Annotated in this window: 86 protein-coding genes, 1 pseudogene and 2 riboswitches (2 of these 89 running past the window's edge); of the genes and pseudogenes, 45 read left to right on the forward strand and 42 right to left on the reverse strand. The window is 69.6% G+C overall.

Annotation, left to right across the window (positions count from 1 at the left end):
• Positions 1-7, forward strand: the final stretch of a protein-coding gene (locus ACQP2E_RS31055) for a discoidin domain-containing protein (RefSeq protein WP_433826496.1). 3,305 nt of this gene lie to the left of the window's left edge; only the last 7 of its 3,312 coding nucleotides appear in the window; its start codon lies off the left edge, out of view; it ends in the stop codon at positions 5-7.
• Between the two features lie 57 nt (positions 8-64).
• Here the strand turns inward: ACQP2E_RS31055 and ACQP2E_RS31060 are convergent, their stop codons facing one another.
• Both ACQP2E_RS31060 and ACQP2E_RS31065 read right to left on the reverse strand, forming a co-directional pair.
• Positions 65-2,245 (reverse strand): bifunctional SulP family inorganic anion transporter/carbonic anhydrase, encoded by a 2,181-nt coding sequence (locus ACQP2E_RS31060; RefSeq protein WP_433826497.1) that lies wholly within the window; start codon positions 2,243-2,245, stop codon positions 65-67.
• A 1,112-nt stretch (positions 2,246-3,357) separates the two neighbouring features.
• Positions 3,358-4,428, reverse strand: a complete 1,071-nt coding sequence (locus ACQP2E_RS31065; protein ID WP_433826498.1) for an NAD-dependent epimerase/dehydratase family protein — start codon at positions 4,426-4,428, stop codon at positions 3,358-3,360.
• A 222-nt stretch (positions 4,429-4,650) separates the two neighbouring features.
• Between ACQP2E_RS31065 and ACQP2E_RS31070 the strand changes: the two genes are divergently transcribed.
• From ACQP2E_RS31070 to ACQP2E_RS31095, 6 genes are all read left to right on the forward strand, one after another.
• Positions 4,651-7,242: a glutamate--cysteine ligase gene (locus ACQP2E_RS31070; RefSeq protein WP_433826499.1), complete on the forward strand. Its 2,592-nt coding sequence runs from the start codon at positions 4,651-4,653 to the stop codon at positions 7,240-7,242.
• A gap of 21 nt (positions 7,243-7,263) precedes the next feature.
• On the forward strand, positions 7,264-9,033 hold the full coding sequence (locus tag ACQP2E_RS31075) for an N-acetylglutaminylglutamine amidotransferase (RefSeq protein ID WP_433826500.1): 1,770 nt from the start codon (positions 7,264-7,266) through the stop codon (positions 9,031-9,033).
• An 18-nt stretch (positions 9,034-9,051) separates the two neighbouring features.
• Complete coding sequence (locus ACQP2E_RS31080) at positions 9,052-10,842, forward strand: S9 family peptidase (protein ID WP_433826501.1); 1,791 nt, start codon at positions 9,052-9,054, stop codon at positions 10,840-10,842.
• A gap of 89 nt (positions 10,843-10,931) precedes the next feature.
• On the forward strand, positions 10,932-12,251 hold the full coding sequence (locus tag ACQP2E_RS31085) for an MFS transporter (RefSeq protein WP_433826502.1): 1,320 nt from the start codon (positions 10,932-10,934) through the stop codon (positions 12,249-12,251).
• Between the two features lie 74 nt (positions 12,252-12,325).
• Entirely contained in the window at positions 12,326-13,021 is a 696-nt protein-coding gene (locus tag ACQP2E_RS31090; RefSeq protein WP_433826504.1) for a hypothetical protein, read from the forward strand.
• A gap of 1 nt (position 13,022) precedes the next feature.
• A complete protein-coding gene (locus ACQP2E_RS31095; protein ID WP_433826505.1) occupies positions 13,023-13,523 on the forward strand; it encodes a mycothiol transferase in 501 nt (166 codons plus the stop codon).
• Here ACQP2E_RS31095 and ACQP2E_RS31100 read toward each other — a convergent pair.
• The 4 genes from ACQP2E_RS31100 to ACQP2E_RS31115 form a co-directional block, all read right to left on the reverse strand.
• Positions 13,520-14,989: an ATP-binding protein gene (locus tag ACQP2E_RS31100; protein WP_433826506.1), complete on the reverse strand. Its 1,470-nt coding sequence runs from the start codon at positions 14,987-14,989 to the stop codon at positions 13,520-13,522. The genes ACQP2E_RS31095 and ACQP2E_RS31100 overlap by 4 nt on opposite strands.
• Positions 14,990-14,992: 3 nt before the next feature.
• The gene (locus ACQP2E_RS31105) at positions 14,993-16,651 is read right to left on the reverse strand and encodes an FAD-dependent oxidoreductase (RefSeq protein ID WP_433826508.1); all 1,659 of its coding nucleotides are present in this window, start codon (positions 16,649-16,651) and stop codon (positions 14,993-14,995) included.
• Between the two features lie 10 nt (positions 16,652-16,661).
• Positions 16,662-17,813, reverse strand: a complete 1,152-nt coding sequence (locus ACQP2E_RS31110) for an NAD(+)/NADH kinase (protein ID WP_433826509.1) — start codon at positions 17,811-17,813, stop codon at positions 16,662-16,664.
• A 791-nt stretch (positions 17,814-18,604) separates the two neighbouring features.
• Positions 18,605-19,588, reverse strand: coding sequence for a class I SAM-dependent methyltransferase (locus ACQP2E_RS31115; protein WP_433826510.1), 984 nt, complete (start codon positions 19,586-19,588; stop codon positions 18,605-18,607).
• A gap of 146 nt (positions 19,589-19,734) precedes the next feature.
• On the opposite strand from ACQP2E_RS31115, the gene ACQP2E_RS31120 reads away from it, so the two are divergent.
• Complete coding sequence (locus ACQP2E_RS31120) at positions 19,735-20,208, forward strand: substrate-binding domain-containing protein (RefSeq protein WP_433826511.1); 474 nt, start codon at positions 19,735-19,737, stop codon at positions 20,206-20,208.
• Position 20,209: 1 nt separating this feature from the next.
• On the opposite strand, the gene ACQP2E_RS31125 is transcribed toward ACQP2E_RS31120, so the two are convergent.
• Positions 20,210-21,880 (reverse strand): sulfatase, encoded by a 1,671-nt coding sequence (locus ACQP2E_RS31125; RefSeq protein ID WP_433826512.1) that lies wholly within the window; start codon positions 21,878-21,880, stop codon positions 20,210-20,212.
• Positions 21,881-21,978: 98 nt separating this feature from the next.
• Here ACQP2E_RS31125 and ACQP2E_RS31130 point away from each other — a divergent pair, with 98 nt between their 5' ends.
• From ACQP2E_RS31130 to ACQP2E_RS31140, 3 genes are read left to right on the forward strand one after another with little or no spacing between them, the layout of a single operon-like run.
• Positions 21,979-22,620: a TetR/AcrR family transcriptional regulator gene (locus tag ACQP2E_RS31130; RefSeq protein WP_433826513.1), complete on the forward strand. Its 642-nt coding sequence runs from the start codon at positions 21,979-21,981 to the stop codon at positions 22,618-22,620.
• Positions 22,614-24,368 carry an ABC transporter ATP-binding protein gene (locus tag ACQP2E_RS31135; RefSeq protein ID WP_433826514.1) on the forward strand — a complete coding sequence of 585 codons (1,755 nt, stop codon included), beginning with the start codon at positions 22,614-22,616 and terminating at the stop codon, positions 24,366-24,368. The genes ACQP2E_RS31130 and ACQP2E_RS31135 overlap by 7 nt, the downstream gene beginning before the upstream one ends.
• The gene (locus ACQP2E_RS31140) at positions 24,365-26,335 is read left to right on the forward strand and encodes an ABC transporter ATP-binding protein (protein ID WP_433826516.1); all 1,971 of its coding nucleotides are present in this window, start codon (positions 24,365-24,367) and stop codon (positions 26,333-26,335) included. Before ACQP2E_RS31135 ends, ACQP2E_RS31140 begins: the two co-directional genes overlap by 4 nt.
• 70 nt (positions 26,336-26,405) lie before the next feature.
• On the opposite strand, the gene ACQP2E_RS31145 is transcribed toward ACQP2E_RS31140, so the two are convergent.
• The 7 genes from ACQP2E_RS31145 to ACQP2E_RS31175 all read right to left on the reverse strand — a co-directional run bounded on the left by ACQP2E_RS31145 (position 26,406) and on the right by ACQP2E_RS31175 (position 34,671).
• A complete protein-coding gene (locus tag ACQP2E_RS31145) occupies positions 26,406-29,294 on the reverse strand; it encodes a Calx-beta domain-containing protein (RefSeq protein WP_433826518.1) in 2,889 nt (962 codons plus the stop codon).
• Positions 29,295-29,308: 14 nt separating this feature from the next.
• Positions 29,309-29,388, reverse strand: a riboswitch (cyclic di-GMP riboswitch).
• Positions 29,389-29,571: 183 nt separating this feature from the next.
• Entirely contained in the window at positions 29,572-30,189 is a 618-nt protein-coding gene (locus ACQP2E_RS31150) for a response regulator (RefSeq protein WP_433826519.1), read from the reverse strand.
• Positions 30,186-31,298, reverse strand: a complete 1,113-nt coding sequence (locus ACQP2E_RS31155; protein WP_433826520.1) for a sensor histidine kinase — start codon at positions 31,296-31,298, stop codon at positions 30,186-30,188. Before ACQP2E_RS31155 ends, ACQP2E_RS31150 begins: the two co-directional genes overlap by 4 nt.
• Positions 31,295-32,086, reverse strand: coding sequence for an ABC transporter permease (locus ACQP2E_RS31160; RefSeq protein WP_433826521.1), 792 nt, complete (start codon positions 32,084-32,086; stop codon positions 31,295-31,297). Before ACQP2E_RS31160 ends, ACQP2E_RS31155 begins: the two co-directional genes overlap by 4 nt.
• Entirely contained in the window at positions 32,083-32,919 is an 837-nt protein-coding gene (locus ACQP2E_RS31165) for an ABC transporter ATP-binding protein (RefSeq protein WP_433826522.1), read from the reverse strand. The genes ACQP2E_RS31160 and ACQP2E_RS31165 overlap by 4 nt, the downstream gene beginning before the upstream one ends.
• 85 nt (positions 32,920-33,004) lie before the next feature.
• The gene (locus tag ACQP2E_RS31170) at positions 33,005-33,766 is read right to left on the reverse strand and encodes an ABC transporter permease (protein ID WP_433826523.1); all 762 of its coding nucleotides are present in this window, start codon (positions 33,764-33,766) and stop codon (positions 33,005-33,007) included.
• Entirely contained in the window at positions 33,763-34,671 is a 909-nt protein-coding gene (locus tag ACQP2E_RS31175) for an ABC transporter ATP-binding protein (protein WP_433826524.1), read from the reverse strand. Before ACQP2E_RS31175 ends, ACQP2E_RS31170 begins: the two co-directional genes overlap by 4 nt.
• A gap of 124 nt (positions 34,672-34,795) precedes the next feature.
• On the opposite strand from ACQP2E_RS31175, the gene rnhA reads away from it, so the two are divergent.
• Positions 34,796-35,254 (forward strand): ribonuclease HI, encoded by a 459-nt coding sequence (gene rnhA, locus ACQP2E_RS31180; protein WP_433826525.1) that lies wholly within the window; start codon positions 34,796-34,798, stop codon positions 35,252-35,254.
• A 2-nt stretch (positions 35,255-35,256) separates the two neighbouring features.
• On the opposite strand, the gene ACQP2E_RS31185 is transcribed toward rnhA, so the two are convergent.
• Positions 35,257-35,805, reverse strand: coding sequence for a hypothetical protein (locus ACQP2E_RS31185; RefSeq protein WP_433826526.1), 549 nt, complete (start codon positions 35,803-35,805; stop codon positions 35,257-35,259).
• A gap of 256 nt (positions 35,806-36,061) precedes the next feature.
• Here ACQP2E_RS31185 and ACQP2E_RS31190 point away from each other — a divergent pair, with 256 nt between their 5' ends.
• Both ACQP2E_RS31190 and ACQP2E_RS31195 read left to right on the forward strand, forming a co-directional pair.
• On the forward strand, positions 36,062-37,333 hold the full coding sequence (locus ACQP2E_RS31190; protein WP_433826527.1) for an ABC transporter substrate-binding protein: 1,272 nt from the start codon (positions 36,062-36,064) through the stop codon (positions 37,331-37,333).
• 10 nt (positions 37,334-37,343) lie between these two features.
• Complete coding sequence (locus tag ACQP2E_RS31195; RefSeq protein WP_433826529.1) at positions 37,344-38,306, forward strand: DNA polymerase domain-containing protein; 963 nt, start codon at positions 37,344-37,346, stop codon at positions 38,304-38,306.
• Positions 38,307-39,004: 698 nt separating this feature from the next.
• Here ACQP2E_RS31195 and ACQP2E_RS31200 read toward each other — a convergent pair.
• Entirely contained in the window at positions 39,005-39,526 is a 522-nt protein-coding gene (locus tag ACQP2E_RS31200; protein WP_433826530.1) for a hypothetical protein, read from the reverse strand.
• A 124-nt stretch (positions 39,527-39,650) separates the two neighbouring features.
• On the opposite strand from ACQP2E_RS31200, the gene ACQP2E_RS31205 reads away from it, so the two are divergent.
• From ACQP2E_RS31205 to ACQP2E_RS31220, 4 genes are all read left to right on the forward strand, one after another.
• Positions 39,651-40,748 (forward strand): sensor histidine kinase, encoded by a 1,098-nt coding sequence (locus ACQP2E_RS31205; RefSeq protein WP_433826531.1) that lies wholly within the window; start codon positions 39,651-39,653, stop codon positions 40,746-40,748.
• Between the two features lie 4 nt (positions 40,749-40,752).
• Positions 40,753-41,403 carry a response regulator gene (locus ACQP2E_RS31210; RefSeq protein ID WP_433826532.1) on the forward strand — a complete coding sequence of 217 codons (651 nt, stop codon included), beginning with the start codon at positions 40,753-40,755 and terminating at the stop codon, positions 41,401-41,403.
• A gap of 63 nt (positions 41,404-41,466) precedes the next feature.
• Positions 41,467-44,127 carry a putative bifunctional diguanylate cyclase/phosphodiesterase gene (locus tag ACQP2E_RS31215; RefSeq protein ID WP_433826534.1) on the forward strand — a complete coding sequence of 887 codons (2,661 nt, stop codon included), beginning with the start codon at positions 41,467-41,469 and terminating at the stop codon, positions 44,125-44,127.
• 34 nt (positions 44,128-44,161) lie between these two features.
• Positions 44,162-44,791 (forward strand): carbohydrate-binding protein, encoded by a 630-nt coding sequence (locus tag ACQP2E_RS31220; RefSeq protein WP_433826535.1) that lies wholly within the window; start codon positions 44,162-44,164, stop codon positions 44,789-44,791.
• A gap of 71 nt (positions 44,792-44,862) precedes the next feature.
• Here the strand turns inward: ACQP2E_RS31220 and ACQP2E_RS31225 are convergent, their stop codons facing one another.
• Positions 44,863-45,228 carry an Hsp20/alpha crystallin family protein gene (locus ACQP2E_RS31225; RefSeq protein ID WP_433826536.1) on the reverse strand — a complete coding sequence of 122 codons (366 nt, stop codon included), beginning with the start codon at positions 45,226-45,228 and terminating at the stop codon, positions 44,863-44,865.
• A 153-nt stretch (positions 45,229-45,381) separates the two neighbouring features.
• Here ACQP2E_RS31225 and dinB point away from each other — a divergent pair, with 153 nt between their 5' ends.
• Together dinB and cobF are read left to right on the forward strand one after the other, a co-directional pair.
• On the forward strand, positions 45,382-46,572 hold the full coding sequence (gene dinB / locus ACQP2E_RS31230) for a DNA polymerase IV (RefSeq protein ID WP_433826537.1): 1,191 nt from the start codon (positions 45,382-45,384) through the stop codon (positions 46,570-46,572).
• Positions 46,573-46,588: 16 nt separating this feature from the next.
• Positions 46,589-47,344 (forward strand): precorrin-6A synthase (deacetylating), encoded by a 756-nt coding sequence (gene cobF, locus ACQP2E_RS31235; protein WP_433826538.1) that lies wholly within the window; start codon positions 46,589-46,591, stop codon positions 47,342-47,344.
• On the opposite strand, the gene cobN is transcribed toward cobF, so the two are convergent.
• Positions 47,341-50,877, reverse strand: a complete 3,537-nt coding sequence (gene cobN, locus ACQP2E_RS31240; RefSeq protein ID WP_433826539.1) for a cobaltochelatase subunit CobN — start codon at positions 50,875-50,877, stop codon at positions 47,341-47,343. The two genes, cobF and cobN, sit on opposite strands and share 4 nt — an antisense overlap.
• 55 nt (positions 50,878-50,932) lie before the next feature.
• Positions 50,933-51,004: riboswitch (cobalamin riboswitch) on the reverse strand.
• Positions 51,005-51,132: 128 nt separating this feature from the next.
• On the opposite strand from cobN, the gene ACQP2E_RS31245 reads away from it, so the two are divergent.
• The 4 genes from ACQP2E_RS31245 to ACQP2E_RS31260 all read left to right on the forward strand — a co-directional run bounded on the left by ACQP2E_RS31245 (position 51,133) and on the right by ACQP2E_RS31260 (position 56,466).
• On the forward strand, positions 51,133-52,350 hold the full coding sequence (locus ACQP2E_RS31245) for a precorrin-3B synthase (RefSeq protein ID WP_433826540.1): 1,218 nt from the start codon (positions 51,133-51,135) through the stop codon (positions 52,348-52,350).
• Positions 52,350-52,967: a precorrin-8X methylmutase gene (locus ACQP2E_RS31250; protein WP_433826541.1), complete on the forward strand. Its 618-nt coding sequence runs from the start codon at positions 52,350-52,352 to the stop codon at positions 52,965-52,967. The genes ACQP2E_RS31245 and ACQP2E_RS31250 overlap by 1 nt, the downstream gene beginning before the upstream one ends.
• A 31-nt stretch (positions 52,968-52,998) precedes the next feature.
• On the forward strand, positions 52,999-54,747 hold the full coding sequence (locus ACQP2E_RS31255) for a precorrin-2 C(20)-methyltransferase (RefSeq protein WP_433826542.1): 1,749 nt from the start codon (positions 52,999-53,001) through the stop codon (positions 54,745-54,747).
• Positions 54,748-54,936: 189 nt separating this feature from the next.
• A complete protein-coding gene (locus ACQP2E_RS31260) occupies positions 54,937-56,466 on the forward strand; it encodes a cellulase family glycosylhydrolase (RefSeq protein WP_433826543.1) in 1,530 nt (509 codons plus the stop codon).
• Here ACQP2E_RS31260 and ACQP2E_RS31265 read toward each other — a convergent pair.
• The 10 genes from ACQP2E_RS31265 to ACQP2E_RS31310 form a co-directional block, all read right to left on the reverse strand.
• Positions 56,406-57,617, reverse strand: a complete 1,212-nt coding sequence (locus ACQP2E_RS31265) for a glycosyltransferase family 4 protein (RefSeq protein WP_433826545.1) — start codon at positions 57,615-57,617, stop codon at positions 56,406-56,408. The two genes, ACQP2E_RS31260 and ACQP2E_RS31265, sit on opposite strands and share 61 nt — an antisense overlap.
• The gene (locus ACQP2E_RS31270; protein ID WP_433826547.1) at positions 57,595-58,827 is read right to left on the reverse strand and encodes a glycosyltransferase family 4 protein; all 1,233 of its coding nucleotides are present in this window, start codon (positions 58,825-58,827) and stop codon (positions 57,595-57,597) included. Before ACQP2E_RS31270 ends, ACQP2E_RS31265 begins: the two co-directional genes overlap by 23 nt.
• Positions 58,824-60,197, reverse strand: a complete 1,374-nt coding sequence (locus ACQP2E_RS31275; RefSeq protein WP_433826548.1) for a lipopolysaccharide biosynthesis protein — start codon at positions 60,195-60,197, stop codon at positions 58,824-58,826. The genes ACQP2E_RS31270 and ACQP2E_RS31275 overlap by 4 nt, the downstream gene beginning before the upstream one ends.
• Positions 60,191-61,261, reverse strand: coding sequence for a hypothetical protein (locus ACQP2E_RS31280; protein WP_433826550.1), 1,071 nt, complete (start codon positions 61,259-61,261; stop codon positions 60,191-60,193). The genes ACQP2E_RS31275 and ACQP2E_RS31280 overlap by 7 nt, the downstream gene beginning before the upstream one ends.
• Positions 61,258-63,189 carry a hypothetical protein gene (locus ACQP2E_RS31285; RefSeq protein ID WP_433826551.1) on the reverse strand — a complete coding sequence of 644 codons (1,932 nt, stop codon included), beginning with the start codon at positions 63,187-63,189 and terminating at the stop codon, positions 61,258-61,260. Before ACQP2E_RS31285 ends, ACQP2E_RS31280 begins: the two co-directional genes overlap by 4 nt.
• On the reverse strand, positions 63,186-64,286 hold the full coding sequence (locus ACQP2E_RS31290) for a glycosyltransferase family 4 protein (RefSeq protein ID WP_433826552.1): 1,101 nt from the start codon (positions 64,284-64,286) through the stop codon (positions 63,186-63,188). Before ACQP2E_RS31290 ends, ACQP2E_RS31285 begins: the two co-directional genes overlap by 4 nt.
• Positions 64,283-65,110: a glycosyltransferase family 2 protein gene (locus ACQP2E_RS31295; RefSeq protein WP_433826553.1), complete on the reverse strand. Its 828-nt coding sequence runs from the start codon at positions 65,108-65,110 to the stop codon at positions 64,283-64,285. Before ACQP2E_RS31295 ends, ACQP2E_RS31290 begins: the two co-directional genes overlap by 4 nt.
• Before the next feature lie 105 nt (positions 65,111-65,215).
• Positions 65,216-65,971, reverse strand: coding sequence for an L-type lectin-domain containing protein (locus tag ACQP2E_RS31300; protein WP_433826554.1), 756 nt, complete (start codon positions 65,969-65,971; stop codon positions 65,216-65,218).
• Between the two features lie 88 nt (positions 65,972-66,059).
• On the reverse strand, positions 66,060-68,387 hold the full coding sequence (locus ACQP2E_RS31305) for a GcvT family protein (RefSeq protein ID WP_433826555.1): 2,328 nt from the start codon (positions 68,385-68,387) through the stop codon (positions 66,060-66,062).
• A 143-nt stretch (positions 68,388-68,530) separates the two neighbouring features.
• Entirely contained in the window at positions 68,531-69,982 is a 1,452-nt protein-coding gene (locus tag ACQP2E_RS31310; RefSeq protein ID WP_433826556.1) for a GMC family oxidoreductase, read from the reverse strand.
• A 54-nt stretch (positions 69,983-70,036) separates the two neighbouring features.
• Here ACQP2E_RS31310 and ACQP2E_RS31315 point away from each other — a divergent pair, with 54 nt between their 5' ends.
• The 4 genes and pseudogenes from ACQP2E_RS31315 to ACQP2E_RS31330 all read left to right on the forward strand — a co-directional run bounded on the left by ACQP2E_RS31315 (position 70,037) and on the right by ACQP2E_RS31330 (position 74,868).
• On the forward strand, positions 70,037-70,828 hold the full coding sequence (locus ACQP2E_RS31315) for a glycerophosphodiester phosphodiesterase (RefSeq protein WP_433826557.1): 792 nt from the start codon (positions 70,037-70,039) through the stop codon (positions 70,826-70,828).
• 396 nt (positions 70,829-71,224) lie between these two features.
• Positions 71,225-71,770, forward strand: a pseudogene (locus ACQP2E_RS31320) (Pecanex-like protein 1); the annotation flags it as partial.
• 993 nt (positions 71,771-72,763) lie between these two features.
• Positions 72,764-73,603 carry a siderophore-interacting protein gene (locus ACQP2E_RS31325; protein WP_433826558.1) on the forward strand — a complete coding sequence of 280 codons (840 nt, stop codon included), beginning with the start codon at positions 72,764-72,766 and terminating at the stop codon, positions 73,601-73,603.
• A 71-nt stretch (positions 73,604-73,674) separates the two neighbouring features.
• Complete coding sequence (locus ACQP2E_RS31330) at positions 73,675-74,868, forward strand: CynX/NimT family MFS transporter (RefSeq protein WP_433826559.1); 1,194 nt, start codon at positions 73,675-73,677, stop codon at positions 74,866-74,868.
• A 93-nt stretch (positions 74,869-74,961) separates the two neighbouring features.
• Here the strand turns inward: ACQP2E_RS31330 and ACQP2E_RS31335 are convergent, their stop codons facing one another.
• On the reverse strand, positions 74,962-76,434 hold the full coding sequence (locus ACQP2E_RS31335; RefSeq protein ID WP_433826560.1) for an ArnT family glycosyltransferase: 1,473 nt from the start codon (positions 76,432-76,434) through the stop codon (positions 74,962-74,964).
• A 103-nt stretch (positions 76,435-76,537) separates the two neighbouring features.
• Between ACQP2E_RS31335 and ACQP2E_RS31340 the strand changes: the two genes are divergently transcribed.
• The 6 genes from ACQP2E_RS31340 to ACQP2E_RS31365 all read left to right on the forward strand — a co-directional run bounded on the left by ACQP2E_RS31340 (position 76,538) and on the right by ACQP2E_RS31365 (position 83,227).
• Positions 76,538-78,625 carry an ATP-binding protein gene (locus ACQP2E_RS31340; protein ID WP_433826561.1) on the forward strand — a complete coding sequence of 696 codons (2,088 nt, stop codon included), beginning with the start codon at positions 76,538-76,540 and terminating at the stop codon, positions 78,623-78,625.
• A gap of 126 nt (positions 78,626-78,751) precedes the next feature.
• Positions 78,752-79,012 (forward strand): phosphopantetheine-binding protein, encoded by a 261-nt coding sequence (locus ACQP2E_RS31345; protein ID WP_433826563.1) that lies wholly within the window; start codon positions 78,752-78,754, stop codon positions 79,010-79,012.
• Positions 79,009-79,779: a 2,3-dihydro-2,3-dihydroxybenzoate dehydrogenase gene (locus ACQP2E_RS31350; protein WP_433826564.1), complete on the forward strand. Its 771-nt coding sequence runs from the start codon at positions 79,009-79,011 to the stop codon at positions 79,777-79,779. The genes ACQP2E_RS31345 and ACQP2E_RS31350 overlap by 4 nt, the downstream gene beginning before the upstream one ends.
• 33 nt (positions 79,780-79,812) lie before the next feature.
• Entirely contained in the window at positions 79,813-81,015 is a 1,203-nt protein-coding gene (locus ACQP2E_RS31355; RefSeq protein ID WP_433826565.1) for an isochorismate synthase, read from the forward strand.
• On the forward strand, positions 81,005-82,585 hold the full coding sequence (locus ACQP2E_RS31360) for a (2,3-dihydroxybenzoyl)adenylate synthase (RefSeq protein ID WP_433826566.1): 1,581 nt from the start codon (positions 81,005-81,007) through the stop codon (positions 82,583-82,585). Before ACQP2E_RS31355 ends, ACQP2E_RS31360 begins: the two co-directional genes overlap by 11 nt.
• 3 nt (positions 82,586-82,588) lie before the next feature.
• Positions 82,589-83,227 (forward strand): isochorismatase family protein, encoded by a 639-nt coding sequence (locus tag ACQP2E_RS31365; RefSeq protein WP_433826567.1) that lies wholly within the window; start codon positions 82,589-82,591, stop codon positions 83,225-83,227.
• Positions 83,228-83,289: 62 nt separating this feature from the next.
• Here the strand turns inward: ACQP2E_RS31365 and fes are convergent, their stop codons facing one another.
• A complete protein-coding gene (gene fes, locus ACQP2E_RS31370) occupies positions 83,290-84,540 on the reverse strand; it encodes an enterochelin esterase (protein WP_433826568.1) in 1,251 nt (416 codons plus the stop codon).
• A 48-nt stretch (positions 84,541-84,588) separates the two neighbouring features.
• Here fes and ACQP2E_RS31375 point away from each other — a divergent pair, with 48 nt between their 5' ends.
• Positions 84,589-88,428 (forward strand): amino acid adenylation domain-containing protein, encoded by a 3,840-nt coding sequence (locus tag ACQP2E_RS31375; RefSeq protein ID WP_433826569.1) that lies wholly within the window; start codon positions 84,589-84,591, stop codon positions 88,426-88,428.
• A 525-nt stretch (positions 88,429-88,953) separates the two neighbouring features.
• On the opposite strand, the gene ACQP2E_RS31380 is transcribed toward ACQP2E_RS31375, so the two are convergent.
• From ACQP2E_RS31380 to ACQP2E_RS31395, 4 genes are read right to left on the reverse strand one after another with little or no spacing between them, the layout of a single operon-like run.
• Positions 88,954-89,988, reverse strand: coding sequence for a FecCD family ABC transporter permease (locus tag ACQP2E_RS31380; protein ID WP_433826570.1), 1,035 nt, complete (start codon positions 89,986-89,988; stop codon positions 88,954-88,956).
• Entirely contained in the window at positions 89,985-91,016 is a 1,032-nt protein-coding gene (locus ACQP2E_RS31385) for a FecCD family ABC transporter permease (protein WP_433826571.1), read from the reverse strand. Before ACQP2E_RS31385 ends, ACQP2E_RS31380 begins: the two co-directional genes overlap by 4 nt.
• Positions 91,013-91,618 carry a hypothetical protein gene (locus tag ACQP2E_RS31390; protein ID WP_433826572.1) on the reverse strand — a complete coding sequence of 202 codons (606 nt, stop codon included), beginning with the start codon at positions 91,616-91,618 and terminating at the stop codon, positions 91,013-91,015. Before ACQP2E_RS31390 ends, ACQP2E_RS31385 begins: the two co-directional genes overlap by 4 nt.
• Positions 91,619-91,627: 9 nt before the next feature.
• Positions 91,628-92,599, reverse strand: a complete 972-nt coding sequence (locus ACQP2E_RS31395) for an ABC transporter substrate-binding protein (protein ID WP_433826573.1) — start codon at positions 92,597-92,599, stop codon at positions 91,628-91,630.
• 207 nt (positions 92,600-92,806) lie between these two features.
• Between ACQP2E_RS31395 and ACQP2E_RS31400 the strand changes: the two genes are divergently transcribed.
• The 3 genes from ACQP2E_RS31400 (at position 92,807) to ACQP2E_RS31410 (ending at position 96,455) form a co-directional block, all read left to right on the forward strand.
• Entirely contained in the window at positions 92,807-93,949 is a 1,143-nt protein-coding gene (locus ACQP2E_RS31400; RefSeq protein WP_433826574.1) for a hypothetical protein, read from the forward strand.
• Between the two features lie 71 nt (positions 93,950-94,020).
• Entirely contained in the window at positions 94,021-94,995 is a 975-nt protein-coding gene (locus ACQP2E_RS31405) for a WxL protein peptidoglycan domain-containing protein (protein ID WP_433826576.1), read from the forward strand.
• Positions 94,992-96,455 carry a class E sortase gene (locus ACQP2E_RS31410; RefSeq protein ID WP_433826577.1) on the forward strand — a complete coding sequence of 488 codons (1,464 nt, stop codon included), beginning with the start codon at positions 94,992-94,994 and terminating at the stop codon, positions 96,453-96,455. The genes ACQP2E_RS31405 and ACQP2E_RS31410 overlap by 4 nt, the downstream gene beginning before the upstream one ends.
• On the opposite strand, the gene ACQP2E_RS31415 is transcribed toward ACQP2E_RS31410, so the two are convergent.
• Both ACQP2E_RS31415 and ACQP2E_RS31420 read right to left on the reverse strand, forming a co-directional pair.
• Positions 96,449-97,087 (reverse strand): 4'-phosphopantetheinyl transferase family protein, encoded by a 639-nt coding sequence (locus ACQP2E_RS31415; RefSeq protein WP_433826578.1) that lies wholly within the window; start codon positions 97,085-97,087, stop codon positions 96,449-96,451. The genes ACQP2E_RS31410 and ACQP2E_RS31415 overlap by 7 nt on opposite strands.
• A 47-nt stretch (positions 97,088-97,134) precedes the next feature.
• Positions 97,135-98,172 carry a hypothetical protein gene (locus ACQP2E_RS31420; RefSeq protein WP_433826580.1) on the reverse strand — a complete coding sequence of 346 codons (1,038 nt, stop codon included), beginning with the start codon at positions 98,170-98,172 and terminating at the stop codon, positions 97,135-97,137.
• 197 nt (positions 98,173-98,369) lie between these two features.
• Between ACQP2E_RS31420 and ACQP2E_RS31425 the strand changes: the two genes are divergently transcribed.
• Both ACQP2E_RS31425 and ACQP2E_RS31430 read left to right on the forward strand, forming a co-directional pair.
• Complete coding sequence (locus tag ACQP2E_RS31425; RefSeq protein ID WP_433826581.1) at positions 98,370-100,796, forward strand: glycogen/starch/alpha-glucan phosphorylase; 2,427 nt, start codon at positions 98,370-98,372, stop codon at positions 100,794-100,796.
• Between the two features lie 134 nt (positions 100,797-100,930).
• The gene (locus ACQP2E_RS31430) at positions 100,931-101,422 is read left to right on the forward strand and encodes a beta-class carbonic anhydrase (protein ID WP_433826583.1); all 492 of its coding nucleotides are present in this window, start codon (positions 100,931-100,933) and stop codon (positions 101,420-101,422) included.
• Between the two features lie 1,625 nt (positions 101,423-103,047).
• Here ACQP2E_RS31430 and ACQP2E_RS31435 read toward each other — a convergent pair.
• The gene (locus tag ACQP2E_RS31435) at positions 103,048-104,292 is read right to left on the reverse strand and encodes a hypothetical protein (RefSeq protein WP_433826584.1); all 1,245 of its coding nucleotides are present in this window, start codon (positions 104,290-104,292) and stop codon (positions 103,048-103,050) included.
• A 237-nt stretch (positions 104,293-104,529) separates the two neighbouring features.
• Here ACQP2E_RS31435 and ACQP2E_RS31440 point away from each other — a divergent pair, with 237 nt between their 5' ends.
• Together ACQP2E_RS31440 and ACQP2E_RS31445 are read left to right on the forward strand one after the other, a co-directional pair.
• On the forward strand, positions 104,530-105,036 hold the full coding sequence (locus ACQP2E_RS31440; RefSeq protein WP_433826585.1) for a SigE family RNA polymerase sigma factor: 507 nt from the start codon (positions 104,530-104,532) through the stop codon (positions 105,034-105,036).
• Positions 105,033-105,857 (forward strand): hypothetical protein, encoded by an 825-nt coding sequence (locus ACQP2E_RS31445; RefSeq protein WP_433826586.1) that lies wholly within the window; start codon positions 105,033-105,035, stop codon positions 105,855-105,857. Before ACQP2E_RS31440 ends, ACQP2E_RS31445 begins: the two co-directional genes overlap by 4 nt.
• A 13-nt stretch (positions 105,858-105,870) precedes the next feature.
• On the opposite strand, the gene ACQP2E_RS31450 is transcribed toward ACQP2E_RS31445, so the two are convergent.
• On the reverse strand, positions 105,871-106,764 hold the full coding sequence (locus tag ACQP2E_RS31450) for a LacI family DNA-binding transcriptional regulator (RefSeq protein WP_433826588.1): 894 nt from the start codon (positions 106,762-106,764) through the stop codon (positions 105,871-105,873).
• A 59-nt stretch (positions 106,765-106,823) separates the two neighbouring features.
• Between ACQP2E_RS31450 and ACQP2E_RS31455 the strand changes: the two genes are divergently transcribed.
• Complete coding sequence (locus tag ACQP2E_RS31455; protein ID WP_433826589.1) at positions 106,824-107,837, forward strand: zinc-dependent alcohol dehydrogenase; 1,014 nt, start codon at positions 106,824-106,826, stop codon at positions 107,835-107,837.
• Between the two features lie 25 nt (positions 107,838-107,862).
• Here the strand turns inward: ACQP2E_RS31455 and ACQP2E_RS31460 are convergent, their stop codons facing one another.
• On the reverse strand, positions 107,863-108,726 hold the full coding sequence (locus ACQP2E_RS31460; RefSeq protein ID WP_433826590.1) for an MEDS domain-containing protein: 864 nt from the start codon (positions 108,724-108,726) through the stop codon (positions 107,863-107,865).
• Between the two features lie 35 nt (positions 108,727-108,761).
• Entirely contained in the window at positions 108,762-109,775 is a 1,014-nt protein-coding gene (locus tag ACQP2E_RS31465) for a polyprenyl synthetase family protein (protein WP_433826591.1), read from the reverse strand.
• Between the two features lie 64 nt (positions 109,776-109,839).
• Here ACQP2E_RS31465 and ACQP2E_RS31470 point away from each other — a divergent pair, with 64 nt between their 5' ends.
• On the forward strand, positions 109,840-111,018 hold the full coding sequence (locus ACQP2E_RS31470) for an acyl-CoA dehydrogenase family protein (RefSeq protein ID WP_433826592.1): 1,179 nt from the start codon (positions 109,840-109,842) through the stop codon (positions 111,016-111,018).
• A gap of 1,106 nt (positions 111,019-112,124) precedes the next feature.
• Here ACQP2E_RS31470 and ACQP2E_RS31475 read toward each other — a convergent pair.
• Positions 112,125-113,918 (reverse strand): bifunctional sugar phosphate isomerase/epimerase/4-hydroxyphenylpyruvate dioxygenase family protein, encoded by a 1,794-nt coding sequence (locus tag ACQP2E_RS31475; RefSeq protein ID WP_433826593.1) that lies wholly within the window; start codon positions 113,916-113,918, stop codon positions 112,125-112,127.
• Positions 113,918-114,565 carry a TetR family transcriptional regulator gene (locus tag ACQP2E_RS31480; RefSeq protein ID WP_433826594.1) on the reverse strand — a complete coding sequence of 216 codons (648 nt, stop codon included), beginning with the start codon at positions 114,563-114,565 and terminating at the stop codon, positions 113,918-113,920. The genes ACQP2E_RS31475 and ACQP2E_RS31480 overlap by 1 nt, the downstream gene beginning before the upstream one ends.
• A gap of 92 nt (positions 114,566-114,657) precedes the next feature.
• Between ACQP2E_RS31480 and ACQP2E_RS31485 the strand changes: the two genes are divergently transcribed.
• On the forward strand, positions 114,658-115,343 hold the 5' portion of the coding sequence (locus ACQP2E_RS31485) for a shikimate dehydrogenase (RefSeq protein WP_433826595.1). Its footprint extends 121 nt past the window's final position; the window shows 686 of its 807 coding nt (coding positions 1-686); the start codon lies at positions 114,658-114,660; the stop codon falls past the right edge of the window.

The raw sequence follows: 115,343 nt of genomic DNA on the forward strand, positions 1-115,343 counted from the left end.
GAACTAGTTTTCCCGTGAAGGGGGCCCGCGCCGATCCCGGCGCGGGCCCTTTGGGTCGTGACAGCTACGCGGCGGCGCCGGTGAGGCGGTCGTCCTCACTGTTCTCGGGACTGCCGCTCTGCGTGCTGGGCGGGCGGACGGCCATCGGGCGGGCGCCCAGATCCGGGTCCACTTCGTACATCCGGGCCTCGGCCAGGTCGAAGAAGAGACCGGTGAGCCGGAGACGGCCGGCCGCCTCGGCAGCCCGGACCGTCGGGTACGTCCGCAGGTTCGCCAGCTGCTGCATCACGTTGTCGGTGCAGCACTGTTCCTCGTCGCTGGAGTCGGTGAACCGTACCCCTGAAAGAGCGAGCCAATCGCCCAGGGCCGAGCCTTTCCCGGCGGCGTCGCTCATCAGAGCGCGCACCGCGCCGCAGCCGGAGTGACCGCAGACGGTGATCGTGGAGACGCCCAGGACGTCCACCGCGTACTCGATCGCCGCACCGGCCGAGGAGTCGGCTGTGCCGTGCGGCGGCACGATGTTGCCGACGTTGCGCACGCAGAACAGATCACCCGGACCGCTCGCGGTGATCAGGTTCGGCACCAGGCGCGAGTCGGCGCAGGTGATGAAGAGCTGCTCCGGGCTCTGACCGTCCCGGGCCAGGTCGGCCAGGTGCGGCCGGACCATCGGGGCGACCGAACGCTCGAACTCGGCGATGCCGGCCGCCATGGCGTCCCGGCGCTGGTGATCCATGCCCTGCCAGCGCGACCAGGAACCGACCAGCCGGGGCGTACGTTTACCGCCGCCCAGCCGCCCGGACGTCGCCTGCGAGAACCAGGAGTCGTGCACCTCCCGGATCCGGACATGGCCGCCGGAGCGCTCGTAGGCCTCCTGCCAGTCCCGGATCGTCTCGAAGGCGCCGTGGTCCAGGTAGTCCAGGTGCAGCTCGACGTCGACCTTCGCGGCGTTCGGCAGCGCACCCAGCTCACGGATGAGCCGCGCCGACTCGACGAACGCCAGGGTTCCGGTGATCGTGACGAGCCACTCGCCATCGGCCTGCTGCACCCGGCGGATCTCGCAACGGGTGAGCCGCCACAGGATCAGCACGGCCGCGGTGATCATGCCGAGCGCGACACCGGTCAGCAGGTCGGTGAAGACCACCCCGAGCGCGGTGACCATGTACGTCGGCAGCTCCCGGTGCCGGGCATAGGTCTTGATCTGCGCCAGGCTGACCAGCCGCAGACCCACCACGATCAGCACGGCCGCAAGCACCGCCATCGGGATGGTCTCCAGCAGACCGGCGAAGAGCAGCACGAACGCTGCGATCCAGAGCCCGTGCATGATCGACGAGGCCCGGGTACGCGCACCCGCCGCCACATTCGTCGACGACCGCACGATCACCCCGGTCACCGGCAGGCCACCGAGCAGGCCGGAGATCGTGTTCGCGGCACCCTGACCGACGAGTTCCCGGTTCAGGCTGGCCCGCGGACCGTCATGCATCCGGTCCACCGCCACCGCCGACAGCAGCGACTCCACGCTCGCGACCAGCGCGATCGTGATGGCGGCGATCGCGATCTCACGCAGCGGGGCGTCAGGCCAGGCCGGCTGGATCAGGTTGGACAGCGGTTCGTCCGGCAGGTTGACCCGCTCCACGTCGGCGCCGATCGCGACGGCCAGCGCCGTCATCGACACCACCGCCACCAGGGCAGCCGGGAGCAGGGAGATTTTCACGACGCGCGGCCAGATGATCAGAATCGCCACGGTCAGCCCGCCGAGCAGCGCGGCGACCCCGTGATGGGTGGCGATCTGCGCGGGAAGGTCCCGCAGGTTCTGCCAGGCGGAGCTCTGTGGCGCGCCACCGAGCAGCACGTGGATTTGGCTCACCGCGATGACCAGGCCGATACCGGCCAGCATGCCGTGCACGACGGCGGGTGAGAGGGCGAGGGCGGCGCGGCCCATCCGGGACACGCCGAGCAGGATCTGGATGAGCCCGGCGACCGCGACGATCGCGGCCGTGCCGGCGAATCCGAACTCCGCCACGGCCCCGGCCACAATCACGGTGAGACCGGCAGCCGGGCCGCTCACCTGCAATGGAGCGCCACCTAGGGCGCCCGCGACGATGCCGCCGACAACCGCGGCGACCAACCCCGCCAACAGCGGGGCCCCGGATGCCGCTGCGATACCCAGCGACAACGGAATGGCGATCAGGAACACGACGATGGACGCCGGCAAGTCCCGGCGCAACAACTGCGTCAAGTCGGACATTTCAGCAAAATACCTAATAATGGTTAACGGGTCATTACGCAACCGGCCCTTACTTGCAAAACACAGCAAACTGCCGCCTGGCACTCAGGGACATCCCAGCAACTTGTGGATCACCGCCCCACCAGGGCCCCCGCAGATCACTCGGCCAATCAGGCAAGGATTTGAAGATCCTCCGGCGAGGATGCATCAAGGCTGAAGATCCTCCTCTGGCGTAGCCCAGTGACCACAAACCCCACAAAACGCCCCAACGCCCGCTCAAGCCCTCCAAGGCCCACCAACGCCCCGCTTCCCCACCCCCGCCCCGTTCCCACCAGCCGAGACCCAAGGCACCTCACCACCCACCACCCACGGCCCGCCGCCCGCACGCCCACGGCCCGTCACCCGCACGCCCACGGCCTGCCGCCCGCACGCCCACGGCCCGTCGCCCGCACGCCCACGGCCCGTCGCCCGCACGCCCACGGCCTGCCGCCCGCACGCCCACGGCCCGTCGCTCGCACGCCCGCCGCCCGTTGGCCGTCGCCCGCCGGCACGCCGCCGGCACGCGCAAGCCGCCAAGCGCCAAGCCGCACTTCGCGGGTGAGCCGTAGCCGAAAGAGGTCATCGGCCTAGATGACCTACATAAGCGACGGCTCGCCCCGCGCTGAACCAAGCAGCACGGACGGCGGGCAGCACGGACGGCGGGCAGCACGGACGACGGGCAGCACGGACGACGGGCAGCACGGACGACGGGCAGCGCGGACGGCGGGCAGCGTGGATGGGGCAGCGCGGACGGCGAGCATTTGGCGTAGCTGGACCGGACGTGTGGCCGGGAGGGCTGGCCGAGCCGAGATGCGGGCACACGCACGGAGGCGGCAGCGGTGATGAGGAATCACCGAGTGCCTAGGTGAGCTCCTGTCTCGGCCCTGGCGTAGATGAAATCGCACCGTGCGGCTGCGTGCGACCTCATCCACGCCAACCGCGCGTTACGTGCGACGCGGGACGCTTCTGCCCGCATGGCAACCACAAGCTCACAAGATCGCCGGACGCAGGGGAAGCAGGGCGCGCGGACAGGCCAGGGCGCGCGGACAGGCCAGGGCGCAGAGGGTGGTGCGGCGCGCCGGGGAAAAGCAGGGTCAGGGCTTCCAGAGTTCTTTGTTGGACTCGTACATGTCCTGGAGGATCATCGGGACGTCGTACTTGACGCTCCAGTCCGGGTAGTGCTCCTCGAAGCGGGCCGTGCTGCTGATCCACCACTGGTGGTCGCCGACGCGGTTCTCCGGGACGTACTCGGTCTGTGCCTCGACACCGGCGATCGACGAGGCGATCTGGAACGCCTCCAGGACGCTGCAGTTCGAGGTGCGGCCGCCGCCCATGTTGTAGACCTCGGCGACGCGCGGCGCGGAGTGGAACGCCTCGAACGCCGACACCAGGTCGCTGGAGTGGATGGCGTCGCGGACCTGCTTGCCCTTGTAGCCGAAGATCCGGTACAGGCGCTGCTCCATCACGCAGCGCATCACGTACGCGAGGAAGCCGTGCAGTTCGGCAGCGGAGTGACCCGGTCCAGTGAGCGTGCCACCCCGGAAGACCGCGGTGGGCATGTCGAAGTACCGGCCGTACTCCTGGACCATCACGTCGGCGGCGACCTTCGACGCGCCGAAGACGGAGTGCAGGCACTGGTCGATCGACATGGTCTCGTCGATGCCGTCGTACCACTTGTGGTCGGCCGGGAGTTCCCAGCGGGTGTCCTGCTCGATCAGCGGCAGCGAGTTCGGCAGGTCGCCGTAGACCTTGTTGGTCGAGGTGAAGATGAACGGGGCGTCCTTGGCGTGCCGCCGAGTCGCCTCGAGCATGTTGATCGTGCCGACCGCGTTGACGTCGAAGTCGGTGAACGGCTCGCGGGCGGCCCAGTCGTGGCTCGGCTGCGCGGCGGCGTGGATGACCAGGCCGATGTTCTTGCCGAGGCCGGCAAAGAGCTTGTCGAGTCCCTCGCGGTCCCGGATGTCGATGCCGTGGTGGGTGTACCGGTCGCCGATCTCCTTGGTCAGCCGCTCCAGGTTTCCCTTGGTGGAGCCGTCGGCGCCGAAGAAGTATCCGCGCATGTCGTTGTCGAGGCCGACCACGTCCATGCCGAGGCCGGCGAAGTGCCGGACCGCCTCGGACCCGATCAGGCCGGCCGATCCGGTGATTACGACGACGCTGCTCATCAGGACCTCCGTGAGACGCACAAACCAGCCACCGGCCGAGGTTACACATCTCCGGCACGCGCCGGACCGGCCGGTCGGCACCTACCCCAGGACGAGACGTTCCTCATGCACGCAGTAATGCTTGGCGAGCGCGCGAAACGGGCACGTCACAGATTCGCTACATCAAATGGGAAAGCTCCGGCGGATACGAACCCTTTGCCGGAACTCATTCGGAGGCGGTCGATGACGGATTCTCTTCAGGCAGCCAGTCCTGCGGACGCCATGCCAGAAGGACGCAAGACTGACCTGACGCTCGGGGTGGAGGAAGAGCTCCACGTCGTCGATCTGGGTACGCGCGAACTCGTACCCCAGGCCCCTGAGATCTTGGACCGGTTGGACGCCGCGCACTTCTCCGCTGAGCTGCACCGCTCCGTGGTGGAGACGAACACGCCGGTGAGCGACACGCTGGACGGTCTGCGGACCGGCATCACCGAGCGCCGCCGGTCGGCGATCGCGGTGGCCGAGTCGCTGGGCCTGGGCCTGGTCGCGGCCGGCACGGTTCCGCTGGTCGACCTGGACCGGCTGCCGGTGACGCCGACCAGCCGATATCACCGGATGCTGCACGAATATCAGATGCTCGTCCGTGAGCAGCTGATCTGCGGCACCCAGGTGCACGTCGGTGTAGCCGACCGGGACGAGGCGGTCGCGGTGACCCAGCGGGTGTCGCCGGTGCTGCCGGTGCTGCTCGCGCTCTCCGCCAGCTCGCCGTACTGGATGGGTGAGGACTCCGGGTACGCCAGCGTCCGTTCCCTGGTCTGGATGCGCTGGCCGACGGCCGGCGACAGCGGACCGCTGGACTCGGCGGCCGAGCACGAGGAGCTGGTCAGCGACCTGATCGCCTCCGGGACGATCAGCGACCCGAAGATGGTCTACTTCGACGTCCGGCCGTCGGCGCACGTGCCGACCGTGGAACTGCGGGTGACCGACGCGAGCCCGGACACCGAGACGGTCGTGCTGATCGCCGGCCTGTTCCGGGGTCTGGTGCTGCGGGCGCTGCAGGACCACCGGGCCGGTGAGCCGATGCCGTCGGCCCGGCCGCCGCTGCACCGGGCGGCGATGTGGCGGGCGGCCAGGTCCGGGCTGGAGGGTGATCTCCTGGACCTGCCGCGCTCCCCCGTTCCGGTTCCGGCCGCGGTGGCGGTCGAGCGGCTGATCGGTGAGCTGCGCCCGCAGCTGGAGGAGCTCGGTGACTGGGAACAGGTCTTCGACCTGTCGCTGCGTGCGCTGAGCCGGGGCAGTTCGGCGGCCCGGCAACGCCGCGCGCTGGCCCGGCGCGGCCGGCTCGCCGACGTGGTGGACCTGCTCGTCGCGGACACCCGTGGCGGCGTGGTCGGGACCGGCCCGGCCGGCACCCCGGCGCCGGACCGTCTCGAGACGTACGGCGAGAGCGGCGACGAGGCCTTCCCGGACGGCCGGGTGGCACAGGGTTACGCGGGCATCCTGCCGGTTCTGACCGCACTGGGCGCGACCGGGCTGCGGCAGCGCGAGGACAAGCGGGACGACGAGCAGCGGGCACGCGGGATCACGTTCAGCGTGGCCGGCGAGGCCGCGACCCGGCTGTTCCCGTTCGACCTGGTACCGCGGATCGTCCCGTCGGCCGACTGGGGTCACCTGCGGACCGGGCTCACCCAGCGGGTGCAGGCGCTCGACGCGTTCCTCAACGACGTCTACGGCGAACGCCAGATCGTGCGGGACGGCGCCGTACCGGAGTGGGTGGTGAACGGTTCGCCGGAGCTGCGGGCCAGCGGCGCCCTGATCCGGCGGCGGGCGGTGCGGTGCCAGGTGGCCGGTGTCGACCTGGTGCTGGACTCGGTCACGAACGAGTGGTGTGTGCTGGAGGACAACCTGCGGGTGCCGTCCGGTATCGCGTACGCCATGCAGAACCGGCGTCTGACCTGGAGTGTTCTGCCGGAGCTGCCGCGACCGGCGAACCTGCTCTCGGTCGAGGACACGCCCAAGCTGCTCAAGCGGGTGCTGATGGAGGCGGCCGGACCGGCCGCGCAGGACGAGCCGGCGATCGTGGTGCTGAGCCAGGGCCCGGACGACTCGGCCTGGTTCGAGCACAAGATGCTCGCCGAGGCGATGGGTGTCCCGGTCTGCCGCAGCACCGAGATCTTCGTCGACGAGGGCCGGGTGTGGCGGCTGCGCGACGGCCACCGTCATCCGGTCGACGTGATCTATCTGCGGATGGGCGAGGACAGCCTGGTGCACTCGCCGGGTGCGGACGGGATGCCGCTGGGACCGAGCCTGGTCTCCGCGTTGCACGCGGACACCATCGTGCTGGCGAACGCTCTCGGCAACGGGATCGCCGACGACAAGGCCGTGTACGCGTACGTGCCCAAGATGATCGAGTACTACCTGGGTGAGAAGCCGATCCTGGCCGACGTGCCGACGTACCTGTGCGGCATCCCGGACCAGCGGGTCGAGGTGCTGTCCCGGCTGGACGAGCTGGTCTGCAAGCCGGTCGACGGTTACGGCGGCGACCGGATCGTGATCGGCCCGCACGCCAGCGCCGACGAGCTGGACGCGCTGCGCCGGCAGATCCAGACGGCCCCGCACCGCTGGGTGGCCCAGGAGCTGGTGCACCTCTCCACCCACCCGGTCTTCGACGGTCACCGGCTCGCGCCGCGTCACGTGGACCTGCGCGCGTTCGTCTTCACCGGCAAGCACTCGACGGTGGCCCCGGCGGCACTGACCAGGGTCGCCCCGGCCGGCAGCATGATCGTCAATTCATCGCGGGGCGGCGGCTCCAAGGACACCTGGTTGCTCGGATAAACCCACCATAGGAGGTCGTACATGTGCGGGATAGCCGGCGAGATCTGTTACGGGGACCGGCCCGCGGACACCGAAGCGGTCCGCCGGATGATGCCCTGTCTGCAGAGCCGGGGGCCGGACGGCGAAGGACTCTGGGACGACGGCCGTCTGGCTTTCGGGCACCGGCGGCTGCGGATCATCGATCTGTCCGAGAACGGTCGCCAGCCGATGACCGACGAGCAGCTCGGGCTCACCGTGGTCTTCAACGGCTGCATCTACAACTATCAAGAGCTTCGAGAAGAGCTTCAGGGGTACGGCTACACGTTCTTCTCGACGTCGGACACCGAGGTGATCCTGAAGGCGTACCACCGCTGGGGCGCCGACTGTGTCACGCGTTTCCTGGGCATGTTCGCGTTCGCGATCGCCGAGCACGCCAGCGGGACCGTCACGCTGGCCCGGGACCGTCTCGGCATCAAGCCGATGTACCTCGCCGAGACGCCGGGGCGACTGCGGTTCGCCTCGACGCTGCCGGCGCTGCTGGCGGCGGGCGGCGCGGACACCACCATCGACAAGGTGGCGCTGCACCACTACATGACGTTCCACTCGGTCGTCCCGGCCCCCCGCACGATCCTGACCGGGATCCGGAAGCTGCCGCCGGCCACCGTACGGGTGATCCAGAAGGATGGCACGTCCACCGAGCGGGTGTACTGGGAGGCGAACCACACCCGGTTGCAGGTGGCGCCGGCGGACTGGGCCGGAGAGCTGCGGGAACGGCTCCGGCTCGCGGTGGAACGGCGGATGGTCGCCGACGTGCCGGTCGGCGTGCTGCTCTCCGGTGGCCTGGACTCGAGTTTCATCGTGGCGCTGCTGGCCGAGCAGGGACAGACCGGGCTGACCACGTTCAGCATCGGGTTCGACGCGGGCGGCGGCGAGAGCGGTGACGAGTTCGAGTACTCGGACCTGATCGCGCGGAAGTTCGGCACCACGCACCACCAGATCAGGATCGGACAGGAACGCTTCCTGCCTGCCGTCGAGCGGACCGTCGCGGCGATGAGCGAACCGATGGTGAGTCACGACTGCATCGCCTTCAACCTTCTCAGCGAAGATGTGGCGAAGCACGTCAAGGTCGTGCAATCTGGGCAGGGCGCGGACGAGATCCTCGCCGGATACAGCTGGTACCCGCCCCTCGCCGGCGTCGATCGCGACAAGGCCGTCGAGGCATACGCGAAGGAGTTCTTCGACCGCCCGCACGGCGAGCTCGCTCGACAGCTCAATCCCGAGTGGCTGACCGAGAATGATCCGTCGCTGGAGTTCGTGGCGGCGAGTTTCGCTCGATCCGGGGCGACCACCGCGGTCGATGCCGCACTGCGCCTCGACTCGCAGGTGATGCTCGTCGACGACCCGGTCAAACGGGTGGACAACATGACTATGGCGTGGGGCCTGGAAGCACGCGTACCGTTCCTGGATCACGAGTTGGTGGAGTTCGCGGCGGTGTGCCCGCCGGAGGTCAAACTGGCGCAGGGCGGCAAGGGGGTGCTCAAGGACGCGGCGCGTGGCCTGGTCCCCGACGAGGTCATCGACCGGCCGAAGGGATACTTCCCGGTTCCCGGCATCCGGCATCTCGAAGGCCCGATGCTGGAGAAGGTGCGCGACGCGCTGCACGCGACGGCCGCCCGGGACCGGGGGCTGTTCCGGACCGAGTACACCGACGCGTTGCTCGCTGATCCGAACACGCCGCGGACGACGCTCGGAGCGAACCAGTTGTGGCAGCTGGCGCTGCTGGAGATGTGGTTGCAGGACAAGGGCATTTAGCTATTGCAGGAGGTCTGGATGGAAGGTCAGCTCAGCCGTATCGACGTCACGGTGCTGCCGGTGGGCTGGAGCCGCCCATCCGGCCCCAGGACCGAATCGGAGGTCGCCGGCAACTGGTCGCCGGCGCTGTCACCCGACGGCCGGCACCTGGCGTACGTCTCCGACCGCGGTGGCGTCCCGGCCGTCTGGGTGCAGCCGGTCGGCAGCGAGCTGACCTTCCGCGTCGACACCGGGGGCGAACCGGTCACCGCGGTGCGGTGGTCCTCCGGCGGCGGCTGGCTGGCCTGCGAGATCACCCCCGGCGGCGCACCCCGGCACGAGGTCTGGCTGGTCCGCCCGGACGGCTCCGACCTGCATCAGGTCGCCGGCTTCGGCGCCGACACCGCGGAGAACATGCGCTGGCTGCCCGGCCGCCCGGTGCTCGCGCTCACCGAGAACCTCACCACCGCCGTCCTGCTCGACGTGGTCGCCGGAACCAGGACGGTGGTCGCGCACGGCGACCTTCTCTCGCTCCTCGACGTGGACCCGGCCGGACGCTTCGCGCTTCTTCGGTACGGGCCGCGGGGCAGTCGTGAGATCGTCCTGCGGGACCTGTCGACAGGCGTCGAGAAGCCGATCACGCGTGGTGAGCGGGCCGTGTTCAGCCCTGGTGGCGGCAACGTCTACGCGCTCAGCCAGGACGGCGAGGTTCCTGTTCTGATCCGGGTCGCCGGGGATGCCGTCGAGGTGCTGACCGGTCTTCGGGACGGTCCGGGTGAGGTCGAGGACTTCACCATCACCGCCGATGGGCGTACCGCTGCGGTCCTGTGGAACGTGCGCGGCGGGGAGTCGGAAGTCGCGCTGATCGGCCTGGACCACGACGGAGATCGCGTCCCGGTGCCGGTGTCGCCGCTGCCGGGTCTGGTGGTCGGTGAGCTCGCGTGGAGTTTCGACGGGTCGGCGCTGGCGTTCACGGCGGAGGGGCCGGGGCAGCCGCACGGCGTCTGGGTGCGGTCGGGCGGTGAGGTCCGCGCGGTCTCGGCCGAGCCGGCCTCGCCCGGCGCGGTCCGGCCGACGCTTGAGGTCTTCCCCGCTCACGACGGGTTGACGCTGACCGGATGGCTGTTTCAGCCGTCGGCGCCGGGACCGCATCCGACCGTGCTGTGGCTGCACGGCGGGCCGGAGGCGCAGGAGCGGCCGGGCCACGGTCCGCTGTTCCAGTCGCTGGTGAACCGGGGCATCGCGGTGTTCGCGGCAAATGTCCGGGGGTCGTCGGGCTTCGGGCGCAGCTTCGTCGACGCCGACAACGGGGCGCGGCGCTATGCGGCCATCGAGGACGTCCGGACGTGTGTCACCTACCTCCGGGACTCCGGGATCGCCGGGTCTGTCGGCTGCATGGGGCGGTCGTACGGCGGTTATCTGACGCTGGCGGCGCTGACGACTTTCCCGTCGCTGTTCGCGGTGGGCGTCGATGTCTGCGGCATGTCCAACTTTTCCACGTTTTATCAGCACACAGAGCCCTGGATCGCCGCGGCAGCGGTCAGTAAGTACGGCGACCCGGTGCTGGACGCGGACCTGCTCGCCGACCTGTCCCCGATCAAGCGAATCGACCAGCTGTCGGCGCCGCTGCTGGTGGTACACGGGGAGAACGACAGCAACGTCCCGGTGATCGAGGCCGAGCAGGTGGTGAAGGCTCTGGCGTCGCGTGGGGTGGAGCACCGCTATCTGCTGTTCCCCGGCGAGGGCCACGAGCTGCTGCACCGCTCCTCCCGGGCCGAATACCTCCGCGAGGTCCTCACCTGGCTCGACAAACACCTCCTCACCGCCTGAGTGAACAAACGCACGTTGTCGGGGCGGGGACGGCGAGAAAGGCTTGGGGGGCGCGTGCCCCCTTACCCCGTCCCACCGAAAGGCGAACCATGCCCCTGCGTCCCGAAGCCCGGGCCTGGGCGGTGTGGTCCGCCGGACTCGCCGCGTACGTCATCGCTGTCCTGCACCGGACCTCGCTCGGTGTCGCCGGGCTCGACGCCCAGCACCGCTTCGACATCGGCGCGAGCACGCTTGCCAGCTTCGCGGTGCTTCAGCTGCTTGTGTACGCGGGCCTGCAGATCCCGGTCGGGATGCTGCTCGACCGATTCGGATCACTGCGGCTGGTGCTTTCCGGTGCGCTGCTCATGGCGGCGGGGCAGACGCTCATGGCGTTCACCGACGATGTGACGGGTGCGGTCGTGGCGCGGGTCCTGGTCGGCGCCGGCGATGCCATGACGTTCATCAGCGTGCTGCGGCTGGTGCCGCACTGGTTCCCGGCGAAACGGGTGCCGGTGCTCACCCAGGTCACCGGCATCGTGGGACAGATCGGTCAGCTGCTGTCCGCCGTACCCCTGGCTGCCCTGCTGGCCGGGCCTGGCTGGACCACCGCTTTCGCCGGTGCCGCAGGCGCCGGGGTCTTCGTCGCGCTGGTAGCGTTCGCGGCTCTGCACGACACGCCGGAACGCCGGGTGAACAGCGGCGGCGCGATCACCTGGCGACGGCTCGGGTCCGACCTGAGCGGCGCGTGGCGGCATCCCGGTACCAGACTCGGCCTGTGGACGCACTTCACCACCCAGTTCACCGGTACGGTCTTCGCGCTGATGTGGGGTGTCCCGTTCCTGATCGCCGGTGAGGGGCTGAGCCGGGGCGCGGCCAGCTCGCTGCTGATCGTCTTCGTGCTGACCGGCATGGCGTCCGGGCCGGTGCTCGGTTTGCTGACCCAGCGGCACCCGCTGCGGCGTTCCTGGCTGGTGCTCGGCATCGTCGGCGCGAACATGGGCGCCTGGGCACTGGTCATCGCCTGGCCCGGTCAGGCGCCGATGGCGCTGCTCGTGCTGCTTGTCGTCGCGCTCGGCCTCGGCGGCCCCGGCTCGATGATCGGTTTCGACTACGCGAGGACCTTCAACCCACCGAGCAGATTGGGTACGGCTACCGGCGTCGTGAACGTGGGCGGTTTTGTCGCCTCACTGCTCACGATCTTGCTGATCGGACTGATCCTGGACGCCCGCACCGGCGGGAGTGCCGACTATCACATCGCTGATTTCCGGGTCGCGATGTCGGTGCAGTTCGCCGTCGCGGCGATCGGGGTGATCGGCATCCTGCGGACCCGCCGCCTGGCGCGCCGCAAGATGGAGCAGGAGGACGGCGTCGTGTTTCCGTCCCTCCGGAAGACCCGGAGCGATCGCCGGGAGTTGTCCGGCAGGCGTTGAGCCCGGTTTAGCCCTGGGGCGGGTGGTAAAGGCTAGAAGCTGGCGCTGATAGCCCTGAATCCCGGAGGAGGGAAATGTCCGACCAGGCTCAACCTCGGATCCTGCCGAACATCGATGTCCCGAAGACGCTCGCCGGCACTCTGGCCGCTGTCTCGGCGGCGGTCGTCGGCTCGTACCTCGGTGTCGCCGGCACGATCATCGGTGCCGCGGTGGCGAGCCTGATCAGCTCGGTCGGCACCGAGGTCTACCACCGCTATCTGGATCACGGCACGAAGAAGTTGCAGTCCGCCTTCGTCACCGCGCCTGCGGCGGTCGGTACGCCCGAGGTCGCGGCAGCACCCGAGCCGCCGTCCCAGCCGGAGCCGCCCCGGCAGATCCGCTGGAAGCGGGTGGGCGTGGTGGCCGGAGCGCTCTTCGTCCTGGGCCTGGGCACGCTGACCGCGGTCGAGCTGGTCACCGGGCAGTCGGCCGGGCAGGCCACCGGCGGCGGAAGCGGCAGCAACCCGACCCTGGTCCAGCTGTCCGGGAACAAGGGCGACACGACTCAGGACAAGAAGGAAGAGAAGAAGGAGCAGGAGCCCGGCACGGCGGCGACGACCGAGCCCGCGGGCGAGGCCACCGAGCCTGCCGCCGAGGAGACCACGGCACCGGCCCCGGAGCAGACCGAGGCGGAGACGGCCGAGCCGACCGACGCCCCGGCGCCCGCAGCGCCGGCCGACGAGACGGGGCAGGCTGACACCGGCACCGAGACGACGACCGAGGGTGAGTGACATGGACGCCAAGGACATCCTGATCGAGGCGCACGGCCGGCTGCCCGAGCTGGTCGAGGCCGCCGTCCACGACCTCACGCCCGAGCAGCTCCGCTGGGCCCCGAAACCCGGCGCGAACACGATCGGCTGGCTGGTCTGGCACCTGACCCGGGTCCAGGACTCGCACATCGCCGAGTTGCTGGAGCAGGACCAGGTCTATCTCACCGGCGACTGGGCCGCGCGTTTCGGCCTGAAGCCGGACCCGTCGGACAGCGGTTACGGCCACTCACCGCAGCAGGTCGCCGCGGTGGCCCCGGAGAGCGCCCAGGCTCTGATCGATTACTACGCGGCCGTGCATGCCCGGACGCTCGAATACCTGGGCGGCATCACGGACCAGGACCTGGACCGTGTCGTCGACGACAACTGGGACCCGCCGGTCACGCTGGGCGTACGCCTCGTCAGCATCATCGACGACGACGCCCAGCATGCCGGCCAGGCCGCATATGTGCGCGGATTGCTTTAAACGGACGCGGGTTCGGTGATCGGGAGCCGCACCGAGAAGCGGGTGTTCCCCGGTTCGGAAGAAACCTGAATGTCCCCGCCATGACCGTTCACCACGATCCGGTACGAGATGTCCAGCCCCAGGCCGGTCCCCTCGCCCACCGGTTTCGTGGTGAAGAACGGCTCGAAGACCCGCTTACGCACCTCGGGCGGCATCCCCGGCCCGTCGTCGGCCACCGACACCACCACCGAGTCGTCCTCCCGGTACGTCCGGATGGTGAGCGTCCCCTGGCCCTTCATCGCGTGCACCGCGTTGTCGATCAGGTTCGTCCACACCTGGTTCAGCTCCGCCGGGTGGGCCGGGACCTGCGGCAGCGTCCGGTCGTAGTCCTTGACCACCCGGACGCCGTCACCGATCTTGTGGCCGAGCATCACCAGGGTGCTGTCCAGCCCGCCGTGCACGTCGATCCACTGGTGTGCGGCCCGGTCCAGGTGCGAGTACTGCTTCGCGGCCGACACCAGCGACGACACCCGTCCGGTGGCGTCCTCGATGTCGGTCATCAGCTGCTCGGTCTCCAAGGCGTACCCGATCCAGTGGATCGCCTGGTCCAGCAACTCCGCCGAGGCGAGCCGGGCCTCGATCTGGGAGAGGCACTCGGTGTCGATGCCGCCCTGGGCGAAGACCGGTGCGACGTCCCAGCCGCCGGTGATGTTGTGCTCGTCCATCCAGTCGCCGAGCTCGTCCTCCAGGTCGGCGGTCTGCATGGCGGTCAGCACCGGCGCTTTCGCGGCCCGCTCGATGACCTCCTCCTGGAGTTCGAGCAGCGCGGTGAGCCGGTCCGGGGCGACCTTGCCGGCGGCGAGCTTGCCGAGTTTCATCCGCATCGCGGCGACCCGCTGGCGCAGCGCGCCGGTGGCCCGGGCAGCCGCGGCTGCCGGGTTGTTCAGCTCGTGCATGAGGCCGGCGGAGAGGGCGCCGAGCGCGGCGAGCCGCTGCCGTTCGCCGATCGCCGCCTGCGAGCTGGCGATGCCGAGCGCGAGGCCTTCGAGCAGGTGGATCGCCATCGGGAACCAGTCCCGCATGAGGTGGCCGAAGTCAGCGGCGGAGACCGTGAAGAACTCGGAGTCGGAGAGCGCCCGCATCGACGCCTGGTACTTGCGGGGCAGACCGTCGTCGCGCAGATAGGCCTGGGTCGCGCCCATGTAGACGCCACGCTGCTCGGTCCGGGTCGTCTCCACGTCGTCAGCGCCGACCCGCCGGGTCAGCGCGATCGTGCCGCTGAGCAGCACGAAGAACGACTCGGCCGGGTCGCCCTCACGCAGCACCAGCCCACCGCCGGGAACCCGCATCGTGCAGCCGTGCTCGGCGAGCCAGGACAGCTGCTCGTCGGTCAGCTTCTCGAAGAGGAAGAGGGTGCGCAGTTCGTCCGGGGTGAGCGCACCGGGCTCACACGGTTCGAGCCGGATCTCTTCAGTCTCGATGGTCATGGGTTACTGCGCCTCCAGATAGCGGTGGACCAGCGCGACGGCCATCGCTCCCTCGCCGACCGCCGAGGCCACCCGTTTGATCGAGTTGGCCCGGACGTCGCCGGCGGCGAAGATGCCGGGGACACTGCTCTCCAGATAGAACGGATCCCGGTCCCGATCCCATCCCCGCGGCCGCTCACCGTTTCCGACGAGATCCGGACCCGTACGGATGAAGCCCTTCCCGTCGCGCACCAGGGTGTCGCCGAGCCAATCGGTACGCGGCTCCGCCCCGATGAACACGAAGAGGTAACCGCACTCGACGGTGGCTTTCGTCCCGTCCTTGCTGTCACAGATGGTGATCGCCTGCAGGTGCCCGTCGCCCTGCGCCCCGATCACCTCGCAGCGGGTACGCACCTCGATGTTCTCGATCTGGGCGAGCTGCTGGATCAGGTAGTACGACATCGACGACTCGAGGGAGTCACCGCGGACCAGCAGGGTGACCTTCCGCGCGTACTTCGCGAAGAAGAGCGCGGCCTGACCGGCGGAGTTGGCCCCGCCGACGATGTAGACGTCGGTGCCGGAGCAGGCCGGCCCCTCGGTCGACGCCGAGCCGTAGAAGACACCGGAACCGGTCAGGCCGGCCACGCCGTCGGCGATCAGCGGACGGTACGAGACGCCGGTGGCCAGCAGGATCGCGTGCGAGGAGATCTCCCGGCCGTCGGCGAGGGTCAGCGTCCGCGCCGAGCCGTCGGCCCGCAGCCCGACCACCTCGCGGGTGTTCAGCGTCTCGGCCGCGAACTTGTCGGACTGACGCCGGGCCCGCTCGGTGAGCTGGGCGCCGGAGATCCCGTCCGGGAATCCGAGATAATTCTCGATCCGGGAGCTCTGCCCGGCCTGCCCGCCGACCGCCTGCCGTTCGACAAGCAGGGTCTTGAGGCCTTCCGAGCCGCCGTAAACGGCCGCGCCGAGCCCGGCCGGCCCGCCACCCACGATGATCAGGTCGTAGAAGTCGCGGCCCGGGCTGGTGGAGAGGCCGGCCACCTCGGCGACCTGCTGCACGGTCGGCCGGCTCAGGGCGCGCCCATCAGCGGTGACCACGAGCGGCACCGACTCCGGACCGGCGTTCGCCGCCTCCAGCAGGCGGCGGCCCTCAGGCTCGTCGGCGCCGAAGTACCGGTACGGAACCAGGTTGCGCGCCAGGAAGTCACGGATCTGGAACGACGGCTCGCTCCACCGGTGGCCGACCACCCGGATGTCCGGCAGTTCGGTGTCGCCGGTCGCCTGCCACGCGTCGAGCAGCGCGTCCAGCACCGGGTACAGCTTCTCCTCCGGCGGGTCCCACGGCTTGAGCAGGTAGTGGTCGACGTCGACCACGTTGATGGCCTGGATCGCGGCGTCGGTGTCCGCGTACGCGGTGAGCAGTGCCCGCCGCGCGTGCGGGAACAGGTCCATCGCCTGCTCCAGGAACTCGATGCCGTTCATCTGCGGCATCCGGTAGTCGGCGAGCATCACCGCGACCCGGCCGCCGCGCAGTTTCAGCTCCCGCAGCACGTCGAGGGCTTCGGAGGCGGACGAGGCCCGGATGATCCGGTACGTGTCGCCGTACCGGCGGCGCAGGTCGCGGGCGATGGCCCGGGAGACCGAGGGGTCGTCGTCGACGGTGAGAATCGCGGGCTGGCCCATAGTCAATACCTCAGCTCTGGGTCACGATGTCGGCGTTTTCGGGATGGCGTTCGAGATAGGACATCACGAACGGGCAGGTGGCGACGACCTCCGCGGAGCGCGAGCGGGCGTCGGCGAACGCCGCCGAGGCGAGCCGGCCGGCCAGGCCACGGCCGGAGAACGCCTGGTCGACCTCAGTGTGCAGCAGCTCGACCCGGTCGCCGTGGCGGCGGTAGTGCAGCACTCCGGCGACCTCGCCGCCGAGCATCACTTCGTACCGCTGCTGTTCGAAGCTGTCGACCACCACGGCGTCGCCGGGCTCGGCCGCGCCGACCTGGGCGCTGCCCTCGACCCGCAGCTTGCGGCGGGCCCGCTCGTAGAACGAGGTGCGTCCGAACCGGATCACCTGGGCGGCGGCCGGCAGGGGCTGAATCTCGAGGCGGGCGCCGGGTTCGGCGTACCCCTCGATGATGCCGTCGACCTCGATGGCGAGCCGGCCGCTGGTCGGCAGCACGTCCAGGCTGACCTTCTCGGAGGTGTCCAGAACCAGCGAGCGGTTGAACGAGGAGTGCGCGGCGGCCGCGCTGACGATCAGAGCCTCGACGTTCGGCGAGACGATCGGCCCACCGGCCGAGAAGCTGTAGGCGGTCGACCCGGTCGGTGTGGCGACGATCACGGCGTCGGCCGCGTAGTTGACGAAACCGTGGTCCTCGACCCGGATCCCCACCGCGGCCAGCCCGTGACCGGGCACCCGGACCAGGGCGATGTCGTTGAAGGCGGTCACCTCACGCCCGTCCGGCAGAATCGTCCGCACGGCGGTACGCGACTCCACCCGGTACCGATGGTCGTCGATCGACGACAGCGCCTCACCCAGGTCGGGCAGGTCCACCTCGGCGAGGAACCCGAGCCGGCCGACATTGACGCCGAGCACCGGCGTCTTGCGCCCCTCGACCAGGCGCATCGTACGCAGCATGGTGCCGTCGCCACCCAGGCTGACCAGCAGCCCGGCGCGTTCCACCATCTCCTCGACGGGCACCGCGACAGCACTGCACGCGATCCTGGTGATCTCGTCCGGCAACCCGAGCACGGTGACACCCCGCTCGGCCGCCCAGTTCACGATCGCGTCGACCGCCGAACCGCAGTCCCGTCGCGGATGCAGAACCAGCCCCACGACCTTGACCATTCCCATGGCTGCTTCCCCGCTCTCCCGTCACAACCCTATGCAGCCTTGCACGCCACACCTACTTCGGCGACAGTCCCAGCCGTGTCGGCGCACACGCCGCCACCCATGTTTCCGGCCGGTGAAATCCCCTTCTTCGGGCCTCAAGGCCCCCGTTCTGCCCCGCCCCGCGCTCTGCCCCGACCCGCGCTCTGCCCCGCCCGCGCTCCGCCCCGCCCGCGCTCCGCCCCGCCCCGCGCCGCTCGGCCTGGATCTTGTGGACTTAGCCGCAGACGTGCCCGCACACCTCCACAAGATCGAACAGGTCTGGCCGATCTTGCGGAGTTACGCGCAAACGGTTCGCTGAAGTCCACAAGATCGGCGAAGCGCCGCGTTCACCACGCCGAAACCGTGAAGCACCGCGCTCACCACGCCGAAACCGTGAAGCACCGCGCTCACCACGCCGAAACCGTGAAGCACCGCGTTTGCCGAACCTTGGAGACCTGTGGGGATTGAACACCCACGAGTCTCCAAGATCCAGCACGGTCCACCTGCCGTGGTGGCCGAACGTCACCACAACACTCCCCAACCACCCGAAATCAACACGCCACGGATAGCCGCCCCCGCAAACTCGTGCACTTGTGGTCGATCAGCCGGCTAAACCGCACAAGATCTCCGAACGGCAGCTCGCACCGAGAAACCGCCACGCCACCCCGAACCCGCCGCCGGGTGCACAAATGGCGGAACCCGAGCGCGCGCCAGGCTGCCGGAAGTCGCTCACGATCGAGAAAGGGGCGCCGGGTGGGAGCGGTAGGTCAGTGGCGGGTTGCCAGGGCCAGGAAGCGGTCGGGGACGTCGACGTACGAGTTCAGTTGCCAGCCTGACTCGGCCAGCAGGGTGCCCAGGCGGTCTTCGCTCATCGGCTCGTCGGGGCGCAGGGTTCGGCCGTGTCTGGCGGCGAGCTGAGCTCGGCCGGTGGGCTGGAAGATGGCCAGGGTGCCGCCGGGGCGGGTGGCTCGGGCGAGTTCGGTCAGGCCGGCCGCCGGGTCGGGCAGGTGGTGGACCAGGCCGGCCGCGAAGATCACGTCGGCAGTGGCATCGGCGACGGGTAGCCTGCGGGCGTCGGCGAGGACCAGGTCGGCGCACTGGTCCCGGCCGGCCTTGCGGGCGGTGTCCAGCATGTCCGGGGTGAAGTCCAGGCCGATCACCCGTCCCGCCGGCCCGGCCGCTGCCGCGGCGGCCAGGGAGGGCAGGGCCCGGCCTGTGCCGCAGCCGACGTCCAGGACGACGTCGCCGGGCTGGACGCCGGCCAGGCGGACTGCCTCGGTGTAACGGGGGATGTCGTCGCCGAACTTGGTGTCCCAGTCGGTGGCCTTGGCGGCGAAGAAGGCGCGGCTCTCCGTGAGGTACCACCGGTCGGGGTCAGCCAGGTCGGGGTGGAGATGCCGGATCACCGGCCACTCCGGGTCACGGTGGTCGATCACCACCTGGGCGCGGCGCTCGCCGTCGCCCTCGGCAAAACGGTGGCGCGGGCCGCCGCGCAGGAAGACCAGGATGCGGTCGGTGGCCGGTTCGAGGACGTTGAGCGCCGAGTCGGACAGGCCGCCGCCCGGGCCGGTCACACCGAGCACGGCGTCGATGCTCCAGGCCCGGGACGAGGACGGGAACGCTGCGGCGAGGCAGGAGGCGAAGGCGGCCGCGGCACCGGGATTGCCACCGTCGACGATCACGGTGAGTGGGGCGCGCGGTGCCAGCACCTCGGCGAGCAGGGCGGTGACTTCGGCGATGCGTTCTGGCACGCCCACCAGCATGCGGCGTGAAAGTGACGTGCGCAACGCCCTGGACGTCGGGTGATTTGCCACCTTTTGCCGTAAGACAAGCCACCGGACAACTGCAACTCGGCGGGATAGGGCACCGAACCCGCAGCGGCTGCGTCGGAGAGCCCATGACGGTGAAAAGGATCGGATTCCTGCTGCTGACCGTGCTGGCGCTCGGCGGCTGTGCCTCGCCGACAGCTGAGAGCGGTGGCGACGAAAGGATCGGCGGAGTGCCGGCCACGAGTCTCGCGCCGGAGGCCACCGGTGAGATCAAGGTGCTGGCGTCCGCCACGCTCAGTGAGGCGTTCGACCTGATCCGGGACGATTTCCAGGCTCGGAACCCGCGGGCTTTCGTCGTTACGGCGTACACCAGCAATGCGAGCCTGACCCGGCAGATAGCCGGCGGCGAGCCGCCGGACGTGGTCGCGACCGATGACGCGGCGGCGCTGAGCGGCGTGACCAGGGAAAAGGCGGAGTTCGGGAGTGGGCGGCTGACCGTTGCCGCCCTCACCGACTCCCCCGCCGCCGAGCTTTTCGTCGATTATCTGAGTGACGCGTCTGCTCAGCGGACGCTCATCGACACCGGGGTTTTAAGACCATAGATCAGTGCGGATCGCCGTCCGGGCCGAACGCCGTCAGGAATCGGTCCCGGAAGGTGTCCATCCGCCAGACCGGCGCGTCCGGCGCCGGCTGGAGCCCGTCGGTCCAGCCCCACGCCTTGATCCGGTCGAAGACCTTCGGGTCCTTCGCGACGATCGTGATCGGCACGTCGTGGGTGGCGTTCTGCCCGACCACGACCGGCGCCGGCTGGTGGTCGCCGAGGAAGACCATCACCAGGTCGTCCTTGCCGTACTCGGCGGTGTGGCCGAGGAGGCTGTCGAGGGAGTACGCGATTGATTTCGCGTACTCGGTCTTGACCCGGTCGGTGTCCTTCCACAGGCTCTGCGGTGACTCGACGCCGGTGACCATCGGGCCGTACACGCTGCCGTCGCCGACCTCGTCCCAGCCGACCATGCTCGGCACCGGCGACCACGGGGTGTGGCTGGAGGTCAGCGTGATCTCGGCGAGCAGCTTGTCCCGGTTGGTCTTCGCGTACTCCAGCTTCTGGAAGGCCGACATCACGAACTGGTCGGGCATCGTGGACCAGCTGAAGGCGGGGCCGTTGTATCCCAGGGTGTGTGAGTCGTAGATGTGGTCGTACCCGTAGAACTGACCCTCGGGCCAGGCGAACGTGATGCCCGGCTCGACGCCTACCGCGCGATGCCCGGAGTTCGCGAACGCCCTGGTCAGGGTGAGCCGGTCGGTGGAGACGAGGCTGCGGTACCGCTGCTCGTTGTCGATCCACAGCCCGGAGAGGAACGTGGCGTGCGCGAGCCAGCTGCCGCCACCGGCGGTCGATGACGTGAGGAATCCGCTGCGCGACGTGAAGCCGGCTTTCCTGAGCTTGTCGCTGTTCGCCGTGAGGCTCGTCTGCACCGCACCGTTGAACTGGGGGTTCTCCAGCGCGTCCCGGCCGTAGCTCTCCACGAACGAGACGACCACGTCCTTGTCCCGCAGCGCGGTGAGCAGCTGGTCGGCGGGCCGGTCGCGGAACGCGTCGATCTGGACCTCTTCGGCGAACCGTTTGCGGTCCTTCAGGTCGTTGGGCAGCGCCAGCGCGGTGTGCGCGGCCAGCTCGGCGGCGGTGTACGACGCCACCGGGATGCCGCCGATCAGCTGAAAGCCGACAGCGGTGAGCGCGATCCAGGCGACACCCACCGCGCCGAGGCCCCGCCAGGCCCCGGCGCGGTGGGCGGTCATCACGCCGGCCAGCCGCATGACCGCCCAGGTCATCCCGGCAATCAGGGCTACGGCGAGTACGACGGCACCGGCGGCGGCACCGATCGCGGCGGCCTTGCCGACCGAGTCGGTCAGGAAGTTGAAGCCGTCGTCGACAAGGATCCAGTCGAGGACCGGGTCGAACCGGCGGGCCAGCACCGCGAAGAACCCGATGTCGATGAGCTTCACGACCGTGAGCAGGCCGAGCAGCACACCCAGCCCGGCGGCGAGCGGCCGCCGGACCCGGCCGAGGCGCCCCCGTTGCGGGAGCAGGAGCAGGATCGCTCCGGCCACCAATGCCTCGACCGGGACGCGCAGCAGGGCGGTGATGACCGAATTTCCGGGCGGCAGACGGAAGATCTGGTCCGGCACGATCAGTGCCAGGAAGACCAGAACGGCAGCGAATCCCGTGGTCGAGTGCCTTGCAACGCGGCGGTACGGCTTTTCGTGGCTCACGTTCTGTTCATACGCCAGGGCACCCGATCCGGTTCGACGGGCACCCCCATGACAAAAGTCAGTGGCTGAGTGAGTACTCGCTCATTAGAGTGGCCGGCATGGAGACCGGGCCCGCTTTCGAATCCAAGCGCAGGCGGGTGCCTGCCATGGCGCCGGAGGAACGCCGTGAGGCACTCATCGCGGCGACCATCCCGTTGCTGCACGCGCACGGCACCGACGTGAGCACCCGGCAGATCGCGAGCGCCGCCGGCGTCGCCGAGGGCACGATCTTCGGCGTCTTCGAGAGCAAGAGCCAGCTCGTGGTCTGCTCGCTGGTCAAGGCGCTCGACCCGCAGCCGACGCTTGACGCGCTGGCCGCGATCGATCGCGGCGCCGGCCTGCGGCAGCGGGTCGCCGAGGCGGCCGAGATCGTGCACAACCGGTTCATCGAGGGCGCCCACCTCATGCACGCGGCACGCCGGCTGTTCTTCGAGACCGCTCCGGACGCGGGTGCCCAGCAGCGCATGGCGGACTCCCGGCAGCGGATGCACGAGGCGGTCGTCGAAATCTTCGAGGCGGACGTGGACCTGCTGCGCATCCCGCCGGACCGGGCGGCCCGGCTGCTCCTGCTGCACTGCGGGGCGAACGCGTTCGGCCCGTTCGGTGACCCGGAAGAGTTCCGCGGCACCGATCTGGCGACGCTGCTGTTGGACGGAATCCTGATCAAAGACGACAAGCGGGGGGATCGGACGACGTGCTGATCAAACTACTTCGCGTCCACCTGCGTCCTTACCGGACTGCGATCGCCCTCGTGGTGGCGTTCCAGTTCCTGCAGACGCTGGCGACGCTCTACCTGCCGGCGCTCAACGCCGACATCATCGACAAGGGTGTCGTCCAGGGCGACACCGGTTACGTGCTGCGGGTCGGCGGCGGCATGCTGGGCATCACGGTGCTCCAGATCGCCGCTCAGTCCGTGGCGGTCTATTTCGGTGCGCGTACCGCGATGGCCGTCGGGCGCGACCTGCGCGCCTCGATCTTCGATCGGGTCCAGACGTTCTCGGCCCGCGAGGTCGGGCAGTTCGGCGCCCCCTCGCTGATCACCCGGACCACCAACGACGTCCAGCAGATCCAGATGCTGGTGCTGCTCACCTTCACGCTGATGGTGTCGGCGCCGATCATGTGCGTCGGCGGCATCGTGCTGGCGCTGCGCGAGGACGTCCCGCTCTCCTCGCTGCTGCTGATCATCGTGCCGCTGCTGATCGTCGTGGTGGGCCTGATCATCTCGCGGATGCGGCCGCTGTTCCGCCTCATGCAGGTGCGCCTCGACCGGGTCAACCAGGTGATGCGCGAGCAGATCACCGGCATCCGGGTGATCCGGGCGTTCGTCCGCGACGAGCACGAGCAGCAGCGATACGGCGTCGCCAACGACGATCTGACCGACGTCTCGCTGAAGGTCGGCCGGATCATGGCGCTGATGTTCCCGACCGTGATGCTGATCGTGAACATCTCCAGCGTCGCGGTGGTCTGGTTCGGCGGGCACCGGATCGATTCCGGCGGCATGCAGGTCGGCGAGCTGACCGCGTTCATCAGCTACCTGATGCAGATCCTTATGTCCATTATGATGGCAACTTTCATGTTTATGATGATCCCGCGCGCCGAGGTCTGCGCCGAGCGCATCAAGGAAGTGACCGACACCGACAGCAGCGTGACGCCGCCTGCGTCACCGATCACCACGCTCGCTCGCCACGGCGAGCTCGAGCTCGCCGACGTCGACTTCCGCTATCCGGGCGCCGAGGCCGCGGTCCTTTCCGGGGTACGCCTCAAAGCGCACCCCGGTGAAGTGACAGCGATCATCGGCAGCACCGGCAGTGGCAAGACGACCCTGCTCAACCTCGTACCCAGGCTCTTCGACGCGACAGGTGGCACGGTACTCGTCGACGGCGTCGACGTCCGCGAGCTGGACCCGGGCCTGCTCTCCCGCACTGTCGGCCTGGTGCCGCAGCGGCCATACCTGTTCACCGGAACCGTCGCCTCCAACCTGCGGTACGGCAACCCGGACGCCACCGACGAGGACCTCTGGAAAGCCCTGGAGATCGCCCAGGCCAAGGACTTCGTCGAGCGGATGGACGGGCAGCTCGACGCCCCGATCGCGCAGGGCGGCACGAACGTCTCCGGCGGTCAGCGGCAGCGGCTCGCCATCGCCCGGACGCTGGTGCACCGGCCGGAGATCTACCTGTTCGACGACTCGTTCTCGGCGCTCGATTACGCCACCGACGCGGCGCTGCGGTCCGCCCTCACCGCGTACCTGACCGCCGACGAGGGGAACCAGGCGACCGTGGTGATCGTGGCCCAGCGGGTCAGCACGATCCGCGAGGCCGACCGGATCATCGTGCTGGACGACGGCAAGGTGGTCGGCACCGGCACCCACGACGACCTCATGGAGTCCAACCCGACGTACCGCGAGATCGTACTTTCGCAGCTCACGGCAGAGGAAGCGGTAACTCGATGAGCACCGAGAACCGGCCGCAGCCGCGGCCCATGGGTGGCCCGCCGGCCGCCCGGATGATGATGGCGGGCGGACCGCCGGAGAAACTCCAGGACTTCAAGGGCTCCACCAAGCGCCTGCTCGGCCTGCTGAAACCCCAGCGTGCCCTGGTCGCCGCGGTGATGGCCTTCGGCGTCGCCAGCGTGACTCTCTCGGTGATCGGCCCGTACCTGCTCGGCAAGGCCACCGACGTGATCTTCAATGGCGTGATCGGCCGGATGTTCCCGGCCGGCACCTCGAAGGCGGAGGCGATCGCCGGGCTCCGCGCCCGCGGCGACGACGGCATCGCCGACGTGCTCGCCGGCTCCGGCGCGGTGCCCGGCCAGGGCATCGACTTCACCAAGCTGTGGCACGTCCTCACCTGGGTGGCGGTGATCTACCTGTTCGCCTGGGTGTTCGGCGTCCTGCAGGGCCGGCTCACCGCCCGGGTCGTGCAGACGGCCGTCTACGAGCTCCGTCAGCAGGTCGAGATCAAGCTGTCCCGGCTGCCGCTCTCCTACTTCGACAAGCAGGCGCGTGGTGAGGTGCTCAGCCGGGCCACCAACGACACCGACAACATCGCGCAGACGCTTCAGCAGACGTTCGCCCAGCTCGTCACGGCGTTGCTGATGATCGTCGGCGTACTCGGGGTGATGTTCTGGATCTCGCCTTTGCTGGCGCTCATCGCGCTGGTGACGGTGCCGTTGTCGATCTGGCTGACCACCGCGATCGGCAAGCGGTCCCAGCCGCAGTTCGTCGCCCAGTGGAAGGTGACCGGCCAGCTCAACGGCCACATCGAGGAGATGTTCACCGGCCACACGCTGGTCAAGGTCTTCGGACGGCAGCACGAGGCGGCCGACACGTTCCGCGAGCACAACGACAAGCTGTACGCGTCCAGCTTCCGGGCCCAGTTCGTCTCCGGGCTGATCCAGCCCGCGATGATGTTCATCTCGAACGTCAACTACGTGCTCGTCGCGGTCGTCGGCGGCCTGCGGGTGGCGTCCGGCACCCTGTCGCTCGGCGAGGTGCAGGCGTTCATCCAGTACTCCCGCCAGTTCAGCCAGCCGCTCACCCAGGTCGCCAGCATGGCGAACCTGGTGCAGTCCGGCGTAGCCTCGGCCGAGCGGGTCTTCGCCCTGCTCGACGCGCCCGAGCAGAGCCCGGACCCGGCACCCGTCGAGATGCCCCGCATCCAGGGGCGGATCACGTTCGAGGACGTCTCGTTCCGGTACCTGCCGGACAAGCCGCTCATCGAGAACCTGTCGCTGGTCGTCGAGCCCGGCCAGACCGTCGCGATCGTCGGGCCCACCGGCGCCGGCAAGACCACCCTGGTCAACCTGCTGATGCGGTTCTACGACGTGACCGGCGGGCGGATCACGCTGGACGGCGTGGACATCGCCACGATGCCCCGCGAACAACTGCGCGAGCAGATCGGCATGGTCCTGCAGGACACCTGGCTGTTCGGCGGCACCATCGCGGAAAACCTCGCATACGGCGCCTCCCCGGAATCCGGCGACCGTGACATGACCACTGTCGTCGAGGCCGCCGAGGCCGCGCACGTCGACGGTTTCGTGCGGATGCTCCCGGACGGTTACGAGACCAAGATCGACGAAGAGGGCTCGAACATCAGCGCCGGGCAGAAGCAGCTCCTCACGATCGCCCGGGCGTTCCTGGCCGAGCCGAGCATCCTGATCCTGGACGAGGCCACCAGCTCGGTGGACACGCGGACCGAGGTGCTGATCCAGCGGGCCATGAACACGCTGCGCACCGGCCGGACCAGCTTCGTGATCGCCCACCGGCTCTCCACGATCCGCGACGCCGACGTGATCCTGGTGATGGAGAACGGCAGCATCGTCGAGCAGGGCACTCATGACGACCTGATCGCGGCCGAGGGGGCGTACGCAAGGCTCTATTCCGCGCAGTTCGCTCAGGCAGTGGTCGAGATGGACTGACCTTTCCGCCAAAACTCAAGCAAAGAGCGGGGTGACCGTGACGGCCACCCCGCTCCTGGATTCCGGTCTATTACTTGACGGTGACCTTCTTGGAGACGCTCCAGCCGCCCAGGAGGCCGACCGAGGTGTCGCCGGCGACGAACGCCCGGAACGTCAGGGACGATCCGCTGGCCAGCTTCTTGCTGATGCTGTAGACGCCGTTGCTACCGGTCTTGCCCTTGTAGACGGTCTTCCAGGTACCGCTGACCCAGCTCTGGACCAGGATGTCCTGACCGTTGTCCTTCGGGTTACCGGTGACGGTGACCGTGAAGTTGCCCTTGCTCGGCGACGTCGCCGTCAGGACCGGGTTCTGCTTGATGCGAACCGCGATCTCCTTCGACACCAGCTCGCCGACCGAGGTCTGGAAGATGAAGCCTTCACTGATCTTGTGCGTGAACGAGTAGGCCCCGGCCGGGGTGGCGACCACGGACTTGATCTTCACGGCCTTCTCCGCGCCGAACGGCTTGCCCCAGAGGTCGACGGTCGCGCCGGCCTTCGCCTTGCCCGAGATCATCGCGTTGCCGACACCGGTCAGCGTCGCGGTCGAGGTCCCGATCGTCGGCGCACCCGGCTCCTCAGGCTTCCCACCGTCGCTGGCCGCGATGGTGACCCAGCCGTCACCGACCATGCCGAAGTTGCCCAGGCTGGTGCCGCTGACCTTGATGGTCTCGTTCGGCTCGTTCGCCTCGTCGTCGGTGAGCAGAACGTCGGCGATCGGGATCGCGCTGCCCGGCTCGGTTCCCGCGTCCACCGTGACCGTCTGGGTGCCCGGGTTGGTGAAGTCCGCGGCCTCGGCGGCCTTCGCGCCACCGCCGGAGGCTCCGGCGAACGAGACCGTCACGGTCATCGGCTGGTCGGAGATGCCGGTGACGGTACCGGTGACCGGAACCGTGTCGCCCTCCTGGCCGGTGACGTCATTGATCTTGAATTCAGGTGCCTTGTCGTCGTTCTCGATCGTGATGGCCGACGTTTCCTCAGAGGTCGAGCTGAGGTAAGGGTCGCTGCCACCCTGCGGGTCGAGTCCCAGGTTGACGGTCTCGTTGCTCTCGTTGATCATGTCACCGTTGAGCAGCAGGACGCCGAACCCGGAGGTGGTCTCCGGCCGGACGACGACCGTTCCGCCGCCCATCGTGTAGTCACCGCCACCGACACCGGTGTCGTCGGCCTGCGCCGTTCCGGTTCCGGCGTCCTCGAGGTCGAACGTCAGCGTGTGGTTGCTGGCGTTGCTCAGCTTCACCGGCACCAGCACCGCGGCGGTGCTGTTGCCCTCGGGCAGCGCGATGTCGTCGAACGAGATCTTCGGCTTGTCGTCGTCGTCCTTGATCAGCACGGCGGTCGCTTCGCCCGAGGTCGCGTTGACCGCACCGGTCAGGGTGACCTGGAAGTTCTCACCGTCGAGGTCTGTGTTGATCTCGTCGATGGTGTCGCCCACGATGTCGACCGCGAAGGTCTGGGTCGTGGTTCCGGCGGGGAAGGTGATCGACCCGGTCTTCGGGATGAAGTCCTTCACCGGGGAGGCGTCCGGAAGGTCGGTACCGGCCGCTGCGGCGGCCCAGTTGACCTTGACAGGGCTGCCGGAGGCCTTGCTCAGCTTGGCCGTGATGGTCCGGCTGGCCTTGCCGCTGTTCCCCTCGTCCACCGACGCCGTGTCGATGGTGATCTCGGGCTTTTCCGCGTCGTCGTTGTCCTCGATCGTGACGTCGGTCTTCGACTCGGTGCCGAGTTCCGCGTTGGTCGGGTTCGCGAGCTGGACACTGAAGTCCTCGTTCGCCTCGAACAGCGAGTCGTCGGTGATCGCGACCGAGACGCTCTCCTCGACGTCACGCGGGTTGAAGGTGACCGTCCGCTGGGTCGACGCCGGGTACGAGAAGTCAGTCCCGGGCGTCGCGACCTCGTGGTCCTCGATCTTCGCGGTCGGCGCACCCGCGTCCCAGCGCACCGTGACGGTCTTGTCCGAGCCGTGGGTCAGGCTGACGTCCAGCGGAATCGCCAGGGTCCCGTCATCCTCGTCGACCTCGCTCGGCGCGTCGTCCGCAATGCTGATCTTGGGGAGCGGGTCGATGTCGGTGATGGACACCTGGGTCGAGGTGTTGGCCGGCGCCGCGACAAGAGAGGCCGTGGCGGACGCGTTCACCGTGAAGTTCTCGACGTCGGCCGAGTCACGGGTGTCGTCCTTGCCGATCAGGATGTCCTTCGTGCCGCTCGTCTTGCCGGCCGCGATGGTGATCGTCCTCGAGCCGTCCACCAGGTCCGTGTAGTCCCGGTTCTCACCCGGAGCTGCCGTACCCGGCGTCGTGGTCAGCGAGATGACCGTCTCGAAGCCGGACGGCGCGCTGAGCTTCGCGGTGACTGTCGCCTTCGAACCGCTGCCCTCGGTCACCGGGCTGTTGGTGCTGAGCGTGTAACTCGGCGCGTCGTCATTGTCGTTGATCTTGCCGGTGGCCGGGATCGCATCCCCACCCGCCGGGGTTCCGGTAAGGGTCACGACCTCAGGAAGGCCACCCTCGAAGAGCGCGTCGTCGATGGTCCGCACGGTGATGGTCCGCGAGAACGCCGTGGTTCCGGTGACCGAGACCGTGCTCGGAACCGAGTTCACGTAGTCAGACCCGGCCGTGGCCGCGTAGCTCTCGTCTTCCTCAGCGGGACCGGCGGTGAGTGCCAGACCGACGCTCACTGGGGCGTTGTCAGCGCTCGCCGCCCTGGTGATCACGAACTGCAGGTCGCCGCCCTCAGTGACGGTGGGCGAGCTGATCACGATCGGAGCAGGCGCGGCATATGCCGGGGACGTGAACATGACTGTTGGGGTCAGACCCACCGCCGCTGCTACGGCGACCGACAGGGCCGTTCGCATGGACTTGTTGCCACGCAGCGCGAACGGAATCGAGCCGCTCTTGGCCGCATGGGCTTGTGGATAGCGCATGTGTTTCTTTCTCCTTCGGCGGCTGGGCTACCTCCGTTCGGGGAGGCCCCTGGCTTTGCGCCCCCGCCTCACGGCAGGTTTGCCTGTTCGGGTACCGCGCCTGAGGGCCGATCAGAGAAGGCCGCTCAGGCACCGGGGAAACCGGTAGTGAGCAGCGCAAACGCCGGAGGATGTTCCGGCATGAGGTCGCGCCATCCGTAATCTAACCGGCGTATCGTCCCCTTACCGGCAGAACGGGTTTTTAAGTCGAATCGCCCTCAACTAACCCAGAGGTCGATCAGAGCAACCCATGCCGCATGGCCGTGGTGACAGCCGCCGTGCGGTCGGCCACGTCCAGCTTGTTGAAGGCTCGCAGCAGGTGCGTCTTCACTGTCGTCTCGGAGATGAACAGGCGCTTGCCGATCTCGGCATTGGTCAGACCTGCTGCCACCTGCCGGAGCACCTCGGTCTCGCGCGCCGAGAGCGCCGGCGGCGCCGGGGTACGCACCTGCCGCACCAGCGTCGACGCCACGCTCGGCGCGAGAACGGTCTCGCCGCGCGCCGCCGCCCGGACCGCGTCCGCCAAGTCGGCCGGTGTCGCGTCCTTGAGCAGGTAACCGGAGGCCCCGGCCTCGATCGCGCGCAGGATGTCCCGGTCCGACTCGTACGTTGTCAGCACCATCACCCGCACGTCCGGGGCGGCGGCCAGGATCCGGCCGGTGGCCTCGACGCCGTCGCCGTCCGGCATTCGCAGATCCATCAGCACGATGTCCGGCCGCTCGGCCAGTGCCAGAGCCACGCCGGCCGAGCCGGAGGACGCCTCGCCGATCACGGTGAGGTCGGCCTCGGCGTCGAGCATGCCACGCAGACCCATCCGGACCACCGGGTGGTCGTCGACCAGCAGGATCCGGATCACGAGGGAATCTCCACTTCGATCGTTGTACCCCCGGAGGAACGAATGGCAACGGTTCCGCCGACCTGGGCGGCGCGCTTCTTCATGCCGGAAAGACCGAAACCACTGGACTCCGGAACGGAGAACCCGCATCCGTCGTCCTGGACCACCAGCCGCACGCTCGACGGCGCATAGGCCAGCAGCACCGCCACCTCACCGGCACCGGCATGGCGCCGCACGTTCGTCAGCGCCTCCTGGACGGCACGCAGCAGGACCACCTCGACCGGGGTCGGCAGGTGCCTGGGTTCGCCGGTCACTCGTACCGTCGACGACACGGAGGATTCTTCGGAGAAACGGGCGGCCTGCCGGCGTACCGCCTCAGGCAGTGAAGCGGAAGCAAGCGCGGCGGGGGAGAGAGCCGCGATGAGTGCGCGCGACTCGGCCAGGTTTTCCCGTGCGGTACGCACGGCGAGCGCAAGGCGCTCGTCCTTGAGCTCCGGATCAGCGGCCTGGACCAGGGTGATGATGCTGGTGAAGCCCTGTGCGAGCGTGTCGTGGATCTCGCCGGCCAGCCGGTTGCGCTCGGCCGCGACCCCGGCGGTGTGTGAGAGCCGTTCCTGCTCGGCGCGACTCGCCTCCAGCTCGGCGATCAGGTCGGCACGCTCGTTGCTCTGCTCGATCATCTGGGTGATCCAGACGCCGATGCAGACCCCGGCGGCGGTGGAGATGGCCGCGATGACCAGGTCGATGCCGATGCCGCCGGGGTCGGCGCGCAGCTCCAGCAGGACCGGGATCACGTTCGCGGCGACCACCAGGACGATCGCCCGGCGCAGCGTGACCATCATGAAGAAGATCGGCAGGACCGCGAACATCAGCCAGGTCGCCAGCGGTACGCAAGCGATCGCAATCCCGAACAGCAGCAGGTGGGCCAGGCAGACGAGCAGTGCCGTGGTGTTCACCGCGTCCCGCCGGACCAGCGGGCGGCCCACCAGGAGGTGCAGCGCCGCCATCGTGGCGATCGCGGCGATCGCGCCGGCCCTTCGCTCGAACGAGAAGCCGTCCACCATGACGATCGCGGCCGCCACAGCGACCGCGACCACCAGGAAGTAGACGTCCCACAACCTCAGACTCATCGGTCGCTGTCGCTCCACCGGAAGGTCATCAGGCACAGCACCAATCCGACCACACACCACGCGCCGAGCACCAACGCCACTTTGCCGAGCTCCCAGGACCCGGCGAGTTCCTGGCTGCTTGCCGACTCGGGCAGGAAGACGTACCGGAAACCCTGCGCCATCCACCGGACCGGGAAGATCGAGGCCACATTGACCAGCCAGTCCGGCAGCTGGCTCATCGGCTGGATGAAGACGCCGGAGATGAACTGCAGCGCCACCACCGGCACGTTGAGAATGGCGCCGGCGTTGCGGGCGTTGCGGACCAGCGCGCTCACCGCGACGCCGAGCAACGAACACGCGATCACCGACAGCAGGAAGATCCAGGTGAAGGTGAGCCAGTGGCTCGCATCAGGCAGCGGCATGTCGAACACCAGGACGCCGACCAGGAGCAACAGTGCCGTCTCGGCGAGGCTCAAGGCCAACACCAGAAGAGCCTTGCCCACCAGGTACGCGGTAACCGGCATCGGCGTGCCCCGGAGGCGCTTGAGTGTCCCGTCCTCCCGGTCCATCGCCAGCCCGGAGCCCATCGTGACGAACGCGGTGTTCAGAATCCCGTACGCGATCATGCTGGCCGTGAAGACGCGGCTCGCGCTCACCCCGGCGTCGTTGTACTCATCCCCGAAGATCGTGCCAAACAGGAGCAGCAGCATCGCCGGGAAGGCGAAGGTGAAGACCAGCGCCGTTTTATCCCGAAAAAACTGGAGAAGTTCGACGTGGCTGCGACTGAGACTTCCCGAGAGGGTCGTCATCGTGCTTCTCCGATCAGGCTCAGGTACGTGTCTTCCAGCGTCGGACGGGTGATCGTGAGCGTGGTGAGATCCACGCCGGTCTCCAGCAGACGCCGGATCAGACCTGTCGGATCGTCGTGTTGTTCCTCGTGCGCCACCCCGTCGGCACGCCAGCGGACCTGCGCGGCAGCCACGGACCGGCCGCCAAGCGTGGCCGGCGTGCCCTCGGCCACGATCCGGCCGTCGGCCATCACGGCGAGACGGTCGGCGAGCGCCTCGGCCTCGTCCAGGTAATGAGTGGTGAGCACGATCGTGGTGCCGTCACCGGCAAGCCGGCGGATCAGCTCCCAGAACTGGCGGCGCGCCTCCGGGTCGAAACCGGTGGTCGGCTCGTCGAGGAAGAGCAGCTCGGGGCGGCCGACGATGCCGAGCGCCACGTCGACGCGGCGGCGCTGGCCCCCGGAGAGCGTACGGATCTTGCTCTTGCTCTTGGCGGTGAGCCCGACCAGGTCGATCACCTCGTCGGCGGAGCGCGCCTCGGGATAGAAGCCACCGACGTGCCGGACCATCTCGCGGACGGTCAGGTCGGCCGCGTCGTCGGCGTCCTGCAGCACGATGCCGATCCGGGTACGCCAGGCGGAGCCGGCCTTGCCCGGGTCCTCACCGAGCACCCGCACATCTCCGGAGGACCGCTGCCGGTGTCCTTCGAGGATCTCCACGGTGGTGGTCTTGCCGGCGCCGTTCGGGCCGAGCAGCGCGAAGATCTCGCCGCGGGCGACCACCAGGTCGATGCCGGCGGCCGCTTCCCGGTTCTTGTATGTCTTGCGAAGTCCGCTTACCTCAATGGCTTCCATGCCATTGATCGTGCCGTCCGGGGCATGAGATTACGACGACCGCTCGACCGTCATCGGTTGTCAACCGATCGATGGACAGACGCCCTTACTCCCAGCGGAAATTGCGGGCGGCGGCGGTCAGGAAGACCACGGCCCACGTCCCGAGACTCAGCCAGATCGCGAACGGCACCGACGTGTCGTACAAAAGGGTGTTTCGCAAAGCCTCCGCGTGCGCGGCGAGAGGGAGCAGGAACCAGCCGGCCGTCCCGAGGTCCGGTGCGGCGAACATGATGCCGCCGACCGAGAGCATCACCACGTAGATCAGTGTCGCGGCGCCGGTGGTCGTCTCCGGCTTGAGCACGCTGGCCAGTAGCAGGGCCAGGCCGCTGTAACCGGCGGCGGCCAGGACGGTCACCGCGATCGCGGGCAGCAGCTGGTCGCCGTGCGGCCGCCAGCCGACCGCGAAGCCGACCGCGCCGAGCACCAGCACCTGGAGGACGATCTGGACGAGCACCGCGGCGGTCTTGGCGAGCAGCAAGCCGGGCCGGGTCAGCGGGGACGCGCCGAGCCGCTTGAGCACCCCGTAACTGCGCTCGTAACCCGTGGTGATCGCCTGGCCGGTGAAGGCCGTCGACATCACGGTCAGCGCGAGGACCCCGGGAACGACGAAGCCGAGCCGGTCGTCGGTCGGCAGGTTCGTCACCTCGAAGAGGCCGGCGCCGAGCAGGACCAGCAACGGCACGCCCATGGCCAGCACGACGGCCTCGCCGCGACGGGCGGTCAGCAGCAGCTCCATCCGGATCTGCTTGCCGATGATCGTCCGCATCGGTGCCCGGCCGGGAGCGGGCGAGAACGTTCCGGCGCTCACTGCGAGGCTCCAACCAGGTCGGTGGTCAACGAGAGGTAGACGTCTTCGAGCGTGCGCCGGCGGCTGCTCACCGCGGTCACGTGCGCGCCCGAGGCGGCGAACCACCCGAGCACGTCGGCGAGGGCCCGGGTGTCGAGCGACCCGGTGATCGAGTACTCCCCCGGTGACGTCTCGGTGATCATCTGAGGCAGCGTGGTCAGGTCAAGACCCGGGTCGGCGCGTACCTCAAGCAGGTCGATCCCGGCGGCGGCGGTGAGGGACGCCGGGGTGCCGGTCGCCGCGATCTTGCCGGATTTCATGATCACGACGTCGTCGGCGAGGCGTTCCGCCTCGTCCAGCAGGTGCGTGGTGAGCAGGACCGACACGCCGTCGGCCCGCAGCTCCTCGATCAGCTGCCAGGTGGTGTGCCGCGCCTCGGTGTCCATGCCGGCGGTCGGCTCGTCCAGGAAGACCAGCTCGGGGCGGCCGACCAGGGCCACCGCGAGGCTGAGCCGCTGCTGCTCGCCGCCGGAGAGCCGGCGGAACCGGGTCCGCTCCACCTTCCGCAGGCCGAGCCGGTCCATCAGCATGCCGGTGTCCAGCGGGTTCGCCGCGAACGACGCGAACAGCCGGAGGATCTCGCCGGCCGCGGCCCACGGGTAGACGCCACCGGACTGCAGCATGATGCCGAGCCTGGGCATCAGCTCGTCATGGTCACCGACCGGGTCCAGGCCGAGCACCCGGGCCGAGCCCGCGTCCGGCCGCCGGAAACCCTCGCAGACCTGGAGCAGACTGGTCTTGCCCGCGCCGTTGTGGCCGAGCAGCGCCAGCACCCGTCCCCGGGGCATGCTGAGTGACACTCCGTCGACGGCTGTCTTCTCGCCGTAACTCACCACGACGTCGCTTATGTCAACCGCCGCGGCCACGTCGCCACCCACCATTGAGCTCCCTTGAGAATCGCCGCCCACGGCAACCATACGGCTCAGGGCGACAGGCACGAACCACGGCAGTCCCGCGGGATGTCGTGCCTCACCCTTATTCTCACTGACCATGAGCACGGTCGTGGAGATCTACACCGACGGCGCCTGCGCGCCGAACCCCGGTCCGGGCGGCTGGGGCGCCGTGCTCCGTTACGGACGCGCCGAGAAAGACCTGTGCGGCGGTGAGGCAACCACGACCACCAACAACCGGATGGAGCTGATGGCGCCGATCCGGGCGCTGGAGACGCTCAACCGGGCGCCGATGTCCGTCGACATCTACACCGACAGCGTCTACGTGCGCGACGGCATCACGAAGTGGGTGTCGCGCTGGCGGGCGAACGGCTGGCAGACCGCCTCCCGCCAGCCGGTCAAGAACGTCGACCTCTGGCAGCGCCTGGATGAGGCCGTCCGCCGCCACGAGGTGCGCTGGCACTGGGTGAAGGGCCACGCCGGGCATCCGGAGAACGAGCGCGCCGACCAGCTCGCGACCCGTGGCCTGCGCGAGGCGGTCGAGGCCGCTCGACTTTAGATTCACGCTCCGCGCGGTTTGGGAACCTGCGGGCCGTCGTTCGGCTGGGCCACCTTGGCGCGCGCCACCCGGTCCGGCGGCAGCCGATAGGTCGCGGCCCGGACCAGCTCCTCGGGGACGGTGTGTTTGCCCTCCCGCGCGACTCGCTGCGGCGGAACCGGCTCCGCCGGAGCGGACCACTGCGGGTCGGGCAGCGTCGAATAGGTCACCCCACCGGGAGCCGCCGGCTCCGGCAACCCAGGCGGAAGCTGCGGCTTCGGCGCGGGGAAGCTTTCCGCCTCCGGCTTCTTCTTGGGTACGGGGTCCGGGGCTTTTTTCTCCGGAACCGGCACCGCCGCTCGTGCCGAAGCCCGCTCGCGCCGCCGGCCCGCTGCTCGTGCCGCCATGCTGAACACGCTGCTGGTGCCCGTCGCGTACCCATCGCGGTAGGCCTCCGCGCGGTCCGCTCCCTGCTGGCGCCGCTGGTGGAGCCGACCGGCCGCGTAACCGCAACAGGCCACGAACACGGCGAGCAGGACGAAGAGGATCGCAAGGTCGCCTGGAGCCGTCATGACTTGATTGTGACGAAGTGGATAGACCGTGAGCTATGGCCCGTTTGACGTACCCCGAAGGAATTAGCGCGAAGGCTCAACCTTGTTCACCATCGGTTGTGATCTCTACTGCAGGGTAACCAGAGGTGAGGAACGCATCGTCCGAGGTCAAGATCTAAATGGTCACTCTGCGTGCTAGTGCGGCGATAGATCACGAGTTGACACATTTGCGAAATGAGCGGCACGGTACTCCCAGTTGTCCACGAGGGGGTTGGCCATGCGGTACACGCGACGTGCTCTGGCGGCATTCGCCGGGCTCGTCCTGCTGACGACGGCGGCCGCGTGCGGCTCCGGCGACGAGGACTCCAGCGCGGCGACGGTGGAGGTCTTCACCTGGTGGGCCGAGGGCGGCGAGAAAGCCGGACTGGACGCACTGGTCAGCAGGTTCACCGCGGAGTGCCCCGGACAGCAGTTCTCCGACGGCGTGGTAGCGGGCGGGGCCGGCATCAACGCGAAGCAGGTGCTCACCGCCCGCCTCGCGCAGAACGACCCGCCGGACACCTTCCAGGTGCACGCCGGCGCCGAGCTGACCGACTTCATCGACGCCGGCAAGGTCCAGGACCTGACCACCGAGTACGACTCGTGGGGACTGCGCCAGGCTCTGCCCGAGGGCTTGGTCGAGGACCTCACGGTCAACGGCGAGATCTACTCGGTACCGGCGAACGTGCACCGCGCCAACGTGGTGTGGACCAACCCGCAGGTCCTCTCCGACGCCGGCATCAACACCGCGCCGACGACACTCCCCGCTTTCCTGCGTGACCTGGAAAAGCTCCGGAAGTCGGGTGTCGAGTCACCGCTCGCTCTCGGCCGCGACTGGACCCAGCTGATGCTGCTCGAAGCCGTGCTGATCACCAAGCTGGGCGCGGACAAGTTCTCCGGCCTCTTCACCGGCGAGACCAGCTGGAACAGCACAGCGGTCTCCGCCGCGATCACCGACTTCGACAAGCTGGTGGATTACAGCAACGCCGACCGGGACGCGCTGGACTGGCCGGACGCCGAACGGCTGCTCATCGACGGCAAGGCCGGTTACCAGCTGATGGGCGACTGGGAGGCCGCCGACCTCGAGGCCAAGGGCTTCAAGGCGTACGACCACTTCACCTTCCCCGGCAACGGGAAGGTCTTCCAGTGGCTGGCCGACTCGTTCGTGCTCTCCACCGGCGCACCCAACCCGGAGGGCACCCGGTGCTGGCTCGGCACGGTCGCGTCAGCCGCGGGCCAGCAGGCCTTCAACGCGGCCAAGGGCTCGATTCCGGCGCGTACTGACACGCCGACCGAGGGCTTCTCGGATTACCAGCTGGACGCGGTCGAGGACTGGAGGACGGCCACTCCGGTGCCGTCCTGCGCGCACGGCTCGGCCTGCTCACAGGCCTGGCAGAACGCGGTGAACAGCGCGCTGAGCGCGTACTCCACGACGCACCACAGCGTCACCGCGCTGCACAAGTCCCTGGCCGGGGCTGCGAAGCAGTTCATCAAGCAGGATCAGAACTAAGCTGTCGGGTATGCCTGAGGAACGGCACGGCGTACCGCTGACCAACCTGGACCAGGAGCTCTTTCCCGAGGCCGGCGCCACGAAGCGCGACCTGGTGGACTATCTGGACGCGATGTCCGCCCGGCTGATCCCGGTGCTGCGCGACCGCCCGCTCACGGTGATCCGGGTCCTGTCGAAAGGCAAGGGCGACCCGGAACGCTTCGTGCAGAAGAACCTGCCGAAGTACACCCCGGACTGGGTCCCGCGCACCAGCATCTGGGCGGACGCGTCACACCGCGAGGTCACGTACGCGCTCGGCAACGATCAACGCACGCTGATCTGGTTCGGCAACCAGCGCGCGATCGAATATCACCCCGGCCTGACGCTCGCCGGCTCACACCACCCCACCCACCTGATCATGGACCTGGACCCGCCGGAGGGCGGCGGGTTCCGGCTCGCCGTCGAGGCCGCCAAGCTGGTCCGGCAGGTGCTCACCGACCTGGGCATGACCGGCGCACTGAAGACCTCCGGTTCGAAGGGCGTGCACGTCTACGTCCCCCTCGAAGCGGACGCCGCCCCGGACGACGTGGCCGCCGCCCAGCGCGCCGTCGCGGCCCGCGCCGAACGCCTGGACCCGGCGCTCGCGACGACCGCGTTCATCCGCGACGACCGCCACGGCAAGGTCTTTCTCGACGCCACCCGGGCCGGCGGGGCAACGGTGGCGGCGGCCTACAGCCCTCGCATCCGCCCCGGCGTACCGGTCTCCTTCCCGGTCGCTTGGGCCGACGCCGACACGGTGACCCCGGCTGACTTCACCCTGCACACCGCCCCTGGCCTGCTGGGCGACCGGGACCCGTGGGCCGAGGCCCTGCCCGCCCCGCAGCCGCTGGACAAGAACCTGATCGCCGAGGGCCACACCATCCCGGTAGCCCGCGTCCAAGCCATGCACGAGGGCAAACGCCGGGCCAAAGCCCGCCGCGAATCCGAAAGCTGACCCCACCCACCGACGCGGTCGTTCCCCCGCCGGAGCGCTGCGTCGTTCGGGCAGCCACGCTGTTCCCCTGCCGACGTGCTGCGGCATTCGGGCGAATCGGTTCGGCCGGCTCGCGCTCGTGGTCGCGATTCCGTCCTTCACCCGACCACAAGCACAAGCCGGCCGGCCGAGGCGCAGGCGCTTCACACCCCACGCGGCGATCTTGTGAACTTGCGGCCAGCCGGGCGGCACAAACTCACAAGATCTGCGGACAGAACGGGCGGGCCACCGGGCGACGCGGACGCTTCACACCCCGCGCGGCCGATCTTGTGAACTTGCGGCCAGCCGGGCGGCGCAACCCACAAGATCTGCGGAGAGCACCGGCAAAGGCCGGGCGACGCGGGCAAGTTACCGGGCAATGCGGGCAAGTCGCCGGGCAACGCGCGCGGTTCGCACCCCGCGCGGCCGATCTTGTGAACTTGCGGCCAGCCGGGCGGCACAAACTCACAAGATCTGTGAATGGGGGCGGCGGCAGGCGCAGCTGCTGCCGGCGGGCGCGGGCAACGGGCGCGAGGCGCGAGCCGCGGGCGGCAGGGCCGCGGGCGGCAGGGCCGCGGGCGGCAGGGCCGCGGGCGGCAGGGCCGCGGGCGGCAGGGCCGCGGGCGGCAGGGTGTCGGCGGCGGGGTGTGGGTGGCGGGGTGTGGGTGGCGGGGTGTGGGTTAGCGGGTTAGGGCGGTCCAGAAGGTGGCTGTGGGGCGGGTCTGGTGGGTGGCGGGCTCGCCTATGGCGAATTCGCGGTTCAGCCAGTCGGGGAGGTCGGCGCCGTAGACGATCACGTCGGTCTGGTAGATCGAGAGGACCGGGTGGGCGGGGATCGCCGCCGGGAGGTAGCGGTGGGCGTAGAGCGGGATCATCCGGGGGGCGATCAGCAGGCCGGCTCGGGCGGCGGCCAGGCGGTCGCCGAAGGCGGGGCCCCAGCCTTCGTACCAGAAGTCGTTCTCGGCCACGTCGAAGAGGACGCCCTCGATCGGTGCGGTCAGTGCCTCGCGCAGGGCTGCGCGGTCGGGTGAGCGCCAGTCCGGCCAGCCGACACCTGTCGGTACGCCCGCGGCAAGGAACTCGCGGTGCTCCGGAGCGAACGTGAAGCCGAACTCCCGCTCGATCCCTTCCCGCTCAGAATCGGACAGGCCGGGCGCGATGGAGAAGCGGCCGGAAGCGGCTAGCAGTTCCGCGGCGGTCACTCCGCTACCTTAACCAGCAACACCGCATACATCGAATGGTGTATCTCGTACGCGGGAGGAGTCGATGCGGGTGACGACGGCGGGACGACGCGCTGACCTGCCCGGCGACCCTAACGTCCCGGATATGCCAACCAAGAACTTCACCTATGCGGCCGCCGCTCTCACCCTCGCGGGTGTCCCGGCCGGGCTCGCTGTCACCGGCGGCAACGTGGACGCGGTGTTCACCGGGCCGCTCGCGGTCTCCCTGGCGCTGGCGATGCTGCTCGCCCACCGATGGCCCCGGTCCGTCCTGATCTTCTGTCTGCTCAGCGTCTTCGCGTTTCGCAGCGCCGGTCTGATCGAGTACTCCGCGATCTGGCCGGCGACCGCGGCGTTCGTGGCGGTCGCGCTGAGTGGCCGGATGAGGTCCGCCGTCGCGATCGGCGCGTTCTCCGTCGTCTACTGGGCCAACTGGGACGTCACGGTCGGCTCGCATTCGATGAACTGGATGTTCGCCCATCTCGGCGCCGAGACCCTGGTGCTGGCCACGTCACTCGCGGGCGCTACCGCGTACCGTAATCAATCGCGCTGGCGCATCGAGGTGGCGCACCGGATCACGCAGGATGAGCGGCAGCGCGAGATCGAGGCTCGCCGCAGGCGGGCTGAGGAACGCGTGGAGATCGCGCGCGACCTGCACGACGTGGTCTCGCACACGCTGGCTGTGGTGGGTGTGCATCTAAACGTGGCGATGGATTCCTTCGAGGCCGATCCGGAGGAGGCGCGGGCGTCGCTGAAGCTCGCGCAGGAGGTGCGCAACCGGGCGATGGTTGACCTGAAAGCGCTGGTTGGCGTGCTGCGCGAGGGTGAGGTTCCGGCGTTGGAGAGCCTGGAGCAGCTGGTCGAGCAGGTGCGAGCGGCCGGCATGACGGTGTCCCTGAACGAGTTCGGCGACGCGGTCGAGGTGCCGGCACCGGTAGCGACCGCCGTTTATCGCGTGGTGCAGGAGTCGCTCACCAATACCGTCCGGCATGCTGGGGCGACCCGTGCCGCGGTGACCCTGCGTTACTCACCGACCCGGGTGGTGGTGGACGTGCAGGATGACGGCAAGGCGGCGGCGGAGGTTGTCGACGGTCACGGCATCGCGGGCATGCGGGAACGGGTCGCGGCGCTCGGAGGAGCGCTGACCGCCGGTCCCGGCAACGCCGGATTCACCGTCCGCGCCAGCATCCCGATCCTGGAGTGAGTTCATGCCGATCACCGTTCTCCTCGCCGACGACCAGCACCTGGTCCGCGCCGGTTTCCGCAGCCTGCTGCGCCGCGGGAGGGACATCGACGTCGTTGGCGAGGCCTCGACCGGTGACGAGGCGGTTCGTGCGGCGCGTGCGCTGACACCGGACGTGATCCTGATGGACATCCGGATGCCCGGCATGGACGGGATCACGGCCACCCAGCAGATTCTCCGCTCCCAAGAAACCAAGATCATTATTCTGACGACATTCGAGACCGATGAGTACGTCTTCTCCGCCCTCGCCGCCGGTGCCAGCGGCTTCCTGACCAAGGAGATCGACCCGGACGGCCTGCGTAACGCGGTCCGCGTCGTCGCGGCCGGCGAGGCGCTGCTCTCGCCAAGCGTCACCCGCCGGGTGGTCGGCCAGTTCGCGCACCGCCCGGTCCCGGCCGCCGCGTCGCCCGGCGGCGATCGGCTGGCCGTGCTCACCGACCGGGAACGCGAGGTCGTCCGGCTCGTCGCCACCGGGCTGTCCAACGACGAGATCGCCGCGAAACTGGTGATCAGCCCGCTGACCGCGAAGACCCATGTGACCCGGGCCATCGCCAAACTGGGCGTCCGGGACCGGGTCCAGCTGGTGATCGTCGCGTACGAGGACGGCTTGATCTGAGATTTCTCTCAGCCCGGCCCCCGCGTGCCCGATTTCTCCGTTACCACGGAAACGGAGGCTTCGATGACACGCAGCATGAACCCAGGGCGCCGGTGGGCGCTCGCCTGCGCGCTGATCATCGCCCTCCTCGCCGTGACCGCGGTGATGCTCGGCATCGGCGGCCCGGCCGTCTCGTTCGTCGCACTGCCGATCGCGGCGGCCGCCGCTGCCGCCGCCTGCCTGTGGCGATCACGGCGGTTCACCGGGCGTACCCGGGTGGGCTGGACGGCGCTCGCGGCCGGCTTGTCCTTCTGGGGCGCCGGGCAACTCCAGTTCCTGATCAGCACCGGTGGGAACATCGAGCCCGGTGTGGTCACCCCCAGCCTCACCCTGATCGGCATGATCGTGCTGGTCCCGGCCGGGTTGCTGATCATGCCGAGCGGCGCGCAGCCGCTGGCGAACCGGATCCGCAGCGTTCTCGACGGCCTCATGATCGCGACATCGCTGGTCCTGGTCGCCTGGGTCTTCGCCGCCGGGCTGATCGCCGACGCCGGTGTCGGGCTGCCCTTCTACATGACGCTTGTCTTCCCGATCGGCGACATCGTGATCGCCACGATGGCCGCATACATGCTTCCGCAGCAGCGCCGGCGGCACGGCTGCGGCGCTGACCTCGCCCTCTTCGGCGCCGGCATGCTCGCTTTCGCGATCTCCGACATCGGGTACGCGTACCTCGGCCTGGTGCACGACGACGGCATCGGACGGCTGCTCGACCTCGGCTGGCTGGCCGGTTACGGGCTGATCGTGGTGGGCGCGCTGCGTCCCCGGGTCGGCGCCGTCGCCCCGATCGACCTGCCGCGTGGCGTCCGTACGGGTGCTGTGCTGATGCCGTACCTCGCGGTGCTGGCCGCGCTCGCCTCCAGCGTGCTGTTCCATGTGTCGACGGGCCACAGTCACCCTTTCGTCGCGTACACACGCTCGTTCCTGATCTTGTTGATCGTGGGCCGGCAGCTGCTCACCCAGCTGGAGAACCGCAGCCTGACCCGCGACCTGGAGAAGCGGGTCGCCGACCGGACCGCCGAGCTGTACGCCCGTGAGCAGCAGTTCCACGCGCTCGTCCAGCAGAGCTCGGACGTGGTGACCGTGGTCAGCACGGACGCCGACGTGATCTACCAGAGCGAGTCGGTGCAGCGGATCTTCGGGCACACGCCGCGGCTGCTCACCGGCCGCCGTCTCACCCAGCTGCTCGACCCCGAGTCGGCGATGCGGCTCGCCCAGGCGCTGCGGCAGGTCGCCGGCCGCCCGCACGCCACGACCGTCCTCGAGTTGACCGTGCCGCACCGCGACGGTCGCCCCCGGCAGGCCGAGATGACCATCACGAACCTGCTCGACGACCCGCACGTGGGTGGTCTCGTGCTGAACACCCGCGACATCAGCGAGCGGATGGAGCTGCAGGAGCAGCTGGTGCACGAGGCGTACCACGACTCGCTCACCCAGCTGGCGAACCGCGCCCTGTTCCGCGACCGGGCTGCGGCGGGCACCGACGTCACCGTGCTGCACCTCGATCTCGACGGGTTCAAGCGGGTCAACGACAGCCTCGGCCACCTCGCCGGGGACCAGCTCCTGGTGCAGGTCGCCGATCGGATCCAGGCATGTGTACGCGACTCCGACCTGGTCGCCCGGTTCGGCGCCGACGAGTTCGGGGTGCTGCTCACCGGCGACGCGGCCTCCGCCGAAGGCGTCGCCCGGCGCATCCTCGACGACCTGGAGGCGCCGGTGCTCGTCGGGGAACGGCAGATCCACGTCCGGGGCAGCATCGGCCTGGCCGGCATTGCCGACCTCGACGACGGGTCGAACAGCGAGCGCGCCGACCAGCTGATGCGCAACGCCGACCTCGCCATGCACCACGCCAAGTCGGTCGGTGGCAACATCTTCGCCGGGTACCACCCCCGGATGCGCGAGGGCCTGATGGAACGCCTCGAACTCGAGTCGGACCTGCGCGGCGCCCTGGAACGCGGCGAGCTGCGCCTGCACTACCAGCCCACCGTCGACCTGGTCACCCACGAGGTGGTCGGCTTCGAAGCGCTCGCCCGCTGGCCGCACCCGACCCGCGGCATGATCAACCCGCTGGACTTCATCCCGATCGCCGAGGCCACCGGCCTGATCGTGCCGCTCGGCCGCTGGGTCCTGCACGAGGCGTGCCGCCAGGCCATGGAGTGGAGCAACGCCGCCGGCCGCCCGCTGAAGATGAGCGTCAACGTGTCGGTACGCCAGTTCGACCAGGCCGATCTCGCCGAGACCGTGGCCGCCGTGCTCGCCGAGACCGGCATGCCCGCCGACTGCCTCTGCCTGGAGATGACCGAGAGCGTGCTGATGACCGACACCGAGGCCAACCTGGAGCAGCTGGTCCGGCTCAAGGCCCTGGGACTCACTCTCGCGATCGACGACTTCGGTACGGGATATTCGTCCCTGGCCTACCTGCGCCGCTTCCCGGTGGACACGCTGAAGATCGACCGCTCGTTCGTCGAACGCCTCGGTATTCTCGACGACGACACGGCGCTGACCGACACGATCGTCCGGCTCGGCAAGAGCCTGGGCATGGCGACCGTGGCCGAGGGCATCGAGGAGTTCGGCCAGCTGGCGGCGCTGCGCGAGATGGGCTGCGGGTTCGCTCAGGGCTACTACTTCTCCCGCCCGGTCCCGGCTTCCGAAGCCGGCCGGTTGTTCATGGAAGGCGCCCCCGTCTGAGCGCGGTGCCGGGCGCAGCGGTTAGATTCTGCCGGTGGACCATGGATCTCCGAACGTCTACCGCACGCGCTCCTGGACGGCCCGTCGCCGGGTTCTGACATCGCTCGGCGGGATCGCCCTGGTGCTGATCGGGTACGGCCTCGGCCGCTGGCAGGACACCCCGGCCGAGGCCCTGCCATCGGTGCCGGTCGCCGCGCCGGCGACAAGTGCGGCCGAGCCGGCACCGGAGCAGCCGGAGCCGACCACGGCGAAACCGACACCCATCGAGTACGCCGTACTGCAGGCCGAGTCGGCGACCGAGCTGGCCGGCGTCGAGGCGCAGGACACCGAGGACGAGGGCGGCGGCCAGAACATCGGCTGGATCAACCGGAACGATCACCTGCGGTTCGACAACTTCGAGTTCGGCGAGGTGGCGGCAACGAAGGCGAAGGTACGCGTGGCGTCCGGCGCCGGGGTCACCGGCCGTCTGGAGATCCGTCTGGACAGCAAGGACAGCGCCCCGGTCGGCGAGGTGTCGGTGAGCAACACCGGGGGCTGGCAGGTCTGGCGTACCGACACCGCGGCACTGCAGCCGATCACCGGGGTGCACACGGTGTTCGTGACGTTCGCGGCCGCGGACGACAGCGAGTTCCTCAACGTGAACTGGATCCAGTTCGGCAGGTGAGGCACAGGTGAGGCACAGGTGAAGCAAGCGAAAGGCCGCCTTCCCGAGGGGCAAGCGGCCTTTCACACGCGTCAGACGCCGGCCAGCTCCCGCTGCGCCACGACCGGGATCAGCAGGGTGAGCACACCGTTGTCACACCGCGCCTCCAGCCGGTCGACATCCAGCAACGCTGCGAGCTCGACCTCGCGGGAGAAGACTCCCGCCTGAGGCGTGCCGTCGCTCCTGCGCTCGGCACGAACACGCTCGGCGCGAACGGTCAGCGCCTCGCTGTCGACCGTGATGTCGATCGCGACGGGGTCGGTCCCGGGCAGGTCGATGTCGATGAAGAAGTCGTGGTCCCGGCGGTACGCGTCGAGCCTGGCACCGGACTCACGGGCCGCGAAGACCCGGGCGGTGAGGCGCGAGAGGTCGCGCACGGTCGGACTGCTGAGCAACATGACTGGTGGCCCTTCAAGGCTTGAGCTTGGGTGACTCAACTCTAGGAACCGAGAATCTCGCCTCGGGATTCCCTCAAATTACTCAGGCCACCGGGCCACTACCAGTCATCGTGTCGGTCGCCACGATTAGAACATACGTACTATGCTGCGAATGTGATCCTGCACGCTGATCTCGACTCCTTCTACGCGTCGGTCGAGCAACGCGACGAGCCCGCGCTGCGAGGCCGTCCGGTGCTGGTCGGCGGGGGTGTGGTGCTCGCGGCGAGCTATGAGGCGAAAGCGTTCGGGGTCACCACGCCGATGTCGCTGAGCCGGGCCCGGGCGCTCTGCCCGCACGCGATCGTGGTCCCGCCGCGGATGAGCGCCTACACGAGGGCCAGCCGCCTGGTCTTCGAGATCTTCGACGACACCACGCCGATCGTCGAGCCGCTCTCGATCGACGAGGCGTTCCTCGACGTGGACGGGCTTCGCAAGATCCGGGGCACGCCGGTGGAGATCGCCCATCGGCTGCGTGCCGAGGTGCGTGAGCGGGCCGGTCTGCCCATCACGGTCGGCGTTGCCGGCACGAAATTCCTGGCCAAAGTGGCGTCCGGCGCCGGCAAGCCGGACGGCCTGCTGGTCGTGCCACCCGGCGAGGAGCTCGCGTTCCTGCACCCGCTGCCGGTGGAGAAACTCTGGGGTGTCGGCCCGGTCACCGCCACCAAGCTGCGCGAGCGGCAGATCCACACGGTCGGGCACGTGGCCCGCATCGGCGAGGCGGCGCTCGTGTCGATGCTCGGCGGGCACGCCGGGCGGCACCTGCACGCGCTCGCCCACAACCGGGACCCGCGGCGGGTCAACACCGGCCACCGGCGCGGGTCGATCGGGGCGCAGTGCGCGCTGGGCCGCCACTCGCACAGCGAAGACGAGGTCGAGGCCACCCTCGCGGCCCTCGTCGACCGGGTCACCCGGCGGATGCGGCGGGCGCACCGGGCCGGGCGCACCGTGACGATCAGGCTGCGGTTCGGCGACTACACCCGGGCCACCCGGTCCCGGAGCCTGCTCAAGGCGACGATGGGGACCGAGGCCATTCTGCGTACCGCTGAGGGTCTGCTGCGCGAAGCGCGGCCTCTCATCGCCGAGCGCGGGCTGACGCTGGTCGGTGTGGCGGTCAGCAACCTCGACGGCGAGGGAAACGTGCAGATGGAGCTGCCATTTGACACAACACCTGACAGGGACGGCTTGGACGCCGCGATGGACAAGATCAAGGAGCGCTTCGGCGCCGACTCGCTGCGGCGGGCCGCGATGATCGGGCGCGACCTCTCCCCCTCGGTTCCCCTGCTGAGCGATGGAGACAGCGGCTGAGGCAGACTTTCTCCTCATGCGGAAGATCTACGTGATCGGGATCGGCGCCGGCGACCCGGACCATCTGACCCTTCAGGCCGCCAAGTCGATCGGCCGGACCAACGTGTTCTTCCTGATCGACAAGGGTGAGACCAAGCAGAGCCTGATCGACCTGCGGGAACGCATCATCCGCGCCTACTCGCACCCGCACAAGCGGATCATCGAGGGCCGTGACCCGGACCGCGACCGCACCCCGGCCGACTACACCGGCACGGTCACCGACTGGCGGCATCGGCGCTCTCTGGTCTTCGAGGAGCTGATCGCGGCGAACCTCAAGGAGGACGAGATCGGCGCGTTCCTGGTCTGGGGCGATCCGTCGCTCTACGACTCGACGATCGCGATCCTCGACGAGATCCTGGCGCGCGGCGAGCAGACCTTCGAGTACGAAGTGGTCCCCGGCATCAGCAGCGTCTCGGCGCTCGCCGCGAAGCACCGGATCGGGCTGAACCGGGTTGGCCAGCCCTATCAGGTCACCACCGGCCGCCGGCTCGCCGAGGGCTGGCCGGAGGGTGTCGACGACGTGGTCGTGATGCTCGACGCGCAGCAGGCGTTCACCGCGCACCCGGACGCCGAGATCTACTGGGGCGCTTACGTGAGCACCGAGGACGAGGTGCTCGCGTCCGGCACGGTCGCCGACGTCGGCGACGAGATCCTGAAGACCCGGGCCGCGGCGCGCGAGCGCCACGGCTGGATCATGGACACGTACCTCCTGAGGCGCAACACCCAGGACTAGGCCGGGCCGTCCTCGAGTTCGCCCTCGGTCTCCAGGTACATCTCCTGCAGCGCCGCCAAGGTCGAGGGCTCCGGGGACTCCCACAGCTTGCGATCGGCCGCTTCGAGCAGCCGCTCGCTGATGCCGTGCAGTGCCCACGGGTTCGACTCGCGCATGAACTTCTGGTTCTCCGGGTCGAGCACGTAACTCGCCGCGAGCTGCTCGTACATCCAATCGGTCACCACGCCGGCCGTGGCGTCGTACCCGAAGAGGTAGTCGACCGTCGCGGCCAGCTCGAAGGCTCCCTTGTAGCCGTGCCGCCGCATGGCGGCGATCCAGCGCGGGTTCACCACCCGGGCGCGGAAGATCCGCGCGGTCTCCTCGGTCAGGCTGCGGGTCCGTGCCTGGTCCGGGTTCGTGTTGTCACCGATGTACGCGGCCGGAGCCTTACCGGTCAGCGCCCGCACCGTGGCGATCATGCCGCCGTGGTACTGGAAGTAGTCGTCCGAGTCGATGATGTCGTGCTCGCGGGTGTCGATGTTCTTCGCGGCGACGTCGATCCGCCGGTACGCGTTCTCCATGTCCGGCCGGGCCGGCACCCCGTCCAGGTCACGGCCGTAGGCGAACCCGCCCCACACGGCGTAGACCTCGGCCAGGTCGGCGTCGTCCCGCCAGTTCCGGCTGTCCATCAGCGGCAGGATGCCCGCGCCGTATGCGCCCGGCCGGGATCCGAAGATCCGCATGGTGGCCCGCCGCCAGTCGCCATGCTCGGCCTGGTCGCGCAGCGCGTGCTCGCGGACGTGGTTCAGCGGCTCGTCGAGGGCGGCGACCAGCGCGAACGCGTCGTCGAGCATCGCCACGACGTGCGGGAACGCGTCGCGGAAGAACCCGGAGATGCGGACCGTCACGTCGATCCGGGGCCGGCCCAGCTCCTCGCTGGAAATTGTTTCCAGTCCGGTGACCCGCCGGGACGCCGGGTCCCAGACCGGCCGGACGCCGATCAGCGCCAGGATCTCGGCGATGTCGTCACCGGCGGTGCGCATCGCGCTGGTGCCCCAGGCCGAGATGCCGATCGATTTCGGCCACTCGCCGTCGTGGTCGGCGCGGTAGCGGTCCAGCAGCGAGTCGGCCATCGCCTGGCCGGTCTCCCAGGCCAGCGAGCTGGGGATGGCCTTCGGGTCGACCGAGTAGAAGTTACGGCCGGTCGGCAGCACGTTGATCAGGCCGCGCAGGGGTGATCCGCTCGGCCCGGCGGGCACGTAACCGCCGCTCAGGGCGTGCAGGACGTGGGTGATCTCGTCGGTGGTCCGGGCGAGCCGGGGCACGATTCCGGAAGCGGCAAATTCCAGCACACGGATTACATCCGCATTTTCCGACAAATCCGAAATGCCATCGACAGGCCAGCCGCGCTCCTCCATCGCCGTGATCAGGGCACGCGCTTGCTCCTCGACGGCATCCGTCTCAGCCGTCGACGCGTCCTCGGCCAGACCCAGCGCCTCGCGCAGACCGGGCAGCGCCGCGACCTTGCCGGCCCACATCTGCCGGGCCCGCAGCATCGCCAGCACCAGGTTGATCCGGGCCTCGCCGACCGGCGCGGCGCCCAGGATGTGCAGCCCGTCACGGATCTGCACGTCCTTGACCTCACACAGCCATCCGTCGATGTGCATGATGAAGTCGTCGAACTCTTCGTCGTCCGGGCGGTTGGACAGCCCGAGGTCGTGGTCCATCTTGGCGGCCTGGATCAGCGTCCAGATCTGCGCCCGGATCGCCGGCAGCTTCGCCGGGTCGAGCGCCGCGATGTTGGCATGCTCGTCGAGCAGCTGCTCCAGACGGGCGATGTCACCGTACGACTCGGCGCGGGCCATCGGCGGGATCAGATGGTCGACCAGGGTGGCGTGGGCGCGGCGCTTGGCCTGGGTGCCCTCGCCCGGGTCGTTCACCAGGAACGGGTAGATCAGCGGCAGGTCGCCGAGCGCCGCGTCGGTGCCGTCCGAAGCGGACATGCCGACGTTCTTGCCGGGCAGCCACTCCAGGTTGCCGTGCTTGCCGACGTGCACCACGGCGTGCGCGCCGAAGTCGTCAGCGACCCAGCGGTACGCGGCCAGGTAGTGATGCGACGGAGGCAGGTCCGGATCGTGGTAGATCGCCACCGGGTTGGCGCCGAAACCACGTGGCGGCTGCACCATGACCACGATGTTCTCGTCACGCAGCGCCGCCAGCACGATGTCGCCGCCGTCGGTGTAGAGCTCACCCGGCGCCGGGCCCCAGTGCTCCTCGACGCGTGCCCGGAAGTCAGCAGGCATCGTGTCGAACCACGATTTATACGAAGTTCCGGAAATACGGACCGGGTTGCCGGCCAGCTGCTCCTCGGTCAGCCAGTCCGGATCCTGCCCACCGGCCGCGATCAGGGCGTGGATCAGCCCGTCGCCGTCATATGAGCCGAAGTCCCCGATGCGGTAACCCTCGGCGGACAGAGCCGCCAGCAGCGCGACCGTCGAGGCCGGAGTGTCCAGACCGACCGCGTTCCCGATCCGGGAGTGCTTGGTCGGATAGGCCGACAGCATCAGAACGATGCGCCGCGAAGCAGGCGGAATGTGTCGCAGCCGCGCGTGCGCCACCGCGATCCCGGCCACCCGCAACGCCCGCTCCGGGTCGGCCACATAGACCGACAGGCCCTCCGGATCGATCTCCTTGAACGAGAACGGCACCGTGATGATCCGCCCGTCGAACTCCGGGATCGCGACCTGGGTGGCCGCGTCAAGCGGCGACAGCCCGTCGTCGCTCGCCTCCCAGGTCGCCCGCGAGCTGGTCAGGCAGAGTCCCTGAAGGATCGGCACGTCCAGGTCGGCGAGCACACCGACGTCCCACGCCTCGTCGTCGCCGCCCGCGCCGGCGGTGGCCGGCTTCGTGCCGCCGGCCGCCAGCACCGTCACCACCAGGGCGTCCGCCTTGCGCAGCTCGGTCAGCAGCTCCGGCTCGGCGGTGCGCAGCGAGGCCGTGAAGATCGGCAGCGCGCGGGCGCCTTTCGCCTCGATCGCCTGGCAGAGCGACTCGACGAACGCGGTGTTACCGGCCATGTGGTGAGCGCGGTAGTAGAGCACCGCGACGGTGGTCCCGCTTTCGAAAGCCGCACGGGGAAGCACACCCCAGGACGGCGCCTCGACCGCCGGTGCGAACCCGTTGCCGGTCAGCAGCACCGTGTCGGAGAGGAAGTCGTGCAGCGCAGCGAGGTTTTCGCCACCACCCTGCGCCAGGTAGATGTGCGCGTCTGCGGCCACGCCGGCCGGCACCGTGGAGAGCTTCATCAGATCCGCGTCCGGCAGCTGCTCGCCACCGAGGACCACAACCGGGACACTGCCGGCGAGCAGCGCGTCCAGCCCCTCCTCCCAGGCGCGGCGGCCACCGAGGATGCGGACCACCACCAGGTCGACGCCGTCGAGGAGCGCGGGCAGATCGGAGACCTGGGTCCGGGCCGGGTTGCCCAGCCGCCACGCGGAGCCACTGGCCCGGGCGCTGAGCAGGTCGGTGTCGGACGTCGACAGCAGCAGAAACACGCGTTGCGCTCCCCCTCGGGGTCCGCGCCCCGGGTAGTCGAGATCACGGCGACCGGAGTTTCTGGCTCCCGGGTGGACAAACCCGGTGACAGTGGCGGGACCGCGCCGGACTCACACCGGCTTCCTCCGCGGCGTCGCCGCTGGTGAATTCTCACCTTTGCGCGCCACGTTACTGGACGTCAAGGCGAGGCCGGGCTGTGACTCTGCCGACCCGAGGCTGCGAACCTGTCGGTGGCCGCCCGTAGTATCCGGGCCGTGGCACCCCTCCGGCAGTCCGATACCGACGCCTGCCCCGGCGCGCTGCGGCTTCACGCCGCCGCCGACGGGCTTCTGGCGCGTGTCCGGCTGCCCGCGGGCGAGCTGACCGGTGTCCAGCTGGGTGCCCTGCGCGAGCTGACCGAGCGGTTCGGTGACGGCTCCCTGGAGCTGACCTCCAGAGCAAACCTTCAGGTCAGAGGCGTGAAAGGCGAGGACGCGGAGACCTTGGCGGCCCGCTTGCGCGCCGCCGGCCTGCTGCCTTCGCAGACCCACGATTCGGTACGGAATATAGCCGCGCCTCCCCTCGCCGACACCAGAATCCGTGCTGTGACGCAGCGGCTCGACGCAGCGATCCTGAGCGATCCGGTGCTGCCCCGGCTGCCCGGCAAATTCCTGTTCGCGATCGGTCACGTCCCTCTGGCAGCCGACGTCGCAGCAGTCCCGTCCGGGGAGCTGTTCGCGATCCGGTTCGGCGGCCATGACACCGGGCTGCGGGTGCCGGCCGACCACGTGGCCGAGACACTGATCGCCGCGGCGCACGCCTTCCTCGCCGAGCGCGAGGCCCAGCGCGGCAGCGGTGCGGCCGCCTGGCGTTTACCGGAGCTCTCGGACGGCCCGGCCCGGGTTTCCGCACGAGTCGCCGCGGCGCTCGGCCTGGCTGCCATTGAGGTCGCGGCGGCGGCGCCGGTCGACGCCCTTGAGCCCGGTGACCTGCTCGGCGTTCTGGATCAGCCCGGCAGCCCGCTCGTCTCGGTGGGTGCTCTGGTGCCGTTGGGGCGGCTTGGTGGCGTACCCATGAAGGTTTTGGAAAAGGCCGCCCGGCTGGTCGTGACGCCGGGGCGCGGCATCCTCGTCACCGATCTGGAGCGAGGCGCGGCAGCGAGCTGGACCGAGCGCCTGGCCGGCGCGGGCCTGGCCACCGCGGCCGACTCGCCGTGGGTGGGCGTGACCGCGTGCGCGGGCCGCCCGGGCTGCGCGAAATCCCTGGCCGACGTCCGCGCCGATGCCACCGCGACATCCCGATTCGTCGACGGCCTCCCGGTCCACTGGGCCGGCTGCGACCGAGCCTGCGGCAGCCCTGCGGGCTCCCATGTGCAGGCGCTGGCCACCCCCGCCGGATACCAGGTCTCCCGCTCGGGCGCGACGACCCATGACGTGCAAGTCGCACCCGTCTCCCAGCTGGGAGACCTGGTGGCTGAGGCTAGGAGAGTGTGATGGAGTACGTGCGCGACGGCGCTGAGATCTATCGGCGGTCGTTCGCCACGATCCGGGCGGAGGCGGATCTCGGCGGGCTGCCGGCGGATGTGGCTCGCGTGGTGGTTCGGATGATCCACGCCTGCGGGATGGTCGATCTCGTGGAGGACGTCCGGTTCAGTCCCGGTGTGGTGACCGCCGCGCGGAAAGCGCTGCTCGACGGCGCCCCGATCCTCTGCGACGCCCACATGGTCGCGTCCGGGGTGACGCGTAACCGGCTGCCCACCGCCAACGACGTGGTCTGCACGCTGCGCGACCCGGCCGTTCCGGAGATCGCCGCCCGGATCGGCAACACCCGCAGCGCGGCCGCCCTGGATCTCTGGGGCGACCGGCTCGGCGGGGCGGTGGTGGCGATCGGCAACGCGCCGACCGCGCTGTTCCGGCTGCTGGAGATGGTCGAGGCGGGCGCGCCCCGGCCGGCCGCCGTGCTCGGGATCCCGGTCGGTTTCATCGGCGCGGCGGAGTCCAAGGAGGCGCTCGCCGAGTCCGGCCTGGAATATCTGATCGTTCGCGGCCGGCGGGGCGGCAGCGCCATGACGGCGGCTGCGGTGAACGCCATCGCATCCGAGTCAGAGTAAGCGTCACATGACGGAAAAGACGGAAACCAGCATGACGAACGACGTCCGGCCCGGCCGGCTCTACGGTGTCGGGCTCGGCCCCGGTGATCCCGAACTGGTCACCGTGAAAGCGGCCCGGCTCATCGAGGCGGCGGACGTGATCGCGTACCACGCGGCGCGGCACGGCCGCAGCAACGCACGGGCGATCGCGGCGGGTTACCTGCGTGAGGGGCAGATCGAGGAAGCGCTGATCTACCCGGTCACCACCGAGGGGACCGACCACCCGGGCGGTTACCAGGGCGCTATCGACGAGTTCTACACCGAGGCCGCGGCCCGCCTGGCCGCGCATCTCGACGCCGGCCGCGACGTGGTGGTGCTCGCCGAGGGCGACCCGTTCTTCTACGGCTCCTACATGCACATGCACAAGCGCCTGGCCGATCGGTACGACACCACTGTCGTCCCCGGCGTGACCTCGGTGAGCGCCGCGTCGGCAGTCCTCGGCCGCCCGCTGATGGAACGCGACGAGGTGCTCACGGTGCTGCCCGGCACCCTGCCTCCGGACGAGCTGGCCGCCCGCCTGGCGACCACCGACTCGGCGGCCGTGATGAAGCTGGGCCGCACCTTCGCGGGCGTCCGCGAGGCGCTGTCGAAAGCCGGCCGCCTGGACGACGCGTGGTACGTCGAACGCGCCACCACCGACAAGGAACGCTCAGCCCGCGTGGCCGACGTCGACCCGGAGACGGTGCCGTACTTCTCCCTGGCACTGCTCCCAAGCCCCGCCGCCACCGCCTTCGGGGTAAAGGCCGCCGAGTCCGGCACGCAGGCCGCCGAGTTTGGCGCGAAGGCCGTTTCGGGGACCGACGCCCCCTACCTTCTGACCGACAAATCCGAAAAATCGGAAATGGGCAGGACGGAAGCTCCGGCGCAGGCCACAGCTCCGGCTCCGGCGCAGGTCCTGGCCGGCGCTGGGAGCGCTGGGAGTGCTGGGAGTGCTGGGAGTGCTGGGAGTGCCGGGAGCGCCGGGAGCGCTGGGAGCGCTGGGAGCGCTGGGAGCGCTGGGAGCGTCACTGTCGTGGGGCTTGGGCCTGGGCACAGTGGCTGGCTCACCCCTGAGGCGCAGGCCGTGCTCGCCGGCGCTGACGACGTGATCGGGTACGGGCCCTATGTGGACCGGGTTCCGGCGAACCCCCGGCAGCGCCGGCACCCGTCGGACAACCGGGTCGAGGCGGAGCGGGCCGCGTTCGCGCTGGACCTGGCGACACGTGGCAGCCGGGTCGCGGTCGTCTCGTCCGGTGATCCCGGGGTCTTCGCGATGGCCGCCGCCGTGCTGGAGGTCGCCGAGGACCCGCAGTGGCTCGGCGTGCCGGTGCGGATCGTGCCGGGCCTGACCGCGGCGCAGGCCGTGGCGAGCCGGGCCGGGGCGCCGCTCGGGCACGACTTCTGCATCCTGTCCCTCTCCGACCGGCTCAAGCCCTGGTCAATGATCGAGAAGCGGCTTGACGCGGCGGCCGGCGCCGACCTGGTGATCGCGATCTACAACCCGGCGTCGAAAACCCGTACCGAACAGCTGGTCCGGGCGCGGAAACTGCTGCTGGAACACCGCGCGGAACAGACGCCGGTGGTGGTCGGCCGGGACGTCGGCGGGCCGGCCGAGTCGGTCCGGGTCACCACGCTCGGTGAGCTCGACCCGGCGACGGTCGACATGCGCTGCCTGCTGATCATCGGCTCGTCGCAGACCCGCGCGGTCACCAGGGGCGACGGCACCACGGCGGTCTACACCCCCAGGCACTACCCGCAGTAAGACGGGCAATACCCGCAGGGATGAGAGGCGGGCGAGTCGCGCACCATCGGCCGCGACTTGGGGAATAAAGGGCTCGCACCTTTCCGCACCTGCAACGCAACCGGACTACCTCGACGGAAGCCTGCTGGACCAGCATAAATGACCGAAAGGAGGGTCACCGCAGCACCGACCGTTACAAGAAGGGCTCACGTGAAGACTGTTCGCAGCCGCGCAGCGATCATCGCCTCCTCGCTGTTGTTCGCCATGGTCGCTCCGGCCGGTGAAGCGACGGCAGCGAGCAAGCCATCCCCCGCCCCGAAGAACCCGGCCAAGGCCACCGCCCCGGTCAAGGTCAAGGGTGAGGTCGTCGCGACCCTGGAGAGCCGGCTCGACGCCACGCTCTCCGCCAAGACGATCAACTACTACCCGTCGACCGCCGGCTGGTCGGCGATGTGGACCTCGTTCGACGCCGACCGGATCGACGCGGACCTGAAGAAGGCGGCCGCGCTCGGCGCTGACAACGTCCGCATCATCATCTTCCCGCAGGCGTTCGGGTACCCCACCCCGAAGGCGGAGTACGCCGAGCGTCTCCGCAAGTTCATCAGCATCGCCGACTCGTACGGCATGACCGTGAAGCTGACCCTCTTCGACTGGTGGGCCGGTTACAACGACACCGCCGGCAGCGCTGCCTGGGCGAAGTCGGTGATCAGCCCATACGCGAAGGACGCGCGGGTGATCTCGGTGGAGCTGAAGAACGAGTTCAACCCGAACGACACGTCAGCTGTCGCCTGGGCCAAGAAGATCATCCCGTCGGTCCGCGCGGCCGCCCCCGAGATGCCGCTGACCCTCTCGGTCGACGGCAGCGGCGGCGCTCCGGCCATGGCGAAGATCAAATCCGTGATGGCCGGAACCCCGCTGGACTACTTCGACTTCCACTTCTACGGAAACTCGGAGCGCTCGCTCGCCGAACTCCGCAAGGCCCAGGCCGCGGTCAGCCCGTCACCGATCGTCGTCGGCGAGACCGGCCTGACCAGCGCGCCCGGTTTTGCCAGCGAGGGTGAGCAGGCCGCGTTCCTGGCCCGGGTCTTCCAGGCCGCCAAGACCGCCAAGGTGGGCTCGGTGGCGCCGTGGACGCTCAGCGACTTCAGCGCCGGCGCGATCCCGTCGAACTCACAGGTCTCGAAGATGCCCGCGCAGTACAAGTTCGGCCTCTACCGGGCCGACGGCGTCGCGAAGCCGGCCGCGTCGGTGGTCCGCACGTACTGGGCCGGCAGCACGGCCACGAACACCGTGCTGGACCTCGGCTTCGAGGCGTCCGCCGGCAACTCGCCGTGGCGGCCGTACCTGGCTGAGCATGGCACGGCCGTCCGGGTTCGTGACGTGGCGCGGACAGGTACCGGTTCGGCGCGGTTCAGCGACACCGGGCGGACCAGCTCGGCGCTGCCGTCGGTGCGTACCTCGCCGATCACCCCGGTGGTGGCCGGGCAGGCCTGGCACGCCGAGGCCTGGGCGAAGGGCGTCAACGTGACCGGTTCCAACGAGATCTCGCTGAGCTGGTTCGACGCGAACGACAAGTGGCTCGGCCAGAACGTGTCGAAGCAGGTCGCCAAGGGCACCAGCAACTGGACGAAGCTGACCATCGACACGGTCGCGCCGGCCGGCGCCGCCAGCGTCCAGCTTCACCTCAAGTCGGGCGACAACAACGGCACGGTCTGGTTCGACGACGTGGTGCTGTCCTGATCCCCACCAGAAACCTCCTGACCATCAGCAAGAGCTGACAAGAGGCGCGAGTAAGCGTCCACCGTCCGATCCCATGACGACGGATCCGCGTGCCGCCGGCCACACAGGCCGGCGGCACGTGCGATTCCCCTCGCGAGCTCGGCCGGCGACGCCGGCGGCACGAAGACCGTCCCGCTGTAATCCGTGGCCGCCTCGACCAGCCCGCCGACCGCGGTGACCACCACCGGCACGCCGTGGCTCATCGCGATGTGCAGCGGCCCGCTCGCCGAGCTGCGCCGGTACGGCAGCACGACCACGTCCGCCGCCGCGAAGAAGTCGTTCACCTCGGCGTCGGCCACGTACCTGTTCACGAACGTGATCCGGTCCCGGACCGGCGAGTCGACGATCATCTCGCCGGGCTGCGTCCAGCCCTCCCAGGTCTCCCCCACGACGGTCAGGTGATAACCCGGCCCGAGCCCGGCGAACACCTCGATCAGATCTTCAAGACCCTTGTACGGCCGGATCGTGCCGAAGAACAGCAGCCGGCAGACGCCGGGTGTGCCGGGCCGCCGGGCCACCTCGTGATGGTCGAAGGGCCCGTGCAAGGCGATCTCCGCCGGTTTGCCGTCGACACCGTACGCGGCACCGAGCGAGTCCAGATCAAAACGGGAGTGGACGATCACCCCGTCGGTACGCTCCAGCAACGGCTGGATGCACCGCCGCACATAACGAGCGGCCCACGCGTACCGTGCCTCGCCGGTGTCCTGCACCTCGTGGAACTCCACCACCACGCGGATCCCGAGCGACCGCGCGGCAAGTGCCAGCACCAGGTACGAGTGCAGCACCGCCCCGGTCCACCACTGCAGCACGAGCACGTCCGGCCGGTAGGAGCGCAGGAATCGCACGGCACGCACCAGGGACGGCACGGCCCACCAGTCGACGCCGTCGAATACGCGTACCGAAGGCGCATAGCGCAGGTCGGCAAGTGAGTGACCGACGCGCTCACGTCCGGGGTAAAGGCGTGCCGGCAGCAGCCGGCGCATCAGGATCGCGCCCACCTCGTAACGCTCGGCGAGCGCGTTGCTGAGCCGGCAGGTGTAGTAGCTGATCCCGGAGAGGAATCGCCAGCCGGAGCCGACGACCAGAATTTTAGTGCGCGGAGATGCAGTCACGGTAAACCTCCTCGATCTCGGGTACGACGCGTGCCGCGGTGAAATCGAGGCCGCGCTGATGGCCGGCGGCCCGCAGCCGGCCGGCCAGATCGGCGTCGGTGAGCACCCGCAGCAGCGCGGTGTGCAGCAGATCCGGATCACCCGGCGGGACCAGCAGCCCGTCCACCTCGTCGTGTACCACGTCCAGCAGCCCGCCGGAGGCCGAGGCGACAAGCGGGGTGCCGGCCAGCATCGCCTCGACCGCGACCTGGCCCATCCCTTCCAGCAGCGACGGCACCACCCCGGCCGCGGCGCCGTGCCAGGCCGCCATCACTTCGGCGTGCGGCACGTCGTGGCGGACCACCACACCCGGCGGGATCGGCGGTGTGTCGGCCCGGCGGGTGCCGAGGCAGACCAGCCGGGGCGCGCCCGGCACCGAGGCAGCGAGCCGTTGATAGGCGGTGAACAGCACGTCGATGCCCTTGTGCGGGCCGAGCTGCCCGACAAAGAGCAGGTAGGGACCGTCCGGCAGCCAGTCCGGCCGTGGCGTCCGGCGGGCCAGCGTGTCCAGGCCGTCCGGGACCAGGCTGGAGAGGACCCGCACCGGCAGTTCGCCGGGGAGCCGGGCCAGATTCAGCGCGGACGCGACCGACGAGGAGATCGCGGTCAGCGTGTCGATGCCCCGGTGCCGCTGGGCGCGCAGGCCCGCCGTGAGCATGGCTGAGCGGGGCCGGCCGTACTGGACCGTGGCGCATCCGACGCACCGGCCCAGGCTCGGCCCGGACGTGCAGCGGCGGCCGTTGCGGGAGAACGTCTTGCGTACGCACGTGAGCCCGAAGTCATGGGCCGTGTGCACGTGCGGCAGGCCCAGCCGGCCGAAGTGCAGCGGCAGGTAGCTGTACATCAGCCAGTCGTGGCTGTGCACCAGGTCGAACGTGTTCGTGCGCAGCGTCCGCGCGATGTCCGACATGGTCAGCGGGTCCGGCACGGTCGGGTGGAACGGCTTCGCCGGGTCGGCGTTCAGCATCGGCAGCATCGTGTTCGCGACGCTGCGCACGCGCACCACGCGTACCCCGTTGATCTCTTCGTCCTGCGGCGCCGCAGGCGTCGCCAGGGTGAGAACCGTGACCTCGTGCCCGCGCCGCACCATCTCCTCGCTGCTGGTCGCGATGCTGCGCTCCAGCCCGCCGATCACCGGCGCGTAGAGATTGGACAAATGCAAAACCCTCATCGGAACCTCCGGGTCAGCTGCGTCTTTCCAGACCCAGTGGGTACGCACGACCGGCTCGCGCTCATGGTCGTGTTCAAAGATCGAGGTCCGGTTTTCCGCTGGCCCTGTGCTTTTCTGGGGCGCAGTGCCAGCGCGGCGACCAGCAGGGCGCTTGCGGTCTGGCCGATCAGCCAGGCGACGCCGGCGCCGGTCACACCGGCCGGCGGCAGCAGCAACCAGGCCAGGAGCAGGCACGATGCCGCCCGGACCGCGTTCAGGCGGCGACAGAGCCGGAACTCGCCTCGGGATCGCCAGTGCGCCACCGCGAGGTTCGTGACCGCGTCCGGCAGGGCGGCCAGCACCAGAATCTTGAGCAGCGGGCCGCCCTCGATGGCGTAAGCCGCGCTGAACAGCCCGAGGATCGTTTCCCCTGCCACGAACAACACCACCGTCGGTACGCCGACCACCGCGAGCACAACGGCCGAGGCCCGTTTGAGCCCGGCGCTACCGGCGTTGGTGCGCTCGGCGTAGAGCGCGGACGCCACCGCCGGGGAGACCATGAACAGCATCGACGCGGTCATCCACGCCAGATAGAAGTGCGCGTTCGCGTCCGAGCCGAGCTTCGCGGTGACCAGCACCGGCAGCAGCGCTGCTGGTCCGGCCTGGGTCAGGTTGATCAGATGATGCCCGGTGAGCGCGGTCCGCAGATGCGGCAGCTCCGCGAGGATCCCGGCCGGCCGCATCCGGGCGCCAGGACGCAGCCGGCCCGGTCCGAACATCACGGTCAACGCGCTGACCAGTAGCGTCGGGACGGTCCAGGAGATCAGGACGGCCTCGGCCCAGTCCACACCGGGTACCGGGAACGCGAGGATCACGAACAGCGCGAGAATCTTGCCGGTCGCGACGGCCAGGTTGCGGACCAGCATGCCGTGCCCGGCCCGGTGCGCGACGTAGACGTTGTCCAGCAGTGTGGTGAGCGTGACCGCGACGGCCGCGCAGACCAGTGCGGCCGCGCCCGGTGCGCCAGCGAGGAACCCGAAGTTGCCGGACACCCGCGGCACGATCATCGCCCCGGCCGTGGCGGCCGCCGCGGTCGCCGCCGCGCCGAAGATCAGCCCGCCGCTGACGATCCTCGACCAGTCGGCCGCCGCGCTGCCGGGCAGGCGCTGGATGAACATGTGCCCGGCGCCCAGGTTCGCGATCATGCTGACCGCGGTGGCGGCCGAGATGAGCGCGGTCGCCGTGCCGATCTCGGAGGCGGGCACACACCGGGCGGCCAGCATCCAGTAGAGATATCCGAGCCCGCCGTTGACGACGGTGGTCGCCATGATGAGCAGGCTGTTCCGGGCCAGTGAGTCCCCGGAGATCCGGCGAACGGCGCTGATCAGCACGCGGCCCGCCCCTTACCGGCGCCCCGGGCGTAGAAGCCCGCGCTGGTGGTGCCGACGCTGATCCGTACCGGCCGCAGGCAGCCGTCCGGTGGCAGGGCAGGCACCCGGATGGTGAACGATCGCGCGGTGTCCGCGTCGAGGGTGACCGGCCGGGCGCCGACCAGGTGCCCGCTGATCCGGACCCGCAGCGAGACCGTGACCGGGTCGAGGCCGGCGCTGGTCACCCGCACCGGGACGACCAGTCCACGCAGCGGAACCGTCACCGGCCTGGTGATACCGGCCGCCCATCCGTTGAGCGCCACGCTCAGATATCCGGGCTGCTCGGGCTTGGGTGACGCGGAGTAGACCCGTGTGGCGACACCCCCGATGGCGATGGCCAGCATGATTGGAACGGCCACCGCAGCGGCATGCCAGCCGGGTGACATTTCAGAAATGTCGCCCGCATTTTGTGGAGGCATCGCCCTGCTCCCGGCCGGGACGAGCGGGCCACGCTGGGTGGGCAACCCGGCCAGCGACTGGCCGGGCACGGTCTGCTGGGTGACCGTGAGTCGCTCACGCAGCAGCGCGACCGCCGCCGCCAGAGAGACGGTCGCCGCGATGCCCGCCGCCAGCGGCGTCACCCGCACCTGCAGGCCGGCCACATGCAGTGACAGCGCCACCAGCGGCAGCGTGACAAGGCCGCCCATCGCGGCCAGCCCCAGCCGCGCGGCCGGCACACCGGTCTCGGCCGGCACACCGGTCTCGGCCGGCACACCGGTCTCGGCCGGCACACCGGTCTCGGCCGGCACACCGGTCTCGGCCGGGATGCCGGTCTCGGCCGGGATGCCGGTCTCGGCCGGGATGCCGGTCTCGGCCGGGATGCCGGTCTCGGCCGGGATGCCGGTCTCGGCCGGGATGCCGGGCCGGTGCCCGGCCGGGATGCCGGGGATCGCGCGGAGCAGGAGCTCGCCGCAGATCAGGAGGGCGAGCAGGCAGAACGGGACGGCGGCCAGGGAGCGGCCGGTGGCGGCCAGGGATCCGCCCAGGCTCAGGTAGGCGAGGAGGGTGAGCCGGATCGTCGTCATCGCGGGTTCCTAGCGATCTTCGCGCCGAGGCTGTCGAAGTCGAAGCGGTAGATCGCCACGTGCGGGCCGTCGTAGACCTTGATCAGCCAGGGCATCGTGTCGAATTTGGCGAGCTGGGCCTTCGTGAAAGCGGGCCGGCCGTCGTGCGGGATCGGCTCGTTCGTCTCGAAGTAGATCTTGATGTCCGGCACCTGCTCGGCCATCCGGCGGTCCACCACGAGGAACTCGAACCGCCAGCTGCGCAGCTGGTGCAGCAGCGCCGGGGAGATCGGCTTGCCGGGCTGGGCCAGGTACAGGTCGTACGTGGGGAAGGTGGCCGAGCCGGTCGTCGGCTCCTGCTCGCCGTACGACCCGAAGATCAGGCCGGAATACCGGTCGGCGACCAGCCGGGTCTCCCTGCCCTGCGTCTCACGCATCCAGGCCGCGGCCGCGAGGACCTCGGGGGTGGCCGCCCGGGTGTCCGAACCGAAAACCGGAGGGCCCGGGAACCGGTACGACGGATTCATCCCGGCCGCGTTGTTGCCGACAAGCATCAGCGCGCACCCGCAGAGCAGGAGCGAGCCGGTGAAAACCCGGCGCGGCCGGTCCAGGAGTGCGATGATCAAGGGGGCGACCACCACGGCCAGGCCGAGGTAACTGAACGCCCAGGACCGGCGTGCGCCCTCCGCCCCGGACGGGGTGAGGATCAGCAGCGTCGCCGGGAAGTACAGCGCGCCGACCAGCAGCATCGCGGCGCTCGCGGCCGTGGTGAACGGGTCCGCGGACCGCCGGCGACGCCACCAGAGCGTGGTCGCGCCGATCATGGCGAGAAGCGCGAATCCCGGGGCCACGAACGCGGTGTTCTGCTCCCACCAGGGAGCGACCGAGCCGCTGAAGAGCGTCCGCCCGCCCGAGCTGCCGCCGGCGAGCCCGCCGAACTGGCCGAGCGCACGGCCCAGGTACGGGTCGAGATAACTACCGGTACGCGGGGCGACCGCACCCATCCAGAACGCGACCACCAGCGCGGTTCCCGAGGTGAGCGCCCATCCGGTGCGGGCAGCGGTCACCAGCTCCCGGCGGCGTACCGACACCACGGTGCAGGCCAGCGCGATCAGTCCGAAGACGCCGGTGAGCCAGAGCGCGGTCAGGTGGTGGGTAGCCACGGTCGCCAGCGCGAACAGCACCGTGCGAACCACCCCGCCGATCCGGGCGCCGCGGGTGCCGGCCCGCATCGTGCGCAGGCCGCCGGCCAGGGCCCAGATGAGGACGGTGATGGCGAGTGACTCGTACCCGAGCTGGGTGTCGAAGTAGAGGAACGAGCTGTTCAGGCTGTAGACGAACGCGGCCGCGACGCCGATCCGGGGATCCGGCCAGAGCTGGCCGGCCAGGACCGCGACGCCGAGCACCACGAGCACGTGCGTGGTGATCAGCAGGAGCAGCGCGGCGTGCCAGACGGTGAGGCCGGTCAGCGCGGCCAGCGAGGCGACCGTCGCGTGCAGGCCCGGGTATTCGCCGATCACCCGGACGATCGGGTTCTGTTCGAAGAGCCGGCCGTCGAGGAGGATGTCGTGCGCCTGGCCCCAGTGGGCGTACTCGTCGTGGTAGAGCGGGCCGGACGGATTGCGCAGCAGCTTCGGCAGGTAGGTGAACAACGCGTACCCGACGAGCACGGCCAGCCGCAGCCGGGTGCTGGCGGTTCGGCGTACGCCCCAGAAGGCCGCCGGCAACGTGAAGATCAACATGCCCGCCCAGAAGAAGGCGAACTGGTCGTTCCCGCCCCACTCGGCCCGGCGGAAGGCCACCACCAGCGCGGCGGCGCCGGCCGCAGCCGAGACCGTGAGAGTGAGCGCGCACGCGGCCGTCTCCCTGCCGCCGCGCAGAAGGCCGGCGTCGGGGAGACGGGTACGCGAGGACCGGCCGGCATCGATCCCGGCCGTAGTGGCACTCATCCGCTGACGGCCCCCGCGGCCGCCACCGGCTTGCTGGCCACGGCGGTGTAGACGTCACGGATTCCACGGACCACGTGGTCCCAGGTCGGCAGGGTCGCCGGACGTTTGCGCCCGGTGGACGTCGCCTCGATCATCGCGGCGGCCAGGTCGGCCTCGTCGTCCGGGTCGGCGTACCGGAGCCACACGCCGTCACCGGCGAGCCGGGCCACTTCCTGGTGCGCCGGGATCGGCGCGGCGACCGTGGGCAGGCCGGCCGCGAGCGCGTCGGCCACCGACATGCCGAACGCCTCGTGCGCTGACGCGGAGACCGCCGCCGAGGCCTGTGCCAGGCAGGACGCGAACGTGGCGTCGTCGAGCCGGCCGTGGAAGACGACCTGCCCGGCGAGGCCGAGCCGGGCGGCGAGCTGACGCCACTGGGCTCCGGCTGGGCCGGTGCCGACCACGTCGAGCCTGTGTTCCGGACCGAGGTGCGCCATCGCCCGGATCACCCGGTCGACCCGCTTGTACTGCTCCAGCCGTCCGACGCAGAGGATCCGGCGTACCTGGCCGGGCACGGCGGAGGCGGCCGGGCGCGGGTCGGTGCCGTTCGGGATGACCACGGTACGGTCGGCGGCCTCCGGGAAGTGCCGGATCAGCAGCTCGCGCTCGGCGGCGGTGACGCAGACGATCGCGCTCGAACGGTTCAGGATGGTCCGCCCGAGCGGACGGTAGAGCCGGTGCAGCGCGGCACGGAACCGGGTGTGCCCGGTCCCGTGGTAGTGCGGCGTGAAAACCAGCGGGGTCCGGCTGTTGCCCAGCGCGGCACAGAGCGCGGCGAGGGCGTGGTAGCTGTGGGCGTGCAGAACGTCGTACGTCTCGGCATGCGTGCGCAACCACCGCAGAAGCGGAACCGAGAAACGGTAGTTGCCCGCCGGGACGGTGAGCGGGAATCGCCGGACGAGTACGCCGTCGATGTTCTCCACCGACCGGGCCGCGTGCTGGGTGATCACCTCGACGTCGTCGCCGGCGGCGGTGAGCCCGGCGCAGAGGCGCCGCACGTGGGTCTCCACCCCGCCGATGTCGGGGTGGTACGCGTTCGAGACGACACCGATCCTCATCGCACCTGCCGTTCCGCCACTCGGATGGCATCGCGCCGGCGCGGCCACTCGCGAGCGATGGTCCGCAGGACCCGCATGCCGTCGGTGAGCGCGTTGAGGTTGCTGACCCCGTGGATCCGGGAGTGCTCGAAGCTGGGTACCTCGACGATCTCGAGCTGTGCCCGGGCGGCCCGCAGGTTCAGCAGGGTCTCGATCTCGAACCCGTCGCCCCAGAGCCGGCCGTCCGTGCTGTTCGGCGGCGGCGACGTGCTGTCCAGGTCGAAGACGTCGAGGTGCCGCGCCCAGAAGGCGTTGTACCCGTAGCAGAGGTCGCTGTACCGGGTGCCGAAGAGCAGGTTCACCAGCATGCTCAGGCATTTGTTGCCGGCCCGGCGCAGCCGGGTGATGTCGGCGCTGCCGCCGGTCGGCTGGAATCGGGAGCCCTTGGCGAAGTCGGCGCCGGACCGCAGCGTCTCGACGAAGCTGGGGATCTCCAGCGGGTCGGTGGAGCCGTCGGCGTCGATCATGACGATGATGTCGCCGGTGGCGGCGGCGAAACCACAGGCCAGGGCATTGCCCTTGCCTCGGCGGTTCTGCCGGACGATGCGGATGTCAGCACGCAGCCGGCGGGCGACGGCCACGGTGTCGTCCGTTGACCCCCCGTCGACCAGCACGATCTCGTCCACCTGCGGGAGCCGCGCGAACACGTGCGGCAGGTTGCGGGCCTCGTTCAACGCGGGAACGATCACGCTCACCTTGGGTTCGGACCTGGCGGGGGCCGGCGGTTTGCCACCGGTCCGCTCGGCGCCGGTCTCGTCGGAAAGCACACGGTCGACCGTGGGCATCAGCTGTCTCCGATCGGGCAGGGTGGAGCCGGCCCGGGCCGGGCCGGAAGCAGGTCTCCAACAAAGAGGGGACGGCCGGCGCCGCTCCTGCGGCGCCGGTCGAGGTCACGCGAGTGGTGCTTCGACCGACCAGTCGTAGACGTCCTGTACCGAGGTGACGTCCCCGGTGGCCGCCGTGAAACCGACCCAGCCGCTGGTCCCGCCGGTACGCGCGGCAAGGTCCACCTTCTGGTCGAGCAGCAGCTCCTCGGCCGCACCGGCCGTCAGCGACTTCACGTAGACCTTGAGGACGTGCGCGGCACCGTCGTACCGGACGCGGGCCTGGAACGGCTTGCCGAACAGCGGGATCGAGGATTCCGCGACGGCGGTGTGCCGGTCCGGGTTGCCGCCGAGCACCACGGCGAGGTGGTTGCTGCTCGGGTCCGGCGTGTTCTGGTACGTGTCGAACTCGACCGCGACGCTCTTGGAGATGCCGCGGTAACCGAGGCCACCGCCCCAGCCGCCGAGCGCGCGCGGGCCCGAACCCTGTGCCAGGAACGCGATACCGTCGGCGCCGGGCTTGCCGTGGTGCAGGTGCGCCCGGAACGTGGTCTCGAAGGACTTGGTCAGGTCCACCCGGCCGGTCGACCAGGCGGAACCCACCTGCTTGAAGCCGCCGTTGGTCAGCTCGATGACCCGGTGGTCGCCACGGTCGGAGGTAACGGTGGCGGTTCCGTTGAGCGCGAGCGAGTCCGCGTAACCGGCGTCGATCGGCTTGATCGTCGCATCGGCGGCGCGTGCGCCGCCCGCGTGCCCGGCGGCCAGTATCGAGAGCAGGGCGGAGGCCAGAAGGCCGCCCCGCGCGAGTCTGGAAGAACGCACGAGATGCTCCATTTCGGTAGGTTTGCCCGAGTAAGACCTGGCTTAAGGTAGGGCAGACCTAGGAGTCGTGTGTCCGAGTCTGGGGTAATTACCCCCGTTTGTTTCGCAGGCGCTCCTGCTCGGGTTCAAAGATCGGCTCGGCGGCGACGGCCGCCAGGATCCGGTGATCGACATATCCGATCTCCACCTGGGTCCCCGGCACCGAGAGAGCCGCCGGAAGCCAGGCGAAGGCGATCGGGCCGCCCGCCGTCCACGCGTACACGGCGCTGGTCACGTGACCCACCGCGAAACCTCCGGCATAGACCGGCTCGTTACCCTGCGGAATCTCCCCGGTGTCCGCCAGGCGTAGGCAAGCCAGTCGTCGGTCCGGCAGCGTCGCCGGTCGCGCTCCCGGCCGCACCGCCGTTTCCAGACCCGCCTGGTACGGGTCGTCCTCACCCGTCATGTCGACGCCCCAGACCCGGCGGCCGTTTTCCATCCGCAGGCTGTCGTACGCCAACCGGCCCGCCACCACCAGGCCGAACTCCCGGCCCGCTTCGACGAGTGCGTCCCAGAGCCGCAGGCCGTACTGCGCCTCGGTGTGGATCTCCCAGCCCGGCTCGCCCACGGCGGAGAGCCGGAGCACGGTCACCGGGATCATCCCGAAGAAGCCTTCCCGGACCGCGGGGGCGCCCTCGGCGGGGAGACCGATATCGGTCAGCTCCCGGGCCCGCGGTCCCCACAGCCCGACAGCGCAGGTGCCGCCGGTGACATCCCGGACGGTGACGCCGGCCGGCGCCCGCCGTACCAGCTGGTCGAGGTCGAGCGGGCCGCCCGCGCCGACCAGGAAACGGTCCTCGGCGAGCCGGGCCACGGTCAGGTCGCCGAGGATGCCGCCGGACGGGTCGAGCAGCAGCGTGTGCACCACCGCGCCGACCGGCTGGTCGACATCTCCGCTGGTCACGGTGGACAGGAAGGAGATCGGACCGGTCACCTCGATCCGGGTACGCCCGGTCAGGTCGAACAGTGCCGCACGTTTACGCGCCGACCGGGCCTCGGTCTCGGCGATCGGCGAGGTGTGCCGCGCCGACCAGTCGTCACGGGGCCGGATCTCCTCGGGTGGCGGATTTGTCGCGTACCAAAGGGGTTGCTCCCAGCCGGCGGCCACGCCGAAGACCGCGCCCATCTCCGCCTGGCGTGGGTGGAACGGGCTGAGCCGCAGGTTACGCACCGAGGGTGGGTCGTGCGGGTGGACGATGTGATGCGTCTCGGTGTACGCGCGGACCGCGCGCCGGCGCACGTAGTCGGGTGCGAGCTGCGCGGATGCGAAGCGGTTCAGGTCGCACTCGTGCAGATCGATGCCGGGGTATCCGTCGACGAGCCACTCGGCAAGAGCCTTCGCCGCGCCGGCCGAATGCGTCACGGTGATCGCGCCGGCTACCCAGAAACCGCGCAGCTCACGGGACTCGCCGAGCAGCGGGAAGCCGTCGGCGGTCACCGACAGCACGCCGTTGAACGCCTCTTCGAGCGTGGTACGCGCCAGGCCCGGGATCAGCTCGGTCGCGGCCGCCCAGGACTGTTTGAACGTGGCGGCGGTGAACGGCAGCATCGCCGGGTGCGCGTCACCGGGCAGGTCGTCGAGCCGCACCGGGATGGGTTCGTGCAGGTGGGAGCCGATGCCGAGCCGGTCGCCGTAGGTGCGGACGTCCAGGCCCCGATCCGGGTGGCGCAGGATCGGCAGGCTGCTGGCGGCGCCGGCCCCGGTGGTCCGGACGTGCTGGTGTGCCATCGGCAGCAGCGGGATCGGCACGCCGGCCAGGTCGCCGATCGCCGGACCCCAGAACCCGGCGCAGCTCACCACGATGTCGGCGGGATGGGTCGCGTCCGCGCTGCGCACGCCGGTGACCTGTCCATCTTGTCGCAGAACCTCGACCACCCGCTCGTTGCCGATGAACCGGGCGCCCCGGCCGGCAGCCCGGGCGGCCTGCGCCTCGGCGGCCCGCAGCGGCGCGGCCAAGCCGTCCGCCGGGGTGTGCAGCCCACCCAGGATCCGGCCCTTGTCGAGCAGCGGGAACAGCGCGTGACAGGCCGCCGGGTCGAGCACCGCCGAGCTGATGCCCCACGACTGGCCGTACCCGAACCGCCGGTGCAGCTCGGCGAGCCGTTCCGGGGTGGTCGCCACCTCCAGGCTGCCGACCGCCGAGAAACAGCCGAGCTCGGTGTACTTCTCGCTGGTGTACCGGGCGAGCCGGGACAGCGTCCGGGACGGGCTGGTCTGCACGACCAGGCCGGCCGAGTGCGAGCTGGATCCGCCGGTGGTGAAGAGCGGACCCTGCTCCAGCACCGTGACGTCGGTCCAGCCCCGGCCGGTCAGCTCGTCGGCCAGCGCACAGCCGACGATGCCCGCCCCGATGACGACGACCTTCGGTCCCGGCATCGATCAGAGGGACTGCGCCAGCCGGGCGGACCAGCGCAGCCGCGGCCAGCGCGGCGTGATCCGCAGACGGTTGCGGGGACGTGCCCCGAACCGGCGGGTGACGTGACGGCGCCTGATGGCGCTCCGGCGCACCACACACGTTCTCACCGTTGCTCGCCTTCTCTCTTGCTTTCATTTCCGGCCACGGACGACTGGCCTTTTTCGGCCGCGAATGACTGGCTGATCAGGTCTGCTGCTCGCTCGGCGACCATCAGGACGGTGGCCGCCGGGTCCACCGACGGCATCTCCGGGAAGACCGAGGCGTCGGCGATGCGTACGTTGTCGAAGCCGTGCAGCCGCAGCTCCGGATCGACCACCGCGCCGATCCGGCAGGTGCCCGCCGGGTGTTGTTCCCGGTGGTGGGCGGCCCGTCCGTAGGCCGCCAGTTCGTCGTCACCCCGCAGCTCCGGCCCCGGCGTGATCTCGCGCGTGATCCAGGAGGCGAACGGTTCGGTGGCGGCCACCTCGCGGGCCAGCCGCAGGCCGTCCACCAGGGTGCGCTCGTCGTAGGCCTCGGGGTGCTGCTCCAGCACCGGCTTGCCCCAGGGGTCGGCGCCGGAGAGCCGGAGCCGGCCGGCGCCGCGTGGTCGCGGCACCGCGGAGGTCAGCGTTATCTCTCCCGGCGTCCGGCTCAGCCGGAAAGCCAGGTCAGGGCCGGTCAGGGCCGGATCCCGGCGGACGAAGAGGCCGGCCGCGGTATCCGCCTCGGGAATCGGCCGGGCCGGCTCCCAGACGATCAGGGACGCCGGGTGGCCGAGCAGATGCTCGCCGACGCCCGGCAGGTCGGCACGCACCTCGAAGCCGAGGTCGGATTCAAGGTGAGCAGCCGGGCCGATGCCGGAACGCAGGAGCAGGATCGGGGTGCTGATCGCTCCGGCGCAGAGCACGTACTCGTACCGCGCCCGGATCAGCTGGTCGCCGCGGATCGTGACGCCCCGGCTCGGGTCGAGGTGTTCCGCCCGGGTCTCGTCCAGGATGGTCAGATTCGGACGGTCGCGGTCTGGCGATGGCGGAACCGCGAGCGCTGGGAGGAAGCCGGCGCCGTCGGTGAACGGGCCGTCGTTGAAGTCGTCCCGGATCGGTACGCCGAGAGCCGTCCGGCAGGCCGCCACGAAGTCCTCGGCGAGCGGACTCCGGTCACTCGCTGCTACCGGGGCGAGGCGGTTCCAGTACGGGAGCATCGCGTCGTACGACCAGCCGGTGGCGCCGGCCGCCACCCAGGCGGTGAAGTCATCGGGTGGGGGCAGGAAACCGCAATCCCGGAAACTAAGTCCGGAATGTCGGACATAAGAGTTTCCGCGTATTTGCGAAGTAATCGGATGGTCGTAATCGAATTCGGTCTTGAGCGCATTTCGCGGATGCGGTAGGCGCTCGCCCTCCGCACCGAACGGCCCAGCCTCGATCAGGCAGACCCGCACGTCAGGGTCCGCAGCGAGACGCGACGCCACGACCGAGCCGGCCGCGCCGCCACCGATGATCACTACGTCGAACTCGATCGTTTCCAGTTTGCGCCACCTTCTCTCGTGGCCCGTGGTCGCGCTTCGGTCGCTTCGCAAGACAGGATCTTCACGCGAGTGGCGCTGGTCAATGGGCCTTGGAGTCTTTTACCTATGCGCAACAAAGCCCGGCATACTGCTGGCGTGGATCACCCGTACCTGGACGCTCCCCGGCCGCTTGCCTTCGCGCACCGCGGCGGCGCCGCGAAGGGTGACGAGAACACCGCTGCGGCCTTCGAGCGAGCGGTCACGCTGGGTTATCGGTACGTGGAAACCGACGTGCACGCCACCGCCGACGGAGTCCCGGTCGTGATCCACGATCCGGCGCTGGACCGGGTGGCCGGCCGCTCCGGCCGGATCGCCGACCTCACCTGGACGGACCTCGCGACGGTACGCGTCGGCGGCGCCGCCGCGGTCCCCCGCCTCGACGACGTCCTCGACGCCTGGCCGGACATCCGGTTCAACGTCGACGTGAAATCCGACCAGGTCGTCGAGCCGGCCGTCGCGGCGGTACGCCGCACCAAGGCCGAGGACCGGGTCCTGCTCGCCTCGTTCAGCGACCGCCGCCTGGCCCGGGTACGCGTACTGGCCGGGCCCCGGGTGGCGACCTCGCTCGGCATGGGTGAGGTGGCCCGGCTCCGGATCGCCTCGATGACCGGGATCCCGCTGCCCACCCCCGCCTCGGCCGTCGCCGCGCAGATCCCGGTACGGCACGGCCGGATAACCGTTCTGAATCCGCGGTTTCTCGCATATCTGCATCGACGAGGCCTTGCCGTCCATGTCTGGACGATCGACGATCCGGAACAGATGAATACGCTGCTCGATATGGGTGTCGACGGCATCATGACCGACCGCATCGAAGTCCTTCGCGACGTATATGCGGCTCGCGGGCTCCGGTTACGTTAAGGAAGTACCGCCTCACAGGTTGGTGTTGTAACGTGCCAGGTCAGCGTCCTGCCTGCAAAAACCTGTGAACCAGGGGCATCATCCGTTCGGATGATGCCGGGGGTTCAAGGTCGGACCCATATTTCTTTCTTAATTTCGGCATAAGAATGCCTCAAGTTTGTGCGCGGAATTGATTTCTGTGAGCCCGCTGCTAACGTCTGGGCGTCAGCGCCGCTATGGGCGTCAGATATTCGCCGAACTCGGGGAAAAGAAGGTCTCGTCATGCGACGCACCCGGCTCCTGGCCGCCGGCGTAGTTCTCGCCGCGGTCGGCGGTGTCATCGGTTTCACCCAGCTCTCGTACGCCGAGGACACCCCGTCGACCAGAGCCGGTGAGAGCGGTGCCGGCAAGGTGGTGGGCAACAACCTCACGATCCTCACCGACACCTGTGTGGACAGCCAGCTGGAGGCGCACGACGGCTTCCAGAAGGGCAACCGGTGCGTCTCCACCGAGTTCGGTGAGGTCGGCGCTGCCGCGAACAACCCCACGCTGCTGATCACCCAGGCGCCTCGCCAGGTCAACGTGGCCACCGCATTCACCCTCCAGATCAGCACCCGGAACCTGATCCGTGACCGCTTCCTCGCGGCCGGCCAGGGTGGGTACTACGTGGAGAGCAGCGTTCTGCAGAACGGCCTGGTCCGTGGCCACTTCCACACCGCGTGCCGGATGCTGACCAGCACGAACGAGGCGCCCGCCCCGGAGCCGGTCCCGGCGTTCTTCGTCGCGACCGAGGACCGCCAGGGCAGCGCGACGCCGGACACCGTGACCATCCAGGTGCCGGGCCTGCCGCAGGAGGGCACCGCGCAGTGCTCGTCGTGGGCCGGTGACGGCTCGCACCGCATCCCGATGATGGAGCGCGCCAACCAGACCCCGGCGCTCGACTCGGTCCGGATCACGGTCCGCGCCGCCGGCAACAACGGCGGCGGTGGCAACAACGGCGGTGGCAACAACGGCAACAACGGCGGCGGGAACAACAACGGCGGGAACAACGCCGGTGGCGGCAACAACGGCGGGAACAACGCCGGTGGCGGCAACAACGGCGGGAACAACGCCGGTGGCGGCAACAATGGTGGGAACAACACCAACAGCGGCACCGTGAAGCCGACCACGCCGGCCACCACGAAGCCCGCGGCCACCGCCACGGCGAAGCCGAACGCCACGAAGCCGGCCACCGCCAAGCCGACGACCACCACGGCGACGCCGCGTACCAACACGACGACCCGGCCGACGACGGACTCCGACGTTTCCTCGAACAACAACTCGAACTCGGGCTCAGGGTCGGGCTCGAACTCGGAGAACTCGGATAACGAGAGCGACTCCGAGTCGACGACCGGCACGACGGACTCCACCGACTCCACCGACTCCACCGAGTCGACCGACTCCACTGAGTCCACCGGCTCGACCGACGAGACCGAGGCCGAGGAGACCACCGAGGCCACCACGAAGACGACGACCAAGGCCGCCAAGCCGAAGGCGTCCGAGACGACCGACTCGGGTGCGGCTGACAGCGACACAGACAGCGGCGCGCCCGACGAGATCGAGTACGTCCCGGCCGACACCCAGCCGCAGGCCGAACCGCCCGCGGCTCAGGAGAGCGGCCCGATCAGCCTGATCGCGAACAACATCGCCTGGGTCGGCGGTGGCGCGGTGCTCCTGCTGGTCGGCCTGATCGCGACCGCTCTGATGCGCAACCGCCCCCGCAACAACTGGCGGTAGTCCCCAGAACACGAAGAGGTGGGCCGGGGTTTCCCGGCTCACCTTTCGTGTGTCTGGACGCCGATTCAAACCGCGTCCTGCCGGGAAAACTCACAATCACCAGCAGGCGGCACGTTAGATCACCGAAAATAAGGGTAGCCTTACCTGCCGGAGATCGTCCCACCGGCAATGAGGTGCAGTATGGCGAACAGACCAGCGCGACCGGCCCACGAGGGCGTGGTCACTCGGGTCGAGCAGCTGACCCCGCACATGGTGCGAGTGGTGGTCGGCGGTGAGGCTCTGGCCGGGATCGAGGCTGGGCAGTTCACCGATCACTACATCAAGGTGCTCTTCCCGCAGCCCGGTGTCGACTACCCGGAGCCGTTCAACATGGGTGCCATCCGCGAGACGATGCCGTCCGAGACCTGGCCGTCGGTCCGGACCTACACGGTTCGCAAGTGGCTGCCGGAGATCCCCGAGATGTGGGTCGACTTCGTGGTGCACGGCGACAGCGGCATCGCCGGGCCGTGGGCCGCGCAGGCGAAGCCCGATGACGTGTTCCGGTTCATGGGCCCCGGCGGTGGTTACGCCCCGAGCGCCGGCGCCGACTGGCACCTGCTCGCCGGTGACGAGAGCGCCATCCCGGCCATCGCGGCCGCGATCGAGGGCATGCCCGAGGACGCCGTCGCACAGGTCTTCCTCGAGGTCGAGAGCCCCGACGAGGAGCAGAAACTGCCGGCCGGCCCGGGCGTCGAGATCAACTGGCTGCACCGGGGCGCACGCCCGGTCGGTGTGCTGCTCTGCGACGCGGTGCGTGGCGCGGTCCTCCCCGAGGGCCAGGGTCAGGTCTTCGTGCACGGCGAGGCGAACCTCGTCCGCGACCTCCGTGGGTACCTTCGCCGCGAGCTGGGGATGCCGCTCGACCAGCTGTCGATCTCCGGATACTGGCGCAACGGCATGAACGAGGACGGCTGGCAGTCGAGCAAGCGAGAGTTCAACGAGCAGACCGAGCGCGAGCAGGAGACGCCCGCCTCGGTGTAAGCAGCGGTAAGCGCTTGTGACCGTACACACCCTGCCGCGCACCAGCCCGTGAGCAGGGCCATGATGTTTCCGTGGCATTACGGGAACAGCAGGCGATCACACGCCGCCAGGGTCGGCTCTTCATTCTGATCGCGCTGTTGCTGGCGGCGGTGAACCTGAGGCTCGCCGTCACCAGCATCGGCCCGGTGCTCACCGAACTCCGCGCCGGCCTCGGCATGTCCACCACCGTGGCGGGGCTGCTCACTTCCGTACCCGTGGTGTGTTTTGCGGCAATCGGCCTTGCCGCGCCTCGCCTGGCGCGACGGTTCGGCTCCGCTCGCGTGATCTTCGGCGGCCTCGCGCTGCTCACCGCAGGTCTCGCGACCCGCCCCTACGCCGGCGGCGTGGCACTGTTCCTGCTGCTCAGCGCGGTGGCACTGGCCGGCATCGCGCTTGTCAACATCCTGCTGCCGTCGATCGTGAAAGACCGCTTCCCGGACCAGGTCGGCACGGTGACCGGCCTCTACACGGTGGCACTGAACGTGGGCGCGACCACCGCGGCGGCCGCGACCGTGCCACTGACCAGCAGTTTCGGCGACGACTGGCGCCTCGGGCTGTCCTGCTGGGCGCTCGCCGCCGTGATCGCGCTCCCGCCGTGGCTCCTGCTGGCCCGTTCCGCCCCCGCGCCTCGCCCCGCTCAAGATCAACAGCCCTCTTCGGTACGCGTGACGCGCAGCCCCGTCGCGTGGGCCCTCGCGGTGTACTTCGGCATGCAGTCCACCTCCGCCTACGTGATCATCGGGTGGTTGCCGCAGATCTATCGGGACGCGGGGATCTCGGCGTCGACGGCGGGCATTCTGTTCGCGGTGACGTCGTTCTTGGGCGTACCCCTGGGATTTGCCCTTTCGTCACTGGCCGGGCGCACCCGGAGCCAAAGCATGATCGCGCTGGTCCTCGGCCTCTTCGGCATGGCCGGCTGGGGCGGCCTGCTGTGGTCCCCCAGCGCGGCGCCCTGGCTGTGGGCCATCATGCTGGGCGTGGTGAACACGGCGTTCCCGCTGGTCCTGACCATGATCGCGCTACGCGGCAGCAACCCGGCGACGGTGGTGAAGCTGTCCGCCTTCGCACAGAGCGTGGGTTATCTGATCGCCATCCCGGGCCCGTTCGTGATCGGCGCCCTGCACGACGCGACGGACGGCTGGCGGGCGCCGCTGGCGGTGATGGTGGCCCTGATGATCCCCCAGATGATCGCCGGCTACCAGGCGGGCCGAAACCGCCAGGTCTGACCCAACAGGTCGCGGGCTGACGCTTTCCGCTCGACCGGCGACCTGCGACCGGCGACCGGCGGGGGCGGCGGGGGCGGCGGGCCGGTCACGCACTCAGTCGTAGTGCCGCACCGCCGGCCAGACAGCACTCCACGGCTGGCTGAGCCGGCACACATAAACCTGCGCCTCGAGCTCCTCGTTCTCCACCCCGACCGCATTACGAAGCCGAGCCTTCGCGGCGCAACTACCGAAGTTCCGAGGCGTGACCTGAACCACCGCCACCACCACGCTCTTCCCCTCGGGCGGCGGCCCGAAGGCAAAAAGTGAATTATGTCCGCTGTAGACGTCCGGCAACGCCAGCGAAGGGCCGTATCGATCCAGCGCCCCGGCCTCCCCGTAATTCCCCGCGAACAGCACAGCCTTCCGCTGATCAGCGTCGGACAACGCAGCGTAGACAGCGCCGACCTGCCACACGTAGTCCCGCCACCCGATCTGATCAGCGACGGTCTGATTCGCCGAGACCACAAGGCTGTCGGACAAGTCCTCCTCAGGAACGACCGGAAGCGACGACAACACGGCAAGCAGGGCGAAGACCGCAACGCCTGCCCCCACGAGAACCCGCCGCCAACGACGGTTCATCCACCGCGAAGTCGGCACCGCCCCGATGGCGAAGAGCGCGAGCAACAGCCCGATCGGGTAGTACGCCTGCCCGCCGGAAGCCAGCACCAGAATCAGAATGATCGGGTACGCGACCGCAATGGATCGCAGCCGCCGATCACGGGCGAGCATCACGATCCCAGCGATCCACACCGGCGGCAAGATGACCAGAACGAGTTGCAGAGGCACCACCATGATCCGGTCAGCCCCGGAGACAGCGATGGCCGGAGCCATCTCGACCTGCGGAAACCCGTTGACCACCTGATAGACCACATTGGGCAGGCCAACCACGACAACAGCGGCCACCCCGGCCCACAGCATCCGGGACCGGAACACTTCCCGGGGCCCGGCCACCAGTAACCCCGCAGCCAGGCTGACCAGCAGAAACACCACGAGGTGCTTGTTGTAGAGCCCGAGGCCAGCAGTGACCCCGGCCGCCACCCAAGCCCACCCCGCACCGCCCTGCAACGCCCGGATCACGAAGAAGACAACACCGAGCCAGACCAGCAGATCCACCGCGGCGGTGGAACTGACATGCGCGGCAGACAACGGAAAAGCGCTCACCACCCCCGCCGCCGCGATCGACTGCGCGACCGCTCCGCCACCCACCTCCCGGGCGATGACGGCGGCAACAAGCGCGGTCAACCCCAGCACCAGCGCGAACGGCACCCGCATCGCCCACACCGTGTCCCCGAACATCTCGATGCCGAGGCGAGCGAGCAGCGGCGTGAAGGGCGGCTGGTCGACATACCCCCACTGCGGGTGCTGGCCGAGCATCCGGAAGTACAGCTCGTCGCGGTGGTAGTCGTACCGGTTCGCGGTGATCAGAAGCAGCAGTGTGGCGCCGGCGGCTATCAGCCCGACCGGCCACCAGGCCAGCGTTCGGCGACCGACGATATCGATACGCTCAGTAGGTACAACGTCGCTCACCGCATTCACCACGCTCATACCGTACGAGAACGGCGCTTGCCTCGCACGGGGATGACATCATGAGAACCCGAAAGGTGTCGATGTCCATGAAGGACGGCGAGCCGTGCCCGAACCGGATCCGGAAACAGCGGCCGAGCAGGCCAGAGCCGGTGTACGCGTCTGGGTACGCGGCGCCGGCCACCGAACCGGGACCCGGATCCGCACCGCCAGCCCGTACGCGATTCTGGCACTCCTGACCGCCTCCGCGGTGACACCGATCGCCGGCGCCGGGCTCGGAACGCCGGCCGAGTTCGCGACCGCTCTTGATCAGCTCGGCGGGATCGGCAGCAACGTCCTTGCCGACGCGATGGCCGACACCGCCAAGAAACTGAAGGGCCAGAACGACAGCGAGGAACAGTGGCGCGGCACCCTCGCCGCCGAACTCCTGACCCGACTGGCCACCGCCGACAAGAACGCCGGCGAGAACCCCGGCAACAACGGCCGCGCGCTCCACGAAGAGATCTCCCAAATACTGCGCCAGGTCGACGCGATCAGCGCCGCGATCTCCGAGTCCGAACTCACCGATGTGGAACTGCGGCACGTCCTGGAAGCGGCGTTCCACGAACTCGGCCTCGGCGTCCACGAGCTGCGCTGGATGCTCGCCGACGTCCGGAAAAGCGTCGACGGCCTGCGCCGGCAACTCGCCACCCAGAGCCTGCGACTGCACCGCGAACTCGCCGAGGTCCGCCGCCATCTGATCGCCATCACCCGCGAGCAGCTCCCCACCGAGGACAGCCCGCCGGCTGACGTCCCGGGTGGCGCCGTCCCGCCGTACCCCGGTCTCGTGCACTTCCAACCGGAGGACGCACCCTGGTTCCGCGGTCGTGAGCCCGAGGTAGCCGAACTCCTCGGCCGTCTGGCCGAACAGGCCGCCGGCGGTCCGCCCCTGGTCGTCACCGGCGCGTCCGGCGCCGGCAAGTCCTCCCTGGTCAGGGCGGGACTTCTGCCAGGCTTGGCGTCAGGCGCGCTAGGCGCGCAAGCTGCGGCTTGGCCGTGGGTTCTGACAAGCCCAGGAGTACGCCCCATCGCGCACCTGCGTGAACGTCTGAGATTCCTGGCCGCACCCGCGAGCAAGGGCATCGCAACACCCGACGAACGTGCTTCCCTCGGCCAACTCGCCGCCGACGCCGCAAATGAACCGGCTTCCCTCGGCGAACTCGCCGCCGGCGCCACAGCGGCCGGCCGCCGCCCGGTGATCGTGGTCGACCAGTTCGAAGAACTGTTCACCCACTGCCCCGACCCCGCCGAACGCCTCGCGTACGCCACCGAGCTGGTCACCGCCGCGCCGGCCCTCGTGGTGATCGCGGTCCGCTCCGACTTCTACGCGGCCTGCGTGGAGCTGCCGCCGCTGGCGAAAGTCCTCGCGGCCGGCCACATGGTGCTGGGCCCGCTGAACGCCGAGGCCATCCGCCGCGCCGTGATCGAACCTGCCGAGCAGTCCGGCCTCGGCGTCGAACCAGGCCTGCCCGACCTGCTGCTCCGCGACCTGGGCGCGGACCGGCATAACGGTTACGACCCGGGCGACCTGCCGCTGCTGGCCCACGCGCTGCGAGCCACCTGGGACAGACGGGAGGGCATCCGGCTGACCGTGAGCGCATACCAGGAGACCGGCGGCGTCCGGCACGCGATCGCCGAGACCGCCGAACGGATCTACCTGGAGCTGCCTCCGGACGACCGCGACCGCCTCCGCGAGGCCCTGCTGGCCCTGGTCACGGTGACCGCCAACGGCACGGCGGTCCGCCGACGTGGCGAACGCGCCGCGGCCGACTCCCGAGTCCTGCGCCGCCTGGTGAAAGCCCGCCTGGTCACGGTCGGCGCGGACACCGTGGAGATCAGCCACGAGGCCCTGCTGAGCAGCTGGCCGAGGCTGGCGAGGTGGGTGTCGGAGGCAGGCGAGGACCTCCTCCTGCGCCGCCGGATCACCGAGGCAGCCCAGGACTGGGCCCGCTCAGGCCGCGACCCCGACCTCCTCCCCCGACGCTCCCGCCTCCTGGCCGCCCGCGAACGAGCAGACCGAGACCAGTCGCCCGGCGAGACCGACGCACTGGTCAGCGAGTACCTGACGGCCGGCTGGGCCGCCGCCGAGCAGGAGGAGTCCGACCGCCGCCGGCTGACCAGCCGCCTCCGCCGCCTGGTCGCCGGCCAGGAGTGAAGACAGTCCGGTCTCGCCTTCACCTCCCTGATTGTGGACAATCTGGTGAGTGATGTTGTCCACCTTCTACATGAAGCCGATTCGCTGCTAGGTTAGCCTTACCTAACAACGAACGGAGCCGATGGCATGACCGTGCCCTTGGACAAGGAACGTCTGCGCCGGGACATCGCGGAGGTTCTGGAGGAGGACCCCGCCGATCTCGGGGACGACGAGAACCTGATTGATCGCGGGCTCGACTCCATCCGCGTCCTGATGCTGTCCGCGCGCTGGCGTGAGGATGGTCACGACATCGGCTTCCTGGATCTGGCGGACGAGCCGACCATCGCGGCATGGGCTTCCCTTGCCGACAAATCCGCCGGTGAATCAGCTGGGAACACCAGCCGGTGACCGGGTTCGGGCTGGCCGGGACGGTTGCTCTGGTGACCGGCGCGGGGCAGGGCATCGGCCGGGCGGTCGCGTGCGCGCTCGCCGGCGAGGGTGTCCGGGTGGCCGCCGCCGACCGGAGCGGCGACGGGGTCCGGCAGCTCGCGCAGGAGTGCCCCGGCATCCTGCCGCAGGTCGCCGACGTCACGTCGGCCGAGCAGGTGGAAACTGTCGTGGACGCCACCGAGAAGTTCTTCGGGCCGATCGACCTGCTCGTCAACGTGGCCGGCGTGCTGCATACCGGAGAAGTCGTCAACTTTAATGATGACAATTGGCAGCACACGTTCGCGGTGAACGTCACCGGGGTCTTCCACGCGAGCCGCGCGGTGGCCAGGCGCATGGTTCCGCGCGGATCCGGCGCGATCGTGACCGTCTCGTCGAACGCGGCCGGTGTCCCTCGCGCCGGAATGGCCGCCTACGCCGCGTCGAAGGCCGCCAGCACCATGTTCACGAAGTCGCTCGGGCTCGAACTCGCGCCGTACGGCATCCGCTGCAACGTGGTCGCGCCCGGCTCCACCGACACCCCGATGCAGCGGGCGCTGTGGACCGAGTCCGGTCCCGCGCCGGTGATCGCGGGTGACCCGGCGACGTTCCGGGCCGGCATCCCGCTGGGCCGGATCGCCACGGCGGAGGACATCGCCGACGCCGTGATCTTCCTGGCCTCACCACGGGCCCGGCACATCACGATGCACGACCTCTACGTCGACGGCGGCGCGACCCTCCGCGCCTGAACGTCCACCGACCACACCCTAGGGAGATCAACTGTGTCCGCCGTCAGCTCCACGCTCGACGGAGCCGGCCTGCTCGCCGCGTACCGGCCGGGCTCGTCGTCGGTGTTCGCCTCCCCGCGCGGCACCCTGCTCGCCGAGGGCGTACGCGCCACCGCCACCACCGTGGCCGACGCGGAAGCCCTGCTCCGGGGCGGTGCGCCGGTCGTCCTCGGCGCCGTCCCGTTCGCGCCGACCAGCCCGGCTGGGCCGGACAGCCCGGACAGCCCGGCGCGCTCGGCCCACCCGGACGGGTGGGCCCACCCGGACAGGCCGGCCCACCCGGCCCGCCTGCTCGTGCCGGAGAACCTGCGCCGCGCCGAGGCGGTCGTCACCCGCGCCGCCACCCCGGCTGCACGACCGGCAGTGCCGTCGATCCCGGACGATGCCTATCTGGCCGCCGTGGCCAGGGCCGTCGCGGACATCAAGGCCGGCGCGTACACGAAGGTCGTCCTGGCCCGCTGCCTGCGCATCGCGGCACCCGGCTTCGACCCGGCCCCGGTGGTACGCGCCCTGGCCGCCGCCGGCAGCTACACCTTCGGCGTCGACCTGGGCGCCGGTCGCACCCTTCTCGGCGCCAGTCCGGAACTGCTGGTCAGCCGCTTCGGGCGTACCGTCTCGGCCCATCCTCTGGCCGGAAGCATTCCTCGCAGCCCTGACCCCGCGGAGGACGCCCGCAGGGCAGCCGCTCTGCTCGCCTCCGCGAAGGACCTGCACGAACACGCGTTCGCGAGCGAGGCGGTGGCCGAAGGACTGAGGCCGTTCTGCCGCGATCTGCGGGTGCCGAGGGAGCCTGCGCTCACCGCCACGCCCACCATGTGGCACCTCGGTTCCCGGATCACCGGAGAGATCGCCGACCCGGGTGTCTCGGCGCTGGCGCTCGCGGCAGCGTTGCATCCCACGCCCGCGGTCTGCGGTACGCCATCGGCGGCAGCGCGGCAGGCGATCGCCGAGCTGGAGACGTTCGACCGCGGCTTCTTCGCCGGGATGGTCGGCTGGACCAGCGCGGACGGCGACGGCGAGTGGGCGGTCACGATCCGCTGCGCCACCGCCGGGCCGGACGGCCTGGACGTCTACGCCGGCGCGGGCATCGTGGCCGGCTCCGATCCGCAGGCCGAGCTGGCCGAGACCAACGCGAAACTCGGCACGATGCTGAGCGCCCTGGGCGTGACCTCTGTGGGAGTGACCGATGTGGCCTGAGGACTTCGCCGCGCGCTATCGGGAGAAGGGTTACTGGATCGGGCAGACCTTCGACGACCTACTGAGGGAGAGCGCCACAGCGTTCCCCGACCGGGTCGCGATCGTCTCCGGAGAACAGCGGATCACCTATCGTGAGCTGCGGGAACGCGCCACCCGGCTGGCCGCGGGCCTGTATGCGCGCGGGATCCAGCCCGGTGATCGGGTCGTGGTCCAGTTGCCCAACGTGGCCGAGTTCTTCGACGTGATCTTCGCGTTGTTCCGGATCGGTGCGCTGCCGGTCTTCGCCCTGCCTGCGCACCGGAGCGCGGAGATCGGGTACTTCCGTTCGCACACGTCGGCGGTCGCGTTCATCACCACCGATGTGTACGACGGTTTTGATCATCGAACGCTGGCCGGGGACGGGCTGACCATCGTGGCCGGCGATCCAGGCGGATTCATCGGCCTTGACACGCTTTATCAAGAGGGTCAGCTCCCCGCCGGGCCGTCCCCGTCCGACCTGGCGTTTCTTCAGCTCTCCGGCGGTAGCACGGGCCTGCCGAAGCTGATACCCAGGACACACGACGACTATCTGTACAGCGTTCGGGAGAGCGCCCGGATCTGCCACCTGAATCAGGACAGCGCCTACCTGGTTGCTCTCCCGGTGGCGCACAACTTCACCATGTCCTCACCCGGTGTCCTCGGCGTCCTGCACACCGGAGGGAAGGTCGTGCTCTCCACCACGCCCGACCCCGCTATGGCGTTCCCGCTGATCTCGGCGGAGTCGGTCACCATCACCGCGCTGGTCCCGCCGCTGGCTCTGGTCTGGCTCGACGCCGCCGATCGGACAAATCCCGATTTGTCGACGTTGGCGACCCTTCAGGTTGGCGGCGCGAAACTCCTCGACTCGGTGGCCGAGCGGATCCGGCCGACCCTCGGATGCCGGCTCCAGCAGGTCTTCGGCATGGCGGAGGGACTGGTCAACTACACCCGCCTGGACGACCCGGACGACATCGTCCTGCACAGCCAGGGCCGGCCGATCTCCCCCGACGACGAGATCCGGGTCGTCGACGACGAGGACGCCGACGTGCCGGACGGAACCGTCGGACACCTGCTGACCCGGGGTCCGTACACGATCCGTGGCTACTGGAACGCCGACGATCACAACAAGGTCGCCTTCACCGAGGACGGCTTCTATCGCACCGGAGACCTGGTGCGACGGCTGCCCGGCGGCTATCTGGTCGTCGAGGGGCGAGCCAAGGACCAGATCAACCGGGGCGGCGAGAAGATCGCCGCAGAGGAGGTCGAGGACCACCTGCTGACCCATCCGGCCGTGCACGACGCGGCAGTGGTCGGGATACCCGACGAGTACCTCGGTGAGCGGAGCTGCGCCTTCGTCGTGGTCAAGCCTGGGGTACGCGTACCCAAGCTCTCCGAGATCCGTGCCCACCTGCGCGACCGAGGTCTGGCCGCCTACAAGATCCCGGACCGGCTGCGGGTGGTGGAGCGGTTCCCGGTGACCGGCGTCGGCAAGACGAGCCGGCGGGAACTACGCACCCTGCTCCGCGAGCTGGCCACCACACCGAAAGGCTGAACCGTGCTCCCCCGCATCACCCCGTACCACCTGCCCAGCGGATTCACCCGCGCCGGCGGCAAGGTCCACTGGCGCGTCGAGCCGGCTCGGGCCGCGCTGCTGGTCCACGACATGCAGAACTATTTTCTGGCGCCGTTCGGCACCGCCGACAACGCGCTGCTCTCCAAGGTCGTCGGCAACATCGCGACGCTGCGGGAGCACGCCGGGCGTACCGGGATTCCGGTGATCTTCTCGGCCCAGCCGGGTGGTCAGTCCCGCGAAGAGCGTGGCCTGCTCCAGGATTTCTGGGGCGACGGGCCGCCGGCGGACGACCGGGCGCTGGCGATCACCGACGCTCTACGGCCCGCGCCGGGTGACGTGGTGCTGACCAAGCGGCGGTACAGCGCGTTCGTCGGCACCGATCTCGACACCGTGCTGGGCGGGCGTGACCAGCTGATCGTCACCGGCGTCTACGCGCACATCGGGGTGCTGGCCACGGCGATGGACGCGTTCATGCGCGGTGTCCAGCCGTTCGTGGTGACCGACGCGGTGGCCGACTTCAGCCCGGCCCACCACGCAGACGCGCTGCGCCACGTGCAGACCCGGTGCGGCGTGGTCGCGTCCACCCGGGAGCTGACCGCCGACCTGCTCACCCCGGCATGACCCGGCTTGCGCTCGTGGTCGCTGTCGACCCCGAAACACGACCGCGAGCGCAAGCCGGTGGGTCAGCCGGGCAGCAGGGTGGACAGGGCTTCGCCGAAGCGTTCGCGCCAGCAGAGGCGGTCGTGGCCGCCGGCGAACTCGCTGTAGGTCAGCTCGTACCCTCGCGCCGTCAGCACGTCGCGCAGGTGGCGGTTGGGGCGCAGGTTGACCCACTCGTCCAGGCCGACCTCGACGTGCCAGCGAACCGGTCGCCGGCCGGCCAGCGCCACCTGGTGGGCGAACCACTCGGCGTCCACATCGTCCGGCGTGCTGCTCTTCCACCAGAACGCGCCGGACTGGCTGAGCACGTTGCCGAACCGCTCCGGATGGCTGAAGCCGGCGAAAGCGGCGGCCAGCCCACCGAGACTCTGCCCGGCGATGACGGTCCGGGACGGGTCGGATGTCAGATTCAGATCATGCCCGGCCTCGGCGATCAGGCCGGTGGCGAGGTACTCGGTGAAGGCCGGATCGCACGCGTACTCGGTGAACCGGGTCGGCTGGTCCCCGCTCTCCGGCAGGAGCGCGACCAGCGGCGGGATCCGGCCGGCCGCGATCAGGTTGTCCAGCACGGGCGCCACCGGCAGCAGCGGACCCCAGATGTCACCATCAAGCAAAACCATCACCGGGTACGCCTCGGCGTGGCCCCGATATCCCGGCGGCAGATAACGCCAGACCTGCCGCCCGCCGGCCTCGACCGCGTCCACGGTTCCCTCGGGCACCCCGGATCGACGCTGCCACCAGCGCGGCGACGGTGTCGCGGCGGGACCGGCGGCGACCGATTTGTGCGGCGGCCGGGACTGTCGCAGGGTCACCGGGTTGAGCGGATCGGCCACCAGGTTCGTCGCGACCTCCCGCCAGTGCGCCGGTCCGAGTTCGAGCGGCTCATGCTCCGACTCGTCCGGGGCGAAGTGGTAACTGCCCATCCAGTCGTCGCGTACCCGGTAGGTCAGGTGCCACAGGTCCGAGCCGGGCAGCCGGCGCATCCGGGAGCGGCTCAGGTCGGAACGGTCGGCCAGCTTGTTGACGAGCGCCAGCACGTCACGGGTGGGCCGCCGCTCGCGCCAGACGAAAGTGATCAGTGTGGCGTCGCGGTCCCGCTCGATCAGCGGGGTGCCGGCGTGTGCCACCTCGGCCCAGAACCGGGCGACCGCGTCCGGGCCGTCGTCACGCAACCGCTGGATGCGTGGACTGTCCACGATGGCCGGTGGCGCGGGACGCGGAGTCCTCGGCGGGACCGACGTCGGCGGGACGTTCTTCGGCCGCTCCGCAGCCATGCACACCTCCATGACAAACCATCCTAGTTTGGTTAGGCTACCCTAACTATGCATGCTGATCATCACCCCCTGACTGCTCCCCAGCAGGCACTCTGGTTCGCCCAGCTCCTTGACCCCGGGAACCCGTCGTACCTCTGCGCCCACCGCATCACCATCGACGGCCCTCTCGACACCGCGCGGCTCGCCGAGGCGATCCGGCAGGTCACCGAGGCCACCGACGTGCTGCGTACCGGCTTCGCCGTCGAGGGTGACCAGGTCCGGCGGATCGAGCAGCCGGCCACCGGCCCGGAGATCGTGGATCTGCCCGGCGAGGCCGCCGTCCGCCGCTGGATCGACGCCGACCTCGCCGAAGCACTGCCGCTCACCGGCGTGCCACTCGTCCGCCAGGCGGTGCTCCGCACCGGCCCGGAACAGACCGTCTGGTACTTCCGGGCTCATCACATCCTGCTCGACGGGTACGCCTTCGCAATGGTCACCGAGAAGGTCGTAGCCGCGTACGCCGCGCTCGGCCGGGGCTCGTCGTTTTCCGCCGCTTTCCCGGCCGCGTTCCGGACGGTCGACTCGCTGGTCGAGGACGAGCAGGCGTACATCGCCTCAGACAGGTTCGCCGACGACCGGCGGTTCTGGCTCGACCGCCTCACCGACACCCCCGAACCGGTCACCCTCAGTCAGCGGCCCGCGCCGACGGCCCATCGGTACGCACACCGGCACATCGAACTACCCGAGTCCACAGCCGACGAGTTGCGTGCCGCGGCCGACCGTCTCGGCGTCACCTGGGCCGAGGCCGCGTACGCGATCACCGCCCTCTACCTGCACCGGATCACCGGCGAGGCCGACCTGACCCTGGGCATGCCGGTCTCCGGCCGCCTCGGCACCGGCGCCGCGCGAGTGCCGGTCAGCGTGGTCAACGTCCTGCCGTTGCGCCTCGCGATGCCGACCGGCCTCACTCTGCGTGGCCTGGTCGCGGCCGTGCGGGACGAGTTGCGCGCCGTCTCGCGCCATCAGCGATATCGGTACGAGTGGCTGCAACGCGATCTGGGGCTGGTCGGGACCGGCCGGCGCCTGTGCGGACCGCAGGTCAACGTCAAACCGTTCCGCCGCACTCTCGACCTCGGGGACGGTGTCTCCGCGCGGGTCCATTACCTGGCCACCGGACCGACTGAGGACCTGGAGGTCACCGTCGGGCTGGACACCGACACCGGGCGGCTCGACCTCACCGTCGACGCCAACCCGGACAGTTACCCGGACGACGAGCTCGACGGCCACTTCGCGCGGCTGATCCGGCTCTTCACCACGTTCGCCGAGATCAGCCCGGACCAGCTGGTGTCCGACGTAGACGTGCTGACCGGCACCGAACGAGATCTTGTGCTCCGCGCTTGGAACGAGACTGCTTCCCGCGTACCCGAGAAGACCCTGACCACGCTCCTGGCGCAACAGGCCGCACGGACGCCGCATGCCCCCGCGGTCCGCGCGGAGGGCGTCGAGATCAGCTATGCGGAGCTGCATGAACGCGCTGACCGCCTGGCGCGATGGCTTGCCGAACGCGGTGCGAAACCCGGCACGCTCGTCGCGGTGGCGATCCCGCGCGGCATCGATCTGATGGTGGCGCTGCTCGGTGTGCTGCGGTCCGGCGCCGGATATCTGCCGCTGGATCTGTCGTATCCGGCCGACCGGCTCACCTTCATGATCGACGACGCGCAGCCGGTCGCCGTGCTGCGCGAGCTTCCTGATCTGCGCCGGGTTCCGCTGATCGAAATCACCCAGGCGTCGCCTTCTGACACGGCCTATGCGATCTACACGTCGGGGTCGACCGGGCGACCGAAAGGCGTGCTGGTCCCGCATCGCGGCATCGTGAACCGGCTGCTCTGGATGCAGCACGAGTACCGTCTGGTCCCCGGCGAACGAGTTCTGCAGAAGACGCCGATCGGTTTCGACGTCAGCGTCTGGGAGCTGTTCTGGCCGCTGATCACCGGGGCGACCCTGGTCATGGCGAAGCCCGAGGGGCACAAGGACCCCGCCTACCTGGCGTCGCTGATCGTCGCGGAACGCATCTCCACGGTCCACTTCGTGCCGTCGATGCTGCGCGTCTTCCTCAGCGAAGAGGCCGCCGCCACCACCCGCACGACGTTGCGCCGGGTGATCTGCAGCGGCGAGGAGTTGCCCGAGGACCTGGCCCGGCGCTTCCACGCGGTGATCGGTTCCGGTCTCCACAATCTGTACGGGCCCACTGAGGCCTCGGTCGACGTGACGTATCAGCCGGTGCTGCCGAGTGATCCGCCCGGGCCGGTACCGATCGGGCGGCCGGTCTGGAACACCCGGATCTACCTGCTCGACGCGGGTCGCCGGCCGGTGCCGCCGGGTGTGCCGGGCGAGCTCTACATCGCCGGTACGCAGCTGGCTTCCGGTTATCTGAACCGGCCGGAGCTGACCGCCGAGCGGTTCATCGACGATCCCGTTCTCGGACGGCTTTATCGGGCCGGTGACCTTGCGAAATGGCGGTTCGACGGGACGATCGAGTTTCTCGGCCGCACCGACGGACAGGTCAAGATCCGTGGATTCCGGGTCGAACTCGGGGAGATCGAAGCGCTGCTCAACGAGCATCCGGCCGTGGGGCGGGCGGCGGTAACGCTCGTTGACGGGCGGCTTTGTGCGTACGTGGTGGGCGGTCTTGATCTTGAAGGGGTCCGAGCGTATCTCGCCCCGCTCGTGCCGGACCACATGCTGCCCGGCGCTCTCGTCGAAATGAGCGAGCTGCCGCTGACACCCAGCGGAAAGCTGGACCGGCGGGCGCTGCCGGCACCTGCTGCGACCGTTTCCGGTGGCGCGCTGCGGACGCCGGCCGAGGTAGCGGTCGCGCGGCTGGTGGCCGAGGTGCTGGGGGTGCCGTTGCCCGGGCCGGACGACAACTTCTTCGATCTGGGTGGGCACTCGTTGCTGGCGGTGACGCTGGTGCAGCGGATCCGGGCTTCACTGGGGTCTTCGTTGTCGCTTGCCGCGGTGTTCTCGGCGCCTACGGTGGCGGGGCTGGCGGCGCGGCTTGATCCGGCAGTGACCGGCGCTGATGGGCTGGGTGTGGTGCTGCCGCTGCGGGCGGGGTCTTCGGGGCAGGCGTTGTTCGTGGTGCATCCGGCGGGTGGGTTGGCCTGGTGTTATTCGGGCTTGCTGGCACATTTGGATCCGTCGGTGGCGGTGTATGGGATCCAGTCCCCGGCGTTCACGGCGGGTGCGGGTGCTGGTGCTGCCGCTGCCGTTGGGGCTGGAGCTGCCTCTGCCTCTGTCGGCGAATCTCTTGCGGATCTTGCCTTGCGATATGTCGGAGAAATCCGTGCGATTCGGGCGCGTGGGCCTTATGCGTTGGCCGGGTGGTCGGTCGGGGGCGTTCTTGCGCAGGAGATCGCGGCGGCACTGCGGTCGGCCGGTGAGGAGGTGTCGATGCTGGCGCTGCTTGATGCGTACCCAAGTGATCAGTGGCGTGACCTGCCCGCGCCGTCCTCGGAGGACGCGCTGCGGGCGCTTCTTCACATGGCGGGGCGCGACGAGTCCGCTGTCGACGGGCCGCTCACCGCCAAGTCCGTGGTCGGTGTTCTCCGGCGTGCGGACAGCCCGCTCGCCGAACTGGGCGACAACGTGCTCGCGAAGATCCCGCAGGTCGTGGCGGAGAACGCGCGGATGATGCGCGAACACCAGCACCGCTTCTTCGACGGCGACGCGCTGATGTTCGTAGCGGCGGCGCCCCGGGCCGAGAATTGGCTGTCGGCGTCCGCTTGGGCGCCGTACATCGGTGGCAAGGTGACCGTCCTTGAGCTGGACTGCACCCACCCGGGCATGGTCTCCCCGGCCACCCTGAAGACAATCGCCAACACCCTGAACCCCCACCTATCCAGCTGACCCCAGCACCGCCGGCCGTACACAGGAGCCGCCGCGCTGTACAGCCGGGAACCGTGGTGTACAGCCGGGACCGTGGTGTAGCCGCGCCCAGGTTGGCTTAACGCCAGGGCTGCCGGCTTAACGCCACGGCGACCCTGGTGTACAGCTCGGGGCCCTGGCGTTAAGCCAGCCCGCGCCGGCTTAACGCCACGGCTGCCGGCTTAACGCCACGGCGACCCTGGTGTACAGCTCGGGGCCATGGTGTTCAGCCAGCCCGCGCCGGCTTAACGCCACGGCTGCCGGCTTAACGCCACGGCGACCCTGGTGTACAGCTCGGGGCCGTGGTGTTCAGCCCGCCCGCGCCGGCTTAACGCTACGGCCGCCAGCTGCACGGCATGGCGACCCTGACGTACAGCCGGGGGCCGTGGTGTTCAGCCAGCCCAGGCCGGCTCAACGCCACGGCCGCCGGCCGCACGCCACGGCCACCGGCCGCACGCCACGGCCGCCGGCCGCACGCCACGGCGACCCTGGCGTGCAGCCGGTTTGCTAGCGGCGGCTGGCTCTCTGCTGGGTGGCCAGTAGCCAGGTCAGGTAGACGCCGCCCAGGGCTGCTGTCAGGACCCCCACCGGGAGGGTGACCGGGGCGAACAAGCGCTGCGCCGCCACATCGGCGACGGCCAGCAGTGCCGCGCCGGTCAGGCCCGCCACCAGCGGTGATGCGTCCGGGGAGCGGGTCAGCCGGCGGGCTACCTGGGGAGCGGCCAGGGCGATGAAGGGGACCGGGCCGGCGGAGGCGGTGGCTACCGCGGTCAGGGCTACGGCACCGATCAGCAGGGCGCGGCGTACGCGTTCGATCGGTACGCCCAAGCCCCCGGCCGTGTCGTCGCCCAGGGCCAGCGTGTCCAACGGGTGTGCCAGGCACAGCACCGCGACGCTGCCGGCTGCTACGGCGATGCCGACCGGGATGGCGTGTTCCCAGCCTCGCCCGTTGAGGCTGCCGGTCAGCCAGACCGCGGCCTGCATCGCATCGCCCAGATCCGCTCTTGTCAGCAGATATCCGTTGAAGGAGGCGAGCACCGCGCTGGCCCCGATCCCGACCAGCACCAATTGGCCCGGGCGGACGACACCGTCCTGCACAGCCAGCAGATAAACCAGCGCCGCCACCACCAGGCCGCCGGTGATCGCGCTGCCGGCGATCACCAGGCTGCCGCCGCCGAGCAGCAGGATGCCGATCAGCGCGCCGGTTGCCGAGCCGGTGGTGAAGCCGATGATGTCGGGGCTGCCGAGCGGGTTGCGGGACAGGCTCTGGAAGACCGCGCCGGCCATGCCGAACGCCATCCCTACGAAAAGCGCGGTGAGCACCCGGGGAAGGCGCAGGCCGTAGACGGCGAACTCGGACGCCCGGTCGCCGTGACCACTGAGCGTACGCAGCACCGCGGACACACTGAGCGGATAGTCGCCGACGGTGAGGCTGTAGACCGCGGTCGCGGCCGCTACCAGCGTGATCAGCACCCCGACGAGCACGGCTCGCGGCGCGAATCGGGTGGAGACGGGTCCGACCCGGAGGACTGCGGATTTCATTTCCGAACTCGCAACCGCCGGACCAGGTAGATGAAGAGCGGCGCCCCGACCATCGCGGTCACCACCCCGGTCTCCAGCTCGCCCGGCCGCCCCAGCACCCGCCCGGTCACGTCGGCGATCAGCAGCAGGCTCGGTGCGGCCAGCGCGGAGAACGCCATCAGCCAGCGTTCGTCGGCGCCGACGATGAAGCGGGCCGCGTGCGGTACGGCCAACCCCACGAACGCGATCGGCCCGGCCGCGGCGGTTGCCCCGGCGCTCAGGGCGACGGCGGCCAGCGCGGCGGTTCCGCGTACCAAAAGGGGGTTTGATCCTAGTGACCGACTTTGATCGTCGCCGAGGGCGAGCGTGTTGAGCGCCGGGCCGATCGACGCGGCGAGCAGAAGGCCGCAGGCGAGGAACGGCGCCACCTGCCAGAAGACGGGCATGCCGCGGTCGGCGAGAGCACCCACGGCCCAGAAGCGAAACTGATCGAAAGCGGTCGAGTCGAACAGAACTACGGCTGAGGTGAAGCCGGTCAGCGCGGCGCCCACGGCGGTTCCGGCGACGGCGAGGCGTGCCGGTGACTCCTTGATCCGGCCGCCTCCGCCGAGCAGGTAGACAAGCGTGAACGCGCCACCGGCGCCGGCCAGCGCGAACCAGACGTAGCCGGCCGGAGCGGTGACACCCAGGAAACTCATCGCGCTGACGATCGCGGCGGCGGCGCCGGCGTTCACGCCGAGCACGCCCGGTTCGGCGAGCGGATTGCGAGTCAGCGCCTGCATCAAGCATCCGGCTACGCCGAGAGCGGCGCCGACAAAAACCCCGAGGAGGGTACGGGGTAACCGCAGATCGCGAACCGCGACAGCGTCCGGACTACCGTCATAATCGGTCAGCGCAGCCCACACGTGTTCGAGCGGCACCGGCCTGGCGCCGAGGGCGACACTCGCCACCACAGCGACAACAAGCGCCACCCCGGCAAGAGCGAGTGCGATGAAGCGACGGCTCGAGGACGTGCGCCGCAAAGCCGGCCGGGCCGAGAGGACCGTCACGCAGATGCCCGCCGGCGACGCCGTTCGATCAGCAGCAGCACGATGCCCGCGATCGGCAGCGCGATGGTCCCAGCCAGCAGGGGCACTGCATCAATGCCCGTTTTCGGCAGAGTGTCGCCAGTGGAAGCAGACGCGGTGGATGAGGCCGACGCGGAAGCCGACGCCCCTGGAGAAGGAGAAGAAGTAGTGGAAGAGGACGCCGCGGTAACGGCGAAATACCCGCTCGCCAGACTCCGCGCCGGCGAGTCGTTCTCCTGCCCGGACCCGGCCAGGAACCGCAACCAGTGTTCCTTCCCGACCGGCGTGGCCGCCGGAACGGTCACCGTCCCGGAGATCGCCCCGCTGTCGCTGGCGGTCACCGAACGCAGGATGTCCACATCGTCCAGCTTGATCGTGACGACCTGACCACGACCGCTGTCGTTCACGAACCCGGTGCCGGTGAACCGGATCGTCTTACCGGCCACCACAGTGCTGGAGGCGAGCGACACCGTCGCGCCCACCGGGTTGGACGGCCGGGGCGCAGCGGCCACCGCAGGCCCACCGGTCAAAACGCCTGCGGAAACGCCGGCGACAACAAGAGCAACGAAGACGGCGACTCTCATGAGCAGTCCTTAGTTGAGAAGAGCTTTGCCGAGCTGGTCGAGGATCACGGTGGCGGCGAGCGGTCCGCCCGCGCTGGCCCACGCGGAGCCGTCCACCGGGATGACGTGTTTGTTGCGGTACGCCGTGAGCTGCGTGAACCCTGGAGTCACGAGCGCGTCGTCCTGGAGCATCCGGGCGCTGGCCTCGACGCCGACAGCGGTTCCGGTGTTGCCGCCCTGCGGATTCGTGGCGCCGCCGAGGGTGCCGAAGAACATCCAGTCGGCGTCGAGCTGGTCGAGGTTCTCCCGGCTGACCGGGGTGGAGTGGCCGAGCCCGTCCTTGTCCTGCGCGGCCGGGCGGCGCAGACCCACGTCGGCGACCACCTTGCTGGGCGGCAGTTCCTTGAGGATCACCGAGGGCTGGCCGGTGCCCCAGCGGACGATGCTGACCGTGTCGCCGGCGTGGTCGCCCAGCTTGCCGCGGATCTCGTCGACCCGGCTCGCGTACCCGGCCAGGACCTTCTCCGCCTCGGCGCTCTTGCCGACCACCTCGGCGAGGCTGGTGAACGCGCCTTTCCAGTCGGCGGCCTTCTTGCTCACGAAGACCGTGGGCGCGATGCCGGCGAGCTTGCCGAGGACCGATGCGTCGGCGGCGACGGTGCCGTCGGTCAGGATCAGGTCGGGTTTCAGCGCGAGGATCTGCTCGATGTTGGGCCCGGCGACGGAGGCGACGATCGGGATCCCGTCGGCCTGGTCACTCAGGTAACCGGGCACGCTTCCCTGCCCACGGCCACTCGTGGTCCCGACGATGTCGACGCCGAGCGCGAGCGCGCCGTCCAGGGTGGGCTCGCTGAGCGCGACCACCCGGGCCGGGCTCCGCGGAACGGTCACCCGGTCGCCATTCCCATCCACGACGGTACGCCCATCAGCCCCCGCGGGATCGGCCGCGGAACCGGATGTGCAGGCGGTCAGGGCCAGTCCGAGAACACTCACGACAGTCATGACTCGCAAGCCGCGTGTTCCCACCGATGCCCTCCAAAGCTCCCGGGTGACCAGCTGCACTCTGTCTAGCTGGCCGACGTTAGGTTAGCCTAACCTCCTTCACGATTGTGATGACCCTTTGGTCAACAATCTCACTCACAATCGGGAAAGGAACCCACATTGAGCCCCTCACGACCTCCAATATGGGCGGCGGCCGTAGCCGGCCTGGTGGCCGCTGCCGCGATCGCCGCACCGGCGTTCGCCGCCGACCCCCGGCCGGACAACGCCAGCGGCGCCACCGTCGCGCTGGTCTCCGCAACGACCACGCCGGGCGGGAAAATCAACTTCACCGGCACCGGTTTCGTCAACACCGACGGCACCGGTTCGGTGGTCATGGTGAAGATCGACGACGGGGTGGTGCGTGACACCGCCGGCTCCGACGTCTTCGCCGAGGTGAAGGCCGCGGACGGCACCGGCACGGTCACCGGCTCGGTCACCCTGCCGACCTCGGTGACCGGTTCCGGCCACTGGCTGCGGATGCTCACCGGATCCGGTGCGGCCGGCGACGCCGTGCGCAGCGTGCACACCGAGCTCTTCACCGTGCAAGCGGCCGCGGCCACCCCGGCGGTCACCCTCGCCTCCGACACGGTGCAGGCGGGCTCGAGCCTGACCGCGTCCGGCGTCGGATATCCGGCGTCGGCCACGGTCACCGTGAAGCTCGACAAGACCACGATCCTGACCACGTTCACGAGCGGCGCCGACGGCACGTTCGCGGGTCAGGCCGTACCGGTGCCGGCCACTGCCGCGGAGGGCGCGCACACCCTGCACTTCCTCGCCTCCCCCGGCGTCAGCGTCCAGGTGAACTTCACCGTCGCGGCCGAGGAGACCGAGGAGCCGGGTGCGGTGTCGGCGACCGTGACCATCACGGCCAGCGTTCCGGACACCGGCGCGCTCGCCCTCAAGGTCAGCTCCGGCTCGGTGGCGCTGAGCACGCCGCAGGTCACCTCCGAGCTCGACGCCCTGGTCTCCACCGGCGCACTGCCGACCGTCACGGTCAGCGACCTGCGTGCGGCGAACCCGGGCTGGAGTGTCTCCGGCCAGATCGGTGACTTCACCGGCACGGCCGGAACCGTCGACGGCAAGTACCTGGGCTGGACCCCGAAGGTCGTCACGACCGCCACGGGTCAGCAGGTGACGGCGGGTTCCGCCGTCGCCGCGGGCACCGGCCTGAAGTCGGCGTCGGCCCTCGCGACGGCGGCGTCCGGCGCCGGCCGGGGCACGGCGGCGCTCGGCGCGGATCTCGAACTGCGTCTGCCCACCACCACGGCGCCGGGTGATTACTCGGCGACGCTCACCCTCACCGCCATTTAGTCAGCACCCGAGAACCGGGACAGGCCTCGGCCTGTCCCGGTTGTCATCGTGAAACCCGCGAAGGACCAGAATTGCCCAGGATCGCTGCCGCGCTCATCGCGCTGACGCTGGTTGCCCTGCCCACGCCTGCGTCCGCAGCTCCCGCCGCAAAAAGCCCTGCGGAAAACCCAGCGAAAGCCGCGAAAACCGCGAAAGCCGACGCCGCCTGGTCCGTGCAGCCGTCGAGCAAGACCGGCCCCGGCAACCGGCCGTTCTTCACCTATGACCTGGTGCCCGGCGGCACGGTCACCGATTACCTGGCGGTCACCAACCTCGGCACCGCGGAGATGACCTTCACGGTGTACGGCAGCGACGCGTTCACCACCGCGTCCGGCGGATACGACCTGCTCCCGGCCACTCGCGAACCCACCGACGTCGGTTCCTGGATCGAACTCGGCGCGAAGACCGTGACCGTTCCGGCCCGCTCCCGCGCGGACATCCCGTTCGTTCTGAAGATCCCGGAGAACGCCACGCCCGGTGACCACGCGGGCGGCATCGTCGCCTCGATCACCACCGCCTCGGCGGACGCCACCGGCAACACCACGCGCGTCGAGCAGCGCGTCGGCACCCGCCTCTACCTGCGAGTCACCGGCGATCTGCACCCCGGCCTGCGAGTCGACAACCTGCACGCCGGCTATCGCACCGGGTGGCGGCCGTTTACTGGCGATCTGGAGCTGACATACACCGTCCGTAACACCGGGAACACCCGCATCACGCCGGGCCAGACCGTCACGGTCGCCGGCCTCTTCGGCCTGGCGGCCGATTCGGCCCACCCCGACGCTTTGCCCGAGCTCCTGCCCGGTGCGGCTCTGGAGCGCACGGTACGCGTAACCGCCCGCCCAGCCCTGATCCGGCTGACCGCAAGCGTCGAGCTGTCCTCCCCTGACGGCGCCTCCGCGAAATCCACTGTGGGCGTGTGGGCCTGGTCCTGGTACTACCTGCTGATCCTGCTCCTGGCAGCGGCCGTGACCTGGGCGGTACGACGCCGCCGAAAGGTGCAGGCATGAAAAGGGCGGCCCCGCTCATCGCCGCACTCGCATTCCTGGCATTCCTGGCAATCCCGGGACCAGCATCGGCAGCCGGCCCCGCCGTCACCGTCGATCAGAAGACCACCCTGATCGGCGACACCGTCACCGTCTCGCTCACCGGATGGCCGGCCGGCGTCGTCACGGCCGCCCTCTGCGGCAACGAGGCGCGGGACGGCTCCGCCGACTGCGCCGTGCAATCCGCCTCATCCACCTCGGTGCCGGCCACCGGCAGGGCCGAGCTCCGGCTGCGCGTCTCGGCTCCGCCGGTCGGCTGCCCGTGCGTGGTCCGCGCGTCGACGGTCACCGGTGAGAAGATCGCCGACACCCCGATCGACGTGACCGACGTGGCGGACGCCGCCACCGTCACCGCCGCGACCGGCGACCCGGAACTCACCGTCCTGGACGCCGGCGTGCAGAACCGCTGGACCCTGTGGTCGCTGCTCGGCGGTACGGCACACCGGACCTTGACGGTGACCGTGCGCAACGCGGGAACCGCCGCCTCACCCGGATCCGAGTTGAGCCTGGACCTGGGCCGGGCCGCCGGATCGCAGGCGATGAAGGCGCTGCCGATCGGGCCGCTCGCCCCCGGTGCCGAGCTGCGGCTGGAGATCCCGTTCGAGGTGGCGGCCCCGGCGGCCGGCCGGTATCAGGTGACGGGGCGGATCGACGGCACGGCCGGAACCGAAGCCACGTTCACCACGACCACTGCGGTGTGGCCGTGGCTGCTTCTCCTCGTACCCCTGGGTCTGATTTTGATCCTCCGAGCGGCAGCGTCGCTGAAGCGGATGTCGCCGCTGCGAGCCGGTGGGGCCGGTTTGATCGCGGCGGGTGGGCTCTGTGCGGCGGTGCTGGCGGCGCAGACGCTGTTGCCCGGGCCGGAGACGGCCGACGCCCAGGCCGCGCTGGACAGCCAGCTGGCGGCGGCGTGGGCAGGCGCTCCTGCGGCAGAGGCGCAGAGCCAGGACAAACCGACAGTGACCAGCCTTGATCAGCCGGCGCCCGTTCAGGGGCAGCCGTTTGCTGTGCTGCACGTGCCTCGATGGAACGCCGAATACACGATCGTCGAAGGCGTCAGCACTGCCGACCTGCGGAAAGGTCCCGGGCACTATCCGGGGAGCGCGCTGCCGGGGCAGATCGGGAACATGGCGGTGGCCGGGCATCGTGGTCCGGCGGGGCTGCCTTTCAACGACATCGACACGATGCGTGCGGGCGATCCGATCATGGTGGAGACCGCGACGAGCATGTATGTCTATCGCGTACAGCGGCACGTGATCGTGCCACCGTCCCGGGTGGACGTGGTCGCGCCGACGCCGGAGAAACCCGGTGTGGAACCGACCGTGGCGATGCTGACGCTTACCGCCTGCCATCCGAGGTTCTCGTCGAAACAGCGCTACATCCTCTTCGCGGTGCTGGACGAGGTGCAGGCGAAGACTCAGTGATCGACAGTGACGGCGGTGACGACCAGACCGTGTTCGATCACCCAGCGGCCCTTCAGCGCCCGGAACGGGCCATCGATCAGGATCCGCGCGCGGAAAACGCCGCCGTCCGGGTCGATGATCAGATCAGCGTCGGCGAAGCCCAGCCAGGATCGGGCCACCGGGTACCAGGCCTTGTACACCGACTCCTTGGCGCTGAAGAGCAGCCGATCCCAGTGCACCGACGGCTCCGCCTTCGCCAGAATCGCGAGGTGTTCCTGGTCCTGTGCCGTGGTCACCGCGGGCAGGACACGCGGTGGCAGCGGGGCGTGCGGTTCGGCGTCGATGCCGAGGCTGCGTATGTCAGCGACAGCGGCGACGGCTGCGGCGCGATAGCCGGCGCAGTGGGTGATGCTGCCGGTCACGCCGTCGGGCCAGAGCGGCTCACGCCGGGGGCCGGGGCGGATCGCGACCGGCGGCCGGCCGAGAAGGGCAAGCGCCTCGCGGGCGCAGCGGCGGGCCGTGAGGAACTCCCGGCGGCGGCCCGGCACCGCGGTCGCGATCAGGTCTTCCTCGCCGGGAAAGCACGGTTCGCTCGGGTCGTCGGTGAACGCCTCGGCGGTACGCACCGATGACGGCAGCAACAACTCGAGCACCGACGGAGTGTCCCACCCCGTGCGGGGTGGGACACCGTCGGCCTGCCTCAGTTGGCGGGGTCGATCTTGTAGATGAAGTCCACGCCACCGGTGCCGGCGCCGGACTTGTCCACGGCGTACGCCTTGCCGTTCGCGGTCTCGATGTGGTTCGGGTTGGCGGCCGTGGCGATGCTCTCCTCGACGACGGCCGTCTTGGCGTCGACGACCGTCACGGTGGCGGCCGTGCGGTTCACCACCAGGACCGTGTTGGACCGCTCCTCGTACGCGACGGAGACCGCGCCGGCGCCGGTCGCCACCTCAGCGGTGACAGTGCCGGTCTTCAGGTTGACGAACGAGACGCTGCCCGCGGTCTGGTTCGCGGTGTACGCGGTCTTGCCGTCGTCCGACAGGTCGATCGAGATCGGGCCGTCGCCGGTCGCGATGAAGCTCGGGGTCTCCGAGTTCGGCGACACCACGATGATCCGGTCGTTGTTGAGGTCGGCGGCGTACAGGTTGCCGCTCTTCTCGTCGACGACGAGACCGGTCGGGCCGGCGCCGGTCACCACGACCCGCTTCTTCTCGACAAGGGTCTTGCTGTCGTACGCGACCAGCTCACCCGAGGTGAACGCGCTGGCCCACACGGTGTTGTGCTTCTCGTCGACGACGATCTCACGGGCGTGCGGCACGTTCGCGAAGCTGGCGACGTGCGCGCCGGTCCGCTGGTCGTACACGGCGACGGCGTTGTTGCGGGTCGCGGTGACCCAGACGTGGTTGTACTCGTCGTCGACCGCGACACCGTAGACGGCCTCGAGCGCGCCGGTGGTCTCGTTGGTGACCGGCGGGGTGATGGTGGCCTCGACCGCGAGCGTCTTCGGGTCGACCTTGAGCAGCGCGGAGCTGAGCACCGGCGGCCGGCCGACGGCGGCGGTGACCCAGAGGGCCTTGTTCCGCTGCGAGTAGTCGGACTGGTACAGGCCCTTGATCAGGTCGGCGGAGGTGACCGTGGTGGCGTCCTGGCTGGCGGTCGCGGTGCCCGGAACAGCCAGCACACCAGCGGCGGCGGCGAGGACGGCGGCGGCCGCCAGGCGACGGGTGGTAACAGACATGGTGCTCCTAACTGAGGCGCCCTCGGTGGAGAGCGGTCATGCATCAACTTAGGAGAGGCTTACCTAACTTGCAGCACCGCGACAGTCCTTTGTAATCAGGACCATAGATTGTTGACAAAACGCTGAGCAATCTTGTCGGGAAAGGCGTCTGGGTGGAACGCGAGCCATTTGAAACCCTTACGCGGCACAATGGCGGCATGGATCTTCGACAGGGCATCGGTCTTCGCAAGCTTGGCAAGACCGTCGATGAGTTCCAGCAGGACCTGTTGAGCAACCTCTACTTCCGGCGCGGCACCACTGTCGAATCGGCAAGCCCGCGGGACGCGTACGAGACGCTCTCCCTGACCGTGCGCGACCATCTCGCCGAGAGGCGGGCGCGCACCGCCGCCGCGCACTACGCCAGCAACCCCCGCTGGGTCTACTACCTCTCCGCCGAGTTCCTGCTCGGCGCCCAACTCGAACAGAACCTCCTCTACTCCGGCACCGGCGAGATCGCCGGGCAGGCCGTCAAGGCGCTGGGCCGCACCCTTGAGGAGCTGGAGGACCTGGACGTCGAGCCCGGCCTCGGCAACGGCGGCCTCGGCCGGCTGGCGGCCTGCCTGGTCGACTCGATGGCCACCCGCGACATCCCTGCCGTCGGTTACGGCATCCGCTACGACTTCGGCATCTTCAAGCAGTCGCTCAGCGACGGCGCGCAGGCCGAGCGCCCGGACGACTGGGCGTTCCAGGGCAACCCGTGGGAGTTCCCGGCACCGGACGACCGGCAGACCGTCGGCTTCTACGGGCACACCGAGCCGGTGCCCGGGTCCTCGACCCGCAAGAAGTGGGTCCCCGGTGAGATCGTGCTCGGCGAGCCCAGCCACATGCTGGTGCCCGGTTACGGCACCGACACCGTGAACATCGTCCGGCTGTGGCGCGCCCGGGGCAGCGAGGCCTCGTTCGACCTGAGCCGCTTCTCGGCGGGGCAATACGCGGAGGCCGTGCAGGAAGCGGTCCGCGCCGAGAACATCAGCAAGGTCCTCTACCCGGACGACAGCACCGAGCTGGGCCGCGAACTGCGCCTCAAGCAGCAGTACTTCCTGGTCTCCTGCTCGCTGCGGGACATCATCCGCCGGTTCCGGCTGCGCAACTCCAACTGGGACGAGTTCGCCGAGAAGACCGTCATCCAGCTCAACGACACCCACCCGACGATCGCGATCCCGGAGCTGATGCGGCTGCTGGTCGACGAGTACGATCTGGAGTGGGACCGGGCCTGGGCGATCACCCGCAAGACGTTCGCGTACACCTGCCACACGCTGCTGCCGGAGGCCCTGGAGACCTGGCCGGTGCACGTCTTCGAGCGGCTCCTCCCCCGCCACCTGGAGATCATCTACCTGATCAACATGTTCTTCCTGCGTGAGGTCGAGGAACGGTTCCCGGGCGACACCGACCGGCTGAGCCGGATGTCGATCATCGGAGAGCAGCCGGAGCGCCGGGTACGCATGGCGAACCTCGCCGTCGTCGGCACCGAAGCCGTCAACGGCGTGGCCGAGCTGCACTCGAAACTGCTGCGCGAGACAGTGCTCAACGACTTCGCCGATCTCTGGCCGGCCAAGTTCCAGAACGTCACGAACGGCATCTCGCCCCGCCGTTTCGTCAAGCTGGCGAACCCGCGTCTCTCCGACCTGATCACCGAGTCGCTGGGTGACGACGGCTGGCTGACCGACCTGGAACGCCTGGCCGAGCTCGAATCCTTCGCCGGCGACGCGTCGTTCCAGGAGCGCTGGCGTTCGATCAAGCGGGCCAACAAGGTCGATCTGGCGGCCGGCGACCCGGACTCGCTCACCGACGTGATGATCAAGCGCTTCCACGAGTACAAGCGCCAGCAGCTCAAACTGCTGCACATCATCACCCAGTACCAGCGGATTCGGAACGATCCGAACGGCGACTGGATTCCGCGTACCGTGCTCTTCGCCGGCAAGGCCGCACCGGCCTACCACGCCGCCAAGAACATCATCCGGCTGATCAACGCGGTGGGTTCCACGATCGCCGCTGATCCGGTCGTCTCGCCGTACCTGAAAGTGGTTTTCGCGGAGAACTACAACGTCACCCTCGCCGAGCAGATCGTCCCGGCCGCCGACCTGAGCGAGCAGATCTCGCTGGCCGGCAAGGAGGCGTCCGGCACCGGCAACATGAAGCTCGCCCTCAACGGCGCGCTCACGATCGGCACCCTGGACGGCGCGAACATCGAGATCCGCGCCCGGGTCGGCGAGGACAACTTCTTCCTCTTCGGCCTGGACGCCTTCGAAGCCGCCGATCGCAAGATCTCCGGTTACCGCCCGGCCGACCACTACGAGCAGGACGCCGAACTCCGCCAGGCCATCGACGCGATCAACGCCGGCGTCTTCGGCGGCGTCGGCCACGACGTGGCCGGCTCCCTGCTCGGCCACGACGAATACCTCACGCTCGCCGACTACCGCTCCTACATCGACTGCCAGGACGCCGTCGAGGCCGCCTGGCGCGACCCCGAGCACTGGACCCGCATGTCGATCCTCAACACCGCACACAGCGGCTTCTTCTCCGCCGACCGCACGGTCGCCGATTACGCAGCCCGCATCTGGCGCGTCGCGCCAGTCCCCGTCTGATTTCGTACGCCGAAAGCACAAGTACCGCGGTTTTCCAGCGCGACCATCTGCCGGCGCAAGGCCGCCACGCGGCCATCGCTACCGGCGGGTGGTCGCGCTTCTCCTATCAAGCTTGTAGGCATAGCATGAGTTCCATGAGCGTCACCGATGAGCTGCTCGCCAACGCCGAGCGTTATTCCGCCACCTTCGACAAGGGCGATCTGCCGTTGCCGCCCGCCAAGCGCGTCGCCGTGCTGGCCTGCATGGACGCCCGCCTCAACCCGTACGGCATCCTGGGCCTGACCGAAGGCGACGCCCACGTGATCCGCAACGCCGGCGGCGTCGTCACCGCCGACGAGCTGCGCAGCCTGGCGATCAGCCAGCGCCTGCTGGGCACCGTCGAGATCATCCTGATCCACCACACCGACTGCGGCATGCTGACCTTCACCGACGACGAGTTCAAGGCAAGCATCGAACGCGAGGTCGGCATCAAACCGCCCTGGTCGGCCGAGGCCTTCCCCAACCTGGACGCCGACGTCCGCCAGTCAATCCGCCGCATCCTCGACGACCCCTTCATCCCGGCCAAGCAGTCAGTCCGAGGCTTCGTCTACGACGTACAAACCGGCAAACTACGCGAAATCCTCTGACCCCCAAGCCGGCGCTCCCCGTCGGCGGCGAGGGCCTGCCTTGGAGACTTGTGGGTGCTCTGACCCCGCAGGTCTCCGCAAGCAGACGACGGCCCGAGATCCGTGCCAGAGCCGGCGGCGCACTGTCACGATGGCAGCGCGTCACCGGAGAGCCCCTGCGGACCACACCACCGAAATCAACACACTCCGGCGTTGCCGCCCACTCCAGCCGCGATCGCGGCAAGCCCGGCCCCCGGACGACCGCTCACCTTTCACCATCCACGCCCCACCCGACGACCAGCCTCACCTCGCCGCCCGGCCCCGCGCCGCCCGGCCCCGCGCCGCCCGGCCCCGCGCCGCGCCGTCTCGCATCGCCCCGCCTCACGCCGCCTCGCGCTGCCCAGTCCGGCGCCGCGTCGTCCTGCGCTATCCCGCCCCGCGCCGCCTCGCGCTGCCCAGTCCCGCGCCGCGCCGTCCCGCGCCGCGTCGTCCCGCGCCGCGCCGTCCCGCGCCGCGTCGTCTCGCATTGCCCCGCGCCGCTCCGCTCCGCCTCGGCCTGGATCTTGTGGACTTCCCCGCAGACGTGCCCGCACAACTCCACAAGATCGGCGACGCACCCCGCCCCGCCCTGCCCCGCACCGCTCGACCCCGCGCCCCTCGGCCTGGATCTTGTGGACTTCCCCGTAGACGTGCCCGCACAACTCCACAAGATCGAACAAGCCTGGCTGATCTTGGGAACTAACGCCCAAACGGTTCGCCGAACTCCACAAGATCGGCGAAGCACCACGTCACCACGCAGGCACGTGAAGCACGCGAAGCACCACGTCACCACGCAGGCACGCGAAGCACTACGTCACCACGCAGGCACGTGAAGCACCGCGCTCACCACGCCGGCACCGTGAAGCACCGCGCTCACCACGCCGGCACCGTGAAGCTCCGCGTTGGCCGAACCCTGGAGACCTGTGCGGCATAGAACACCTACGAGGCTCCAAGATCTGGCACTGTCCACCCGCGTGGCGACAAAGCGGCACCACAAAAGCGTGCAGGCCACCCGAAACGGACATGCCACGGGCGGCCGTCCCGCAAACTCGTGCACTCGTGGTCGATCGGTCGGCCGAACCGCACAAGATCTCTGAGCGGCACCTCGCACCGAGAAACCGCCACGCCCCCACGCCGCCACGCCGCCACGCCCCCACGCCGCCACGCCGCCACGCCCCCACGCCGCCACGCCGCCACGCCCCCACGCCGCCACGCCGCCACGCCCCCACGCCGCCACGCCGCCACGCCCCCACGCCGCCACGCCGCCACGCCCCCACGCCGCCACGCCGCCACGCCCCCACGCCGCCACGCCGCCACGCCCCCACGCCGCCCGAACCCACCACCGCTCCACAAATGGGGAAACCCGGACGACCGGGACTTGCCAAGATGGCTGGTGGGCTCGGGCGCCGGCATGGCCGGTTCCCCGGCGACGGCGACGCCACAACAGCGGCAGGGACGGGACGGGGGCGGGGACGGGGACGGGGGCGGGGACGGGGACGGGGGCGGAGACGGGGGCGGAGACGGGGGCGGAGACGGGGGCGGAGACGGCGGGCGGGGGCGGGACGGGGACGGGGATGAGGTGGGGACGGGTACGGGAACAGGGGCGGTCAGGTGATTGTCAGGGTGCCGTTGGGGTTGCGTACGCAGGTGAGCTCCCTCGGCCCCCCAGCCGCCGCCGCGCCGGACAGGCAGCCGGCCAGCACGCCGTGGCCGGCTGCGCTCGGGTGCCACGACTCCTGGCAGGTCTGGTAGTACGTGACGCACGTGTTCGCGAAGCGCTGGATGGCGATCTTGTCGTATCCGTCCAGGTCGGGGATGAAGACGCCGTTCGGGCCGTCCTGCACGCGGATCGGAGTGGCCAGCGTCGTCGCCGGGTTCGTGCTGGACTCGCAGAGCCGGGCGCCGTCGAAGGCACGCTGCACGTTCAGCCGTGCCAGCTGCGGGAACTCGTCCTTGAGCTGGCCGTGGACCGACCCGACCAGGCTGCCGAGCGCCGCCGAGAACTGGTGGCCGGCCGGGAAGCTGGCCCGGTGGATCGGGCAGCCGGCGCGGTACCGCTCGGCGCCGAGCGCCCGGAACTTGTCCCGGTCGTCCTCGCGGCTGTCCTCCGCGACGAGGCTGGGCATCACGTCGGTAGGCAGCGGGTTCGTGTAGTCCTGCAGCACAACCCGGTGCTGCCCGTCCGCGTCGATCTCGTCGAGCACGGTCAGCAGGCTGCGCACCGCCTGCACCGTCTCGGCCGTCGCGGACGCGATCTGAGCGGCGGTCGCGAGATCGTCAGCGGCGCACGGTTCCTGCGGCACCGGCCCATTAATGTACGCCCAAAACTCCCACCACCCGGTCCAAGCGTCCGCGATGAACCGGTTGGCACACTTCACGGCCACGTCCCCGAATGTGAACGAGCTGTTGTTCGACCCGATCCCGAGCAGCACCAGGTCGATGTCATGAGTCTGCGCGACGGCTCGCAGCTGGTCGGCCTGCGAGGCGACCTGCCGGCCGTTCGCGCGGGTGCTGGAGGCGGCCATCAGGTCGTACGGCCGCCCGCCCGAGCAGGCCAGGTTGAACCGGGCCGCCACACCGGGCAGGTCGGCCCGGAAGATCGAGGCGTTCGCCGACCGATGACAGAAGTACGCGTTGGAATTGGCGGCTGACCAGCCAGGGAAGCCCTGGGCCGCGCCGTTGACGTCGGGCACTGACGCGTAGGAGCCGGCACCCTCGCCGCTGATGAACGAGTCGCCGAGCGCGACCGCGGCGACCGGCAGAGCGGCCTGCGCCGGAGCAACCGGCGCGAACAGGAGGAATCCGGAGAAGACGGCGATCAGGACATGGAAGGAGAGCGATTTCCGAGCCATGTCTGAGCTGATCATCCAGCGTGGACGGACGTCAATGTTTCCGGGCGATGAACTGATAATCCGGTCTCACCTCCTTGCCATCGGCCTGCCAGGATCTCTAACGTCTGCCGGTCCGGGAAAAGGTGCCGGGGAACCTGCCGGGGAACGTGCCGGGGAACGTGCCGGGGAACCTGCCGGGGAACGTGCCGGGGAACCTGCCGGGAAACGGGCCGGGACGAACGAGGAGGAGGTGTTCCAGTGCGCGACGAAGCGTTCCGCGCGTATTTCGAACGACACCATGCCTCGCTGTCCCGTTTGGCGTACCTGATGACCGGCGAGTCGGACGTCGCCGACGATCTCGCGGCGGACGCGCTGACCGAATGCTGGCGGCACTGGGATCGGGTCACCACGGCCGACGACCCGGCCGCTTACGGGCACGGCATCCTGATGAACCTGGCCCGCCAGTGGATCCGCCGCCGGGGCAGGGATCGACTTCTGTCGTTCGAGTCGTTGAGGCGTACCCGGGAAAGTGACGTCTCGGCGGTGCTGGACGTCCGCGGCGCTCTGCGCCGCCTTCCGCATCGCCGACGCGCGTGCGTGGTTCTTCGGTACGCCTTTGACCTGCCGGAACGCGAAGTCGCGACGATCCTCGGGATATCCGTCGGCGCGGTGAAAAGCTCAACTTCTCGCGGCGCGAAGCAACTTGCCGAACTACTCGGTGGAAGCGGCGTGGCACGGATCGACGGTTGGGAGGCGGCGCGATGAGGCTCTCCGACGACGAGCTGCGCGCGGCATTGCGCGCGGAGGCGGCCGGGCACGAGCCGAACCGTGAGGCGATGCTCGACCGGATCGCCATGTCCGCTACTGCCCAGCCGGTCACTCGTCGCCGGGCAGCGGGCCATGCGCCGAGGCGCGGCCCCAAGGTACGGATGGCGGCGGCCGCCACGGCTGTGGTGGCGCTGTTCGCCGGGGGCGGTTTCGCGAACTGGGCGCTGGCCGGGAGCAACGACGCGGCACCGCCGCCGGCTCCGGCGCCGACAACGGCCCCCACAAGCGTGCCCTCACCAGCACCCTCGGCAACGCCGTCGAAAGTGCCCTCCGCAAAGCCAGCGCCATCGAAGACGCCTCCGAAAGCGCCTTCGAAAACCCCGGCGAAAACCACCCCGAGCGCCACCCTGACCAAGGGCCAGCCGGGTTTCACCCAGGTCGAGCAGGGTCCGCTCTGGTCGGACGGCTCGGTCGTCGCCGAGGGCTCCAGCGTCATCACCCTGAAGACCACCGAGGAACTGACCTCGCTCGACGTGGTCATCCGGGTCGCGCGTACCGAAGGCCTGGTCTCGCGCGGCGCGACCAAGCAGACGCCTGGCGGCAGTGTCACGGCCTCGGTCACCGAGGAGGCGGACGCGCTGCTCTACCGCTTCACGCTGGCCTCGGCCGACACGCTGGCGCCGGGCACGTACACGTTCACGGCGAAATACACGGCGGCCGCCCGCAATGCCGGCGGTGACACCTACGAAGCCCTCGCGTCGACCACGTCGTCGCCGTCACTGGACGTCTACGGCAACTTTTACGCGAGCACGCCCTGAGCGGGCCCCGTCCTCAGGCGGAGTCGCGGATGATCACCTCGGCCGGGGCCGGCGTGGCATCGCCGACCGGCAGGCCGAGCACCTGACGGGCGGTCCGCCGCCCGTACGCCCGCGCGTCGATCCGCACGCTGGTGAGCCGTGGCCGCCAGAGCGCGCCCTGCGGGGTGTCGTCGAAACCGATCACCGCGAGGTCGTCCGGCGCACGCAGCCCGAGGTCGCTCAGCGCGGCGAGAACGCCGAGAGCGGCATCGTCGTGCAGCCCGGCCACAGCGGTGACGCCGTCGTCGAGCAGGGTCCGCAGCCGTTCCGGGCCGTCGACAAGCACCGGCTCAGGGGGCGGCAGGCCCAGCTCCCGGGCCGCCGAGTGCACGTGCTCGGTCATCAGCGCGAAGAGCGGATCGCTGCCGGCCGGCACGGCCACCGCGATCAAGCGGTGACCACGGCTCGCCAGATGTCCGATCTGGGTCAGCATGTGCGCCGCCATCCCGTCGATCCAGCCGCCGTCGGCGACCTCCCGGTCGGGGCTGGCGTAGACCGCGGGCAGGTCGATCACGGCACGCGGTGAGACGGCCTCGATCGCGGCGGCCGAGGAGCCGTACGAGACCAGCAGGCAGTGCCCGGCCAGCGCCAGCTCGGCGTCGAGCCCGGCGATGAAACTCTCCAGGCTGTTGCCGCGCGGCAGCCCGCCGGCCTCCAGCACCACGATCCGGGAAGCGCCCTCGCGCAGCGCCCGGGCGATCGAGTGCGGCACGTAACCCAACTCGGCCGCCGCTCGCCGGACCCGCTCGCGGGTGGCGTCCGGGATGGTCTGGTTCGCCGTCTCGTTCAGCACGAAACTCACTGTCGCCTGGGAGACCCCGCTGGCCCGCGCGACGTCACGCATCGTCACTCGCGCCGAGATGCTCACGCGAGCTATCGTACCGCTCAACTAATACGTATAAGTTGTGGTCGGACGAGGAGCGTCAGATGCAGTCGGTACAGGTGACAGGACCCGGCACAACAGGGTTCGTGGAGATCGAGAAGCCGGTGGCGGGCCCGGCTGACGTGCTCGTCCGGATCCGGGCGTGCGGCATCTGCGGGTCGGACGGCCTCTACATATCGGTCGGCGGCATCCCGCCGCGGCAGGGCGCCACCCCGCTCGGGCACGAGCCGGCCGGCGAGGTCGTGGAGGTCGGCGCGGAGGTCGAGGGCTTCACCGCCGGTGACCACGTGGTGCTCAATCCGATGGCGTCGAGCGACGGCATCATCGGCAGCGGCGGCGCACAGGGCGGTCTCTCCGAGTTCGTGCTGATCCGTGGCGCCGTGGCCGGCATCCACCTGGTCACCGTGCCGAAGCACATCCCGTTCGAGGTGCTCGCGCTCAACGAGCCGATGGCGGTGGCCGGTCACGCGGTGAACCGGACCGCGCCGGAAAAGGGCGACAAGGTGGTCGTCTTCGGGGCCGGTCCGGTCGGGCTCGGGGCCGCTATCGCGTACCAATTGCGCGGAGCGCACGTCGTGGTGGTCGACATCGTGCCGAACCGCTTGGAGAAAGCACTCAAGGTCGGCGCACATGCCGTGATCAACTCGGCTGAGGAGGACGTGGCCGCCCGGCTGCGCGAGATCCACGGCACGGCGCCGCGCAGTTTCGTCCGGGGTGAGCGGCCGGACACCGACATCTACCTGGACGCGGCCGGCGCTCCGGTGGTGCTGGAGACCATCCTCGCGGCCGCGAAGCACGGTGCCACGGCCGGCATCGTCGCGGTGCACAAGAAGCCGGTACCTGTCGACTTCGGCAGCCTGCTCACCACCGAGCTGACCGTGGTGCTCTCGATGGGTTACCCCACCGAGATCTTCGAGGTCACCCGGGACATCATCGACCACTGGGAGCGGTACGAACTGCTGATCAGCGACCGGATTCCGTACGCCGAAGCGCAGCGTGCCCTGGAGCTCGGCTCGACACCGGGCGCCGCCGAGAAGGTCGTGGTGACCTTCCCGTAGCGGTCGTGGTGACCTTCCCGTAGAACTAGACGAATTCCACGTCGGAACCGGCGCCGTGCAGCAGCAGCATCCTCCGCAGCGACGGCAAGCAGCCGACGATCCTCAGCCGTCGTCCGCTGCCGGTCGCCCGCAGCAGCGTGCGCGCCGCCGCCGAGTCGGCGAACCGCAGGCCGGCGACGTCCAGGGTCAGCACGGCGCCGGGCTCCTCGGCCAGGTGGTCCAGCACGGTCCGCAGGGCGTCCCGGTTCGACAGGTCGGCCTCGCCCTCCAGCCGGACACCGAAACCCGCGGGTGTCGCGATCCGCACCGCCCGCAACAGTGGGACCGCATCCGGGCTCGTCTCCGCGGTGATCGTGCAGGGGTGCGCGCGGATGATGTCGCGCATCTCGGCCATACCGAAGAGCCGCCGGTCGTAGAGGCAGACGCCCATCGCGAAGCCCTCGGAGAAGAGCCGGTTGACCCGGGCCTCGTACAGCGGCATGAACCCGGCACGCCCGGTCCGGGCCGCCCAGGACATGTCGCCGAACGCCCGGAATCCGCGGAACCCCTCGGCCCGCGCCCGCTCGGCCTCGCCCCGCCAGTGATCGACCGTGCCGTCGACGTCGAAGCCGCCGCCGTGCACGTACTCCCCGGCGGCCGGCGTGATCTGCAGACGGCCGGCGGCGCGTGCCGACCGCACGTCCACACCCTGCGAGGAGAGCTCCGCGGCGACCTGTTCACCGTGTCCGAGGTAGACGACACGGTGACGGGCGCGAAGACCCGCTCGGACGTACGCGGCCACGCTGCGGGTAAGTGACGGCTCGTCGCCGGCCACCAGGCAGGCGTGGTCACCGGGGCTGAGCCGTTCGAGCAGGCCGGACATGCCGTCACCGTACTCAGGGCGGAGCATCACGGGTATCGCTGAAATGGCGGACGGTCAGTTGTTCAGCCGTTCCGATCAGCGATGTAGTGGCACAGGGCTTCGAGGGTGCGGCGGGCCGCCCCGGACGGCAGGGCCGCGGCGTGGGCTCGGGCGTCCTCGGCGTACCGATGCACGGTCTCCTGCGCCTGCTTCAGCGCCGCCGACTCACGCAGCAGGAAGAGCGCCTCGGCGTGCAACCCGTCGTCGATGAGCGGTCCGGCCGAGAGCAACTCCCTGAGCCGCCGCGAGTCAGCACCCGTGTCACCGGCGGCAAGTGCATAAAGAGCAGGCAGCGTCGGTACGCCTTCCCGCAGGTCGGTACCGGGCGTCTTGCCGGACTGCTCCGACTCGGAGGTGATGTCGAGCAGATCGTCGGAGAGCTGGAAGGCCATCCCGATCGCGGTGCCGAACGCGTCGAGCGTCGTGACGTGGTGCTCCGGCAGTCCGGCGGCCATCCCGCCGAGGCGGGCGGACGTGGCGATCAGGCAGGCCGTCTTGTCCTCGATGACACGCAGGTGGTGCCGGATCGGGTCGGCGCCGCGCGGGCCGACCGTCTCGGCCAGTTGTCCTCGGACGAGCTGGGCGAGGGTGCGGGCTTGAAGGCGTACCGCATCCTCGCCGAGGCCGGCGGCGAGGCTCGCGGCGCGAGCCAGCAGGAAGTCGCCGACGTAGACCGCGATCGAGTTGGTCCAGCGCGCGTTCGCGCTGGCCGCGCCCCTGCGCATGGGCGCCTCGTCCATGACGTCGTCGTGGTAGAGCGTGGCGAGGTGGGTCAACTCCATGACGACAGCGGAGGTGATGGCCGCCTCCCGGCCGGTGATGGCCGCCTCCCGGCCGACCTCGCTGAATTCGGCTCCGAGTGCCACGACGAGCGGCCGGAACCGTTTGCCGCCGGCCTCGACCAGGTACGCGGCCGCCTCGGACACCAGCGGCTCCGGGCTGATCACCGCGGCGCGCAGCTCGGACTCCACGTCTCCCAGAAAGCCGGAGATCGTTTCCCGGACACCCGGGTCGATGAAGTCGTTCACCACCGTCATGATCTTGAGGCTAGATCATCGCTCCTGGGAAGACGCTGATCCCCCGCCAGGGCATCATCTGGGGATGACGACGCACAGAACCAGCACCGGCCCGCTCGACCTGCTCGACGTCGCAAGCCTGCTCAGCGACGAGGAGCGGCAGATCCAGGAGACGGTGGCCCGGTTCGTGGCCGACCGGGTCCGGCCGCACGTGGCGGGCTGGTTCGAGGAGGGCACGTTCCCCCGCGAACTGGCACAGGAGCTGGGCAAACTGGGTCTGCTCGGCATGCATCTGGAAGGTTACGGCTGCGCCGGGACCAGCGCTGTCGCGTACGGACTGGCCTGCCTGGAGCTGGAGGCCGGCGATTCCGGGCTGCGCAGTTTCGTCTCGGTGCAGGGTTCGCTCGCCATGTTCTCCATCTGGAAGTACGGCTCCGAGGAGCAGAAGCAGGAGTGGCTGCCCCGGATGGCGGCCGGCGAGGCGATCGGCTGCTTCGGCCTGACCGAGCCCGACTTCGGCAGCGACCCGGCCAATATGCTGACCCGCGCGGTCCGCGACGGCGACGACTGGATCCTGACCGGCACCAAGATGTGGATCACCAACGGCAGCATCGCCGACGTGGCGACGGTCTGGGCGCAAACCGAGGACGGCATCCGCGGCTTCCTGGTCCCGCGTGGCACACCCGGGTTCACCAGCCGCACCATCAAGCAGAAGCTCTCACTGCGCGCCTCGATCACCGGCGAACTGGTCCTCGACGAGGTACGCCTCCCCGACTCGGCCCGCCTCCCGGAGGCCCGCGGCCTGGGCGCACCGCTCGGCTGCCTGAGCGAGGCCCGTTTCGGCATCGTCTTCGGCTCGACCGGCGCGGCCCGCGACAGCCTCCAGGCCGCCCTGGACTACGCCGGCACCCGCATCCAGTTCGGCCGGCCGATCGCCGCTTTCCAGCTGACCCAGGAGAAGCTGGCAAACATGGCCGTCGACCTGAACACGTCGCAGCTGCTGGCCCTCCACCTGGGCCGCCTCAAGGACGCCGGAACCCTGAAACCCCACCAGATCAGCGTCGGCAAGCTCAACAACGTCCGCACGGCGCTAGCGATCGCCCGCGAGTGCCGCACGATCCTGGGCGGCAGCGGCATCACCCTGGAGTACTCACCGCTGCGCCACGCCAACAACCTGGAGTCGGTACTCACCTACGAGGGCACCTCGGAAATCCACACCCTGGTGATCGGCCAAACCCTCACAGGCCACGCCGCCTTCCGCTGAAACCCCACTGGGGTACGCCCAAAGCCCCACCACCCTCACCGAAACGCGCCTTACCCAGCCGGCCGGTCGAGCCGAGCCGGGCCGGGCCGGGCCAGGCCGGGCCAGGCCGGGCCAGGCCGGGCCAGGCCGGGCCAGGCCGGGCCACGCCGGGCCACGCCGGGCCACGCCGGTTGGACCGCGTCGGGCCGGGCCCAGGCCCACACCAACCGTGACGCCGGCACACGGTGAGCTCCTGTCCCGCCTACCCGTAGCCGAGCTTCAACCAAGACGCGAGCACACAGTGGACCCCGGTCATGCCTGCCCGCAGCCGAGCCTTAACCGAGACCCGCGCACACGGTGGCCCCCTGCCACGCTCGCCCGCAGCCGAGCTTCAACCGAGACCCGAGCACACAGTGGACTCGGGTCATGCCTACCCGCAGCCGAGCTTCAACCGAGACCCGCGCACACGGTGGGCCTCTGTCACGCCTGTCCACAACTGGGCCGTGACGGGGCCGCGACCGAGACACGAGCACACGAAAGAGGCCGTGAGCGGTGACGGGCTCACACATAACGCGTGCGTGTGCTCCCATCTCGGCCCTGGCGTAGATGGGGTCGCACAAAGCCGTTCCGTGCGGCCCCATCGCGGCAATCCAGTCGTTCCGTGCGGCCCCATCGCGGCAATCCAGTTGTTGCATGTGACCCCATCGCGCCTATTCAGCAAACCTTCGCTGACCTGTAGAGCTTTCGCGGACGGGTGGGGGCGTGCGCGTCCCGCCGACTGTCGAGCGCCGGTCTTTCCGGGTTGGTGCCGGCTGGTTTCCTCGATCTTGTTGAATAACCGAACCCGAGCACGAACCACGAGCACGAACCCAAGAACGAACACGAACCCAAGCACGAACACGAACCCAAGCACGAACACGAACCCAAGCACGAACACGGACCCGAGCACGCTGCCGCTCAAGTCAACAAGATCGACGACGGGTTGCCGATCTTGTGGAGTCCTCCGCAAACGGTTCGGGGGAGACCACAAGATCGGAAGCGGGGGTGCCCGAATACCTGCGGCTGACTATCGAACCTTCGCCTGACTATCGAAGACCTTCGCCTGACTATCGAAGGCCTGCGCCTGACTATCGGCGTACCGAAGGGGAAGTGAGCCGGCGGTGGCGCTGCGCGGCCATGCGGACCGGGGCGTTCGCCTCGCCGAAGCGGTCGTATCCCCCTCGGCGTTCGAGGATCTCGAAAAAGACGCGGCCGCCCAGCACCGGGGTGTAGAGGTGCAGCAGCTCGCCACCGGCCGCGTCGCGGTCGTAGAGGATTCCGTATGCGCGCAGCGTGGACACGAAGTCGTCCGGCAGGGCGAAGCGGGCCGCCAAGTCAGCGTAGTAGTTGTCCGGAACTGACAGCTGCGGGATGTTCAGCGCGGCCGCCGTCGCCACGATGTCCGCGGTCGTGAAGGCCACATGCTGAGGATCGGACACGGCCGGGGCCCAGTCGCCACGGCGGAGCAGTGACACGCTCAACGCCAGGCGGATGCTGCGGGTCTTGTTGGTCAGCGCCCGGGAGCGCATCAGGCCGAACGGCGCCGCGTACTCCTCGGTGGACAGCGGCTCCAGGCCCAGCACCGAGTGGTAGAACAGCCCCGCCTCGTCGAAGTGGTCGAAGGGCTGCGCCAGACCGAGATGGTCGGTGGACAGCAGGCCCGCGCCGGCCGCGGTGGAGCCCGTCGGCAGGAAGTCGTTGCGCCACTCGTTGGCGGAATCAGTCACGAAGACGCTGGTGCCGTCCGGGGCGGTGATCGCGGCCAACTCCGCTTCGCCCGGTTCGCGGACGTTCGGGTGGGCCGGGGCTGACAGCGCCTCAGCGCGCTGCAGTGACTGAGAAGGATCAGCCGAGGAGATCGCGAACGCGGTGATAGCGGCGGTTTGCGGGCGGGTGACGGCGCTGTTCAGGACGATGCGGCAGCCGGACTGTTCCCAGAGCTCGACCGGTTTGGTGCGATGCTGGCCGGTGTGTGCGAAGCCGAGGCCGCGCAGGGTTCCGCGCAGTTCCGGGCCGGAGTTGGCGTCGACGGCGAACTCCGTGAAGGCGTATCCCGATAAATCTGGATAAGCCGGTAAGGCCGCACCCTCCAGCGCGATCAACGAGCGCATCGCGTCCACAGCGGTCCGCGCCGGATCAGCCTGCCGGAAAACGTCGTTGAAGACTTCCAGCGACAGCGGCCCGTCATAACCGGCGGCAAGCGTCAGATCCACGAAACCCGCGAGATCGAAGGCGCCCTGACCAGGGAATAGCCGGTGATGGCGGCTCCACTGCAGCACGTCCATCCGCAGATAGGGCGCGTCCGCCAGCTGAAGGAAGAAGATCTTGCCGGGGGTGATGTCCGCGATGCCGGCCGGATCGACGTCGCGGGAGAGCACGTGGAACGAGTCGAGGCAGAGCCCGAGCGAGGGATGATCGGCGCGCTGCACGATCCGCCAGGAGTGGTCCCAGGTGGAGACGTGCCGGCCCCAGGCGAGAGCTTCGTAGGCGATCCTGACCCCGAAATCAGACGCTAAATCCGATAAATCCGAGAGTTGACCCGCAGCCAGGTCGTCGTCATCGACAGCCTCCGGGTGCACCGACGAACACACCAGCATCGTCCCCGCACCAAGCTCCGCCATCACCTCGAACTTCCGCGAGGCCCGGTCCAGATTCTTCCGGAAGAGAGGGTCCGGCACCGCCTCGAAATCCCGGAACGGCTGATACAGATCGATCGACAACCCCAGATCCGCACACCGCTCCCGCACCTCCCGCGGCGACAACGACGACACCACGAGATCGTTCTCAAAGATCTCGATCCCGTCGAAACCCGCCGCGGCAGCCGCTGCCAGCTTGTCCTCAAGCGTTCCGGAAACGCAGACCGTCGCGATGGAACGGCGCATCAAACCTCCCGTAGATATCCGGTCACCAGGTCGCCGAGCATGGTCCGATAGAACGAGCGCCGGTCCGGATCCAGCAGGTCCCGGTCGAAGAGCGCGCCGAACGTGTGCCGGTTGGCGACCCGGAAGAAACAGAACGAACTGATCAGCATGTGTACGTCGAGAGCATCGGCGCCCTCACGGAAAACACCGTCCCGCCGGCCTCGCTCCAGCACCGCGTCGAGCAGGGCGACGGCGGAGCTGTTCAGGTCCACGAGCCGGGCCACCTGGTTCATGTGTTTGGCGTACTGCGCGTTCTCCACCCCGACCAGCTTGATGAAAGCCGGGTGGGCCTCGTGGTGGTCGAACGTGATCTCGGCGAGCCGGCGAACCGCCGCGACGGGGTCCAGGTGCTCGACGTCGACGGTGCGCTCGGCGGCACGGATCTCCGCGTACGCCCGCTCCAGCACCGCGAGATAAAGCTGCTCCTTGCCGCCGAAGTAGTAATAGATCATCCGTTTCGTGGTGCGGGTCCGGTTGGCGATCTCGTCGACCCGGGCGCCGCTGTAGCCGCGCTCGGCGAACTCGTCGGTGGCCACGTCGAGCAGTTCAGCGCGGGTGCGCTCGGCGTCTCGCACCCGTCCAACCGGCATCGATTTCTCCTGCGTCATGTGGCTAAGTCTGCCCGGGGTCTTGACAGTGATGGCCACCACACCCGATAACTAACGTACCAGTTAGTACATAGACGGCCCAGGGGCGTGACATGGCGAATTGCCGGTGCGGGTTGATCGGAACGGGGATCAGCACCTCGCTGTCACCGGCGCTGCACGAGGTGGAGGGCCGGCGCCAGGGCCTCGACCTCAGCTACTCGCTGTTCGATGTGGACACCTCGGGCTCGCTGAAATCCACCCTCGACGACGCCGAACGCGACGGCTTCGCCGGGTTGAACATCACTCATCCCTTCAAGCAGCAGGTCGTGGAGCTGCTCGACGACCTGTCACCGCAGGCCAGAGCAATCGGCGCGGTCAATACCGTGGTGTTCCGCGACGGCAAACGGTTCGGCCACAACACCGATGCGTACGGATTTACCGAGTCATTTCGCGCATATCTGCCGGATGTCGCAAAAAAGCATGTAGTTCAACTAGGCGCCGGCGGGGCGGGTGCGGCCGTCGCCCACGCCCTCCTGAGCGTCGGGGTCGAAAAGCTGTCCATCATCGACCCCGACGATCAGAAGAGTAATGATTTATCAGCCAAAGTCGGACAACAGCCCGGCGATCTCGCCGCGCTCCATACCGCCGACGGCCTGGTCAACGCCAGCCCCATCGGCATGCACCACCACCCCGGAATCCCGCTGCCCGCAGAGCTGCTCCACCGCGATCTGTGGGTCGCCGACATCGTCTACATGCCGGTCGAGACGGAACTGCTGCGTGCCGCCCGTGCCGCCGGTTC

The sequence above is a fragment of the Actinoplanes sp. CA-015351 genome (genome assembly GCF_050955685.1).
In the GTDB taxonomy this organism is placed as follows: domain Bacteria; phylum Actinomycetota; class Actinomycetes; order Mycobacteriales; family Micromonosporaceae; genus Actinoplanes.

Excerpts from the sequence above, each read along its gene's own strand:
- ACQP2E_RS31065 (WP_433826498.1), bottom strand. The coding sequence starts at position 4,428 with ATGAGCAGCGTCGTCGTAATCACCGGATCGGCCGGCCTGATCGGGTCC.
- ACQP2E_RS31295 (WP_433826553.1), bottom strand. The coding sequence starts at position 65,110 with ATGCCCACGGTCGACCGTGTGCTTTCCGACGAGACCGGCGCCGAGCGG.
- ACQP2E_RS31480 (WP_433826594.1), bottom strand. The coding sequence starts at position 114,565 with ATGACGCAGGAGAAATCGATGCCGGTTGGACGGGTGCGAGACGCCGAG.
- ACQP2E_RS31305 (WP_433826555.1), bottom strand. The coding sequence starts at position 68,387 with ATGCCGGGACCGAAGGTCGTCGTCATCGGGGCGGGCATCGTCGGCTGT.
- ACQP2E_RS31285 (WP_433826551.1), bottom strand. The coding sequence starts at position 63,189 with ATGAGTGCCACTACGGCCGGGATCGATGCCGGCCGGTCCTCGCGTACC.
- fes (WP_433826568.1), bottom strand. The coding sequence starts at position 84,540 with ATGGCTGCGGAGCGGCCGAAGAACGTCCCGCCGACGTCGGTCCCGCCG.
- ACQP2E_RS31380 (WP_433826570.1), bottom strand. The coding sequence starts at position 89,988 with ATGAAATCCGCAGTCCTCCGGGTCGGACCCGTCTCCACCCGATTCGCG.
- ACQP2E_RS31090 (WP_433826504.1), top strand. The coding sequence starts at position 12,326 with ATGTCCGACCAGGCTCAACCTCGGATCCTGCCGAACATCGATGTCCCG.
- ACQP2E_RS31085 (WP_433826502.1), top strand. The coding sequence starts at position 10,932 with ATGCCCCTGCGTCCCGAAGCCCGGGCCTGGGCGGTGTGGTCCGCCGGA.
- ACQP2E_RS31060 (WP_433826497.1), bottom strand. The coding sequence starts at position 2,245 with ATGTCCGACTTGACGCAGTTGTTGCGCCGGGACTTGCCGGCGTCCATC.
- ACQP2E_RS31155 (WP_433826520.1), bottom strand. The coding sequence starts at position 31,298 with ATGAGTCTGAGGTTGTGGGACGTCTACTTCCTGGTGGTCGCGGTCGCT.
- ACQP2E_RS31195 (WP_433826529.1), top strand. The coding sequence starts at position 37,344 with ATGCCTGAGGAACGGCACGGCGTACCGCTGACCAACCTGGACCAGGAG.
- ACQP2E_RS31215 (WP_433826534.1), top strand. The coding sequence starts at position 41,467 with ATGACACGCAGCATGAACCCAGGGCGCCGGTGGGCGCTCGCCTGCGCG.
- ACQP2E_RS31465 (WP_433826591.1), bottom strand. The coding sequence starts at position 109,775 with ATGACGGTGGTGAACGACTTCATCGACCCGGGTGTCCGGGAAACGATC.
- ACQP2E_RS31390 (WP_433826572.1), bottom strand. The coding sequence starts at position 91,618 with ATGAGAGTCGCCGTCTTCGTTGCTCTTGTTGTCGCCGGCGTTTCCGCA.
- ACQP2E_RS31435 (WP_433826584.1), bottom strand. The coding sequence starts at position 104,292 with ATGGCTCGGAAATCGCTCTCCTTCCATGTCCTGATCGCCGTCTTCTCC.
- cobF (WP_433826538.1), top strand. The coding sequence starts at position 46,589 with ATGCGGAAGATCTACGTGATCGGGATCGGCGCCGGCGACCCGGACCAT.
- ACQP2E_RS31255 (WP_433826542.1), top strand. The coding sequence starts at position 52,999 with ATGACGAACGACGTCCGGCCCGGCCGGCTCTACGGTGTCGGGCTCGGC.
- ACQP2E_RS31210 (WP_433826532.1), top strand. The coding sequence starts at position 40,753 with ATGCCGATCACCGTTCTCCTCGCCGACGACCAGCACCTGGTCCGCGCC.
- ACQP2E_RS31425 (WP_433826581.1), top strand. The coding sequence starts at position 98,370 with ATGGATCTTCGACAGGGCATCGGTCTTCGCAAGCTTGGCAAGACCGTC.
- ACQP2E_RS31160 (WP_433826521.1), bottom strand. The coding sequence starts at position 32,086 with ATGACGACCCTCTCGGGAAGTCTCAGTCGCAGCCACGTCGAACTTCTC.
- ACQP2E_RS31120 (WP_433826511.1), top strand. The coding sequence starts at position 19,735 with ATGACGGTGAAAAGGATCGGATTCCTGCTGCTGACCGTGCTGGCGCTC.
- ACQP2E_RS31250 (WP_433826541.1), top strand. The coding sequence starts at position 52,350 with ATGGAGTACGTGCGCGACGGCGCTGAGATCTATCGGCGGTCGTTCGCC.
- ACQP2E_RS31140 (WP_433826516.1), top strand. The coding sequence starts at position 24,365 with ATGAGCACCGAGAACCGGCCGCAGCCGCGGCCCATGGGTGGCCCGCCG.
- ACQP2E_RS31190 (WP_433826527.1), top strand. The coding sequence starts at position 36,062 with ATGCGGTACACGCGACGTGCTCTGGCGGCATTCGCCGGGCTCGTCCTG.
- ACQP2E_RS31165 (WP_433826522.1), bottom strand. The coding sequence starts at position 32,919 with ATGGAAGCCATTGAGGTAAGCGGACTTCGCAAGACATACAAGAACCGG.
- ACQP2E_RS31080 (WP_433826501.1), top strand. The coding sequence starts at position 9,052 with ATGGAAGGTCAGCTCAGCCGTATCGACGTCACGGTGCTGCCGGTGGGC.
- ACQP2E_RS31375 (WP_433826569.1), top strand. The coding sequence starts at position 84,589 with ATGCATGCTGATCATCACCCCCTGACTGCTCCCCAGCAGGCACTCTGG.
- ACQP2E_RS31130 (WP_433826513.1), top strand. The coding sequence starts at position 21,979 with ATGGAGACCGGGCCCGCTTTCGAATCCAAGCGCAGGCGGGTGCCTGCC.
- ACQP2E_RS31105 (WP_433826508.1), bottom strand. The coding sequence starts at position 16,651 with ATGGGCCAGCCCGCGATTCTCACCGTCGACGACGACCCCTCGGTCTCC.
- ACQP2E_RS31430 (WP_433826583.1), top strand. The coding sequence starts at position 100,931 with ATGAGCGTCACCGATGAGCTGCTCGCCAACGCCGAGCGTTATTCCGCC.
- ACQP2E_RS31455 (WP_433826589.1), top strand. The coding sequence starts at position 106,824 with ATGCAGTCGGTACAGGTGACAGGACCCGGCACAACAGGGTTCGTGGAG.
- ACQP2E_RS31100 (WP_433826506.1), bottom strand. The coding sequence starts at position 14,989 with ATGACCATCGAGACTGAAGAGATCCGGCTCGAACCGTGTGAGCCCGGT.
- ACQP2E_RS31345 (WP_433826563.1), top strand. The coding sequence starts at position 78,752 with ATGACCGTGCCCTTGGACAAGGAACGTCTGCGCCGGGACATCGCGGAG.
- ACQP2E_RS31095 (WP_433826505.1), top strand. The coding sequence starts at position 13,023 with ATGGACGCCAAGGACATCCTGATCGAGGCGCACGGCCGGCTGCCCGAG.
- ACQP2E_RS31280 (WP_433826550.1), bottom strand. The coding sequence starts at position 61,261 with ATGACGACGATCCGGCTCACCCTCCTCGCCTACCTGAGCCTGGGCGGA.
- ACQP2E_RS31325 (WP_433826558.1), top strand. The coding sequence starts at position 72,764 with ATGGCGAACAGACCAGCGCGACCGGCCCACGAGGGCGTGGTCACTCGG.
- ACQP2E_RS31110 (WP_433826509.1), bottom strand. The coding sequence starts at position 17,813 with ATGGTCAAGGTCGTGGGGCTGGTTCTGCATCCGCGACGGGACTGCGGT.
- ACQP2E_RS31460 (WP_433826590.1), bottom strand. The coding sequence starts at position 108,726 with ATGCTCCGCCCTGAGTACGGTGACGGCATGTCCGGCCTGCTCGAACGG.
- ACQP2E_RS31410 (WP_433826577.1), top strand. The coding sequence starts at position 94,992 with ATGAAAAGGGCGGCCCCGCTCATCGCCGCACTCGCATTCCTGGCATTC.
- ACQP2E_RS31475 (WP_433826593.1), bottom strand. The coding sequence starts at position 113,918 with ATGCGCCGTTCCATCGCGACGGTCTGCGTTTCCGGAACGCTTGAGGAC.
- ACQP2E_RS31290 (WP_433826552.1), bottom strand. The coding sequence starts at position 64,286 with ATGAGGATCGGTGTCGTCTCGAACGCGTACCACCCCGACATCGGCGGG.
- ACQP2E_RS31470 (WP_433826592.1), top strand. The coding sequence starts at position 109,840 with ATGACGACGCACAGAACCAGCACCGGCCCGCTCGACCTGCTCGACGTC.
- ACQP2E_RS31315 (WP_433826557.1), top strand. The coding sequence starts at position 70,037 with ATGCGCAACAAAGCCCGGCATACTGCTGGCGTGGATCACCCGTACCTG.
- ACQP2E_RS31360 (WP_433826566.1), top strand. The coding sequence starts at position 81,005 with ATGTGGCCTGAGGACTTCGCCGCGCGCTATCGGGAGAAGGGTTACTGG.
- ACQP2E_RS31185 (WP_433826526.1), bottom strand. The coding sequence starts at position 35,805 with ATGACGGCTCCAGGCGACCTTGCGATCCTCTTCGTCCTGCTCGCCGTG.
- ACQP2E_RS31225 (WP_433826536.1), bottom strand. The coding sequence starts at position 45,228 with ATGTTGCTCAGCAGTCCGACCGTGCGCGACCTCTCGCGCCTCACCGCC.
- ACQP2E_RS31145 (WP_433826518.1), bottom strand. The coding sequence starts at position 29,294 with ATGCGCTATCCACAAGCCCATGCGGCCAAGAGCGGCTCGATTCCGTTC.
- ACQP2E_RS31075 (WP_433826500.1), top strand. The coding sequence starts at position 7,264 with ATGTGCGGGATAGCCGGCGAGATCTGTTACGGGGACCGGCCCGCGGAC.
- ACQP2E_RS31395 (WP_433826573.1), bottom strand. The coding sequence starts at position 92,599 with ATGACTGTCGTGAGTGTTCTCGGACTGGCCCTGACCGCCTGCACATCC.
- ACQP2E_RS31205 (WP_433826531.1), top strand. The coding sequence starts at position 39,651 with ATGCCAACCAAGAACTTCACCTATGCGGCCGCCGCTCTCACCCTCGCG.
- ACQP2E_RS31445 (WP_433826586.1), top strand. The coding sequence starts at position 105,033 with ATGAGGCTCTCCGACGACGAGCTGCGCGCGGCATTGCGCGCGGAGGCG.
- ACQP2E_RS31270 (WP_433826547.1), bottom strand. The coding sequence starts at position 58,827 with ATGAGGGTTTTGCATTTGTCCAATCTCTACGCGCCGGTGATCGGCGGG.
- rnhA (WP_433826525.1), top strand. The coding sequence starts at position 34,796 with ATGAGCACGGTCGTGGAGATCTACACCGACGGCGCCTGCGCGCCGAAC.
- ACQP2E_RS31070 (WP_433826499.1), top strand. The coding sequence starts at position 4,651 with ATGACGGATTCTCTTCAGGCAGCCAGTCCTGCGGACGCCATGCCAGAA.
- ACQP2E_RS31420 (WP_433826580.1), bottom strand. The coding sequence starts at position 98,172 with ATGTCTGTTACCACCCGTCGCCTGGCGGCCGCCGCCGTCCTCGCCGCC.